The sequence below is a fragment of the Vibrio sp. JC009 genome, from assembly GCF_029016485.1.
Taxonomy (GTDB): domain Bacteria; phylum Pseudomonadota; class Gammaproteobacteria; order Enterobacterales; family Vibrionaceae; genus Vibrio.
Genome location: NZ_CP092107.1, coordinates 57672 through 171719 on the forward strand (window position 1 = coordinate 57672; position 114048 = coordinate 171719).

Annotated in this window: 111 protein-coding genes, 1 pseudogene and 1 riboswitch (2 of these 113 running past the window's edge); of the genes and pseudogenes, 56 read left to right on the top strand and 56 right to left on the bottom strand. The window is 45.8% G+C overall.

Features of this window, described 5'->3' with window-relative positions:
- Positions 1–643 carry the 3' portion of an IS630 family transposase gene (locus tag L3Q72_RS15155; protein WP_275130149.1) on the top strand. Its footprint begins 476 nt before the window's first position, so only the last 643 of its 1119 coding nucleotides appear in the window; the start codon falls outside the window, past its left edge; its stop codon occupies positions 641–643.
- A gap of 110 nt (positions 644–753) precedes the next feature.
- On the opposite strand, the gene L3Q72_RS15160 is transcribed toward L3Q72_RS15155, so the two are convergent.
- On the bottom strand, positions 754–1068 hold the full coding sequence (locus L3Q72_RS15160) for a DUF496 family protein (protein WP_275133002.1): 315 nt from the start codon (positions 1066–1068) through the stop codon (positions 754–756).
- A 198-nt stretch (positions 1069–1266) separates the two neighbouring features.
- Here L3Q72_RS15160 and L3Q72_RS15165 point away from each other — a divergent pair, with 198 nt between their 5' ends.
- The 6 genes from L3Q72_RS15165 (at position 1267) to L3Q72_RS15190 (ending at position 7522) form a co-directional block, all read left to right on the top strand.
- Positions 1267–1452, top strand: coding sequence for a hypothetical protein (locus L3Q72_RS15165; RefSeq protein WP_275133003.1), 186 nt, complete (start codon positions 1267–1269; stop codon positions 1450–1452).
- A 35-nt stretch (positions 1453–1487) separates the two neighbouring features.
- Complete coding sequence (locus L3Q72_RS15170) at positions 1488–2135, top strand: DUF480 domain-containing protein (RefSeq protein WP_275133004.1); 648 nt, start codon at positions 1488–1490, stop codon at positions 2133–2135.
- 3 nt (positions 2136–2138) lie between these two features.
- Entirely contained in the window at positions 2139–2414 is a 276-nt protein-coding gene (locus tag L3Q72_RS15175) for a GIY-YIG nuclease family protein (protein WP_275133005.1), read from the top strand.
- A 167-nt stretch (positions 2415–2581) separates the two neighbouring features.
- Entirely contained in the window at positions 2582–3766 is a 1185-nt protein-coding gene (gene traF / locus L3Q72_RS15180) for a conjugal transfer protein TraF (RefSeq protein WP_275133006.1), read from the top strand.
- Positions 3767–3893: 127 nt separating this feature from the next.
- Entirely contained in the window at positions 3894–4991 is a 1098-nt protein-coding gene (locus tag L3Q72_RS15185; RefSeq protein WP_275133007.1) for an autoinducer 2-binding periplasmic protein LuxP, read from the top strand.
- Positions 4988–7522, top strand: coding sequence for a LuxQ periplasmic sensor domain-containing protein (locus tag L3Q72_RS15190; RefSeq protein WP_275133008.1), 2535 nt, complete (start codon positions 4988–4990; stop codon positions 7520–7522). Before L3Q72_RS15185 ends, L3Q72_RS15190 begins: the two co-directional genes overlap by 4 nt.
- On the opposite strand, the gene L3Q72_RS15195 is transcribed toward L3Q72_RS15190, so the two are convergent.
- From L3Q72_RS15195 to yccS, 3 genes are all read right to left on the bottom strand, one after another.
- Positions 7514–8176, bottom strand: coding sequence for a PilZ domain-containing protein (locus L3Q72_RS15195; protein ID WP_275133009.1), 663 nt, complete (start codon positions 8174–8176; stop codon positions 7514–7516). The genes L3Q72_RS15190 and L3Q72_RS15195 overlap by 9 nt on opposite strands.
- A 129-nt stretch (positions 8177–8305) precedes the next feature.
- The gene (locus tag L3Q72_RS15200; protein WP_275133010.1) at positions 8306–8605 is read right to left on the bottom strand and encodes a hypothetical protein; all 300 of its coding nucleotides are present in this window, start codon (positions 8603–8605) and stop codon (positions 8306–8308) included.
- A 53-nt stretch (positions 8606–8658) separates the two neighbouring features.
- Positions 8659–10827 (bottom strand): YccS family putative transporter, encoded by a 2169-nt coding sequence (gene yccS / locus L3Q72_RS15205; protein WP_275133011.1) that lies wholly within the window; start codon positions 10825–10827, stop codon positions 8659–8661.
- Between the two features lie 178 nt (positions 10828–11005).
- On the opposite strand from yccS, the gene helD reads away from it, so the two are divergent.
- Together helD and L3Q72_RS15215 are read left to right on the top strand one after the other, a co-directional pair.
- Entirely contained in the window at positions 11006–13087 is a 2082-nt protein-coding gene (gene helD, locus L3Q72_RS15210; RefSeq protein ID WP_275133012.1) for a DNA helicase IV, read from the top strand.
- 17 nt (positions 13088–13104) lie between these two features.
- A complete protein-coding gene (locus tag L3Q72_RS15215; protein WP_275133013.1) occupies positions 13105–13473 on the top strand; it encodes a VOC family protein in 369 nt (122 codons plus the stop codon).
- Between the two features lie 51 nt (positions 13474–13524).
- Here the strand turns inward: L3Q72_RS15215 and L3Q72_RS15220 are convergent, their stop codons facing one another.
- Positions 13525–13980: a methylglyoxal synthase gene (locus tag L3Q72_RS15220; RefSeq protein WP_275133014.1), complete on the bottom strand. Its 456-nt coding sequence runs from the start codon at positions 13978–13980 to the stop codon at positions 13525–13527.
- A 25-nt stretch (positions 13981–14005) separates the two neighbouring features.
- Positions 14006–14983 (bottom strand): TMAO reductase system periplasmic protein TorT, encoded by a 978-nt coding sequence (gene torT, locus L3Q72_RS15225; protein WP_275133781.1) that lies wholly within the window; start codon positions 14981–14983, stop codon positions 14006–14008.
- Positions 14984–15073: 90 nt separating this feature from the next.
- On the opposite strand from torT, the gene torS reads away from it, so the two are divergent.
- Positions 15074–17974 (top strand): TMAO reductase system sensor histidine kinase/response regulator TorS, encoded by a 2901-nt coding sequence (gene torS / locus L3Q72_RS15230; protein ID WP_275133015.1) that lies wholly within the window; start codon positions 15074–15076, stop codon positions 17972–17974.
- A 484-nt stretch (positions 17975–18458) separates the two neighbouring features.
- Here the strand turns inward: torS and L3Q72_RS15235 are convergent, their stop codons facing one another.
- From L3Q72_RS15235 to L3Q72_RS15250, 4 genes are read right to left on the bottom strand one after another with little or no spacing between them, the layout of a single operon-like run.
- On the bottom strand, positions 18459–19127 hold the full coding sequence (locus tag L3Q72_RS15235) for an HAD-IA family hydrolase (protein WP_275133016.1): 669 nt from the start codon (positions 19125–19127) through the stop codon (positions 18459–18461).
- Positions 19128–19184: 57 nt separating this feature from the next.
- Positions 19185–20183: a LacI family DNA-binding transcriptional regulator gene (locus tag L3Q72_RS15240; RefSeq protein WP_275133017.1), complete on the bottom strand. Its 999-nt coding sequence runs from the start codon at positions 20181–20183 to the stop codon at positions 19185–19187.
- A gap of 56 nt (positions 20184–20239) precedes the next feature.
- The gene (locus L3Q72_RS15245; protein WP_275133018.1) at positions 20240–21985 is read right to left on the bottom strand and encodes a dihydroxy-acid dehydratase; all 1746 of its coding nucleotides are present in this window, start codon (positions 21983–21985) and stop codon (positions 20240–20242) included.
- Complete coding sequence (locus L3Q72_RS15250) at positions 21978–22511, bottom strand: gluconokinase (protein ID WP_275133019.1); 534 nt, start codon at positions 22509–22511, stop codon at positions 21978–21980. The genes L3Q72_RS15245 and L3Q72_RS15250 overlap by 8 nt, the downstream gene beginning before the upstream one ends.
- 121 nt (positions 22512–22632) lie before the next feature.
- Here L3Q72_RS15250 and idnD point away from each other — a divergent pair, with 121 nt between their 5' ends.
- The 6 genes from idnD to L3Q72_RS15280 all read left to right on the top strand — a co-directional run bounded on the left by idnD (position 22633) and on the right by L3Q72_RS15280 (position 28130).
- Positions 22633–23643 (top strand): L-idonate 5-dehydrogenase, encoded by a 1011-nt coding sequence (gene idnD, locus L3Q72_RS15255; protein WP_275133020.1) that lies wholly within the window; start codon positions 22633–22635, stop codon positions 23641–23643.
- Between the two features lies 1 nt (position 23644).
- Entirely contained in the window at positions 23645–24409 is a 765-nt protein-coding gene (idnO, locus tag L3Q72_RS15260) for a gluconate 5-dehydrogenase (protein ID WP_275133021.1), read from the top strand.
- A gap of 47 nt (positions 24410–24456) precedes the next feature.
- Positions 24457–25464 (top strand): TRAP transporter substrate-binding protein, encoded by a 1008-nt coding sequence (locus tag L3Q72_RS15265; RefSeq protein WP_275133022.1) that lies wholly within the window; start codon positions 24457–24459, stop codon positions 25462–25464.
- 78 nt (positions 25465–25542) lie between these two features.
- Complete coding sequence (locus L3Q72_RS15270; protein WP_275133023.1) at positions 25543–26163, top strand: TRAP transporter small permease; 621 nt, start codon at positions 25543–25545, stop codon at positions 26161–26163.
- A complete protein-coding gene (locus L3Q72_RS15275) occupies positions 26156–27490 on the top strand; it encodes a TRAP transporter large permease subunit (protein ID WP_275133024.1) in 1335 nt (444 codons plus the stop codon). The genes L3Q72_RS15270 and L3Q72_RS15275 overlap by 8 nt, the downstream gene beginning before the upstream one ends.
- Positions 27491–27497: 7 nt before the next feature.
- A complete protein-coding gene (locus tag L3Q72_RS15280) occupies positions 27498–28130 on the top strand; it encodes a bifunctional 4-hydroxy-2-oxoglutarate aldolase/2-dehydro-3-deoxy-phosphogluconate aldolase (protein WP_275133025.1) in 633 nt (210 codons plus the stop codon).
- Between the two features lie 137 nt (positions 28131–28267).
- Here the strand turns inward: L3Q72_RS15280 and L3Q72_RS15285 are convergent, their stop codons facing one another.
- Positions 28268–29173 carry a LysR family transcriptional regulator gene (locus tag L3Q72_RS15285; protein ID WP_275133026.1) on the bottom strand — a complete coding sequence of 302 codons (906 nt, stop codon included), beginning with the start codon at positions 29171–29173 and terminating at the stop codon, positions 28268–28270.
- 108 nt (positions 29174–29281) lie between these two features.
- Between L3Q72_RS15285 and accD the strand changes: the two genes are divergently transcribed.
- The 5 genes from accD (at position 29282) to L3Q72_RS15310 (ending at position 34164) form a co-directional block, all read left to right on the top strand.
- Positions 29282–30148: an acetyl-CoA carboxylase, carboxyltransferase subunit beta gene (gene accD / locus L3Q72_RS15290; RefSeq protein WP_275133027.1), complete on the top strand. Its 867-nt coding sequence runs from the start codon at positions 29282–29284 to the stop codon at positions 30146–30148.
- Positions 30149–30536: 388 nt separating this feature from the next.
- A complete protein-coding gene (locus L3Q72_RS15295) occupies positions 30537–31139 on the top strand; it encodes a beta-phosphoglucomutase family hydrolase (RefSeq protein ID WP_275133028.1) in 603 nt (200 codons plus the stop codon).
- 28 nt (positions 31140–31167) lie between these two features.
- The gene (locus tag L3Q72_RS15300; protein ID WP_275133029.1) at positions 31168–31590 is read left to right on the top strand and encodes a GtrA family protein; all 423 of its coding nucleotides are present in this window, start codon (positions 31168–31170) and stop codon (positions 31588–31590) included.
- Between the two features lie 68 nt (positions 31591–31658).
- Positions 31659–32957 (top strand): 4Fe-4S binding protein, encoded by a 1299-nt coding sequence (locus L3Q72_RS15305; RefSeq protein WP_275133030.1) that lies wholly within the window; start codon positions 31659–31661, stop codon positions 32955–32957.
- 109 nt (positions 32958–33066) lie between these two features.
- Entirely contained in the window at positions 33067–34164 is a 1098-nt protein-coding gene (locus L3Q72_RS15310) for a diguanylate cyclase (RefSeq protein WP_275133031.1), read from the top strand.
- Positions 34165–34283: 119 nt separating this feature from the next.
- On the opposite strand, the gene ugpC is transcribed toward L3Q72_RS15310, so the two are convergent.
- The 9 genes from ugpC to L3Q72_RS15355 form a co-directional block, all read right to left on the bottom strand.
- Positions 34284–35396: a sn-glycerol-3-phosphate ABC transporter ATP-binding protein UgpC gene (ugpC, locus tag L3Q72_RS15315; protein ID WP_275133032.1), complete on the bottom strand. Its 1113-nt coding sequence runs from the start codon at positions 35394–35396 to the stop codon at positions 34284–34286.
- 4 nt (positions 35397–35400) lie between these two features.
- Positions 35401–36258 (bottom strand): carbohydrate ABC transporter permease, encoded by an 858-nt coding sequence (locus L3Q72_RS15320; RefSeq protein WP_275133033.1) that lies wholly within the window; start codon positions 36256–36258, stop codon positions 35401–35403.
- Positions 36255–37178, bottom strand: a complete 924-nt coding sequence (locus tag L3Q72_RS15325; protein WP_275133034.1) for a sugar ABC transporter permease — start codon at positions 37176–37178, stop codon at positions 36255–36257. The genes L3Q72_RS15320 and L3Q72_RS15325 overlap by 4 nt, the downstream gene beginning before the upstream one ends.
- 71 nt (positions 37179–37249) lie before the next feature.
- Positions 37250–38497, bottom strand: a complete 1248-nt coding sequence (locus L3Q72_RS15330) for an ABC transporter substrate-binding protein (RefSeq protein ID WP_275133035.1) — start codon at positions 38495–38497, stop codon at positions 37250–37252.
- A 172-nt stretch (positions 38498–38669) separates the two neighbouring features.
- Positions 38670–40109 carry an ATP-binding protein gene (locus L3Q72_RS15335; RefSeq protein ID WP_275133036.1) on the bottom strand — a complete coding sequence of 480 codons (1440 nt, stop codon included), beginning with the start codon at positions 40107–40109 and terminating at the stop codon, positions 38670–38672.
- Positions 40109–40837, bottom strand: coding sequence for a response regulator (locus tag L3Q72_RS15340; RefSeq protein WP_275133037.1), 729 nt, complete (start codon positions 40835–40837; stop codon positions 40109–40111). Before L3Q72_RS15340 ends, L3Q72_RS15335 begins: the two co-directional genes overlap by 1 nt.
- Positions 40838–41052: 215 nt before the next feature.
- Positions 41053–41262, bottom strand: a complete 210-nt coding sequence (locus L3Q72_RS15345; RefSeq protein WP_275133038.1) for a cold-shock protein — start codon at positions 41260–41262, stop codon at positions 41053–41055.
- A gap of 304 nt (positions 41263–41566) precedes the next feature.
- A complete protein-coding gene (gene manA, locus L3Q72_RS15350) occupies positions 41567–42766 on the bottom strand; it encodes a mannose-6-phosphate isomerase, class I (protein ID WP_275133039.1) in 1200 nt (399 codons plus the stop codon).
- A 243-nt stretch (positions 42767–43009) separates the two neighbouring features.
- Positions 43010–44908: a fructose-specific PTS transporter subunit EIIC gene (locus L3Q72_RS15355; protein ID WP_275133040.1), complete on the bottom strand. Its 1899-nt coding sequence runs from the start codon at positions 44906–44908 to the stop codon at positions 43010–43012.
- Between the two features lie 399 nt (positions 44909–45307).
- Between L3Q72_RS15355 and L3Q72_RS15360 the strand changes: the two genes are divergently transcribed.
- Positions 45308–46153 (top strand): AraC family transcriptional regulator, encoded by an 846-nt coding sequence (locus tag L3Q72_RS15360; protein WP_275133041.1) that lies wholly within the window; start codon positions 45308–45310, stop codon positions 46151–46153.
- Here the strand turns inward: L3Q72_RS15360 and L3Q72_RS15365 are convergent.
- From L3Q72_RS15365 to L3Q72_RS15375, 3 genes are all read right to left on the bottom strand, one after another.
- On the bottom strand, positions 46150–46416 hold the full coding sequence (locus tag L3Q72_RS15365) for a hypothetical protein (RefSeq protein ID WP_275133042.1): 267 nt from the start codon (positions 46414–46416) through the stop codon (positions 46150–46152). The two genes, L3Q72_RS15360 and L3Q72_RS15365, sit on opposite strands and share 4 nt — an antisense overlap.
- Before the next feature lie 83 nt (positions 46417–46499).
- Positions 46500–47297, bottom strand: coding sequence for a PTS sugar transporter subunit IIA (locus tag L3Q72_RS15370; protein WP_275133043.1), 798 nt, complete (start codon positions 47295–47297; stop codon positions 46500–46502).
- Between the two features lie 10 nt (positions 47298–47307).
- Positions 47308–47610 (bottom strand): PTS fructose transporter subunit IIB, encoded by a 303-nt coding sequence (locus L3Q72_RS15375; protein ID WP_275133044.1) that lies wholly within the window; start codon positions 47608–47610, stop codon positions 47308–47310.
- Positions 47611–47747: 137 nt separating this feature from the next.
- On the opposite strand from L3Q72_RS15375, the gene L3Q72_RS15380 reads away from it, so the two are divergent.
- The 3 genes from L3Q72_RS15380 to mnmH all read left to right on the top strand — a co-directional run bounded on the left by L3Q72_RS15380 (position 47748) and on the right by mnmH (position 50768).
- Complete coding sequence (locus L3Q72_RS15380) at positions 47748–48377, top strand: class I SAM-dependent methyltransferase (protein WP_275133045.1); 630 nt, start codon at positions 47748–47750, stop codon at positions 48375–48377.
- 268 nt (positions 48378–48645) lie between these two features.
- Positions 48646–49680 carry a selenide, water dikinase SelD gene (gene selD, locus L3Q72_RS15385; RefSeq protein WP_275133046.1) on the top strand — a complete coding sequence of 345 codons (1035 nt, stop codon included), beginning with the start codon at positions 48646–48648 and terminating at the stop codon, positions 49678–49680.
- Positions 49680–50768, top strand: coding sequence for a tRNA 2-selenouridine(34) synthase MnmH (mnmH, locus tag L3Q72_RS15390; protein WP_275133047.1), 1089 nt, complete (start codon positions 49680–49682; stop codon positions 50766–50768). The genes selD and mnmH overlap by 1 nt, the downstream gene beginning before the upstream one ends.
- 196 nt (positions 50769–50964) lie before the next feature.
- Here mnmH and L3Q72_RS15395 read toward each other — a convergent pair whose 3' ends face one another.
- The 6 genes from L3Q72_RS15395 to L3Q72_RS15420 all read right to left on the bottom strand — a co-directional run bounded on the left by L3Q72_RS15395 (position 50965) and on the right by L3Q72_RS15420 (position 55565).
- Positions 50965–51270, bottom strand: a complete 306-nt coding sequence (locus tag L3Q72_RS15395) for a hypothetical protein (protein ID WP_275133048.1) — start codon at positions 51268–51270, stop codon at positions 50965–50967.
- 255 nt (positions 51271–51525) lie between these two features.
- Entirely contained in the window at positions 51526–53142 is a 1617-nt protein-coding gene (locus L3Q72_RS15400; protein ID WP_275133049.1) for a DUF4857 domain-containing protein, read from the bottom strand.
- On the bottom strand, positions 53142–54017 hold the full coding sequence (locus L3Q72_RS15405) for an ABC transporter ATP-binding protein (protein WP_275133050.1): 876 nt from the start codon (positions 54015–54017) through the stop codon (positions 53142–53144). The genes L3Q72_RS15400 and L3Q72_RS15405 overlap by 1 nt, the downstream gene beginning before the upstream one ends.
- A 2-nt stretch (positions 54018–54019) precedes the next feature.
- Positions 54020–54256, bottom strand: coding sequence for a hypothetical protein (locus L3Q72_RS15410; RefSeq protein ID WP_275133051.1), 237 nt, complete (start codon positions 54254–54256; stop codon positions 54020–54022).
- Positions 54257–54420: 164 nt separating this feature from the next.
- Positions 54421–55206 (bottom strand): DUF4198 domain-containing protein, encoded by a 786-nt coding sequence (locus tag L3Q72_RS15415; protein WP_275133052.1) that lies wholly within the window; start codon positions 55204–55206, stop codon positions 54421–54423.
- A gap of 47 nt (positions 55207–55253) precedes the next feature.
- Positions 55254–55565 (bottom strand): hypothetical protein, encoded by a 312-nt coding sequence (locus tag L3Q72_RS15420; RefSeq protein WP_275133053.1) that lies wholly within the window; start codon positions 55563–55565, stop codon positions 55254–55256.
- A gap of 381 nt (positions 55566–55946) precedes the next feature.
- Between L3Q72_RS15420 and L3Q72_RS15425 the strand changes: the two genes are divergently transcribed.
- From L3Q72_RS15425 to L3Q72_RS15440, 4 genes are all read left to right on the top strand, one after another.
- Positions 55947–56174: a FeoA family protein gene (locus tag L3Q72_RS15425; RefSeq protein WP_275133054.1), complete on the top strand. Its 228-nt coding sequence runs from the start codon at positions 55947–55949 to the stop codon at positions 56172–56174.
- Between the two features lie 23 nt (positions 56175–56197).
- On the top strand, positions 56198–58699 hold the full coding sequence (gene feoB / locus L3Q72_RS15430) for a ferrous iron transport protein B (RefSeq protein WP_275133055.1): 2502 nt from the start codon (positions 56198–56200) through the stop codon (positions 58697–58699).
- A gap of 10 nt (positions 58700–58709) precedes the next feature.
- Positions 58710–58859: a FeoB-associated Cys-rich membrane protein gene (locus L3Q72_RS15435; RefSeq protein WP_275133056.1), complete on the top strand. Its 150-nt coding sequence runs from the start codon at positions 58710–58712 to the stop codon at positions 58857–58859.
- Positions 58860–59216: 357 nt separating this feature from the next.
- Positions 59217–59432: a hypothetical protein gene (locus L3Q72_RS15440; RefSeq protein WP_275133057.1), complete on the top strand. Its 216-nt coding sequence runs from the start codon at positions 59217–59219 to the stop codon at positions 59430–59432.
- A 1-nt stretch (position 59433) separates the two neighbouring features.
- Here the strand turns inward: L3Q72_RS15440 and L3Q72_RS15445 are convergent, their stop codons facing one another.
- Entirely contained in the window at positions 59434–60876 is a 1443-nt protein-coding gene (locus L3Q72_RS15445) for a coniferyl aldehyde dehydrogenase (RefSeq protein ID WP_275133058.1), read from the bottom strand.
- A 407-nt stretch (positions 60877–61283) separates the two neighbouring features.
- Between L3Q72_RS15445 and L3Q72_RS15450 the strand changes: the two genes are divergently transcribed.
- Positions 61284–61982 carry a response regulator gene (locus L3Q72_RS15450; RefSeq protein WP_275133059.1) on the top strand — a complete coding sequence of 233 codons (699 nt, stop codon included), beginning with the start codon at positions 61284–61286 and terminating at the stop codon, positions 61980–61982.
- Positions 61983–62365: 383 nt separating this feature from the next.
- Here the strand turns inward: L3Q72_RS15450 and L3Q72_RS15455 are convergent, their stop codons facing one another.
- Positions 62366–63421 (bottom strand): 4-oxalomesaconate tautomerase, encoded by a 1056-nt coding sequence (locus tag L3Q72_RS15455; protein WP_275133060.1) that lies wholly within the window; start codon positions 63419–63421, stop codon positions 62366–62368.
- 248 nt (positions 63422–63669) lie between these two features.
- Here L3Q72_RS15455 and hypB point away from each other — a divergent pair, with 248 nt between their 5' ends.
- Genes hypB through L3Q72_RS15470 form a run of 3 tightly spaced genes read left to right on the top strand, consistent with a single transcriptional unit; the run spans position 63670 to position 67482 of the window.
- Positions 63670–64365: a hydrogenase nickel incorporation protein HypB gene (gene hypB / locus L3Q72_RS15460; protein ID WP_275133061.1), complete on the top strand. Its 696-nt coding sequence runs from the start codon at positions 63670–63672 to the stop codon at positions 64363–64365.
- A 12-nt stretch (positions 64366–64377) separates the two neighbouring features.
- Positions 64378–67095, top strand: a complete 2718-nt coding sequence (locus L3Q72_RS15465; protein WP_275133062.1) for an FAD-dependent oxidoreductase — start codon at positions 64378–64380, stop codon at positions 67093–67095.
- Between the two features lie 45 nt (positions 67096–67140).
- Positions 67141–67482, top strand: coding sequence for a hydrogenase maturation nickel metallochaperone HypA (locus L3Q72_RS15470; RefSeq protein ID WP_275133063.1), 342 nt, complete (start codon positions 67141–67143; stop codon positions 67480–67482).
- On the opposite strand, the gene L3Q72_RS15475 is transcribed toward L3Q72_RS15470, so the two are convergent.
- Positions 67479–67805, bottom strand: coding sequence for a hypothetical protein (locus tag L3Q72_RS15475; RefSeq protein WP_275133064.1), 327 nt, complete (start codon positions 67803–67805; stop codon positions 67479–67481). The genes L3Q72_RS15470 and L3Q72_RS15475 overlap by 4 nt on opposite strands.
- A 373-nt stretch (positions 67806–68178) precedes the next feature.
- On the opposite strand from L3Q72_RS15475, the gene L3Q72_RS15480 reads away from it, so the two are divergent.
- Positions 68179–69789: a BCCT family transporter gene (locus tag L3Q72_RS15480; protein ID WP_275133065.1), complete on the top strand. Its 1611-nt coding sequence runs from the start codon at positions 68179–68181 to the stop codon at positions 69787–69789.
- Positions 69790–69845: 56 nt separating this feature from the next.
- Here L3Q72_RS15480 and L3Q72_RS15485 read toward each other — a convergent pair whose 3' ends face one another.
- Positions 69846–70355: a DUF2301 domain-containing membrane protein gene (locus L3Q72_RS15485; RefSeq protein ID WP_275133066.1), complete on the bottom strand. Its 510-nt coding sequence runs from the start codon at positions 70353–70355 to the stop codon at positions 69846–69848.
- A 408-nt stretch (positions 70356–70763) separates the two neighbouring features.
- Between L3Q72_RS15485 and L3Q72_RS15490 the strand changes: the two genes are divergently transcribed.
- Together L3Q72_RS15490 and L3Q72_RS15495 are read left to right on the top strand one after the other, a co-directional pair.
- Complete coding sequence (locus tag L3Q72_RS15490; protein ID WP_275133067.1) at positions 70764–71807, top strand: GMP reductase; 1044 nt, start codon at positions 70764–70766, stop codon at positions 71805–71807.
- Positions 71808–72090: 283 nt separating this feature from the next.
- Positions 72091–72354: a hypothetical protein gene (locus L3Q72_RS15495; RefSeq protein WP_275133068.1), complete on the top strand. Its 264-nt coding sequence runs from the start codon at positions 72091–72093 to the stop codon at positions 72352–72354.
- A gap of 141 nt (positions 72355–72495) precedes the next feature.
- Here L3Q72_RS15495 and L3Q72_RS15500 read toward each other — a convergent pair whose 3' ends face one another.
- On the bottom strand, positions 72496–72642 hold the full coding sequence (locus L3Q72_RS15500; RefSeq protein ID WP_275133069.1) for a hypothetical protein: 147 nt from the start codon (positions 72640–72642) through the stop codon (positions 72496–72498).
- Positions 72643–73342: 700 nt separating this feature from the next.
- On the opposite strand from L3Q72_RS15500, the gene L3Q72_RS15505 reads away from it, so the two are divergent.
- The 4 genes from L3Q72_RS15505 (at position 73343) to L3Q72_RS15520 (ending at position 79387) form a co-directional block, all read left to right on the top strand.
- Positions 73343–75454 carry a 5'-nucleotidase C-terminal domain-containing protein gene (locus L3Q72_RS15505; RefSeq protein ID WP_275133070.1) on the top strand — a complete coding sequence of 704 codons (2112 nt, stop codon included), beginning with the start codon at positions 73343–73345 and terminating at the stop codon, positions 75452–75454.
- A gap of 84 nt (positions 75455–75538) precedes the next feature.
- Entirely contained in the window at positions 75539–76675 is a 1137-nt protein-coding gene (locus tag L3Q72_RS15510) for a YibE/F family protein (RefSeq protein ID WP_275133071.1), read from the top strand.
- A gap of 152 nt (positions 76676–76827) precedes the next feature.
- Entirely contained in the window at positions 76828–77805 is a 978-nt protein-coding gene (locus L3Q72_RS15515; protein WP_275133072.1) for an ABC transporter substrate-binding protein, read from the top strand.
- Between the two features lie 22 nt (positions 77806–77827).
- Positions 77828–79387, top strand: a complete 1560-nt coding sequence (locus L3Q72_RS15520) for a hypothetical protein (RefSeq protein ID WP_275133073.1) — start codon at positions 77828–77830, stop codon at positions 79385–79387.
- Between the two features lie 15 nt (positions 79388–79402).
- Here L3Q72_RS15520 and L3Q72_RS15525 read toward each other — a convergent pair whose 3' ends face one another.
- Together L3Q72_RS15525 and L3Q72_RS15530 are read right to left on the bottom strand one after the other, a co-directional pair.
- Entirely contained in the window at positions 79403–80470 is a 1068-nt protein-coding gene (locus L3Q72_RS15525; protein ID WP_275133782.1) for an alcohol dehydrogenase family protein, read from the bottom strand.
- Positions 80467–80985 carry a TetR/AcrR family transcriptional regulator gene (locus tag L3Q72_RS15530; RefSeq protein ID WP_275133074.1) on the bottom strand — a complete coding sequence of 173 codons (519 nt, stop codon included), beginning with the start codon at positions 80983–80985 and terminating at the stop codon, positions 80467–80469. Before L3Q72_RS15530 ends, L3Q72_RS15525 begins: the two co-directional genes overlap by 4 nt.
- A 316-nt stretch (positions 80986–81301) precedes the next feature.
- Here L3Q72_RS15530 and L3Q72_RS15535 point away from each other — a divergent pair, with 316 nt between their 5' ends.
- Genes L3Q72_RS15535 through L3Q72_RS15545 form a run of 3 tightly spaced genes read left to right on the top strand, consistent with a single transcriptional unit; the run spans position 81302 to position 84798 of the window.
- On the top strand, positions 81302–82267 hold the full coding sequence (locus L3Q72_RS15535) for a phosphate/phosphite/phosphonate ABC transporter substrate-binding protein (RefSeq protein WP_275133075.1): 966 nt from the start codon (positions 81302–81304) through the stop codon (positions 82265–82267).
- Positions 82268–82282: 15 nt separating this feature from the next.
- Positions 82283–84442: an EAL domain-containing protein gene (locus tag L3Q72_RS15540; protein ID WP_275133076.1), complete on the top strand. Its 2160-nt coding sequence runs from the start codon at positions 82283–82285 to the stop codon at positions 84440–84442.
- A 14-nt stretch (positions 84443–84456) separates the two neighbouring features.
- A complete protein-coding gene (locus tag L3Q72_RS15545) occupies positions 84457–84798 on the top strand; it encodes a hypothetical protein (RefSeq protein WP_275133077.1) in 342 nt (113 codons plus the stop codon).
- A gap of 8 nt (positions 84799–84806) precedes the next feature.
- On the opposite strand, the gene L3Q72_RS15550 is transcribed toward L3Q72_RS15545, so the two are convergent.
- From L3Q72_RS15550 to L3Q72_RS15560, 3 genes are all read right to left on the bottom strand, one after another.
- Entirely contained in the window at positions 84807–85814 is a 1008-nt protein-coding gene (locus L3Q72_RS15550; RefSeq protein ID WP_275133078.1) for a LacI family DNA-binding transcriptional regulator, read from the bottom strand.
- Between the two features lie 16 nt (positions 85815–85830).
- A complete protein-coding gene (locus tag L3Q72_RS15555; RefSeq protein ID WP_275133079.1) occupies positions 85831–87273 on the bottom strand; it encodes a sucrose-6-phosphate hydrolase in 1443 nt (480 codons plus the stop codon).
- Between the two features lie 82 nt (positions 87274–87355).
- A complete protein-coding gene (locus tag L3Q72_RS15560) occupies positions 87356–88726 on the bottom strand; it encodes a PTS transporter subunit EIIC (protein ID WP_275133080.1) in 1371 nt (456 codons plus the stop codon).
- 337 nt (positions 88727–89063) lie between these two features.
- Between L3Q72_RS15560 and L3Q72_RS15565 the strand changes: the two genes are divergently transcribed.
- Positions 89064–90278, top strand: coding sequence for a cystathionine gamma-synthase family protein (locus L3Q72_RS15565; protein ID WP_275133081.1), 1215 nt, complete (start codon positions 89064–89066; stop codon positions 90276–90278).
- Between the two features lie 267 nt (positions 90279–90545).
- Here L3Q72_RS15565 and L3Q72_RS15570 read toward each other — a convergent pair whose 3' ends face one another.
- A complete protein-coding gene (locus tag L3Q72_RS15570; protein WP_275133082.1) occupies positions 90546–90866 on the bottom strand; it encodes a hypothetical protein in 321 nt (106 codons plus the stop codon).
- 464 nt (positions 90867–91330) lie between these two features.
- Here L3Q72_RS15570 and L3Q72_RS15575 point away from each other — a divergent pair, with 464 nt between their 5' ends.
- On the top strand, positions 91331–91903 hold the full coding sequence (locus tag L3Q72_RS15575) for a hypothetical protein (protein WP_275133083.1): 573 nt from the start codon (positions 91331–91333) through the stop codon (positions 91901–91903).
- Positions 91904–92130: 227 nt separating this feature from the next.
- Here the strand turns inward: L3Q72_RS15575 and L3Q72_RS15580 are convergent, their stop codons facing one another.
- The 5 genes from L3Q72_RS15580 to L3Q72_RS15600 all read right to left on the bottom strand — a co-directional run bounded on the left by L3Q72_RS15580 (position 92131) and on the right by L3Q72_RS15600 (position 95583).
- Positions 92131–92439 carry a DNA-binding transcriptional regulator gene (locus tag L3Q72_RS15580; RefSeq protein WP_275133084.1) on the bottom strand — a complete coding sequence of 103 codons (309 nt, stop codon included), beginning with the start codon at positions 92437–92439 and terminating at the stop codon, positions 92131–92133.
- A gap of 63 nt (positions 92440–92502) precedes the next feature.
- A complete protein-coding gene (locus tag L3Q72_RS15585) occupies positions 92503–92961 on the bottom strand; it encodes an Lrp/AsnC family transcriptional regulator (protein WP_275133085.1) in 459 nt (152 codons plus the stop codon).
- Positions 92962–93039: 78 nt separating this feature from the next.
- Positions 93040–93765, bottom strand: coding sequence for an amino acid ABC transporter ATP-binding protein (locus L3Q72_RS15590; protein ID WP_275133783.1), 726 nt, complete (start codon positions 93763–93765; stop codon positions 93040–93042).
- Positions 93766–93787: 22 nt separating this feature from the next.
- Positions 93788–94735 carry an amino acid ABC transporter permease gene (locus L3Q72_RS15595; protein ID WP_275133086.1) on the bottom strand — a complete coding sequence of 316 codons (948 nt, stop codon included), beginning with the start codon at positions 94733–94735 and terminating at the stop codon, positions 93788–93790.
- Between the two features lie 50 nt (positions 94736–94785).
- On the bottom strand, positions 94786–95583 hold the full coding sequence (locus L3Q72_RS15600; protein WP_275133087.1) for a transporter substrate-binding domain-containing protein: 798 nt from the start codon (positions 95581–95583) through the stop codon (positions 94786–94788).
- A gap of 229 nt (positions 95584–95812) precedes the next feature.
- Here L3Q72_RS15600 and L3Q72_RS15605 point away from each other — a divergent pair, with 229 nt between their 5' ends.
- Positions 95813–96079 (top strand): D-fructose-6-phosphate amidotransferase, encoded by a 267-nt coding sequence (locus L3Q72_RS15605; RefSeq protein WP_275133088.1) that lies wholly within the window; start codon positions 95813–95815, stop codon positions 96077–96079.
- A gap of 78 nt (positions 96080–96157) precedes the next feature.
- Here the strand turns inward: L3Q72_RS15605 and L3Q72_RS15610 are convergent, their stop codons facing one another.
- The 6 genes and pseudogenes from L3Q72_RS15610 to L3Q72_RS15635 form a co-directional block, all read right to left on the bottom strand.
- Positions 96158–97090, bottom strand: coding sequence for a DMT family transporter (locus L3Q72_RS15610; RefSeq protein WP_275133089.1), 933 nt, complete (start codon positions 97088–97090; stop codon positions 96158–96160).
- Positions 97091–97208: 118 nt separating this feature from the next.
- Positions 97209–97365, bottom strand: a riboswitch (FMN riboswitch).
- 76 nt (positions 97366–97441) lie between these two features.
- The gene (locus L3Q72_RS15615) at positions 97442–98389 is read right to left on the bottom strand and encodes a tetratricopeptide repeat protein (protein ID WP_275133090.1); all 948 of its coding nucleotides are present in this window, start codon (positions 98387–98389) and stop codon (positions 97442–97444) included.
- On the bottom strand, positions 98389–99057 hold the full coding sequence (locus L3Q72_RS15620; protein ID WP_275133091.1) for an energy transducer TonB: 669 nt from the start codon (positions 99055–99057) through the stop codon (positions 98389–98391). The genes L3Q72_RS15615 and L3Q72_RS15620 overlap by 1 nt, the downstream gene beginning before the upstream one ends.
- Positions 99057–99299, bottom strand: a pseudogene (locus tag L3Q72_RS15625) (biopolymer transporter ExbD); the annotation flags it as partial. The pseudogene L3Q72_RS15625 and the gene L3Q72_RS15620, both read right to left, overlap by 1 nt.
- Positions 99259–99603: a DUF3450 family protein gene (locus L3Q72_RS15630; RefSeq protein ID WP_342752179.1), complete on the bottom strand. Its 345-nt coding sequence runs from the start codon at positions 99601–99603 to the stop codon at positions 99259–99261. The gene L3Q72_RS15630 and the pseudogene L3Q72_RS15625, both read right to left, overlap by 41 nt.
- Before the next feature lie 6 nt (positions 99604–99609).
- Complete coding sequence (locus L3Q72_RS15635; protein ID WP_275133092.1) at positions 99610–99891, bottom strand: hypothetical protein; 282 nt, start codon at positions 99889–99891, stop codon at positions 99610–99612.
- A 115-nt stretch (positions 99892–100006) separates the two neighbouring features.
- On the opposite strand from L3Q72_RS15635, the gene L3Q72_RS15640 reads away from it, so the two are divergent.
- Positions 100007–101614, top strand: coding sequence for a cation:proton antiporter family protein (locus L3Q72_RS15640; RefSeq protein WP_275133093.1), 1608 nt, complete (start codon positions 100007–100009; stop codon positions 101612–101614).
- On the opposite strand, the gene L3Q72_RS15645 is transcribed toward L3Q72_RS15640, so the two are convergent.
- Positions 101615–103369 carry an SgrR family transcriptional regulator gene (locus L3Q72_RS15645; protein WP_275133094.1) on the bottom strand — a complete coding sequence of 585 codons (1755 nt, stop codon included), beginning with the start codon at positions 103367–103369 and terminating at the stop codon, positions 101615–101617.
- 169 nt (positions 103370–103538) lie between these two features.
- Here L3Q72_RS15645 and L3Q72_RS15650 point away from each other — a divergent pair, with 169 nt between their 5' ends.
- The gene (locus tag L3Q72_RS15650) at positions 103539–103718 is read left to right on the top strand and encodes a hypothetical protein (protein ID WP_275133095.1); all 180 of its coding nucleotides are present in this window, start codon (positions 103539–103541) and stop codon (positions 103716–103718) included.
- Entirely contained in the window at positions 103715–104104 is a 390-nt protein-coding gene (locus tag L3Q72_RS15655; RefSeq protein ID WP_275133096.1) for a VOC family protein, read from the top strand. The genes L3Q72_RS15650 and L3Q72_RS15655 overlap by 4 nt, the downstream gene beginning before the upstream one ends.
- Before the next feature lie 228 nt (positions 104105–104332).
- Here the strand turns inward: L3Q72_RS15655 and L3Q72_RS15660 are convergent, their stop codons facing one another.
- Entirely contained in the window at positions 104333–104932 is a 600-nt protein-coding gene (locus tag L3Q72_RS15660; RefSeq protein ID WP_275133097.1) for a sugar O-acetyltransferase, read from the bottom strand.
- A gap of 379 nt (positions 104933–105311) precedes the next feature.
- On the opposite strand from L3Q72_RS15660, the gene L3Q72_RS15665 reads away from it, so the two are divergent.
- The 4 genes from L3Q72_RS15665 (at position 105312) to L3Q72_RS15680 (ending at position 108855) form a co-directional block, all read left to right on the top strand.
- Positions 105312–106907 carry an ABC-F family ATPase gene (locus tag L3Q72_RS15665; protein WP_275133744.1) on the top strand — a complete coding sequence of 532 codons (1596 nt, stop codon included), beginning with the start codon at positions 105312–105314 and terminating at the stop codon, positions 106905–106907.
- 176 nt (positions 106908–107083) lie between these two features.
- A complete protein-coding gene (locus L3Q72_RS15670) occupies positions 107084–107251 on the top strand; it encodes a hypothetical protein (protein WP_275133098.1) in 168 nt (55 codons plus the stop codon).
- Positions 107252–107271: 20 nt separating this feature from the next.
- On the top strand, positions 107272–108333 hold the full coding sequence (locus L3Q72_RS15675; protein WP_275133099.1) for an ATP-dependent 6-phosphofructokinase: 1062 nt from the start codon (positions 107272–107274) through the stop codon (positions 108331–108333).
- A 234-nt stretch (positions 108334–108567) separates the two neighbouring features.
- Positions 108568–108855, top strand: a complete 288-nt coding sequence (locus L3Q72_RS15680) for a hypothetical protein (RefSeq protein ID WP_275133100.1) — start codon at positions 108568–108570, stop codon at positions 108853–108855.
- 4 nt (positions 108856–108859) lie between these two features.
- Here L3Q72_RS15680 and L3Q72_RS15685 read toward each other — a convergent pair whose 3' ends face one another.
- The 3 genes from L3Q72_RS15685 to L3Q72_RS15695 form a co-directional block, all read right to left on the bottom strand.
- Complete coding sequence (locus tag L3Q72_RS15685; protein WP_275133101.1) at positions 108860–109264, bottom strand: VOC family protein; 405 nt, start codon at positions 109262–109264, stop codon at positions 108860–108862.
- Positions 109265–109380: 116 nt separating this feature from the next.
- Positions 109381–110352, bottom strand: a complete 972-nt coding sequence (locus L3Q72_RS15690) for a hypothetical protein (RefSeq protein ID WP_275133102.1) — start codon at positions 110350–110352, stop codon at positions 109381–109383.
- Positions 110353–110492: 140 nt separating this feature from the next.
- Entirely contained in the window at positions 110493–112241 is a 1749-nt protein-coding gene (locus L3Q72_RS15695) for a diguanylate cyclase (RefSeq protein WP_275133103.1), read from the bottom strand.
- 162 nt (positions 112242–112403) lie between these two features.
- On the opposite strand from L3Q72_RS15695, the gene L3Q72_RS15700 reads away from it, so the two are divergent.
- The 3 genes from L3Q72_RS15700 to L3Q72_RS15710 all read left to right on the top strand — a co-directional run.
- Positions 112404–112883 (top strand): YbaK/EbsC family protein, encoded by a 480-nt coding sequence (locus L3Q72_RS15700; protein WP_275133104.1) that lies wholly within the window; start codon positions 112404–112406, stop codon positions 112881–112883.
- A gap of 118 nt (positions 112884–113001) precedes the next feature.
- Positions 113002–113619 carry a GNAT family N-acetyltransferase gene (locus tag L3Q72_RS15705; RefSeq protein ID WP_275133105.1) on the top strand — a complete coding sequence of 206 codons (618 nt, stop codon included), beginning with the start codon at positions 113002–113004 and terminating at the stop codon, positions 113617–113619.
- Positions 113620–113700: 81 nt separating this feature from the next.
- On the top strand, positions 113701–114048 hold the start of the coding sequence (locus L3Q72_RS15710) for a LysR family transcriptional regulator (protein WP_275133106.1). 600 nt of this gene lie beyond the right edge of the window; only the first 348 of its 948 coding nucleotides appear in the window; the start codon lies at positions 113701–113703; its stop codon lies beyond the right edge, outside the window.

Here is a 114048-nt window from a genome sequence, read left to right on the forward strand (position 1 = left end):
ATATATTGCCCGCATGGAGCATGTGCTTGACTTGTACAGTCGTCCAGCTATTCCCGATGAACCACTAATCAACTTTGATGAGGCGATGAAACAATTGGTGGCAGATATTAAGCCATCAACTCAGGCTAAGTCAGGGCAACCTCCGAGAGAAGACTATGAATACAAGCGAGTGGCGGTGGCTAATCTGTTCATGTTTTATGACTGTCACCGAGGGTGGAGAAAAGTCAAAGAAACAGAAAATAAAAAGGCTGAGGACTTTGCACAATGTATGAAGGAGTTGGTGGATATCCACTACCCTGAAGCTAAGAAAATTCATGTCGTGATGGACAACTTTGGCACGCATACAGAGGCTTCACTCTATAAGGCATTTGAACCAGCAGAGGCCCGGAGGCTTCTGAGCCAATTGGAATTTCACTATACCCCTAAGCATGCCAGTTGGCTGAATAAAGTGGAAATTGAAATAGGGGTCATGAACAGACAATGTCTGAATCAAAGGATCCCGACATGGGAGAAATTACGCAATGAACTGGATGCGTGGGAAACGCGAAGGAATCAGGAAAAAGCTTCTATCAACTGGCAGTTTGACATAGAAGCAGCACGAGAAAAGTTCACCAAAGCCTACGCCAAACTACGAAAGAAATAGCGTAGGCTCAATATGTCAGAACTTATGTGTCGGAGTACTAGTATTGGTATAAACAAAGAACATAAAAAAAACCGCTGATTTCAGCGGTTTTTTTGGTTAGTCAGTCAGGTTTATTTCTTACCTTGTGCTGCCTTGTCTTCTTCAGTCAGATCACGGATGCGACGGCTGATATCACGGCGTGCTTTAGAGATTTCTGCACTCTTGATGATGTGGTCATCAACGCGATCTTCGTAATCTGCTTTCATGTTCTTAACGATAAGGATGATTTCATCATGGCTCATATCTGGCTTGATGTAGTCAATCAGGTTTTCTAGAAGCTCTACGCGCTTTGAGTTGTCACGGATTTTCTTTTCGTTGTCCTGCAGTTCGCGCTTAAGTTTGTTTTTACGGCGTGCCTGATTAACAATTTCAAATACATTGTTCATACAATTTTTCCTAACAAGATATATTTATCGCTGTTGATTAAACCACATCAATTCCAATGAATACAGTATTAATATCAAGAGACTTACAATCATTTTGATACTGGTTAATTTAGACTTCTCTTAGAATACGCATCTTGTGGTTACCCGGTTATAGCGATAGTATGCGCGAATAAAGTGACATCTAAGTGAACATAATTAATGATGAACAAACCTGAAAAAAAAGAAGATGTTCAGGAAAGCCATCTTAAGGAACGCGTTCAGGAAGCCTATCTTGATGCGAGAAGACGACAGGAAATCGTCGAAGTGGAATTAAACCGGGCCAAGATCGTGATGGTAGGCTCTGACGGTAAAATGAAGCGGGTTCCTATACTATCAGAACACTAGGTCGGCAGACCCTATAAAATAAGAAGGACAAACAAATGAACATAGAACTGTCAAATGTGGAAGCACGGGTTATTGGCTGTCTGATGGAAAAAGAGGTGACGACACCGGATCTGTACCCTCTTACTTTGAACTCATTAACCAATGCATGTAATCAAAAAAGTAACCGTGAGCCGGTTATGTCGCTTTCTGAAGCAGAGGTTCTTGATGCGGCAGATGCGCTGATCGACAAGAGACTGCTTAACGACGAAAGTGGCTTTAACAGCAGGGTTTCCAAATACCAGCACCGCTTCTGTAATACCGAGTTTGGTGATTTGCAGTTCAGTGAGCAGGAAAAGGGAATCGTCTGCTGCATGTTGCTGCGTGGTGCCCAGACTCCGGGTGAACTCAGAACCAGAACCAACCGTCTTTGTCAGTTCTCTGATGTTAAAGAGGTTGAATCGGTATTAGATAAGCTTGCACAGGATGGCTATGTGCTAAAACTGCCGCGTGAAGCGGGCAAGAGAGAGAGACGCTATATGCATCAGTTCTGTGGCGAAGTGGATGCTGAGCAATTGGTTTCTGTATCCACTGCAGCACCTTCTGCCGGGCAGGGGACCGATCGTATCTCTGCACTTGAACAGGAAGTTTCTGAGTTAAAAACTGAACTGGCGGAGCTTCGCTCTCTTGTTGATAGTTTACTTTAATTAATGGCTCAGGAAACAAAAAGCAGTCCGGATTGGTGGGTCTATCTGATCCGGACAAAACACAATTCTCTTTACTGTGGCATTACCACAGATCTTCAACGCCGCTTTGAAATGCATCAGAAAGGAACTGGAGCAAAAGCCCTAAGAGGAAAGGGGCCTTTGACTATGGTCTGGTGGTGCAAGTCCTCCTCTAAAAGTGAAGCGCTAAAACTGGAAGCCCGCATCAAGAAATACTCAAAAAAAGCAAAAGAAGAGCTTGTTGCAAATTTTTTGGCATAACATCACAGCCTTTGACTTTCTCATTTAGCTCTTGTTGGCCCAATTCCTTATATCACCTTATTATTCTTTAATGATGTATTTGTATGGTGTATATGATACGCCTCGTACATGTGTCAGTGGTCGGGATTATCCCTATGAATAATAAGTAAACAGATATGAGTGCTGCTATGAATAAACAAAGTAAGATCGCGATATGCACCGGGCTGGTTTTAGCTTCCGGTTCTGCTTTGTCTGCTACTAAAGTAGCTGACGCACGAGGTAACGGTATGGGCAATACAGGTGTTGCCTCGGCAAGTTATCTTGTTGCACCGTTTTATAATCCCGCATTAACGGCTATGTATGAGCAAAACCACAGGGTAGGTGTCTTACTTCCGGCGGTAGAAGCCTCGATTCAGGACAAAGACGACACACTGGATATGGTTGATGAGCTTCAGGATTTGATGGATGTTTACTCCGATGATTTAACAACAGATACCAGCATCAGTGGGCTGAGCAGCGACCTGGATAGATTGAATGACTATCTGGATAAGCTCGACGACAACAAACTGACGGCATCAGCCGGTGCAGGTATTGCTGTTGCTATCCCAAACAGTATGGTTTCTGCGAATATTTTTACCGGAGGACATGTAGAAGTTGTAGCGGAAGCGGAAGTCGCCACTCTTGGGTCTTCAACGGATACGGCTACTTACGCGCAAGCCACTCAGACCCGTGTTGAAAACTCCGATGTGGATTTATACGCCTTCGGTTACTACGAGTTCGGTGTTGCCTTTGCAAAACAGATGCAATTAATGCAGCAGAATTTTTCGTTTGGTATATCACCAAAATATCAAAAGCTGAGAACATACTCTCAGGCAGATCTTGGTGTGAACAACTTTGACATTGATGACTATGACGAAAGTGAAGTTAATGAGAGTGCTTTCAACCTTGATTTAGGTGCCGTCTGGTTCAAAGATGCCTGGCGTGTTGGTGCTGCTGTTAAAGATGTGTTTAAGCAGGACATCGCCACCAAAGAAGGCAATAAAACCTATGAACTGAAACCTCAGGTGACGGTTGCAGGTAGCTATGCAACAGAACTGTTTACTGCTGCTGTTGATGTGGATCTGACAAAGCAGACTCGTTTTACCGGCATTGAGGATGACACTCAGTTTATCCGCTTTGGCGTTGAAGGTAATGCCTGGAACTGGGCGCAGCTGCGTCTTGGTTATGAAGTGGATACTCAGGACACACTTGAAGATGCGATTACAGCAGGTATCGGTCTTAGCCCGTTTAATGTTCTCCACCTGGATATTGCCGGCTCTTATGCGGATGAAAATCAGTATGGTGCTTCTGCAAATCTGGCACTGATGTTCTAATCCATTCGTACATTATCTGTACAGACAACCCCGCTCTTTTAAAAAGAGTGGGGTTGGTCACTGAAAAAATTGTCAATACGGCAAACTCTCCTTTATATTATAAATAGTTAATATTCTAGGAGTTCAAATGAAGCGGACTTCATCCTTTTTTCTGGGCCTGAGCCTTTTATTTACACCTTTTTTTTCAGGTGCTGATCAAATTAGCGGTTATTGGAGTTACCAGTCCTATCTGGAGGCTTTTCCGCACCAGAAAATACTGACCAATGTGTTTAATGATGTGGTCAGGCATAAGCCTGAGCCTATCGCTGTCTCAGGTTCAGAGCCGGTAACCATTTCGGTTGTGTATCCCGGTGAGCAGGTTTCGGATTACTGGCGCCGCAATATTAAGGCGTTTGAACTTCGTCTCGATGAATTAAATATTAACTACAAACTTGAGCAGGTATTCACTAAACCTAATGCTGATACCCGGCAGCAGAGTATCTCGTTAAATGCCGCGATTAAAAATAATACCGATTACCTGATATTTACCTTAGATACCAGCCGACACAAAAAGTTTATTGAGCATGTTCTGCACGGGACAGATATCAAACTGATACTGCAGAATATCACCACCCCGGTGAAAGGCTGGGAAAAGAAGCAGCCTTTTTTCTATGTGGGGTTTGATCACTCAATGGGAACGCTGGCGCTGGCGGACTATTTTAAAGCGGTTCTGCCGGAAGAGAGTAATTATTCGGTGCTCTATTTTTCCCAGGGATATATCAGTGATGTCCGTGGTGACACCTTTATTAATGCGATGAACAAGGAAGGGAAGTTTAACCTGAGGTCATCTTATTATACCAAGGCAACAAAGCAGAGCGGATACGAAACCGCAAAGCTGATGCTGGAGAAGAGCCCGGAAACCGAACTAATTTATGCCTGCTCTACCGATGTGGCGCTGGGGGCGGTGGATGCACTTAAAGAGCTCAACCGTACCGATATCAGAATCAATGGCTGGGGCGGTGGTTCTGCCGAGTTAGAGTCTTTGCAGCAGGGCGATCTGGATGTTACCGTTATGCGGATGAACGACGATACCGGCGTAGCCATGGCCGAAGCGATTAAGTGGGATCTGGAAGGTAAAGCCGTACCTACGGTTTATTCCGGTAGCTTTGAACTGGTAACAAAATCTGACAGCGCAGAACGAATCGAGCGCTTAAAACAATACGCATTCAGGTATTCTGACAGATGATGCTTAAGAAAAAAAATCAATCAAAGCTATCAATGGCGAATCTGGTTGTTCGTCTGATATTTATTGTATTTTCAATTTTGATGATCATCTCGCTTATTTTTACTTTCCAGTACAGCAGCAAGGCCATCAATTACGAAGTGGACAGAACGCTGACTCAGACAGCGTCACTGGTGCAAAACCTGTTTGAGCATAAGCTGGAATCCATCCAGGGGCTGCAGGATACTCAGGCCAAAAGCACCACTTTACTGAATTACGTAAAATCTGAAGCGATTGAACAAATCGAAGATTATTTTGTGGCTTCAGAAAAAGCCGATATCAGCAGTTTCCCCGACTTCCGCTTTATTCAGCGGCACAACGAAATTTACTGGGAAGACGGCAACTCACCATTTTTCGGCATCAAAGACGACCAGTTACTGGCCTTTTCCAAAGAGATCGCTTTTAACAACAGCTGGCATCAGATAGCGGTTGAAACAGACGTAGGCCGTGTACATCTTCTTATAAGAAAGACGCCACTTGTCGATGTGAGCAGCGGTGAGGTGATTGGCCGGCTGTTTTTTGGTGTGGTTTTGGATAATAACTATGCGCTGGTGGACTATCTGAAGATCGGCAGTAATACGGAAGATATTATTCTTGCCGTTGACAGTATTCCTGTCGCATCCACGATGAGGCTAGGTGAAGAGCTGCCGGTTAAGGGTGAAAAGCTGGCAGACAACGAACTCTACAGCCAGGTGGAGCTGAAGATAAACGGCGTTGAAACGCCGGTAAGTGTTTATACCATACAGACAAACCAGAGCATTCTGACTCTGGAGAAAAACTTCAGGCTCAGTATCATCTATTCTGTTCTGAGTATTGTGGCTACCGCCATTTTTGCAAGGTTCCTGATCCAGAGGCGTATTGCCGGAGAGCTGGAAACTTTGATGGAATATACCCATAACGCCCGTGAAACCCGCGCGTCTAAGCCGTTTCCCGGTTCTGTGATCTATGAGTTTGAACATATAGGTATGACGCTGGAGCATACCTTTGAAGAGCTTCTGGAAAAAGAGAAGCTCTTCCAGGATCTTTTCAATTATGCGGTTTCTCCGATTATTGTATGGGACAGATACGGAAATCTCAGACAGATGAATCCGGCAGCTGAAAAAGCCTTTGAGAAAGAGGGGAGCTTCTCGGGTCCTGTATTCAAGGCATTTCAGAAGCAGATTGAGGATAAGCTCAGAGCTGTCAGGTCTGGTGCCATTTTGTCCGGAATCAATATAGGTATTTCAGATACCGTCTATCGCTGGAATATTTCGCCTATTTTTCTGGAAAACGGCGTCAGCACCATTATCGGACAGGGGCTGGATATAACGACTCTGATTGAAGCGGAAAAACAGAGTAACCTTGCCAGAGAAGAGGCTGAAAAGGCGGCCAGTGAAAGGGCAGATTTTCTGGCCCGGATGAGCCACGAAATCAGAACGCCGCTAAACGGTATTCTTGGCATTTCTCATCTGCTTAAGAAGAGTGTTGAGCAGGAAGAGCAGAAGAAAAAAGTGGATGTTCTGGTGCAGAGCAGTGAGCATCTTCTGGCTGTGCTTAACGATATTCTGGACTTTTCCAAGATAGAGCAGGGCAAGTTTAAAATAGTGCCGAAAAACTTCCTGTTGTCGGATGTGGTAAATTCGGTGGAAAATATCTATAAGCCTTTGTGTCATGACAAGGGGATTCAGTTAAGGCTGAGAGCCACTTCTGAACATAAGGTTTATATCAGGACAGATCAGGTACGGCTGAATCAGATTCTGTTTAATCTGCTGAGTAACTCGGTGAAGTTTACTCATGTGGGTCATGTTAAGGCCTCACTGAGCCTGGACAGTACGGAGGTCGGTGCCACTTATCTGGAAATCGTTATAGAAGATACCGGGATTGGTATTTCTGAAAAGAACCTTCAGCATATCTTTGAGCCTTTTGTTCAGTCTGAAAAAACCTCGACCCGGGAGTATGAGGGAACCGGCCTGGGACTGGCCATCGTGAAGCATTTAGTCGATATGCTAAAAGGGCATATTGAAATAAAAAGTGCTGAAGGCCTTGGCACAAGTATCAAAGTCGCTCTGCCTGTTGAAGTGGTTGACGGAGAGAAGGTGGAAAGAGATGAAGCTGTGGTTGAAAATCACCAGAACTTCTTTTCAAAACAGCTGAAAACCCTGATTGTTGAAGACAACCAGACCAACGCATATATAGCCAAAGCCTTCTGTAAGAAGTATGCCATGTCTGTTGACTGGGCAAAGGACGCGTTTACCGCCCTGGAAATGCTGGAAAGTACCCGTTACGATTTGATTTTAATGGATAACCAGATGCCGAATATGGACGGTATTGAGGCGACAACTCGGATCCGGGAGATGAAAATTGATACTCCGGTTATTGCCTGTACAGCTGATGGTTATGAGGAAACCAAACAGGCGTTTTTGGCAGCGGGTGCTGACTATGTATTAGTGAAGCCAATTAAGGACAAATCCTTTTTACAAGCGCTGACATACTATAAGCAGATTAACTCAGTTTAAGTTCAGAATCGCTTTATCAAACAGTTCGTGCCTGAATCCCTCGGTCATTTCCAGTTCAGGCTCGAAACGGATACCAAGGAAGGTATCGTTAGTGTATTTCCGGAAGTTGACTATGATGCACTCAATGCTTTTCCCCGGAAAATGTTCCAGGTTGGTTTCCAGTATGACTTTGTCGTCTTTTTTTATATCCAGCGGCTTTTTCAGAAAAACGCCACAGCCGGATACTGAGATATCTCTTAATGTCGCTTTATACTCTTCGCTGTCATAAGTCAGGTTAACCGGCAGGTTGACTTTAATTCTCCGGTTTTCCCGTATCGCTTTTGTTTCAAAATCATAGGGCAGCTTAATATACATCAGCCAGGTTGGCCGCGAGCTGACGGTAATGATTTCTGAACTAAAGGCGATGATATCTCCATACTCGGTATCGGTTATCCCTCTGACCACCACACGGACATTTGTGGTTCTTCGGGTAATCAGATCTTCTACCGCCTTAGGCGGCATATCCAGAATAAGAAACTGTCCCTCTTTAATTCCGACCAGATGGCTGTGCAGACTATACTCATCTTTCTGCCCGAACTTAATCACCACCGAGAGTTTCATACCAAACTCAAGGTAGTCTTTGATCTTATTTACCTTGTTTACCTTTGATTCCATATCCACTCATTGATAACGGATGAATATATTTAGATTAGATGCAATTTATTGCTTTTTGTAGACTTTATTTTCAGGAATGCCAAATGGGCACAGAATTTCAGGATGAACAGATAATTGCTGGGATTGGTATTAAACGTGGGTATCAAGCAGGGTGCCGATAATTTCGTTGGAGCGTTGAACCACATTCGCGCCGGCCTGATTATAGGTGCTGGCCTGATTCAGTTTATTTAACGAATCGATATCAGAAGTGTTGTTTCGTTCTTCTCTGACCACTTCCTGCTCTTTGGCTTCATAATCAATCTTATTAAATTCAAGCGCTTTAGTATTGTCAGGCTCAGGTTGACGGGCGATTTCAGTTGCAGCTTCTTTTGCAAGATTCTGGGATTGATTGATAAGTGAATATCCGGACTGAACCGATGATACTGTCATAACTGAACTTCCACTACGCTGTATTTAGATCCTATGCCTAATTTGTACATTTTTCAACCTGTGGGCTTGCATCTGGCAAATTTAGTCGTGAGCTGATTTAGCTCAGGCATCATTCTTAAAATCAGATGCAGTTGCTGCAGAACCAGGCTTACGGACTCATCCTGTTCATCACGCCACTCTTTCAGTCTGGATTCGATCTCGCTCTGGTCCTGGGTCAAAGCAGGGCAGGCGCTTTCACAATTCAGGTTGTTATAGAGTTGCTCTAACTGCTGATGTATTGATTTATGCGCATCAAGAATAAGCTGGTGCGCTTCCTGATTATCCAGCCTTGATCGGTGAGCGCCCATGGCAGAAATATAGCTAAGCAGAGCATGGTTAAGTGTGAGGAACCGGAAGCTTTCATCTTTAGCAGACTGATATCGGCCGGGCTCAGCCAGCATGTTGTTGATAGCTGAGCTTAATGCCGCACCCTGGGTGTGCGCGTTTCTTCTTGCTACCCGGTAGCTGAGATCATCTTTTTTCCCAATCCGGTACTGGCGGATAATCTGAGCCAGATACTGCCTGTTGGCGTACACTGAATCTGCCATTACTTTATGCAGCCTTCTTGACTGCCAGTCCGGAAGAATAAAGGTAACAGCGGCGACAGCCAGCAGACAGCCCACAAGTGTGTCTGAAAATCTTGGCAGAATGACGGCGTAGCCTTCGCCATGCTGATGGAAGCAGAACAGTACCAGTATGGTGATAAATGAGGTGGCGTAGCTGTAGTTGTTTTCCCTGAATACGAAAAAGGCAACACCGGAGAGCACAATAAAGACTGACTGTGCGGTTTGCGACGGAAACAGAACCAGCAGCAGTGCCCCGATAACGAGTCCGGCAGCCGTACCTATGATACGAGAGTTCAGCTTTTGCCTGGTGGCGCTATAGTTGGGCTGACAGACAAAGAGTATGGTCAGTAAAATCCAGTAGCCCATTTCCATATGAAACTGCTGAATAACCGCATAACCGGCAACCAGTGCGGTGGAGAGGCGAATCGCATGGCGGAATAGTAGCGAGCTTGGTGAGAGGTTGGATTTAATTCTCTCCCACATCATCTCCGGTGTATGGGCTTCGGTGTCTTCAATCAGCTGATCGTCCTGTCTGACTCTTACATCCGGGTTGTTGATATTCGCCAGCTGTTTTTCAACCATCTGCAGATTACTAAGCAGGTATTTTATTTGCGGAACCGCCTGTAGCCAGCGGGGATTAGCGGACTCTTCGATATGCGCAAGCGAGTCCTGAAGCTCACTGATTGCCTGGGTTGCGCTTTGGTTGTGCTGATATTTAGTTTCGTATTTTATAGAGTGGGCTACTTCAAGACAGGCTTTTGCCTGCAATTCCAGAATGTGCTTAAAGCGGAACAGAATATCGCTTCTTTTAAACAGCTCAGCCAGTTCCTGGTAACGGTAGTGGCTGGAACTGACCCGTTCATGAATATCCTGAGCTATAAAATAGACATTAAGGAAGCGGTCGCTGGTGCTGTCCACATTTCCTCTTTCTGAACGGGACAGAAAAGTCGCCTTGCACCGGTTAAGGGCTTCAACGGTGGCTGAGTTCAGGTTTGCTTCCCGGATCCGGTATGGTTGGGGGGTCATGTCGGATACAGGGTGAAACAGCTCTCTTTTTACATGCATATACTCAGACAGTTTTTCAAAAACCGCGGAAAGGCTTTGCTGTACCGGTTGCAAAGGGAAAAGCGTATTCCAGAGAAAAGAGATAACAAAATACCAGATGGAACCTGTGATCAGAAGCAGTGGCTGAGACCAGATATTGGTACTTTCATGCGCGCCTAGCATGGTGTAAATCGCTATCAGCAGTGATCCGAAAGCAATTTTTGCATAGCGGGGACCAATTGCGCCAAGCATGATAAAACCAATGGTGGAGGTAAACAGTCCGGCTGCAAACAGAACAGGATAGTCAAAGAGCAGTTCAATGGAAAAAGTTGCGATAATAAAGCAGGCAATAGTCATCGCCTGGGCTTTCAGCCTGCCATAGGCCTTATCATCAGACTCAGCCAGCGCTGCGGCAATCACCCCAAGCACCAGAGGGATAATGAGTGAAGACTTATCAAAATACCAGCAAGGAACAATAACACCTAACAGAGCGATAAGTATAAGAAAACCATGGTTAAACGCAGTGTTTTTCCAGTAGTAGCGGATGCTGTTAATTAGGATGTTTTGGTTCATAAACAGGTGTGAGTTAACCGGGCTGATATCTAACAGGCTGTTAATTTAACAAATTTTCAGGATTTTCGTTATACCCTGCGGAAAATTTTGTAAACTATACACTTCCGCCCAAACCAGGGGACTGGCGGGACGATTAAGACAACTAATTTTTTAAGTTTGGTCCATCAGAGAGATGAATATGCGCTTATGTGCCAACAGGCTGGCTCAGTTTTTTGTTCAGCAGGAATATTGTGAAGTCGGGATTGATTCAGACCGGCTTATCATCTCCTCCGCTGAGAGCGAGGAGCGAATCCCGTTTTCGATCTGGAACGGCAGTATCAGCATATCCAGAGGGCTTGCATGGGGAACCCTGACTTTTTATTCTCACTGCAAAGACGGGCAACAACTGGCCTGGACCGTTCAGGGACTGCCCTGGAAAAGCTGTAAGTCATTCGCACGGGAAGCCATGGCCAGTTATGAAGCCTGGCATAAAACTCAGTGCGCCCAACTCAGCAGAGCGCTTCCGGGCTGGCAGGAGAGTCTTGATCTTCTGATTAAACAGCCCTCTTATCTGACCCATTCAGAGCTTGAACTCTGGAGAGAAAGGGTCGCGAATGAGCTGAGTGAGATAAACACAAGCTTGCCGGAAGCTGAGCTGCGTATGCCAAATGCCATGGCCTCAGTTTCCGACTGGATTGAGCATGGTATAGATAATCTTGAGAAGCGAAATGAAGAGTGGCTGAATCTGGAGCTGGAAAACTGGTCGGTACTTTTTGCTCAGATAGAAAACTCTCCTTTAAATCTCAGCCAGCAACAAGCGGTGCTTATCAATAACGACCATAACCTGATCCTGGCCGGAGCCGGAACCGGGAAAACCAGCGTGCTGACTGCAAGGGTTGCCTATCTGCTTCAGAGCCATCTGGCACAGGCCGGTCAACTGCTGATGTTGGCTTTCGGCAGTGAAGCCGCAAAGGAGATGAGAGAAAGGCTGGATGACAAAATAGGTCTGGCGTCAGAAAAGGTTTCTGTAAATACATTCCATCAACTTGGCCTGAAGATCCTTAACAGCGTTGAAAATGAAGCAGTAGTTATCTCGCCTGTTGCCACCGAGAAAAAGCTCAAGCAGGCCTGGTGTAGCGAGTGGCTGAAACAGCACTGGACCAATCCGGCAAACTTTAAGCGCTGGCAGAAACACCTGACCAAATGGCCCATCGCCTATCTGACAGGGGATGAAGAGTTAGGTGGTCAGACTGAAAACCCAAAACTGATCTCCTGGCTCGATAGCCAGGTAGAGCAGCTGTGCATGCTGCATATGCCGAAAAAGCAGGTGCAGGAGAGAATTGTTGACCATGAGGATTACTCAAGGCTGAACAGCGAACTCTCTTTAGTCTGGCCTTGTTATCAGGCATGGCAGAAGATGCTCAAAGAGGAAAACCAGATAGACTTCCACAGCATGATTACCAAAGCGACCGTCTATGTGGAGAAAGGGAAATTTAAATCGCCCTGGAAGTACATTATGGTGGATGAGTATCAGGATATCTCTCCGGACAGGCTGGCCCTGATTGAAGCTTTGTGTAACCAGACACTTGTGCAAAATGATGAACAGGTTAAGCCATCGCTGTTTGCCGTGGGGGATGACTGGCAGTCTATTTATCAGTTTGCCGGTTCTGATGTGGACCTGACAACGGATTTCTCAGGCCGTTACTCAAGCTCTACCATTCATAAACTGGATACCACTTACCGCTTTAACAGCCAGATTGGCGCTGTGGCAAACCAGTTTGTTCAGCAAAACCCGGCTCAGATCGAAAAAGAGCTTAACAGCTTTAAAGTGCAGAAGCAGAAAGCGGTTGTTGTCATGCCGCAAAAATATGTGGAAAAAGAGCTGGAAGGGCTGAACAGTAAAGCGGCAGGCACAAAAACGGTTCTTCTGCTGGCAAGGAATCATTACCACAAGCCGGAATGTCTTGCTGAGTGGCAGAAGAGATTCAGTAACCTGAGAATCAGCTTTATGACCTGCCACGGCAGTAAAGGCAAAGAGGCGGACTATGTATTTGTTCTGAATGTGGATAAAGGTCAGTTCCCGGGGGCTCAGCGCCAGCTTCATCTGAATTCTGTTCTGACTCAAACTGCTGATGATTATCCCTTTGCAGAAGAGCGCCGCCTGTTTTACGTTGCACTGACCAGAGCTAGAGAGAAAGTATGGGTGAGTTACGAAACCCATGAATCCGAATTTGTCGAAGAGCTGATATCCGCTAATTATCCTATACTCAAGAAGAGATAGCGAAGGAGTGTGAGGATATGACCGGACAAGTTCAGCTTGAGCATGGCTCAATCAGTTACATTGAATATCCGGCAGCGGATTTTGAACGTACAAAAGCCTTTTTTGCCGCGGTATTTGACTGGAAGTTTACCGACTATGGTGACGAGTACACCTCGTTTCATGCTAAGGGATTAATGGGAGGATTCTTTCTTTCAGAGGGTGCCAGTGTTCAGGAGCACGGTGGTGCGCTACTGGTGTTTTACAGCGACAACCTTGAAGGTACTTTGAATAAAGTGATAGAAGCGGGTGGCGTTATCAGCCGCGAAATTTTCCCGTTCCCAGGGGGACGCAGATTCCAGTTTCTGGAGCCAAGCGGTAATGAAATGGCAGTCTGGAGTGACAGATAATTGCCGGGATTGGTATAAAAAGTAAGGGAGCGACTACCGCTCCCTTATCTTTTATAAACGTTCTGCCAGATAGGCATCGTAGTCGGGAATTTCGATATCCACTTCCTGGTCAAGCAGCATGGATTCAAACAGGAACTTAGCCGATGCTCTGTTTGGCGCCACCGGGATATTCCACACACTTGCGATTCGTAGCAGGGCTTTTACATCCGGGTCGTGCGGCGCGGAGTTAAGCGGGTCCCAGAAGAAAATCAGCATATCGATTTTGCCTTCAGAGATAAGTGCGCCGATCTGCTGGTCACCACCCATCGGGCCGCTGATCATGCTTTTGATTGCCAGTCCGGTTTCTTTGCTCAGCATGTTACCGGTTGTACCTGTCGCATAGAGGAAATGGCCCTGCAGCTTCTCTTTGTTTTCTTTAACCCAGCGCAGTAGTTCTGGCTTACAGCGATCGTGCGCAACTAAAGCGATATGTTTGTGGGCAGGTAATGTTCTGGTTGTAATCTTCATTTAGTTTTGTAGTCCGTTGTTAATATTATTCATTTACACTGAAGATGGGTCTGTAACCCAGGGGTGAAAGTGAATCTTCAATACTTGCTTCACGTACGTTCTCCGGGGTAAGGGGTTCAATAACAGGCCCCAGCTTCTGATCGTACGCGTTATCTTCAAAATAGCTGGCGACCTGCTGCATGGAATATCTTCCCTGCAGCACCATTTTATCGGTAGAGGCAAACTGAACTTTGTTACGCAGTAGTCCCCGGTATACACCATGACTTAAGTAAGTGGAAATCAGCCCTACTTTACGGCCTTTCAGCTCGCTAATCGCCGCTTCAATGGAAACCGCCCCGCCGACGATATAGTCAATGTCTGGCTGCTCCAGCACTTTCTGCACCAGGTTTCGCTGGATCTCTTTGTCGTTATCGCCCCAGAATTTGCTGACGACGAGTACATCAGAGCCGTCAATGGCATCATCAAAGCCCTGTGTCGCAGGTTTAGTGCCACCCGTATAGCGCGGGCCAAGCAGTCTGGCTACTTTGACAGTTCCGCTTCCGGCCGGGTGTTTGTCAGCCAGATATTTCCCGGCATTGTAGCCCATCCAGTACCAGTCAACACCGACTTCTCCGTAAAACTGAGGACGGTCTTTTATTCCGACACTCAGCCTGTTGACTGTGGCAAAAAGAGGGGTATCACCAATCAGCTTATTGATTTGATTTACGTATCCGGTTGGATCAACCGTTCCAAGAATAATGGCATCCGCTCCCCAGTGATAGCAGTCGACAAGCTGCTGCCTCTGTTTATTCAGGTTTGGGTATCCGCCGGCTTCAAGAACCTTAAGCTTATAACCATGGCTTCTGGCCTCTTCCACCATACCGTAGTTAACCGACAGCCAGTAGGAATCCTTAAGGTGAGGATAAATTGTACAAACCTTAGGCCCGACATAGGCATATGCCTGGCTGCTGAGTACGGCCAGAGCCAGTGCGGAAAGGGTATTTATCACTCTTTTTACATTCATTTCAACGAGATCATTGGTTTCATCGGAAAGACACTGCAAAATATACCGTATAGATTCCAATTAAAGAAGTCTCCTTGTCAGGTATTGTCTATGTTGTTAGCTCCCGCCAGTATCGGCAGAAAACTTATGTTCGCCTTTTTTGCTATGGCGGGCCTGCTGATCGTGGCTGTAACCATTGGTACTTCGGGTTTTACCTTTGTTGCCAAAACCGAAAGAAAGGTGGTGAACTCGGCCATACCTGCCATGCTTGAAGCCCGTGAAGTCGCCGGCCTCAGCTCAAAGATTACCTCTTCTGTGCAGATCCTTGCTAATGCGCAGAGCGAAAACGAGAGAAGAGAGTCGGGCCAGCTGCTTTTCAGTCAACTGGATATTTTACTTAATCATATTCAGTTGCTGGGAAGTGATTCCTTCGATAGCGACCTGCTGAGCGAGCTGGAGAAAAACGTTCAGAGTATTATTGATACCATTGCTCAGCTTGGTCTGGCGGTTCAGCAGAAACTGGCAATGGAGTACGAACTGTCGCTCCTGGTAACGGAAATGCGCCAGTTGTCCGTTGAACTGGAAGAGCTCACCAGAACTCAGGTGAGAAATACCAGCACCATTGCGGTGGCAAACATCACCCAGTTGTATGAACTGGTGGAAAAGCAGGAGTCAGAAAAGGTATTTAACGCTCTGGATACGCTGGTTGAAGTGGATTTAGATCTGGCGGAGAGGCTTCATGAACTTCACCTTCTTGCTTTTCAGATCCTGGCGCATATCGAAGAAGCAAGGACGGTAACCAACTTTGACCGTATCCAGCAGATAAGCTCAGAATTTGATACTAATCTGCAGATTATGGAAAAGCGGGTGCGTTCGGTGGAGGACCCGACGCGCTCAGAGCAGATGTCAGCTCTTTTAGCCGAGCTAAGAAAACGTCAGCGAGTGTTTACCCTGCTTAATGACAGGTTCGCAACCAACCAGAGCGCACAGAAGCTGAAAACTCAGACTCTTGAAGAGTTCGAAAATCTGAATACCACGGTTAACCTGCTTATCGATGAATCCAACGAGGTGACCGCCAATGCCGTTTCGGAAGTGACTCAGACACTTCAGTATGCGAAATGGACACTGATTATTCTTTCCCTTGCCGGGCTGCTTGGTGTCAGTTATTCGATCTGGCGAATCGTGTATCTTTCTGTGGTGAAAAGGCTTCATAACTATTCAGATGCGCTGCGCTCCATCGCCAACGGAAAAGTGGATTTTGAACTCAAGGTAAAAGGAAAAGATGAAATCGCCCAGATGGGACGGGCGATTGTCACGGCCAGAGATACGGCAAAACAGCTCCAGATTGTGGCTGAGAGTGAAGCGACGGCGAAAAGAGAGCTTGAGCAGCATAAAGCGCAACTTGAGGATACGGTTGAGGAGCGAACCAGGCAGTTGCGTAAAACCAACAAAAAACTGAACGAAGAGGTAGAGCAGCACGCCAAAGCCCGAACCGAAGCGGAACAGGCAAACAGAGCGAAAAGCGCCTTCTTGTCTACCATGAGCCATGAGATAAGAACGCCGATGAATGGCGTTCTGGGGACGGCGTCATTGCTGAAATCCACCCGTCTGGATACCCAGCAGAGTCACTATGTGGATGTGATTAACCGCAGTGGTACCAACCTGCTGGCAATTCTGAACGATGTTCTGGATTACTCCAAAATCGAAGCGGGGCACCTTGAGATCCGGTATGCGCCATTTAATGTCTCTGAACTGGTTAACGATATTTTTCAGCTTCTGGAAAGCCGTGCAAATGAGAAGGGGCTGGGATTCCATAAGCAAATTGAGCAGGACGCACTGGGTTACTGGCTGGGCGATGCAACCCGGATAGGTCAGGTACTGAGTAATCTGCTTGGAAATGCGATTAAATTTACCTCATCCGGGGATATCGACCTGTATATCTGCCCGGATCCGGAAAGAGAAGGGCATATGCTCTATGAAGTGTCTGATACCGGGATTGGCATCAGCGAGCAGGATATGGGCAAGCTGTTTAACGTCTTTTCCCAGTTGGGTACTGAGGAAGCCAAAGTCGGAGGTACGGGGCTAGGGCTGGCGATCAGTCAGAAGATTGTTGAAGCTTTTGGCGGAGTTATTGGCGTGGAGTCTGAGCCGGAGCAGGGAAGCCGCTTCTGGTTTTCTATTCCGCTGCAGCAGTCGGAAAAACCGGCTGACGAGATCTCGGAGAAGGTGCCTGATAAGAACTACAAAGCGAGAATTCTGATGGTTGAGGATAATCAGGTTAACTGTCTGGTGGCTGAAGGCTTTTTGTCTCTGGACGGGCATGAAGTTGTGATAGCCGAAGATGGCGCTTCCGCGAGAGAGCGTTTTGCACAGGGTAAGTTTGATATCGCTCTGCTTGATATTAACCTGCCCGATTGCAACGGTGTGGAGCTTCTGCAGCAGTTAAAAGGCATTGAAGCGGAAAAGCAGCAGGAGACGATTCCTTTTGTTGCCGTTTCCGCTCATGTGTTTAATGAAGAGGTGGAGAACTACCTTAACGCCGGGTTCAATGCCTATATTCCGAAACCTTTAGATAAGGAGCGGCTGAAAAATACCCTTCAGGCTTGTCTGGAAGGGCGTGAACTTATCCTGGAGCAGCTTCCGGAGAGTCAGGCTGAGAATGCAGAAACCATGGTTGATATCAGCGTGCTGACAGCAGACAGAGAGGTTTTGGGAGAGAAGAAGATAAGGGAATTACTGACGTTATTTATTGAAAGCAGTGCTGTTATTCTTCAGGGATTAGATGCGGCTTCTGAGCAGGAAGATAACGCAGAGGTGAAAAAACTGGCCCATAAACTAAAAGGATCGGCTGCATCTATGGGGATGACACAGGTATTCCGGATCTGTCTGGCGACAGAAAGCGCTGAGCATCCGCTTGAGCAGTATCGTGAAACAGAAGCAGAGCTGAAATCGGTGCTTTCAGAGTCGGTTGAGGTTCTGAAAGAAGAATTTAACTGGATTAGTCTGGACTGAATCTATCAGGACTGATACAGCGATTTAACCAGACCTGACAGATTGTGCTATCTTATTTTTGCCCCTTTGCGTGATAGAGTCGTTACTCAGTGCAGATCATAGCACGGAGTTTTAACGTACATTTCCTAATAGCTGGCTGTTGAAAGGCGGTGCTCAATTTCTCCCAAAAGTGTTCATGGAAGGCGCTCCGAGCAAGAACTTTAAGCCTGCATCATTATGCAAGTTCGCTGGGAGGAATAGCTCACCTATGGACGAAGCGACTTACGCGCTCTGGCTTAAATCCACCTATCGGATAACTTCTGGTATCCCAAAACGCAATCAGGCACCGCTGTTCGCAGTGCCTGATATGGAAGAAAAGGACATATGAGCACCAGCATGCTCATGAAGCGTACTTCAGTAAATGCAAAGTTACGCAGCTATATGATTCGTTGTACTCGTAAATAAATTCATCAATATAGGCGATTTAATATTTAGTTGATTTGCATTAAATAAAACTCAGCAGGTCCTTCAATTGAGTTACCTTGTATAATTGATCCCCTTCTTCAAACGCTTCGTCTTCGTGAGTAGCATGAGCAAAGTAGAGTGTTTTCACTCCCGCCTTAACACCAGCCTCAACACCGACAAGCGAGTCATCGATAAATAAGCACTCATCTGAAGAGACAGACATTTTATCCATTACATAATGGATAAGGCCGGGATCCGGCTTCCAGACATTAGCATCAAAGGCGCTGAATATCCGTCCTTCAAAAAAGTGGTACAGATCTGTTAGCGGCAAGGTAACTTCCATTTTTTCAAGCGGTGCATTAGATGCGATACAGATAGCAATCTGGTTTTGCAGCAAGGATTCAAGTACCTCTCTAACACCGTCAATTGGAGTTAGAAACTCTGTAAATAGTTGGTTGCATCGAACGCGGTAGCGTGAAATTAATTGCTTTAGTCCTTCACCCTCAAGAAGGGTTTCATTATCTATCAGGCTGCTCAAAATATAGTCGATCTTCATACCCTGGTAGTTTTTCTTGAGCCAGTCGTACTCAACCTGTATACCAGCAGAGTCTAGAATATCTACTTGTGCCTGTATGCACAGCTTTTCACTGTCAATTAAGGTACCGTCACAGTCAAAAATAACGCACTTGACAGACTTTCTTTTATTCATTCTCTTAGCCTTTTGAAATAAGAGCAGAGTAATTCGCTGCATCCGGAGTAAATTGTATTAAGCACTTTCCCGTATCATCAGCTCGTGAGGTAATACCTTCTGCGAGCTATCGAGACTCTTTCCTTCAATCAATGCGATAACAGACTCTACTGCCAGCGCCGCCATCTGTAACCTGGGAGTGCGAATGGTCGTCAGCCTTGGGGTAATCACTTCAGCAAAGTCAAGGTCATTAAAACCAACGATATCTAGTTCATCTCCTACCTTTACCTCCAATCTTTGACACTCCATGATGGCGCCGGCTGCGAGGTCATCGTTTACAAAAAACACCGCTTCAGTTTCCGGCCAGTTGCTTAATATCTCCACTATTGCCTGAGCTCCGTTATGAAAAGATGTCCGTTCTTTGATATTGATAAACCGGTGCTTTTCCAATCCGTGCTTTTCCATCGTAGCTTCCCAAGCTTCTTTCCGGAGTTGTGCCCGTCGGTCAAGCCAGGTGGAACAGAAGGCGATGTTTTTACGCCCCTTGTTTATCAGGTATTCCGTCAACTCGGTTGCTGCAGCAATCTGATCCACACCAAAGTTGGCATTAAATGTCGGGTTATCGAGCACATCCATTATTTCGATTACCGGCAAGCCGGCATTTTTTATCAGTGTCCGGGACTTGGACGAATGATTGGTTTCAGTAAGGATAAATCCGTCAACATTATGCTGAAGGAAGTTTTCTATTACCTTTTCTTCACCCATCAAGGTATAGGTCGAGTCTCCAATAAGCAGATTGTAGCCACTATCTTCACACTTCTTCTTTGCAGTGCTAATGATTTCTGAAAACACCGAGTTGGTAAAACTTGGTACGATAAGTACGATAGAACGGCTGGAAGAAGAAGCCAGCGTTTTCGCCGCAACATTAGGAATATAGTGCAGAACCTTACACGCCTCCTGAACCTTAGCGTGAACTTCAGCAGAGACCCGACCGGGATTGTTTAACGCTCTAGAAACCGTTGATTTATTAATACCCAAATATTCTGCAATATCTGAGATGGTTGTTCTTTTGTTCATCTGTCACCATCTTATTAGAGAATGCACCCTAAAAGGTGCATTCCATTATTATTTCCTTACTGAGGTGTGGCCCAGCTCATCGCCCCATTACTAGGATGGTCCAGTGCCAAGCGCAAAACATCAAACAACTCCCTGTCTGCCCAGCTTTTGGAACCACGCATTTCTGTACTCTCAGCGGTCTGTTCAACATTGTTGAGTAGTCCACTAATTCCATCAACCTCAACGAGTTCACCATCTTTGATTTGCCCGATGGAGCCTCCTTTTTGCGCTTCCGGAGTCACATGTACTACCGCCGGAACCTTTCCTGAAGCTCCGGACAAGCGGCCGTCTGTAATTAGTGCAACCTGATAACCTTTGTCGTAGATATTACCCAGTAAAGGAATTAACTTATGCAATTCCGGCATACCGTTTGCGACCGCGCCCTGATTTTTAACCACCACAACAACATCCTGCCAAAGCTCATCATTCTGATAGGCATCATATACCGCTTGCTGACTGTCAAATACACGAGCCGGTGCTTTAACGATACGTTTTGATTCTGCAACAGCTGATGTTTTCATGATCCCCTGGCCAAGATTGCCCTTAAGCAGTTTGATCCCTCCGACAAAATCAAATGGCTGCTCTGTCGTAGCGATAATGTTTCTGTCCGTTACAGGGCGTTCAGCACTAAACACCTGGACGGAGATGGTTTCACCGTTGTAACATGGAGCATTACCATGTAACAACCCAGCTCGCAGTAACTCAGCCATAACGGCTGATACCCCACCAGCATCATGAAACTGATTCACATCAGCAAAACCGTTAGGATAAACCTTAGCTAAGAGAGGGACGATGGCAGAGAGTTTGTCGATATCTTCCCAACATAAATCGATCCCGGCCGCTCTTGCTATCGCCACAAGATGCAGAGTGTGATTGGTTGAGCCACCGGTTGCCAGCCAGACAACACATGCATTGATAATTGACTCTTCTGTAATCAGTTCGTACAAAGGTAATGCACTTTCACTAAGTATGCCCTCAACCACTTCTTTTATCACTTCTGACTTCCCGTCACAAGCTTTACTTAGTCCGCTGTCAACCGGTTGCAACCCGAGCGACTCCAGCATAACCTGATTAGTATTCGCGGTTCCGTAAAACGAGCAGGTGCCCTCACTGTGATAACACTTGCACTCTGTATCAAGCAGTTGTTCTGTGGTTATTTTACCGTTATGGAAATCTTGCCGGGCTTTCGATTTCTCTGAGTTGCTTATCCCGGTTGCCATCGGGCCGGAAGGCAGGAAGCAGGCCGGAATATGACCTCTAGATAGGGCGCCAATCAACATCCCCGGAACAATCTTGTCGCAGGTCCCCAACAGTACTACCCGGTCTGCAGTTGAGCAGGAGAGAGGGATCGCGGTTGACATTGCGATGATATCCCGGCTCATCAGTGACAACTCCATACCCTGATACCCCTGCACAACACCGTCACAAATGGCAGGCACCCCTCCGATAAATACTGCGCTGTGCCCCAGTTCAGCACTGAACGACTTAATCTTGTCTGGATAATGAGCATAGGGGGCATGCGCCGATACCATTTCATTATATGAACTGATGATTCCCAGAGTAAAACTGGACTTCTGACGCATAATTGTACGCCTGTCTGTATCAATAGCAGCAAGGACGTGAGCAGCGTTGCTTGGTTCAATAGAGTGTGTGGAAAGTTGATGACTCTTAATCTCTTTCAGACGCGAGAGGTATTTTTCTCTGTATACCACACTGCGCTTTTTCAGTGATTCTGTGATTTTCTTTAGTTGCTGGTTACACATAATTTGCCTCACTTAGCACGTCAAGCGCACGGTCAACTACACCATCTATATCACTGTCGTCGATGGAAACCTCTACATAATCGATCTGCTCATCGTTTGTAGGTTCAACAAGCACATCAAACTGACTCATCAGCATTTCATCACCATTAAAGTAGTGTCCTCCCCGATTTTTCATTCGCTCGCTTATTATCTCAAAAGAACCTTTCAGGTAGATAAATACTACATAATCTTTAATACTTTGCTGCAGTATCTGCCGATATTCAGGTTTTAAACAGGAACAGGCAACAACCAATGCCTCATTAGACTTAATGCACCCGGTTGCCAATTCGTTTAGTGTCTTTAACCAGGGTAATCTGTCATTATCAGTCAGTGGAATGCTGTTTCGCATCTTAGCAACATTTTCGGGCGGGTGATAGTCATCAGCATCAGCATATCTATATGATTTTATTGTCGATATACTCTCACCAACACTACTCTTACCACATCCTGAGACCCCCATCACAAAGAATATCTTTTTGTTTTTCATTTTGGCCTATCTCACATTTTTGTTAACTAATGCTTCAAATATAACCGATCTAAACCTAATATGGCAAGCGGTTGCCATGATTAATAAGATTTAGCTCAAACAGATTTCAGCAGGAATTAAGATGGAAGTGAAAGCGATAAAAGTATCTGGGGAGCACCAGGTAAATATTGAAAGTACTTCACTGGAGGTTGCAGCCGGTGAAACGCTGGTAAAGGTCACCCGGGGTGGAATATGCGGCTCCGATATTCACTACTACCAGCATGGTGGCATTGGTGATTTTAAGCTTCAGCACCCTATGACACTTGGTCATGAAGTGATAGGCCGCATTGCAGAAACTGGTCAGAGTGTGGCTGTTAACCCGAGCCGCCCATGCGGCAAATGCTCGTACTGCCTGGACGGAAAATCAAATCAGTGTATTGATATGGAGTTTTTTGGCAGTGCGATGCGCAATCCTCATGTGAACGGCGGTTTTGCAGAGTATGTCAAGGTCAGAGAAGACCAACTGGTTCCGTACGATGACTCTGTAAGTGAAGACGTGATGGCGTTTGCAGAACCTCTGGCCGTTGCAATCCATGCGGTTAACCAGAGTGGTGGTGTTCTGGGGAAAAAGGTACTGGTTACTGGGTGCGGCCCTATCGGTTGCTTAATCATAGCCGCATGCCGTGCTGCGGGAGCCAGTGAAATAGTCGGATCCGATCTGACTGAACGATGCAGGAACATCGCCCAGGAAATGGGTGCAGACAATACCTACTCACCAGTTGACGAAGTGTCATCTAAGTACAGTGCCGACAAAGGCTACTTTGATGTTTCCTTTGAAGCGTCAGGCGCAGTACCGGCCTTTCATTCCTGTATCGATATGACAAAGGCCGCAGGCTCACTAGTCCTCGTTGGCATGAGACCGGGAATGGTGGATTTCCCGCTAACAAAATGCCTGGCGAAAGAGATCAACGTGCGAGGCACATTCCGCTTTGTAAGTGAATTTGAAACATCAGTCAGATGGTTAGAAAAAGGCAAGGTAAACCCTCTTCCACTGCTGACAAAAGTGTTTCCGTATATGGAAATCCTGGATGCTTTAAAACTGGCCGAAGATAAAACTTTGGCAATGAAAGTTCAATTATCATTTGAGGACTAAAATGAAAAACTTATTTGATCTAACAGGCAAGCTGGCACTGGTGACTGGCTCTGCTCAGGGTATAGGAAATCTTCTGGCAAAAGGGCTGGCAGAACACGGTGCGACGATTATAGTCAATGACATCACACAGGAAAGAGCTGACAAAGCCGCTCAGGAATTGTTGGATATGGGCTACAAAGCGCATGGCGTTGCTTTTGATGTAACCAATAAAGGTGAGATTGAAACCTCGGTTACCCATATCGAAGAGAAGTTGGGTGAAATCGATATCCTGGTTAACAATGCTGGCATCCAGCGCCGTCATCCTTTCCTTGAGTTTCCTGAAAAAGACTGGGATGACGTTATCCGGGTAAACCAGAAAGCCGTATTTCTGATGATGCAGGAAGTCGGCAAACATATGGTGAAAAGAAAGCGCGGCAAAATCATCAATATCGGTTCAATGCAGAGCGAACTGGGCCGTGACACCATTACCCCGTATGCCGCTTCAAAAGGTGCGGTAAAAATGCTGACGCGCGGCGGCTGTGTTGAGCTGGCCAGACACAACATTCAGGTCAACGGAATCGCTCCGGGATACTTTATTACTGAATTAACCAAGCCTCTGGTTGATAACCAGGAATTTACAGAGTGGCTGTGTAACAGAACCCCTGCTAACCGCTGGGGAAATCCAGAAGAGTTGATTGGTGCTGCCGTTTATCTGTCAGCTCCTGCTTCTGATTTTGTAAACGGCCACCTGTTATTTGTAGACGGCGGAATGCTGGCTGCTGTTTAACTGTACTACTCCAATAACCTATATACCTATTTATGTGAAGGTACACTATGAAAATTAAACAACTTACCCTTACTCTTTCTTCCCTGCTCCTTGCTGGTTCGGCGCTGGCTGCTGATATTAACTTAAAGTTCCAGAGTTCTAACTTCACTGGTGAACAAGTTTATACCATTCAGAAAAAATGGGCTGATAGTGCGGAAGCATCATCTAACGGCCGTATCCATATTGACCTGCTCCCTCTGGATGCCGTATTGAAGTCATCCGATATGCTGACCGGTGTTCGAAATAATATTATCGATGGCGCGGTGGCCACAGCGGCAATGTACTCCGGTGAAGATCCGGGCTTCGGACTGATTGGTGATACTATTTCCGCCTGGAATAGCGATGAAGATATTCTGAAGTTCTACTACTATGGCGGTGGCTTTGAAGTTGTTGATAAAGTTTTCCAAGCCTATGGTGCAAAACTCATTGGTGTATCCGTAACCGGTGCAGAGTCTCTGCCATCAAAAATCAAGATGGAAAAGGTAGAAGACTTTAAGGGTGTCAAAATGAGAGCACCATCTGGCCCGATTCAGAAACTGTTCGCTCGCATGGGTGCAGCACCAGTTGGCCTACCAGGCTCTGAAATTTACACTGCACTTGAAAAAGGCATTATCGACGCAGCGGACTTTTCTACTCTTGCGAATAACCAGAAACAGGGCGTGCATGACATCGCAAAATACCCTATCTACCCAGGTATCCACTCCTCACCAGCTGTACATACTGTGATGAACCTTAAAAAGTGGAATGCGTTGTCTGAAAATGATCAGACATTCCTGCTCAACCACTTCAAGGGGATGGCGATGGATTCGCTGCTTCAGGCACATTATGAAGATCAGATCGCTTATGGCGAAGCGCTTAAAGACGGCGTGACACCTGTTGCCTGGAGTATCGAAGAAAAAGAAAAAGTAAGAAAGTACGCGAAAGAAATCTGGAAAGAAATTGCTGATGACTCTGAAATCGGCAAGATGTACTACGATACTCTGCTTGATTTCCTGGGTACCCAGGGAATGCTATAAGGTAATTATTTTTCGACTAATCATTACCTTAGTGAGTAGCGGCCCAGCCGCTACTCACTAGAGAGTGGAGATTTAATAATGAATTTAAACCATATAGATAAGATTGATAAGTTCTTCATTAAAATCGGAGAGTGGGTTTCAGTTTTGTTTTTTATTGTTGTTGCCATCGGTTTTTTTGAGGTTGTAATGCGTTACATATTTAACAGCCCGACGACCTGGGTGCATGAAACAACAACCTTTATCGTCAGTATCGCGCTTTTATATGGTGGTGTTGCCTGCTATGCGGACAACAGACACATCCGTATGGAGTTTATTCGCCAGAGTTTCAGTAAAAAGACACAGTGGTTTCTGGAGTTAATTGTTGAGCTACTGATGCTACTGTTTATCTCCATGCTAACTTATGGCTCGTACTGTACAACAAGAGACGCATTTATATCCCCGTTCGGCAAATTTAAAATGCAGACCTCTGGTACGGTTCTGGATACGCCTTTTCCAGCGTTGAATAAAGGTTTCTTCCTATTTACATGTATTGCCATCTTATTACTCAGTATTCTGCACCTTTATCGTCATATCCTTCTGCGCGAAAAGCTGATAAAGCATGAGTTCATCGACGGCGGTAGCGCCGAACCTGCTAACGAAAACAATCAAAATGGTGAAACAAACAGTAAACTAGTAAAGGACGGAGGTAACAATGCTTAGTGTAATAGGTATTGGTACAGTAGGGATTGGAATGGCAACTGCGTTTATTTTTATCGCCATGATTTTCCTGTTGTTTATTGGTATGCCACTCGGTTTCCTTACCGGCCTGGTTGCCTTATCATCATCTTATCTGTGGTTTGATACTACCAGCATTATGCAAATGGTTGCCTCCAGGGTTACGGACTTTACCTCATCCTACACCTTTGTTGCCGTGCCTATGTTTGTATTAATGGCAACCATGCTGGATAAAACCGGAATTGCAAAAGATCTCTACAACGCTATGCGGGTTATTGCTGGCCGAATGCGTGGTGGTGTTGCTTTGCAAAGTATGGTCGTAGCTGTGTTGCTGGCCTCAATGTCAGGCATTATCGGTGGTGAAACTGTATTGTTGGGAATGCTTGCCTTGCCTCAGATGCTGAGACTCGGTTACAACAAAAACCTGGCCATCGGTACTGTTGTAGCGGGTGGTGCGCTCGGAACAATGGTTCCTCCAAGTATTGTGCTTATCATTTACGGTATGACTGCGAACGTCTCTATTGGTGACTTGTTTCTGGCCTCTGTTCCTGCAGCCTTGCTGCTTTCCGGGCTTTACATGATCTACATCTTTGTGCTGTGTAAGATCCGCCCTGAATATGGTCCGGCAATGGATCAGAGTGAGCTGGATAACCTGACTCGGGAAGACAAGAAAAAGATCGCCATGGATATTGCCATCCCGGTAGCTATTGCTGGCTGGATACTGGGTAGTATCTACGGGGGTGTTGCATCGGTGACTGAATCGGCTTGTGTCGGTGTTGTAGGTGTTATTTTGGCTGCCTGGCACCGAAAAGAACTAAGCAAAGCCATCGTCGCGGACGCTCTGAAGCACACTATCAAAACCGTAGGCATGATTATCTGGGTTGGTATTGGTGCAACAATGATTATAGGTGTATACAACCTGATGGGTGGTGATAAGTATATTTCAGATATGTTTGTCGGTCTGGATGCACCACCGATTGTCACTATCCTGATCATGATGGGCGTACTGCTGGTACTGGGTATGTTTCTCGACTGGATCGGTGTTGCCATGCTCACCATGCCAATCTTTGTACCTATCATTGTGACTCTCGGTTTTGACCCTGTCTGGTTTGGTGTGCTGTTTTGTGTAAATATGCAGGTATCCTTCCTTAGCCCGCCATTTGGACCGGCAGCATTTTATCTTAAGAGTGTCGCGCCGAAAGGCATCGAGCTAACAGATATCTTTAAATCCGTATGGCCGTTCATCACCATGCAGCTTATTGTGCTGGCCACCCTTCTGGTTTATCCGGAACTTGTAACCGCACTGCTTTGAGGTCAAAATGTCTGATTTAACGAAAAAACTATCTGGGTACAAGGTCGTGCCTGTCATCGTGATAGATAAGCCGGAAGACATTCTGCCGTTAGGGGATATTCTGGTTGAAAACGGCCTTCCTGTCGCCGAGATTACCTTTCGCTCTGCTGCTGCTGAAGGTGCCATCAAGAAGCTCCGAGACGCGCACCCGCAGATGTTAATTGGCGCAGGTACTGTACTGGATGAGACACAGGTGGTTGCCGCTAAAAACGCAGGCGTCGACTTTATCGTCTCCCCCGGTATTAACACCCGGACCATTGAGGCGTGCATTAAACACGACGTGGAGATCATTCCGGGCGTAAGCAGACCATCTGACATTGAACTAGCCCTGAACTATGGCATCCAACTGGTGAAATTCTTCCCCGCAGAAGCGGCCGGAGGAATACCTATGCTTAAGGCTCTGCTCGGGCCGTATTCAATGCTGAAGGTGATGCCTACCGGAGGGATCTCTGAGAAGAATATCCGAGATTACCTGGCACTTGAGCCTGTTGCAGCTTGTGGGGGCTCCTGGATGGTGGATAAGAAGCTGATAAATGCAGGTGACTGGAATACAATTAATACCCTGGTTAAGGATGTGGTCAAGTTGATAAAGCCGGACTAACCACTTAATTGCGAGGCTAGAGAGCCTTCTCTGTGTTGATTTAAAAGCGTTACTAATTATCAAAATGTTAGTAACGCTTTTTGCTTTAAGTAGGGCCATTTAACAAGCATGGGGCTAATATTGGAGTGCTCTCTTATCTATGTACTCTTACCTATATTTGCTTGGTGCTGTAAGTGTTCGATAAACATTGGGATCTTTTTTGCCAAGTGTTTTCTGGAAGCATAAAAGACATACAGAACTAGATCTTCAGGTTCGTACTCCAGTTCTACGACTTCCAAAGAGCCTGCATCTATTTCATTACGACAGGATTCGATTGGTAGTATCGCGAATCCCAAACCAGCTATTGCGCCTGATTTGGCAAGATGTCCGCTATTGACCTTAAATGAAGACTGTACCTTTTGGGTAATTGGCTCACCTTTAGCGTTTTTGAAAACCCAAGGAGTTCCATTTAGCGCGGTGAAGCTATTGATGCACGGAACGTGTTTTAAATCGGTAATCTGAAAAGGTCTGGGAGAGGTCTGTAGGAGTTGAGGGGATGCTACAACAGCACTTGGCCAGCGTTTAATCTCCTTAGCTACCCAATTATTGTCTTCGAGCTTTCCCCTGTGAAAGCTTAAAATGACGTCAAACCCATCAAGTAAATCCTCTTTAGGGCTGATGCTCGTATCACAACATAATGAAATTGAGGGGTGCTGGGTACAAAAAGAAACCACTGCATGGGCTAAAGCAGGCGAGTCTGGCATCAAAATTTTGAGTTGTCCCATGACTTCATGAGAATGCTGCGTCACTTCCTCAAGTGCATCACTAAGTTTGTCCAGCAATGGCTGTGTTCGCAAATAAAGGTGTTCCCCTGCATCTGTCGGAGCGATTCGGCGTGTAGTCCTGTCAAATAGTCGTGTATCCAGTCGTTCTTCCAGTAAAGCGATATGGCGACTGACATTTGATGTCGGCAAGCTTAGAAATTCCGCTGCACGTTTAAAGCTGTTGTTCTCGTATACACAATGAAAACTTTTTAGCCACTGCTGGTCAATCTTATCAAACATTTCTTTTAATCCCATATTATTGGATTATGAAACCCATAAACCGTACTTTATTACCAGAAACTGGCTTATACAATACCCCTTACTAAAGTTGTCTGGTAAAGGTGTCCCATGAGTTGGTTAGAAAAGCTATTAGATAAAAAGAATATAATCAGTACACGTAAAGCGTCGATCCCAGAAGGGGTATGGACTAAATGTCCCTCATGTGACCAGATCCTTTACCGCATGGCTATTGAAGAGAATCTTGAGGTGTGTCCGAAGTGTAATCATCATATGAGAATGTCGGCACGCCACCGCTTAGACAGCTTTCTGGATAAAGGAGAGCGAGTTGAGATTGCCAGTGAACACGAGCCACAAGATTTACTGAACTTTAAAGATCTGAGACGCTACAAGGAACGCCTTGCTATAGCCCAGAAAAGTACAGGGGAAAAGGATGCCTTAGTTGTGATGAAAGGAAAGCTACTGGGCTTACCTGTTGTTGCCTGTGCTTTCGAGTTTTCTTTTATGGCTGGCTCAATGGGTTCTGTTGTCGGCGCTCGTTTTGTCCGTGCGGTTGAGGCCGCTATTGATGCAAATTGTGGATTAGTTTGTTTTTCCGCCAGCGGTGGTGCTCGCATGCAAGAGTCTCTGATGTCGTTAATGCAAATGTCTAAAACCAGCGCAGCGTTAAATCGTTTGTCCAGTGCAGGTCTCCCTTATATATCTGTATTAACAGACCAAACATTGGGTGGTGTATCAGCAAGTCTAGCCATGCTGGGAGATATTAACATCGGTGAGCCAAAGGCAATTATCGGGTTTGCTGGGCGTCGCGTCATAGAGCAAACCGTTCGTGAGACATTGCCCGAGGGCTTTCAGCGAAGTGAGTTCCTTCTAGAGCATGGCGCTATCGACATGATTGTGGATAGACGTGAGATGCGCAAGCGAGTTGGGGGGCTAATAGCTAAGATGACTCATACCACCATTCCGCTGCAAGCATAGTTTATAGGCTCTGCAACGAAGTTGATCTAACAAAATGAATGATATTCAGTGAAATTTGCATAAATAATTTGAGCACCGCAAGGTTACGATGCTCGTTATTGTCCATTTCCTTCCTCTCAGGTACTGCGTTCAGCGGTGCCTGATTGCGTTTTGGGATACAAAAAGTTATCCATGGACAGCTAAATTAGAAAAGTCACTGACTCGCTTCTGTCCAGCTATGATTTAACGTAATTGCTCTAAGCAGTACTAACAGCCTGTCTGTACAAGTTGGTCGTGAATCATCAGCAAACGTGTAAGATCGAGTATGATTCAGTACAATTTAACTAACGGTAGTCTTCTAAATCACATATGATAGCGTCTTTGTTGTGATGAATCCGGAAGAAAAGTGATGAACATTGACCTGTCAAAATATCAGGGCCTTATTTTTGATATGGATGGTACCCTGCTTGATACCATGCCCTTTCATGTTGCTGCGTGGGAAATGACAGCAGAAGCATTCGGTATTCCCTTTGACCGGGAATGGATTCATAGTCTGGGAGGTATGCCCAGCAAGAAAATCACCATGGAGATTAACAAAAGGTTTAATCTGGAACTGGATCCGGTGACTGTATCCAGTTTTAAAATGAAAAAGTTTGCCGAGCTGGATATTCCGGGTGATGTTATTGACCACACCTACCAGGTGCTGAAATCTGCCCAGGGCAAATATAAGACTGCCATAGGCACAGGAAGTTTGCGGGAAAACGCACACAAGTTGCTTGGTAATCAGTCCTTGATCCCGCTTTTTGATGCTATTGTTACCGCATCTGATGTAAAAAATCATAAACCAAACCCGGACACTTTCCTGCTGGCTGCTGAAAAAATCGAAGTTAAGCCGTCAGACTGTGTGGTGTTTGAAGATACCGAACTGGGCAAGCAAGCCGCTCATGCTGCAGGTATGGATTGCATTATGGTGGTTGGTGAACAGTTTGAGTTTTATCCGTTACCAGCTTAGGTAACATTTGCCCAAAGTAAGAGTGAAAATGCCGTTAATCCCTGAGCGCACATGGAATTCCCATTTCTTCCGCTTTGCCATTGTTGGCGGGGTCGGTTTTGTTGTGGATTCAGCGGTATTTGCCATTCTGTTTTATCTTTTGGGTATTCCCGTCTTTTACGCACGGATCTTATCTTTTATTTGTGCTGCCACATCAACCTGGATGGGAAACCGGCTTTTTACCTTCGGTTCCCGCGACGGAAACCTGTTTCAGCAGTGGCTTAGGTTTTTCACCAGCGCCTGTATCTCGGCTATACCAAATTTCACGCTTTTCAGCGGAATTATCTTTGTTTTTGGCGAGCAGGGGTTAATTCCCTATATAGCCCTTGTTTTCGGCACTTTGGCCGGGATGTTTTCCAACTTTTTCCTGGCAAAGAAGTGGGTTTTTGCCAGGAAAAATGACGCTTCGTGAGCCAGATCTGCCATTCTAACCTTCTGATATGCTAAGTATTATGAAAAGACGCGACGGAAGGAAAGCCTATGGCACATAACACGATTAAGGGAAATTACGAAAAGCTAACGGAACGACTTAATAAGTTTCCTCAGGGAGTTCCTCCCAGCGAAACGCTTTTTAAGATCCTTAATGTGATGTTTAGTGAAGAGGAAGCCCGTCTGGTTTCGCTGCTTCCTATCAAACCCTTCACCGTTGAGACGGCTGCAACTGCCTGGGGGCAGGATCTGGAAAAAACGGCAGAACAGCTGAATATCCTCGCCTCCAGAGCTTTGCTGTTGGATCTGGAAGACGAAAATGGCTCTCAAACCTATGTGCTGCCACCTCCCATGGCCGGCTTTTTCGAATTCTCACTGATGCGTACCGGCGGCGAGCTGGATCAGAAGGTTCTGAGCGAGCTGTTCCACCAATATATCAATGTGGAAGATGAATTTGTCACCCATCTTTTTGGCACCGGAGAGACCACTCTGGGGCGTGCCTTTGTGAATGAAAAGGTGTTAAGCGAAGATAATGCTCTGCATGTGCTGGACTATGAACGCGCCAGCGAGGTTATCAAAACCGCCAGTCACATTGGCGTGGGCATGTGTTACTGTCGGCATAAGAAAGAGCATGTTGGTGAAGCCTGTGATGCACCAATGGATATCTGCATGACCTTCAACAATACTGCAAGGTCATTGATTAAGCATGGCTACGCGCGTCAGATCACAGAAGAGGAGTGTCTGGATCTTCTGGATGAGGCCTACAAGCATAATCTTGTCCAGTTTGGCGAAAATATTCAGAACAATGTTAACTTTATCTGTAACTGCTGTAGTTGCTGCTGCGAAGCGCTGGTGGCAGCCAGAAGAGTGGGGGCTACCCAGGCGATTCACACCACCAATTTTCTACCGGTGATCGACTTCGATAACTGCAACGGTTGCGGTAAATGTGTTGAGGTATGCCCGGTAGATGCCATGACTCTGGCCTCAAAACACGACTCAAAACATAAACGGGCCAAGGTTGCTCTGCTGGATGAGGATACCTGTCTGGGCTGCGGTGTCTGTGCACGGGTGTGTACCAAAGATGGAATCAGCTTCAAGTCGAGGGAGAAGCGGGTGATTACGCCCGTTGATTCCACACACAAGGCGGTACTGATGGCGATTGAACGCGGCCAGCTGCACAATCTGATTTTTGATAATCAGGCACATCTGAACCACAGGGTTATGGCGGCGATACTGGGGGTGATTTTAAAACTGCCACCGATTAAACAGGCACTGGCCAGTGAGCAGTTTAAGTCCAAATATCTGGTTTCACTGCTAAAACGGTATGACGAGAAGAGTGCAGAAGTTTAAAGTTTTTTTCATGAACGCCTTATCTTTGGCTATTATTAAAACTGGCTGTTATCGTTATCCAAGCTTTTGAATCGATAGCTTTTGTAAATTTGCCGGAGAGTCCGATTCTATGGAAAATAATATAGGTTCTATTGCAGAGCGGAGATTAGCTAAATTTCTAAAATATGTCTGCATTGGACCTATGCTTATTTTTCCTCCGGTGATAGTACTTAACTGTATTAAGGGAGCATATCTGTTAGCCGGGGTTGAAGTGGCTATGTTGATTATTTTTGCTCTGTTTCTGTTTTTTATCTCTAAGCCTGACTTTCTGATCCCAAGACTTAAGTTATTGAATGTCGCTGCAATAACCATTATGTCTGCCATAGTCGTCCTTCACGTATCCGCACTTTTCTTACCGACACATAATACTATCTTCAGCCATTCAGCATTGGTCATTATGTTGAGCTTCCTGATACTCGGCAGGCGAAGAGGAACGCCTGTTGCCATATTAGTGACGGTTGCTGCGCTGTCTGCATCTACTTATAAATACGCAAACGGGATTAGTGAACTTTCAATATCAGCGTTGGCGAATATTTTTATACTGGTTATTATCACTTTTGTTGTCAGTTATTTTAATGAATCAACAAGAGCTGAATATGAAGCGGCTCTGCTGGAGAAAAATAAAGAGCTGGAGCTTCTTTCAAAAACAGATGGATTAACTCAGCTGTTTAACCGGCGCTACTTTGACCAGAATCTGGCGAACGAATGGAGCAGGCTACAACGTAATGAACTTCCATTGTCTGTTATCCTGTGTGATATCGATCATTTTAAGCTGTTTAATGATTCGGGAGGGCATCTTGCAGGTGACCACTGTATTCAGCAGATTGCTTTATGTTTGAAAAGCCTTGGCAGACGCAGCTCTGATATCGTCGCTCGTTATGGTGGCGAAGAGTTTGTTATTCTTTTACCGCAAACCGGCTCTGAAGATGCTCAGCAACTGGCCGGAAAAATAATGGAAGGCATTGGAGAACTTGCGATTCCTCACCCTGCTTATCGGGGAAAACCGGTCACCATTAGTGTTGGGGTAAGTACCATTATCCCAAGTCAGGAGCTCAGCCCGGATTCGATCGTATCTTTGGCGGATAAAGCCCTTTATGAGAGTAAAAATAAGGGTAAAAACCGGATAACGGTAAAGAATCAGCTCGACTTCTTTCATGCAACTACCTGATTAGCTAAATAACCTCAGCTTGGGATAAGCGATACTTCTCAGCTTTTCTATCTTCTAAATGGAAAAACGGCACCGTTTTTTAAGGTGCCGAAGTTGAAAGGTGCTGGTTAATATTGATATTAAAAATCTATCCGCTGCTCAGTCTCTCCATCAAAATAAACGGCTCTGGACAGGTCAAAGTTAAGTGAGGCAACCTCTCCGATTTCCGCCTCAAACTCAGGGGATAGACGGCAGGCGACTTCCTGATCGTTTACTTTCACCATGGCAATAATATCCGGGCCGGTCGGTTCCATTACTTCCAATTTCAGATCCAGTCTGGTGGAAGCGCTGACATCTTCGCTGTCGGTGTCTGTGATATGTTCCGGGCGCAAACCTATCACTATTTTCTTGCCATCTTGTCCCCGCATAGCCTGAGGAAGTCGGATTAGGTGCTCTTCGTCACTGCTGCCTTTTACCCTGATCACCGGGTTGTCTTCGTCATCAAGACCTACTCTGGTGTCAATAAAGTTCATGGAAGGCGAGCCCATAAAACCGGCAACAAACATATTGTTTGGCTGATTGTAGATCTCCTTTGGCGTTCCCAGTTGTTGCAATACACCGTCTTTCATAACCGCTATCCTGTCTGCCAGTGTCATGGCTTCGATCTGATCGTGGGTTACATAAACAATGGTGGTTTTTAACTGTTGGTGAAGGCGTTTAATCTGGTGGCGCATTTCAACCCGCAGTTTTGCATCCAGGTTAGAAAGAGGCTCGTCGAACAAGTACAGCTTTGGCCGACGAGCCAAGGCGCGTCCCATCGCAACGCGCTGTCTCTGCCCCCCAGAGAGTTGTGATGGTTTGCGATCAAGAAGCTGGTCTATCTGCAGCATTTCAGCAACGCGTTTTACTTCTGCATCGATTTCCTGCTGCGGCATCTTCCTGATCTTCAAACCAAATGCGATATTACCTTCAACCGTCATATTGGGATAAAGGGCGTAGGACTGAAATACCATGGCAATATCCCGGTCCTTAGGCTCGACATTTGAAACATCTACGCCATCAATAACAATTTCTCCCGAGTCGATATCTTCCAGACCGGCAATGGTATTCATCAGGGTGGATTTACCACAACCTGACGGGCCGACCAGAATCAGGAACTCACCGGAGTCTATGCTGATATCTATGCCCTTAAGGGTTTCTACTTCCGCGTTTCGGTAGGTTTTGCGGATCTGTTTTAAATCAAGTGTTGCCATTTTATTATCCTTTTACTGATCCCGCGGTTAAACCACGAACGAAGTATTTCCCTGCCAGCACATAAACCACCAGAGTCGGCAGTGCCGCAATGATGGCGGCTGCCATATCAACGTTGTATTCCTTCACGCCGGTACTGGTGTTGACCAGATTGTTCAGCGCTACCGTAATTGGCTGCGTTTCAGAGCCGGAATAGACCACTCCGAACAGGAAGTCGTTCCAGATGGAAGTGAACTGCCAGATCACGGTGACCATAATGATTGGTGTTGACAGAGGCAGCATAATCTTAAAGAAAATAGTAAAGAAGCCTGCGCCGTCCAGCTTTGCGGCTTTTACCAGTTCATCGGGGATGCCCACATAAAAGTTTCTGAAAAACAGCGTAGTAAATGCCAGCCCGTAGATAACGTGTACCGCAACCAGTCCGGCAGTGGTGTTGGCCAGACCAAGCTTGCCAAGGGTGGATGCCATCGGCAGAAGAATCACCTGGAACGGAATAAAGCAGCCAAACAGCATGGCACTGAAGAAGAAGTTCGAACCTCTGAACTGCCACTTGCTGATGATATAGCCGTTAAAGGCACCAAGCAGGGTGGATATAGCCACTGCAGGAATTACCATCTGGAATGAGTTCCAGAAGTAGCCGTTAACCCCTTCACATTTCACACCGGTACAGGCCGATGACCAGGCTTTCGCCCAGGCATCAAATACCCACTCGGAGGGAAGTGATAACAGGTTACCCGCTTTAATGTCCGGCAGGGATTTAAATGAGGTGGTGATCATCACAAACAGCGGCATCATATAGACAAGGCAGAAGAAGATAAGCACCACATAGATAAAGGCTCTCGCCAGGGTAAACTTGGTATTCATGATTTCTTCTCCCTGAGTTCTGAATAGAGATAAGGCACCAGAATTGCCAGAATACCGGCCAGCATCATCATTGCACTGGCTGCACCAAGACCGATTTGTCCACGGGTAAATGAGTGAGCGTACATAAAGAGCGCAGGCAGGTCGGATGCATAGCCAGGCCCACCGGCGGTTAATGCGGTCACCAGGTCAAAGCTCTTGATTGCGATATGAGAGGTGATAATTACCGCACTGAAAAACACCGGTCTCAGGCAGGGCAGAATAATTCTGAGATAGATGGTTGGCAGGTTTGCGCCATCGATCTGTGCAGCGCGGATAATGGAGTTATCTATGCCACGCAGTCCGGCAAGGAACATGGCCATTACAAAGCCCGACGACTGCCAGACAGCGGCAATGACTAAGGTATACACCGCCATTTCCGAGTTAACCAGCCAGTCAAATTTAAAGTCGGCATACCCCCAGTCATGCATCAGCTTCTCGATGCCCAGGCCTGGGTTAAGAATCCATTTCCACGCAGTACCGGTAACGATAAAAGAGAGCGCCATAGGGTAGAGGTAAATGGTTCTGATTGCGCCTTCCTGCCTGATGTTCTGATCCAGCAAGATGGCTAAGCTGACGCCAAGAACAATGGCAAGCAGCATAAACAGCAGGCCGAATATGCCGAGGTTGACGATAGATGTTATCCAGCGGTCATTATCCATCAGCTTTTCATACTGAATCGTACCGACAAACTTATAGCTGGGAAGGAAACGGGAGTTGGTCAGTGAAAGAAAGGCTGTCCATATGATGTATCCGTAGATACAGACCAGCACCACAACCATGGTCGGGGCCAGAACGATTTTGGGCAGCCAGTGCTGAAGTCGGTCACCAAAGCTTCGCTGAGGTGCTGATTTTATATTTGGAGAATTCAAAGCACGCTCCATTACTGCAAAGAGTACAATCCGGGGGAAAGAAAAGTCCTCCCCCAATGTTTATGAGGGAGGAGTGCTTCTGATTACATTGCTGCTTTTACAGCTTTTGCCAGTTTTTTGGCTGCTTGTTTTGGATCGGCATTTGGATCATTAAAGAAGTTGGTAATCACGTCGTACATTGCGCCCTGAGCATAGCTAGTGGTAGACATACCGTGAGCCATACTTGGTACAAGATCGCCGCTCTTAGCGGTTGCTTTAAATGCATCCATAGAGTCCACTGCACAGCTGTCGAACTTAGACATATCTGAATCCAGGCGTACAGGAATCGAACCTTTGTTCAGGTTAAACACTTCCTGGAACTCAGGAGTCAGGATAGTTGCAGCCAGTGCTTTCTGTGCTTTCTGGTTTTCGCCGTCCTGTAACTGGAAGAAGGCAAAGCTGTCCACGTTATGAGTGAACTGGCCGGATGTGCCCGGAGCAGGAACACAGAGGTAGTCCTTACCTGCAACTTTACCGGCAGCAGTGAATTCACCTTTGGCCCAGTCGCCCATGATTTGCATGGCCGCCTCACCCTTGATAACCATGGAAGTGGCGATATTCCAGTCACGTCCTGGAGAGTTTTTATCTATGTAGTTGTGCATTTTCTTAAAGATGCGGAAGGCTTCAGCCATTTTAGCGCCGCCCAGCGTATCCATATCCAGGTCAACAAATGCTTTTCTATAACCTTCAGTACCCAGAACATCCAGCGCTACAGCTTCAAATACAGTGGCATCCTGCCATGCTTGACCACCGTGAGCTAAAGGAATAATACCGGCCGCTTTTAGCTTGTCGGCAACCATAAAGAATTCATCGATTGTGGTCGGAACTTTCACGCCAACTTTCTGGAATACATCGCGGTTAGCCCACAGCCAGTTTACTCTGTGCACATTCACAGGAACGGCTACGTAGTTACCGTCATATTTCATGATGTCTGTCACCAGAGAAGGTACTTTTTCATCCCACATATTCTTTTTGGCAACATCATCCAGGTTTGCCAGGAAGCCTAAGTCAGCCCACTCCTGGATATCATGGCCTTTGATCTGCGCAGCCGCTGGAGGGTTTCCTGATACTGCTCGTGTTTTTAGTACCGTCATTGCACTGGTACCTGAACCACCTGCTACAGCAAAATCTTTCCAGCTATGGCCCTGTGCTTCAAGCATGTCTTTTAGTGCTGCAACGGACTTAGCTTCACCGCCGGAAGTCCACCAGTGAAGTACTTCAACTTCACCAGCTGTTGCAAAAGGGGCTGCAGAGATTAGGGAAAGAGCTAACAGAGATTTTTTTATATTCATCTTTCTCGTCCTTGGTTATATCCATCCAGGCGAGTAGGGAGGAGCGAGTTGCCGGAATAGATATGAATGATTATTGGATTAGCGGATAAAACTACCCGTTCGAGTTAAGAATACGCTTCTGAAAATTTAAGATTGAAACAAAGGTTAAGCGCAATGTAACCAAGTCGTTACATTATGCGGTGAGGTTACGTGGAATAAGGACTTCAGCGCACAGACCGCCAACTTCAGAGTTTCTTAAAATGAGATCTCCGCCGTGTGCATGCAGAATATTGCGGCAGATCCCCAGCCCCAAACCATGGCCTTCTTTGTCTTTACTCAGGCGAAAGTAGGGCTCAAATACGGCTTCAAGCTTGTCTTCGGGGATGCCTTGGCCCTGATCTTCAATAAGCAGCAGCAGTCCTTTTTCTGTCTCCTTTGGCACAACAACAACCCGGTAACCATATTTCACGCCATTATCGATTAAATTGGTCAGCACACGTTTAATGGCGAGCGGCTTTGCTATGATGGGCTTGATCTTAATATCCGGGATAAGTACCCGTTGTGTCTGTTGATTATAGGATTCGGCAATGTTTCTTAGCAGAGACTTGATATCGATAATCATATTGTTTTCATGAATATCAGTATCTTTTACGGCCTGCAGTGCGCCTTTTACCATGATTTCAAGGTCATCTAAGTCGGTGGAGAATTTCTCCCGCTCATCATCATCTTCCAGCAGTTCTGTACGCAGGCGAAGCCGTGTAATCGGCGTTTTTAAATCGTGGGAGATAGCAGAAAACAGGGTTTCCCTGTCCGAGACATATCTTAAAATGCGCTTTTGCATCCGGTTAAATGCGCGGGTGGCCCGGACAATCTCTGAAGCGCCTTCCTCTTCAAGTTCCGGCTGCTTTTCATCCATACTCATCTTGTTTGCTGCATTGGCAAGGTTTTTCAGAGGCCGGACCTGGCGGCGAATCAGCATAAAAGTCAGAACCAATAAAATGGATGTAGTGAGGAACAGGAAGATAATCTGGTCGGTACTTAATATGGTGTCATCCAGCATAACGTAAGGATGGGGCAGTAGCGCCGCGATATAGATCCACTCATCGGGGGTTAATTCAATTTGAACCACCAGTATCGGCGGATTCAGAGGTTCCAGCGTCAGTGTATAGTGAGCCCATGACCTGGGTAAGTCACTAAGGTAGATATCGTTTTTTAACACCCTGAGTCGGTCAGGTTTGGAAAACTCTACGGCAATGGTGCCCACATTAGTCAGCTTTTTATTAAGAACTTCCTGAATTGATGAGATGGCGACCTGCTCCAGATCGCTATCCTTGACAGGGTCAATATCCAGACGTTGTTTATTGAAGGAGACAAAGAAACGCGTGCCTCCCATATCTCTCACCTGATCAAGAATAATATGCCGGTACTCAATGGGCAGAGACTGAAAAAAGTGAACTGTAGAGGCAAACATACCCGCCATGCTGGCAGAGGTAGAAGCGATGCCTTCTATCTCTTTCTGCTTTGTCTGACTGTACCAGATACCCGTGGCAATGCCCTGTGCTAAAACCACGGTGATCAGTATCAGCCAGAGAGTACGGGCAACCAGTGAACGGGGTGAAAACAGGCGTTTCATTAGTGCTCGAAACTCACTTCCGCGGTAAAGATATAGCCATTACCACGCATGGTTTTTATGTATTGCGGATATTTACCGTTGTCGCCCAGTCTTTGTCTGAGGCGGCTTAACTGAACGTCGATGCCACGTTCAAAAGGTAAGGCTTCCCGTCCTCTTGTGGCGCAGGAAATGGTATCCCTGTCCAGTATTTCGTTAGGGCGGGACAGAAACAGCATTAGGAGGGAAAAGTCACTGCCCGACAGTTCAAACTGCTCGTTGGTCTCAAGGTTAATCAGGGCGTGGGCAAGCGTATCCAGATGCCAGACACCAAAGCGGATGGATTTAGGAATGCTGTCGCCTGCGGAGCTCTCTTCTTTATGTGTTCTTCTCAGAACGGCTTTGATTCTTGCGACCAACTGGCGTGGATTAAAAGGTTTAGCGATATAATCATCGGCACCGATTTCAAGGCCAATGATCTGGTCGGTGACATCGGAAACTGCGGTGAGCATTATGATTGGCACATCTGACTCTTTGCGGGTTTTCTGGCAAAGGGTAAAGCCATCATCGCCGGGCAGCATAATATCGAGCAGGATCAGGGTAGGGTATCCGTTTTCACGGATGTGCGCTTCCATCGCTTCGCCATCTTCTGCGACCGAAACCTTAAATCCGACTTTAGACAGGTATCTATCCAAAAGAGACCGAATTTCATGGTCATCGTCCACAACGAGGATATGCACCTGCTCTTTCATTGAATTTCCCAACTAATTGATAACAACCTGAGATCATTTTATACAAATGTGCTGCTGAGAAACCGGGAAGGGGCCGAAAGTTTGAACTTTATTAATAAGATTGGTTAACTATTTGATCTGCTTCACTTGTTTGAAGACTTGGTACGGGAGAGTTTGAAGAGAGAGAGAAAGGGGAAATGATAGTGCAGGCAAAAATGCCTGCACCAGTCCATAACTTATAACGGAGTTACGTTAGCAGCTTGTGGACCTTTTTGACCTTGCTCAACTTCAAAAGAAACCTTTTGACCTTCAGCAAGAGTTTTGAAACCGTCACCAGCGATAGAGCGGAAGTGTACGAATACGTCAGCGCCGCCGTCATCTTGAGAAATGAAGCCAAAACCTTTAGTTTCGTTGAACCACTTTACTGTACCAGTTGTTTTAGACATGCTTTTGTCCTTTAAAAAAATTAATTAAAAAATTACGATTGCACTGAGAGCTTAAATTATTCAATGGAGCTATGAAGTTAAGCGCAAAACAAAGGATTTCACAATAAAGCAGGAATTCTAAGGATTTACTTTTACTAAACATATTCATCGATAACTCTTTACCAGAGCGATGAATATCTTAAAGCACTTTGGAGGGTTGTAAAGGCTTATTTTAGGTTATTGAGTGATTTCACATACAATTCACAAATAAAAAAGCGGAGAACTTCTCCGCTTTGTCGTTTTTGCTTGTATTAAGAACAAGTTATTAGTTGAATGCGCGCGCGACACGGCCTTCAGATGTGATGTTGAATTTGCCTGCGTAAGCCGGAACAAATACCGATTCACCTTTCTTAATGGTTACCGTTTCACCGCTGTTGTGAGTCAGTGTCAGGTCTGAGTCCATAGCAAGCAGGATTTCAGCACTTTCAGTGCGAAGCGTCAGATCATCTGCAGACATAAATACAGCGAAGTTGAAATCATCAACCGGGATTGGGTAGTACTGGCCGCCGTCACGAATTTCAGGTGCAGTCAGCAGTTCGCTCTGAGGCTTCTCCTGGAAGATGGTGCAGTCCACCAGTTCTTCCACATCGATGTACTTAGGAGTAAGACCAGCGCGCAGAACGTTGTCTGAGTTTGCCATGATCTCAAGACCAGTACCTTTCAGGTAGGCGTGTGGAGTACATGCGTACAGGAACATGGCTTCGCCAGGCTGAAGAGTCAGTACGTTCAGCATCAGAGGCATAAACAGACCGATATCGCCAGGGTAAAGACCAGCAAGTTCAAGGATCAGAGCAAACAGCTCATCTTCTTTATTTGCCTGTGCAAATTCCATTAGCTCTGCAACCGCTTTTTCTTTCTGCTCGCCTTCAAGTGAAAGAATGGCAGAGAAAAATGCTTCAAGACCTTCTGCGTTGGTAGAAGCTTCATAAGCCGCCACAAGTTCAGCAATAACAGAAACCTTTACTTTCTTAAATAGTTCCAGAATTTCAGGGAACATACGGAAACCGTTCATCGCCTGATATTCAGTCAGTGCGTATACAAGCTCAGGCTTGTGGTTTGGATCTTTGTAATTACGGTTTGCAGCGTTACGTGCAATGCCAGCCTGCTCTTCTTTCTCAAAGCCGATTTCAGCCTGCTCTTTGCTTGGATGAACCTGGATAGACAGAGCGCTTGCCGCCGCCAGTACTTTGAAAAGGTATGGAAGTTCACCAAACTGAGTGTCTGTCTCAACAGTCAGGATGCCGGACTTATCAAGGTTGATGAAATCAGAAAGCAGTTGAGTTTCACCGTTTTCTTTGATTTTTGAGCAGCCGTTCGGGTGAGCACCCATCCAGATTTCAGCCTGAGGCTTGTTTTCCGGGTTGTCGATGCCAAAGATTTCGTTGATAGAAGTACGGCTTCCCCATGCGTAGTCCTGAATAACATTCTGCATTGGGAAGAAGTATTGGTTAGCAGCCTGAGTCATGGTGGTCCCTGTTTTTATCTTGAGGTAAAAATTAGATTTGAATTTTACATGACCAATATGACAGTTCAAGAAATAATACAAACAAGATACAAAAATGCTATTTGTATTTGATGTTGGTCATATTTGTATGCAAGTAAAATGAAAAATCCCTCTTATAAGAAGAGGGAGAAGATACCTTAATTTGCTGCAGATTCAAGTGCAAACTAAGGTATCGTATACGGGTAATCTATTGATTCCCTGACATTATGCCATTACCGCTTCCGCTTTTGACTGGCGCATCTTTTTCAGTGTGATACAAACCAGAGCAGTAACCACAGAGCCAACAGCCATACATACAAGTGCCAGAACAGGTTTGTTCATTGCACCAAGCAGAGCAACAACCGGACCACCGTGTGCAACGCTGTTAGTAATGCCAAAGGAGAATGCCATTACTGCTGCAACTGCTGAGCCGATGACGTTAGCCGGGATTACCGACATAGGATCCTGCGCTGCGAACGGAATCGCACCTTCAGAGATACCCACCAGACCCATAGCGCCTGCGGCTTTACCTGCTTCAAACTCTGATGCTTCAAACAGCTCCAGTTTGCGGCCAAGTACTGTTGCCAGACCCATACCCAGAGGAGCAACAGGGATTGCACAAGCCATTGCACCCATAAACTGAGTCTGACCGCTGGCAATCATGCCCACAGAGAACAGGAAGGCTACTTTGTTAAATGGACCACCCATATCGAAACCGGCCATGCCACCAAGCACAATACCCAGAAGTACCACGTTACCTGTACTCATGTTAGTCAGCAGAGCATTCATGCTTTCCATCAGATCAGCAATCGGTGCGCCGATAATAAAGATGAACAGTGTAGAGATGAACAGCGAACCAACAATAGGTGCGATCATAATAGGCACAAGTGGCTGGATAAATTTGTGATAGTTCAGACTGGTTAGCCAGCGAACAAAATAACCCACAAGCAGACCGGCAACGATAGCACCAATAAAGCCGGTACCCGCTTCAGCGCCGTAGAAAGAGCCGTTGTTTGCAATCCAGCCACCGATAAAGCCAGGTGCAAGTCCCGGACGGTCAGCAATGGCATAGGCAATATAACCCGCCAGAATCGGAATCATCAGGGTAAAGGCAACAACACCCACATCCAGTACTTTGTTCCACAGGCTGCCAGCAGGAATCGCCATACCCGCTTCAGTCGGCTCACCACCAATGGCCAGAGAAAGGGCAATCAGAAGACCGCCGGTGACCACAAACGGAATCATATGTGATACGCCGTTCATCAGGTATTTGTACAGATCAGAGCGGGTCTGGCCTGATTTTTTCTCCTGAGATGAAGCTGCTTTCTCAGTTGCCTGATATTTTGGGGCATCCAGTGCTCTGCCGATCACTTCAGCTGCGTCACGGATTGGTTCTTTTACACCGGTTTCAATCAGCTTTTTACCGGCAAAACGGCTAAGTTCTACCTGCTTGTCACAAGCCACGATAATCGCGTCTGCTTTTGCGATTTCTTCTGCAGTCGGCGCATTTTTCACACCAATAGAACCGTTGGTTTCAACCTTGATCTGATAGCCAAGTTCAGCAGCACCTTTTTCCAGCGCTTCTGCCGCCAGATAGGTGTGAGCAACACCGGTAGGGCAGCCTGTTACGCCAATCAGGAAGCCTTTATCTGCGGCAACGGCCGGCTCTGTCGGCTCAACCTTTTGCAGCAGAAGTTCAAGTGCTTCGGATTCTGTTTTTGCCGCCAGGAAGCTTTCGATAAAGCCTTCTGCAATCAGCTTTGATGAAAGTTCTGCCAGAACTTCGATGTGGTGGTCAGCGCCGCCATCGGGAGAAGCGATCATAAAAAATAGTTTTGATGGCTGGCCGTCTTCTGCACCATAGTCGATGCCGTTTCTGCTAACACCGATTACCACAGCAGGTTTAGTTACCGCAGAGCTTTTCGCGTGCGGAAGTGCAACACCGGATTCAAAACCCGTATTACCCAGCTCTTCCCGAGACTGGATATCGGCCAGGAATTGGCTTCGGTTGCTGATACGTCCTTCGGCGTAGAGTGCTTCGATCAGTTCCACAAAAACGTCTTGTTTTGTTGTGGCATTCAGATCAAGACGAATCAATTTTTCATTGATTAACTCAGTGATCATGTTTAAGTCCCCATTTGCGTTTCGTTATGTTACCCCAGAAGGCTGAAAATTAATCCTGCCTGGGTTTATTGATTTATGGGTATTTTCGTACAGTGGCTGATATCCCGATAGTGTATGAGAAAGACATTTACTGGATTATTGTAACCTGTAAAATTAAGTGTGATCTGACTCAAATTTGTGTGAACAATATGAATTTAATGAAAAACAATAAAAATATGTTTTAAAACAGTTTGATATGTTTTGTTGTTTGTCGCTAATCACTAAGGGCAAAATAGGGTAGAGTCTGTCTTTATTTTTGTTTGTGGATTAAAGTGACCATGTTTGCTGGCTATTTTTTGTGCTTTTGTTCACAATTATGGTCGGGTTTGGGCTGTGATTACTGGATAATTGAGGTAAGGAATGAGCGCAGTATTTCATGATTTGATTGAAACCTTGCTATCTGAGAGGGAGCATTTCAGCCGGATCTGGTTTGCAAATGATCAGCTGGAACCGCCGAAATTCAGCTATCAGGTCAATTTCCCCCGCCTGGAGCTGGTCATCAGTGGCGAGTATGCCAATAAGATCGAAGACCCTGAGCAGGGAATTACGGATGTAAAAATCTTATCCGGTGACGCTCTTTACGTGCCGCCTAACTGCTGGAATAAGCCGGACTGGGATGCAGACTGTTCTGTGTTGAGCCTTCTTTTTGGGCGGCGTCAGTTAGGTTTCAGTCTGGTCAGCAAAACCAAAGGCGAGAAAGGCTTTTTTGATGTGCAGAAGCACAGTATTCAGACCCGGACCGGACATGCCATCGACCACATACTGAATGCGCTGAATGCTCTGGCAAGAGAGAAACGGAAAAGCCCCATGGACGAACATCTGCTGCTGGCACTACTTAGCTACAGTCAGTCGATGATTTCTGATCCTGCGCACTCGGCGAAAAAGCGCAGCGAAGATCTGTATCAGGGGATCTGCATTTACATTCAGGAAAACTTTCACCGCAATATTACCCGGGGAAGCATTGCTGAGCGTTTTAATATCTCGCCAAATCACCTGTCGAGAATGTTCCGCCAGCAGGGACATATGACGCTGGCTGATTATATTACTTTTGTACGCATAGACAGGGCGAAGTTTATGTTAAAGCGGTATCCGTTCCGGTTACATGAGGTTGCGACCCGTTGCGGATACCAGGATGTGAACTACTTTTTCCGGGTGTTTAAGAGTAAAACCGGGCTGACGCCTTCAGAGTACAGAGGCATGGATTAAGTATCTCTGTTAGTCGGTTCGTGACTGCCGCGCTCCATTAAAATATGCGCAATATCCTGAAGCGGGATCTTCAGCGCTTCGTCAATTGCAGATTCACTTACCTTGTCTCCGGCATACTGCATGACCAACTCTTTAAAGGAGTGTGGGTTCGTGCTGGCTTCATCACCCTCAAAGCGGGGTTTGCCTCCTGAGCGGATCATTTCATCCAGCGCCAGCAAAATTATCCGGTAGGCAAGAATTTGCTCTTTAGTTTCATTTGGCATGGTATCTGTCCGTTTTAAACTGTTATAAGTACATACAAAGTATAGTGTTATTGAGGAAAAGATACCTTGACCCGGTGAGCATTTTAGCTGTCACTTGTGCTGTGGCTCATAATATGCAGAAGAATTGCCTTTAACGTTTCCGGTTCTGGTGTGGAAGTCAGCAACTGACAGAACCCTTCATTGAGCAGGGTTCTTGATAACTGGGTAAAGGATTTAATCACCGGCATTTCAGGTGGAGCAGGAATACAAAAGCCGATGATCAGTGAAACCGGCCCGCGTTTGGAGTGCCAGTCTACCGCTTGAGGAAGGCGGACGACGGAAATCAGAGGGTGATCGATTTCTGCCAGCATGACGTGTGGCAGCGCGATTTCGTGACCGATGCCGGTAGAAGAGATCTCTTCTCTTTTCAGCATGGACTGGAAAATCTGATCTGAAGCTTTTCCATCAGCAAGGCTGGCCAGTTGTAGCAGGAGTGCATTTTTATTTAGCTCGGTATTATCCGCCACTTCCAGATAGTTATAACTGACTCCGAAGTCCAGCCTGAATGCCGGGTGCTGGTCAATAATATTGTTGCTGTATTTTGCTGATGAGCTGTGCGAAGTGCTGATAATGTCAAATTCAGCGGCAATAAAATCAGTCAGAACCATACAGGCAAGCTCAGCGTCACTGCCCTCAATCCATAACTGGCACAGGTCTTTATCCTTGCTGCCCAGGCTGAGTACCTTGAGCGTATGACCTGCATTCACCCACTTGCCTTTAGTGATGTTTTTTAAAATAACAACCGAACGAAAATAACCGGAAAGTGCCTTAAGGCGATTGACTTTCCATCCGGCAAATCCGTCTGATCCGATGACAAAGGTAATTCTTCGTTCGATTTTCATTTTTATCGGCTCAGAGTGTCAGGCAGCGGTCCAGTACACTGTCAACATCAATAAGTACTTCCTCAATGGTGACACAGTGAATCTTGTTGCCGGTGAACCTGGCCCTCTGTTCCACTTCAATGTCCGATACGATAAGAACCAGATCAGCATGGGCAATGTCCACAGCACTCAGCTGGTTTTCTATCCCCATGGCGCCCTGGGTCTCCACTTTAATCTGGATGTTTTTCTTCGGTGCTGCTTTTTTTAGCTCATCGGCAGCCATATAGGTGTGTGCAATTCCGGTGGGGCACGCTGTAACGGCAACTATTTTCATTCTGTTTTTTGTCGCTTATTCCATGTAAAGGCATATTCTAAACAGAACCGGCGCCAAACAGAAGTGCTGAACTAACTCTGTTTGCGCTTGGTCTATACTTGATATGTTCAATACTCCAGTCAGTAAAGGAAGAACTCATGAGTAACTATTTTGACAGCATGGCAGCGACCTGGGACCAGAATCCAATGAAGCTCGACCGGGCAAAGGCAACCGCCGAGCAGGTAAAGCACACACTTTTTTACTCAAAGAAAAATCTTATCGATATTGGTGGTGGAACCGGCTTGCTGGCAGTACTGCTTAAAGATGAGTTTGACGAAGTGGTGATAGCCGATATGTCGGAAGAGATGCTGAAAATATCCGGAAAAAAGATACACGATGCCGGGATTAACAATATCCGGACGCTTAAGATCGATGAAGATATCTCAGAAATAAAAGGCAAGTATTCAGCGATAGTGACACTGATGACGCTTCACCATGTTGAGCATCTGGAGGACTTTCTCTCTTCGGTCACCGACCTTCTGGATGAAGACGGCGTGCTGATGATAGCCGATCTGCATAAAGAAGATGGCTCATTTCATGCGCACCATAACGGTTTCGCGGGGCATAATGGCTTTGATACGGATGAGTTAACCAGGCATCTGCACATTCATGGTCTGGAGGTTATCCGGGTAATCGATTTCTATGAAATTGAGCGTACAAATGAATCCGGAGAGGAGGAAAAATACCCGCTTTTCTTTATGGCGGCACGAAAGATATTTCAAGTGTAGGATTAATCAGCATAAAAAGATGACGGATGATGCCAGCAGGAGTAATATTCATCGGCTGTTCATCTTTCAATACCACTAGTGACATGGCTGAATGAGGGCGGCAGGTAGGTATCGATAAGCAGACCGTCCTCGCCATGGATGGCGAGATCGAGCTACATGGATGTATTTATGCGTGTCTGTGTTCGATACCTGCCTGCTGCCCGGGAACCACCGGCCTGGTATTGAAAAGTGAACATGTTGTGAACTTATTCAGATAGCGGAACACGTCATGGAAAAAATCAGATTGACTCAGTACAGCCACGGTGCGGGATGTGGTTGTAAAATTTCTCCTCAGGTATTAGATACCATTCTTCAGACTCAGATTGCTCCATTTTCAGATCCAAACCTGTTGGTAGGCAACGAAAATAAAGATGATGCCGCTGTTTACGATTTGGGTAATGGCACTGCTGTTGTCAGTACTACAGACTTCTTTATGCCGATCGTAGATGACCCTTACGATTTTGGCCGTATCGCAGCAACCAATGCAATCAGTGATATTTACGCCATGGGCGGTAAGCCGGTTATGGCGATTGCCATTCTTGGCTGGCCGGTGAATGTGCTTGCGCCTGAAATTGCGCAGCAGGTTGTGGAAGGTGGCCGTTCTGTTTGTGCGGAAATTGGTATTTCACTGGCTGGTGGACACTCCATTGATGCACCTGAGCCTATTTTTGGTCTGGCGGTTACCGGCGTTGTTGACCCTGAGCGTGTGAAGCAGAATAACCGTGCTGAAAGCGGCTGTCAGCTGTTTATTACTAAGCCTCTGGGTATTGGCGTTCTGACCACTGCCGAGAAAAAATCTAAGCTGGCCGAGTCTCATCAGGGGCTGGCGCGTGACTGGATGTGCAAGCTCAATACGCCGGGAGCGGATTTTGCAGATATTCCGGCGGTTAAAGCGATGACGGATGTCACCGGTTTTGGCTTTATGGGGCACCTGTCGGAAATTTGCGAAGGTAGCGGACTGAAAGCAAAAGTCTGGTTTGAGAAAGTACCGACCCTTCCAGGCGTGACCACTTATATTGAAGAAGGTTGTGTACCGGGCGGCACCCACAGAAACTTTGCCAGCTATGGTCACAAACTTGGCGAGATCACTGAGATGCAAAAAGCCATACTGTGCGATCCGCAGACTTCTGGCGGCCTGCTGTTGGCGGTTTCACCGGATGGCATTGAAGAAGTAAAAACCGCTGCGGCTAAGCACGGTATTGAGCTTGAGGCGATTGGTGAGCTTTCTCCTCAGGATGGCGAAACCCTGATTGAGGTTTGTTAATGTCACGCCCGAATAGTCAGGATTACCGCCGCCTGTTTGCCGGTGATACGCCATTTATGGATACAAGGGCACCGGTTGAGTTTGAAAAGGGTGCCTTTCCTACCTCAGTAAATCTGCCATTGATGACAGATAAAGAGCGCGAACTGGTAGGAACCTGCTACAAGCAAAAGGGGCAGCAGGAAGCGATTAAGCTGGGACATGAACTGGTTCACGGCGATATTAAACAGCAGCGTATCGCAAAGTGGAAAGCCTTTTGCGAGGCGAACCCGAATGGTTACCTCTATTGCTTCCGTGGTGGGATGCGCTCGCAGATCACTCAGCAATGGCTTAAGGAAGCGGGTATTGATTATCCCTTTGTTGTTGGTGGATATAAGGCTCTGCGCCGCTGCTTGATTGATACCATAGAGCAGGTTGCTGAAATGCCGATGACCATTGTTGGCGGTAATACCGGTTGTGGTAAAACGCTGCTGGTTAATGAACTGGAAAACGGTATCGACCTTGAAGGCGCAGCGCATCACAGAGGCTCGTCCTTTGGCCGCTATGTTGAGGCTCAGCGCACGCAAATTAATTTCGAAAGTGATCTGGCTATCCAGATGATTAAAAAGCTGGAAACCGGCTGTGAAAAGTTTGTCTTTGAAGACGAAGGCCGGATTATCGGCAGTGTTTCATTGCCGGTTTGCCTTCACCAGAATATGCAAAAGGCAAAAGTGGCGGTTGTGGATGATCCCTTTGATGTTCGTCTGGCCCGTCTGCTTGATGACTATGTGGTAAAAATGCAGCGCGATTTTGTTGCCTGTTACGGCGAAGAAAAAGGCTGGCAGGAGTTTGAAGCCTACCTTGAGAAAGGTATGTTTAATATCCGCAAAAGACTCGGCTTTGAACGTCATGCTGAAATTCTTGATGCCCAAAAGCAGGCGATTCAGCAGATGAAAGCGACCGGGTCACTTGCCGGGCACGATGGCTGGCTGGTTCCTCTGCTGCAGGAATATTATGATCCAATGTATACCTATCAGCTGAGCAAGAAAGAAGAGCGTATTGTTTTTCGAGGGGAGTATCAGCAGGTGAAAGAGTGGCTTGCCGGACTATGACTTTATAGTTCCTGACTACCCGGAGGGGCGTCATCTCGGAAATAGGCCCTGACTCTCATACACAAATATTAAAGTGGCCAGAGAACGGTTCTCCCCCTTCGATGTTACTTCTTCGAAAATCCGGCCTTTCGAGGCTAAGGGGAGGAGCATTCTTTGGCTCATTAAACTTGTGTATAAGAGTCAGGCTAATAAGGCCTTACAGGCTTAGCTCAGCAGAAATTACATCTACTTTGCTGTCAATGCTTAGCTGAGCCAGATCAGCTGAGCTGCATTTTTCGCATACAGGTACAACAAACAGCTTTGATGCATCTGAGCCGTGTTTTACCAGCACGCCGTGGTGGTGGTCTTCAGTACAGTCCGCGCCTGCGCACTGCTGGTATTCGCTACGGTTAAAATGCTTCCAGTAGCTTAGCCAGTTCTTTCTGGCTGCTTCAGTCAGATACTTGTCTGACACATTCTTCAGAGTGATAGATTCTTCGTTGGTTTGCTTGTTTAAAAACATCTTGTTTCCTTACCTTAAAACTGAGCGCTAGCTCACATAAACTAGTTTTTAAGCGATCTCCGATCAAATTTAAAGCAATTTCTTGAATATTTACTCAATGGAAATGAATTATTAATCTGTTGTTAACAAGTGATTAGTATTAATCTAACGTTTCAGAAGGCGAACTAATGATGGTTTCAGTGAATTAATGTTGTAAATGAAAGGCCTATCTGCGAACAGTCGCAGATAGGCCCATAAAGTAAAGCTGGATAAGGCTTAACGGAAAGTAACGCTGTCTAAAGCGGCATAGGTTTTACTGAACCTGACCGCTTTGTAGCTTTCACCGTCGTTATAGCGCATAACATAATAAAGCGGATCAGCCAGGAACTGGAAAGACATGCTTTTATAGTCAAACCCATCCATCTCAAGCGGAATAAACTGATAGTCCGGGTAGGAGATCAGGTAAACCTTACTTGCCCTGGAAATTGCATAGCCGTAGAACTTCTTATGCCGGTTTTCGGAGACCTGAATATAAGCAATATCGCCCACTTCTTCCGGTACCTTAACCGCATCAAGGCTGACTTTATTGTCACCACGGCGAAGGTTAAAGATATTTCCTGAGCTGTCTTTTACAAAGTAGCCCCAGTCGAACGGCTTCATATTGGTGGTTTTACCCCAAACCTCTTTCAGCGGGAAATTAACCTCTGCCTCATCTGCCAGACGGTTTACCTCTGCTGCCAGTTCAGTATTGGGTTTGGCGGTTTCAGCGGCATAAACTTCTAACCGGTCAGATTTAAGCGCAAACATGTTTTCCGGGAAACGGATTGAGCCCTTGTGACTGATAGGATTAAAGAAGGGGTACAGTGTGACTTCCGGCTTGGTTAAGCGGGATGGATCGTACTGCAGACTCATCCTGGCTTTGCGGATCTGACTCTTATCATAAAGCTTACCGTCAATTTCCACCGGCAGCTTGCCCTGAATATCCAGATTCTTCCAGTAGACAAAAGGCAGAGCTTCTTCAAACTGCTCTTTTTTCAGGCCATCTGTGGAAGTGCCGTAGAAGAAAGTATGGTTAGCACCGTTTTCCTGGTAGACGAAGTCATTTAGCACCGGAGAGTAGAACACATAGTACTTAGTATGGACTGCGGCATATTCATAGATTAGACGCGTGCCTGTCAGCCCGGTAAAGAGGACAAAGACCAGAGGAATACTAATGATATAGGCTCTGCTCTCCAGCCGACGGGTTTTTACGCTCAGGAAGCTGTCGATAATCGGCATTATCAGCCAGATGAGCGCCAGAATGCCTGCAATATCCGCAAACTGATAACGATCCTTAAGCAGCATAAAGGTAATCAGCACGCTTATCAGCATCTTGCTTGACTTACGGCGCCAGTCACTTTCAATAATAACCGCAGCAAAACCCAGATAAATAGCGATGGCCGGTAACTGACCAAACAGCATATCTTTCATTGTGGTATGAATGATATCGGCCGGGTAGTACTGGTAAAAAGCCAGAATCACCAGAGCGGAAAGAATGGCATTCACCACCAGAATCATCAGAACACCGGCTGCAATGTGCTGGAGCACGATTTTATTCAGCGAGACAGGCAGGTGAGTCAGAATACGTACTTTCTTACCGGTTGCTTCAGGAACGTACTGGCAGGATGCCACAAAAATTCCCACTAAAACAAAGCAGTAAAGCAGCCAGCTATAAGGTTTGTCACCAAGGTGTGAGAAGCGGTACCACATCATGGACTCAGGTTCGATATTGGCGTACTGACCGGAAAGATCAAACCAGAAATAAGCTCCGAGAATTGCAGCGGCAGCGCAAAGCGCGTAGGCGTACTTTCTTAATTTAAGCCACTCTTTTATGTAAATTGCACTAAACATCATCAGTATTTACCCACATATCCAAGGAAGCGCTCTTCAAAGCTCATTGGTACTTCTGTTAAACCGGCTGAAATCTCTTTTTCAAGTTCTTCTTTTTCGCAAAATGAGTACATAAGAGGCTTTTGTCTGTGCACTTCTTTTCTGTGAATAAGAGGCGAGTCAGAAAACTCATCAATTTCAGATGATGTGTAGCAGCGGAATGTTTCATTAAAGTGCTGCATACTGCTTTGATAGACGCTTGTTGTCCTGTCCACAATGGCAATCTGATCTACCAGATTTTCCAGATCACTCATAACGTGGGTTGTGATCAGCACCGTTTTATCTGTACCGTGCAGATAGTCTCCCAGATAGTCCACAAACAGACGTCGGTAACCGGCGTCCAGACCCATGGAATAGTCATCCAGAATCAGCAGATCGGCATCCTGAGCCAGCAAAAGTCCGAGCACAACCTGAGACTTCTGACCAAAGGAAAGCGAAGAGAGTGGCTGCTGCATGCTGATATCCATCAGGTCTATCAGCTCCTGAAAGTATTTTTTCTGCCACTTTGGATAGAAGGAAGAGAAGAAGAGTTCAACCTGCTCTATGCTCATGGAGTCGTAGCTGATAAAGCCCTCATAAAGCAGGGCAATACGTGCCCGGGTTTCAGGAGAAAGGTAGTTAGCCGGCTCTCCGAAGATAAGGCATTCGCCTTTTTGCGGTTTCAGGTAACCCATCAGAAGGTTGATAAGAGTCGATTTACCAACGCCGTTCTTACCCAGCAGGCCGAAAATGGTACCGGGTTCAATGTTAAGATCCAATCCTTCGTATATCTTCTTTGGCCCGTAACTGTGGTGCAGGTTTGAGATAGATATAACGGCATCTTTATTAATCCCGCTCATGCTTACTCCGAGATGTCTTTGCCGTTGACATACACCTGATGTCCTTCGCCGCCGTTAAGCACTACGGTGAAATTGCTGGCTGGCTTTTCGAAGTACACTTCACCAAACTCATCCATTTTGGTACGCATAATCACAGTGTCGTTTTGTTCAATGCGGAACTCAACACCTTCGGCACTGGCACCGTCACTAAAGCCGCCTTCACAGGTAATATAGCCGTTGCCTTCGTCGTAGCAGGCCATCAGTGCCGTGTGAGCCTGAGCTTTGCTTACCGAAATGGATGCGATAAAAGCAGTAAAAAAAGTTTATATTTCATAGCGTTCCATAAAATGCAATGGATAAAAATATAGCTGGCATAATGCCAGCTATTAAACTCATTTTTCCGTGAGGGGAAAATCAGCCGGGATTACAGGTCTTGTGCTTCAATCCAAAGTACAGCGTCCTGAGATAGCTCTTTGCCTTTGTACTCAGTGTCAGGACCAGAACCCAGACATGCAAAGCCCCACTTGCCAGCAGTAGGAACACCAAATGTGAACATACCGTTGTCGTCTGTGATAGCTACGATTGCTGAAGCAGGAGTCGCACGTTTTGTGTCTTTGCCAAACGCGTTGTTTTTAGTATCGATATCTGCGTTGATAAACTCGATTTCACACTCTGCACCAGAAACTGGCTTACCTTCAGCCAGAAGCTGGCCTGTGAAAGTGCTGCCTGCAAATACCTGATATGGCTTGTTCTTAGGAACGATTTCTGTTTTCAGGCCCAGTGGCGTTTCCCAACCCGTTGGCATAGCGCCTTTGTTGATGTAACGCTTAGTGATCTGCTGAATGTAGATATCTTCACCAGCTTCGTAGTAAGGAGCCGGAACCAGACCAAAGATGTAGTCGCCGTTACGTTTGATTTTGTAATCAATCTGGTAAGCGTCTGCTTTGTTGTCGTGACCAGACCAGGTGATCTTCTTAAGGTCTTTAAGAAGGTCAGTCTTCTTGTCCTTGAACATTACAAAGAACTCTTCAGGCTGACCCATAGCCATAGTGTGGCCGTTTTCCATCGGGTGACCGAAAACAAGCTTCATGTCGATTGTTGTTGGCTTTTCAAGCTGAGATGTTGGTGTGTACATCAGCTGAAAGTGAGCCTGAGACGCTGCAGAAAGAGTTAGCGCTGCTGTACCCGCAAGAAGTGCGATTTTATTCATCTTTGTTATTTCCCTAAAATTTAAAAGTAGGAGTAAATTAGTAAAAATTATTCAACGATATCCGAACCCGGGATCTCGATAGAGTGGCCAGGGCCGGCATTAAAAACAACTTTGTAATCACTTGATGGCTTATTAAATTCAAACTCACCATCTTCGTTAATTTCACTCTTAATAAGCTCATTACCTGACGCATCCAGCACCAGCATTTCTACTCCGGCGGCTGATGAACCATCAGAAAAGCCACCTTCACACAGCACCGTACCGTCACCATTGTCATAGCATGAGCAAAGTGGGGTGTGAGCCAGTGCCTGTCCGCTGAAGAATGCTGAGATTAGCATAGGTACGACAAGTTTTTTCATTGTAATTCCTTATTAATTCGCTGTTTTTGCATTTTTGTATCTATCCAAAGCAAACAATGCGTAATTAACAAGGAAGTCACTAGCTGCTAGATACGATTGTAGCTAAGTTTAAACTGGTGAAAAGATAGATTCATTTCTATTTAGAGGTAAATTTTGCCCGATGTCAATAGGAATGATTATCAATAACTTGAGGCCATTTTATAGAATCAATCAGATAATGGGAGTTATAATAATTCCCATTTACACCGTATTTGATCTATGTCAATCTAATGAAAATCGTTATCATTAGCGACTATTTTCTCGTTTTATATCGGGATAGAATGGCTATTAATTCTCATTTGAGTTTGTAAGTGGCTGAAAATGCAATTATCTGAATTGAAAATGCAATTATCTGAATTAAAGCCTGGTGACAAGGGAGTCATCATTGCTCATCACGCGCAAGGCGCGGTAAGGCAACGCCTGTTAGACCTGGGACTAATGCCGGAAGTTGAAATCGAACTGGTTCGTTATGCGCCCCTTGGTGATCCTTTAGAGATAAGAGTTGGTCTGACCAATGTTGTAATAAGAGCCACAGAAGCTCGCACCGTAATAGTAAATGCTAAGCGTTAGCAGTCTGGCTCAGGACAAACAAAATGAACAGAAAAAAAATACTGCTTGCCGGTCAGCAAAACGCCGGTAAATCTACCATCTTCAATATGCTGACCGGGGCAAGGCAGCATGTAGCAAACTATCCGGGTGTGACGGTCGATAAGAAAACCGGCTACTTTTCTAATGAAAATGGTTCCTACCAGTTAGTAGACCTGCCCGGAACCTACAGCTTAACCAGTTATTCTTTAGAAGAGCGTGTTGCCCGCAGAGCGCTCAGAGAAGAAAACGCCGATGTCGTGTTGAATGTAATGGATGCCGCGAATATCAGCCGCTCATTGCACCTGACGCTCCAGTTAATGGAAATGGAGCTGCCTGTAGTCATTGCACTCAATATGATGGACGTTGCTAAGTCAGAAGGGATCAGCATAGATTCACAGAAACTGGCAACTGAGTTAAGAGTGCCTGTTGTTGAGTGTATTGGCCGCCTTGGTAAGGGGGTGAGTGAAATTTCATCGGCAATCACAGATGTGGAAAACAGCCGTTTTAAAATTGCTTATCCGCAACTGGAAAGTTCAATTGCTGAGTTAACCGCGAATCTTGAAAAACTGCAGATAGAAAATGCGCCGGTATTGCGCTGGCTTTCAGTTCGGCTGCTTGAAAACGATCAGGAAGCGAATAAATGGCTAAGTCATGCCATCAGTGCTCAAAGTTTTGCTGAGATCCAGGAATCTGTACGGTATCAGCAGGCCAAACTGGAAACGACGCTTTCTGTCGGTATTAACGATTATATTGTGGCACAAAGGCAGCAGGTGGTTTCCCGCGTACTTTCAGCTTGTGTTGATATTGCTGAAAGAGACAGTAACCGTAAGACCCTTAGCCAGAAGATTGACAGCCTGGTTCTGAGTCGTCTGGGCGCGCCGTTTTTCCTCATCGCGACGGTTTTTGTTATCTACCAGAGCTCAATTGTTTACGGTTATGAGCTGACCAATTACTGGTGGCCATATCTGGCTTCTTTCAGGGAGTTAGTGGCCGGATTACTGCCTGATGCCGGTTTCTTATATGATCCTTATGTCCGCTCGCTTGGCCTCTGGGTTGTGGATTCTGCCAATACTTTGCTTAACTATATTCCAATCTTCCTTATCCTGTTTGCTCTGATTGCCATTCTGGAAGATTCCGGCTATATGGCCAGAATCGCGTTTATTTCAGACCGGGCTCTGAGCAAATTTGGTTTGCACGGACAAAGTACACTGCCGATGATTCTGGCTGGTGTGTTTGCCGGTGGCTGCGCAGTACCCGGCGTGATGGCAACGAAAGGGATTCCTGATAACAGAGCAAGACTGGCGACAATTCTGACGGTTCCTTTTATGAACTGCCTGGCAAAAGTACCTCTGTATACCCTGCTGCTGGGAATTTTCTTTGTTGAAGATAAGGCTTTGATGACCTTTTATATTTCAACAATCTCAATTATTGCTGCTTTACTGGTTGCCAAGCTTTTAACTAAAACCGTTTTACGCCGTACAGAAACAGCACCGTTTGTTATGGAACTGCCACGCTACAACCTGCCGACAGCGCGAAGTGTTGTGACCCGTTCACTGGAGCGTACCTGGATGTATGTCCGTAAAGTGGGCACCATAGTTCTTGCTGTCTCGACGGTTATTTTTGTTCTGCTGCAATTTCCGGGTGTACCACAGGATGAAAAACTGCAGTTCCAGGCTCAGGCTCAGCAGGCGGTGGCTAAGTTTGAAAAGAGCATTGCTAAGACAGAATATGCCGGAAAGTTCGATGAAAATTCGCTTCCGGGGCTGGTTAACTTCTACACCGATTACAAACGTGCAAAACTGAATGCATCGGGCGCTGAAGCATCGAAAAAGGTAAATACCACCTTTGCTGATATTAATGCTGAGTACTTTACGTTTGTTAAGCCGCCTAAGGGCAACAAATCGGCTAAAACGGTAAGCAAGGCCCTGAGAAAGCTGGTTTCGGAACGTAAGAAGATCCGCCGCGAAATGAAAGAGCGTCGGCTGGAGGCTTCGCTATTGGGCAGCTTTGGTCGCGCTATTGAACCTGTGACCCAATTCGCCGGATTCGACTGGAAGATCAACGTTGCTCTGTTCTCATCTTTTGCGGCCCGCGAAAGCAGTGTGGCCACCCTTGGTGTTCTGTTCCAGCAGGACGAAGACAGCAACAAGAAGCTTGAAGAGCGCATGGGTGAGTCAACTGAGCTAAGCAGTCATGGTGAAGTGACCGCGGTTGCACTGATTCTGTTCTTTATTCTGTATCCGCCATGCCTGGCTACAGTGATGATGATTAAAGTTCAGACCGGCGCATATAAGTGGATGCTGTTGTCCATCTTCTTACCGACTCTGATTGGCTTTACCGTTTCAACGGCTATTTACTCAGTGGGAACGGCATTTAATCTGTCCGGTATTGCGGCTATGTCGATTGCTTACTTTACCGGCTTAGGCATGCTGTTGATCCTTGGCTTTAAGGACAGTATCAAGCGGGCTGCTATGCCAGAAGAAATCCCGATTAAAAATATCCGATAGGAGCAGAGAGATGTACGAACAATCAATAGATATCTGGGACATTATTATCACTCTGGCCGTTGTTTTCGCCGCTGCTGTTTACGTCTATCGTAAGTTGTTCAGAAAGAAAAGTGGCTGCGCCAGTGGCTCGTGTGACTCCTGCCCCAGCGCAAAAAAATAGCCGGTACTGAATTAAAAACGCCTTAGATGAATTAATCTAATGCGTTTTTTTTTTATAAAGAAGTAAATTGCATGAGCTGGGCATATAACTCAAGACTTGATCACAACTCTGTAACCTTACGACATAAAATTAAATATTCGCGAATAAAATGGATTGATAATGTGACATCGATTCCATATAATCCTTCTCCGGCACTGTAAGGAACAGTGTTTATGAACAATAATTAGAATAACGCTTAGTTTAACTGAGCTAATCACGTAAGTGACATGTCTTATGCCGTCAATCGGCGGCTTTTTTTTAGATATGCCTGATGTGAAAGTGTTTAGCCGGTAAAAACAGACCAACCAGGAGGGTAAAATGGAACGACATCAGATCAAAGAAGCACTGGATAAAATTGCCTACATGACTCCGTACGATCCCAGGAAATCAATTGTGACCAGCGCACGCCCAAACGATATCCGCATTACCTATACAGGCGAAAAAGGGCTGGAGCGCGACTTTCGCTATTCTGATGGCGAACTTTTGGTCTGGTCTGCAGGTGTACAGGTGTGGGTACCTGCAGACTCTGTCTAAGTTATTTCATAAACAACCACAGAATCAGTTTTTGCAGCACTCTGCCGTATGGAGGGTGCAGTAACTTGCCGGTATCAAACCTGCCTTTCTGTAACACTGTCTTTGCGTGGCTAAAGGTTCTGAACCCTTCTACACCGTGATAATGTCCCATTCCTGACGGGCCGATGCCACCAAAGGGAGCATCATTGGCTGCCACATGAACAAGTGTTTCATTGATGCACACTCCACCGGAATGAGTCTGGCTTAAAACGGCTTTTCTTACCTCGGAATTATTGCTCATCAGATAAAGCGCAAGCGGCCTGGCGTTACCCTTTATATAGTTAATCGGATCTTCAAGGTGTGTGTAGGGGATAACGGGTAGTATCGGGCCAAAGATCTCTTCTTTCATCAGGGCCATATTTTCGGTGACATCGACAATAATCTGAGTCGGCCACTTTTTATTATCCGGATGAACATGAATATCAGACTCCGCCGGAGAAATACTATCGGCGCTGTAGATCTTAGCTCCCTGATAGACGGCATCGACCAGCAGTGAATGTAGCCGTTTTGCCTGTTTTTCATTGATGATTTCACTGTAATCGGCGTCGTTGTCGAAATCCGGATACATAGCGCGGAATTTATTGCAGTAGGCGAGTATAAATTCAACCAGCTTGTCTTCGGGGCAGAACACATAGTCCGGAGCAACGCATATCTGGCCTGCATTCAGGCACTTGCCGTAAATCACTCTTTCTGCGGCCAGTTCAACAGGAAAGTCATCTGCGATGATAACCGGGGATTTGCCGCCCAGTTCCAGCGTGAGCGGAGTCAGGTGTTTAGAGGATGATTTTATGACTTCTCTGCCAATGGATGCTGAACCGGTAAATAACAGGTGATCAAAAGGCAGTTCAGTAAATCTTGCTGATATCTCTTCTTTTCCTTCTACTACCGCAACTTCCGCTTCTTCGAAACAGGAAGCGAGCAACTCACGAATGACTTCGTTGGTTCGCGGAGTAAACTCAGATAGCTTGAGCATGGCTCTGTTACCAGCCGCTATTGCTGTGACTAAAGGTGTCAGTGATAGCACTACAGGGAAATTCCATGGTGAGATAATCCCGCAAACGCCTTTAGGCTGGTATTCAACTCTCAGCCTGGCTGGTGCCAGCAGCAGGCCAGCCGAGCGTTTGTCCGGCTTCATCCATGCTTTGAGTTTGCGCTTAGTGTACCTGATATGCGAGATAACCGGCAGAATATCGGCAATTAAAGTGTCGTATTCGGCCCGGTGCCCGTAATCTTCACTGATGGCTTGTGTCAGGTTTTTCTGGTTTTCTAACAGGCTTTTTTTTAGTTTCTGCAGAGATTCGATGCGCGTTTTTCTATCAGGGTAGGGAGAAGCGTTAAACTCCTCTTTCTGGCGACAAAAAATCCGCTCCATTCTGTAGATGCTGTCGGCAATTGTTTCTGACATCGCTACTGACTCTCTGCTCAAGCTATACCTCTGATAATTTTGGACTGTATAACCCAATATAGCGATATAACCCGTGGTTTAAAGCCGATCATTATCACATTTTTAGGGGTTTTGTTCATAAAGTTCATAGTGTCTATTTAAATTCGCAGGTTATAGAGTTAAGTCAAAATAATAACTGTGGAGAAGCATACTCTATGTAGCCAGAGAGACTGAGTGTTTAGTCAATTACAATATTACTCCGGCTTGGGGAAGCCCCCTGAACGGATACCTGGTTTGTGCAAAGCCCCTTTGCTTGCGAAACGCAAGCTTTATCACATTTAATTTGTATTAACCTTGTATTTAATCAGGCTGTAGAGTAAAGCTATTCTGGACTCTCTTATTCCAACAATTTAACTTAAGGTTGTACCATGTTTAAGATTCCTGTTCTTATCGTTGAAGATATAAAAGAGATGTCCAGTCTGCTCTCTGAGCATATCTCCACTCTTTATCCTTACCATGTTGTGGGAATCGCCCCTACGCTCGCCGATGCACGTATGATGATCAACCATCTTAAGCCGTCATTGATTTTGCTGGATAACTATTTGCCGGACGGAACCGGTTTAAGCCTGCTTAAGAGTTTAAGAGCAAAAGATAACCCGGTGGACGTTATTTTTGTAACGGCAGCAAATGATACTGAAACCACGGTTACTGCGATTCGTTACGGCGCCTTTGATTACCTGTTAAAGCCGTTTTCTCTGGATCAGGTAAGCGACTCGCTTTCCCGTTATTTTGAGTTCAACCGAAGTGTGTTTATCGAAAAAGATGAGAATATTAACCAGTCGTTTGTAAAGCGAATCTACAATACGCACCTTAACTCCGACAGCATGACCAGCCATCCTAAGGGCATTGATTCGATTACGCTGCAAAAAGTGCTTGCCGCATTTGGGGAAGGCGAATCTTATACGGCAGATATGATCAGTAAGAAGACAGAAATAAGCCGCACAACCGCTCGCCGTTATCTGGAATACGCAACGAACATTGGTCAGCTAAATGCGGATATTGAGCACGGTAAAGTTGGCCGGCCTCAGCGCTCTTTCCGCCTGGCGATGTCTAAACACCCGGTATAAAGCGAATTTTTCTGCGTCATCCCGGAAATAGCGAAGCTATTATCCGGGATCTACTTTCCTGACCCTTATACAAAGGTTTAAGGAGCCAAAGAATGCTCCTCCCCTTAACCTCGAAAGGCGGAATTTTCGAAGAAGTAGCATCGAAGGGGAGGCTGGGAGGGGTTGCTTCTCATGAGCTTAAGTTTTGGTGGCTTAACCATGCATGGCATAACCAACCCCCTCTAACTCCCCCTTCTATTAGCTTTATCAACCAATTATGCTCTATTACTCAAGGGGGAGCACCGTTCTTTGGCCATTTTAATATTTGTGTATAAGAGTCTGCCTTATACAACGCGCCTTAATAAGATCCCCATTTTCATGGGAATGACGACTGAAGTAAGGAACTACAGAGAAATATCACCCTGCAGAATCTTCTTAGCTGTTCTGATCAAAGAAACAGAAGAAACCTTATCACCCTCTCTTGCCACCTTAAGGTCAATAAAGCCTGACGGGTGCTCAATACAGCAATCCACAAGATCGGAATCCAGCTTAAGCAGCTCTGAACTTACAGTGCCTTCCTGACAAATTGACATTGTCAGAGCAATACTACCGGTTACCGCGATTGCCTTGTGACATTTAGCCGGAACATAGTAACGGGCGCTGATAGTGCCTCTATCCGTAGCAGGTTTTGCAACAAGAATTGGTTTCGGGATTACCTTGTCTGAAACATCACCCAGTCCCATCATTTCACCAGCCTGACGGCGAAGTGACTCAAGCTTTTGCGTGAATTCTGTATCAGCATCCAGTTCAGCCGGTTTTTCATAACCGGTTTTGCCAAATTGTGCCGCATCAACAATCATTACCGGGATAGCTGCGTCCACACAGCTGATATTGTAGTCTCCAACCTGATCCTGAACATTGCCGGTAGGGAACAGCTTACCTGTTTTTGCGCCTTCAACATCAAGGAAGGTCAGCTCGATTGGAGCGCCCGGGCTGTTTACACCACTGATGTAAGTATCACCGGCATAGTTAACCTTGCCATCTGGTGTTTCTACATTAGCGTAGATAATCTTATTGGTGTTTACATTGCGAATCTTGATTTGGGTCTTGTCCCCAGCCGCTTCAACCAGGCCTTTTTCAAGTGCAAACGGACCAACACCGGAAAGGATATTGCCGCAGTTTGGTGAAAAGTCTACGGTCTTGTCTGCAATACCAACCTGAGCAAACAGATAGTCAACATCAATGCCCGGCTCTTCAGATGGGCCAACAATAGCCACTTTACTTGTCAGGCTGTTACCGCCACCGATACCTTCAATCTGCAGTTCATGGCCAGAGCCCATTGCTTTCATCAGTACTTCTGCCATCGCATCTCTGTCTTCAGGAAGATCCGACGCCAGGAAGTAAGGGCCACGGGATGTACCACCACGCATTAGGGTAACAGGTAGGTTTGATTGGGTCATAGTGTTCTCTCTTCGTTATTAAACGGCTTTGAGCACTATCTTGTTGTATTTGCTTAAGGGGAATTGAGAAGGGAGAAGGTTGTTACTGAAAAAATAAAAAACAGTATGGCCACAATGAACAAAACCTTTTGGGGATTTATCTCTCACGCGAGTGACATCACACCATTTGTCCATCTTATCTTTTTGCTCACACATATAATGGAGTAATTACTCTAATTATTTTTCTATTCCAGATAAGAGGCAAAAAAATGGATACCCCTACACCGACAAAAAAGGCGGCTTTCAAGGTGCTCGAAATCAAAGAGAGCGTCTTTGAAAACAATGAACGCCAGGCAGATCTGCTACGTGAAGAGTTAAAGGAGAAAAAGCTGTTTCTGCTGAATCTGATGTCTTCGCCCGGATCAGGTAAAACCACAACCCTGGTGAATACGTTAAACCGAATTAAAGATGAGATGAGAGTCGGGGTGATGGAAGCCGATATCGATTCTGATGTTGATGCCCATACCATAGCAAAGCAGGGAGTTAAGGTTATCCAACTGCACACCGGCGGTATGTGTCATTTGGATGCGGATATGACCCGCCAGGGGCTGGAGGGTTTAGAGGCCGATGAACTGGATCTGGCGGTTCTGGAAAACGTAGGCAACCTGGTTTGCCCGGCGGAATTTGATACCGGCGCGGTGAAAAACGCCATGATTTTAAGTGTTCCTGAAGGTGATGATAAGCCGCTTAAATACCCGTTAATGTTTTCTATCTGTGATGTGCTGCTGATTAACAAAATCGATGTGGCCGAGCACTTTGACTTTGATCTGCAGGCCGTAACTGAACGGGTTAAAAAACTCAACCCCGCTATCAAGGTAATTCCTATTTCAGCAAGAACCGGTGAAGGCGTGGAAGAGTGGGCAGACTGGCTGCGTGAGCAGGTAACAAACTGGCAGAAAAACTAAAAGAGCAGACAGATGGAAGCAGTTGTGATTAAAGAAAAAGTAATGGCTTATGCCCATAAGATAAGCATGGTTAAGCCGGGGTCATCAAGGGGACTTACGCCGGATGATCCTGAATATAAGGTCCTGGAGCCTATTTTGACCGAAGAGATGGCTGAGGTCGGTCTGTGTCTTGAAATGCATGATAATCCGCTAAGCGCAGAAGAGGTTGCTGCTAAGTGCGGCAAGCCGGCAGAGCAGGTTGAAAAGCTGTTGTGGCAACTGGCTGTGGTGGGAGGAGCATTTGTTAACAGGATCAATGGAGTGGACAGATACTGGCACGATATCTGGGTACCGGGCCATATGGAGATGATTGTTAACAATAAAGAACTTATCGAAAAGTATCCGCAGTTGGGGGAAGCTTTCGATGCTTTCGGAAAAAAGCGTGGCCCTATGGCGGCAGGAAATATACCGGTAGGTAACGGACCGATGCGGGTGATTCCTATTGAGAGCGCCATTGACGGAGATACCCGCAGCGCATCGTTTGAGGAGGTATCCGGATATCTGGAAGCAAACACGGTTTTCTCTTTGTCAGACTGTGCGTGCAGGACTTCCCGCGAGGCGATGGGAGAGGGGTGCGGGCACCTGAAAGAGGATATGTGTATTCAGATGGGGCATGCTGCTGAGTACTATATTCGCACAGGACGTGGCCGAGCGATCAGTCGTGAAGATGCTTATGAAGTGATAAGAAAAGCCGAAGAAAATGGTCTGATGCACCAGATCCCCAATTTTGACGGCAGCGGGAAAACCCATGCTATCTGTAACTGCTGTGGCTGTGGCTGCTTTGCATTAAGACTGGCTACCCAGTGGCAAAACCCGGATATGATCCGCTCAAACTATGTTGTAAAAATCGACAAAGATAAATGTGTCGCTTGTGGTGAGTGTGTGGAGACCTGCCCGACCAACGCGCTAAAGCTAGGGCAAAAGCTCTGTTCACCTCACACATCGAAGGCTCCGGTATGGAAAGAGACGCCGCGCGATACCGAGTGGGGCTCTGAGCGTTTTAATCCGGATTACCGGGTTAACAAACAGGTGAGCATGGATGAAGGTACCGCACCCTGTAAGGCGGGGTGTCCGGCGCATATCGGTATTCAGGGCTATATGAAGCTTGCTGCTCAGGGCAAATACACTGAGGCGTTGAAGCTGATCAAAAAAGAGAATCCGTTCCCGGCGGTTTGCGGCCGGATTTGTCCTAAGAACTGTGAGTCGGCCTGTACACGAGGGGATATTGATGACCCGGTTGCCATCGATGATATTAAAAAGTTTATTGCCCAGCAGGACTTAAATGCCGCTACCCGGTACGTGCCGGAAAAGCGTTACGATTGCCATGACAAAAAGATCGCTGTTGTGGGTAGCGGGCCTGCCGGACTTTCCTGTGCCTATTTTCTCGCTCTTGATGGTTACAACGTCACCGTCTATGAGAAGCAACCTGTGGTGGGGGGAATGTTGACTTTGGGCATTCCTTCTTATCGTCTTGAGAAAGAAGTTATCAATGCGGAAATCGATATCCTCCGTGAACTGGGCGTTCAGTTCTGTACCGGGGTTGAAGTGGGGCGAGATATTAGCATCGCACAGATGCGCGAGCAGGGCTTTAACGCCTTCTATATTGCCATAGGTGCACAGGCAGGCCGGAAACTGGGCCTGGAAGGTGAAGAGGCTGAGGGCGTTTGTACCGGCGTTGATTTCTTACGTGAAGTCAACTTGGGCAATAAAGCCGAGCTAAATGGCAAGGTTGTGGTGATTGGCGGAGGAAACGTGGCTATCGATGTCGCCCGTACCGCTGTGCGCAGCGGGGCTGAAAAAGTCACTCTATTCTGCCTTGAAGGACGCTATCAGATGCCGGCGCACGATGAAGAAGTCGAAGAGGCTCTGGAAGAGGGCATTGATATCTGCAATCGCTGGGGGCCGAAACGCATCTTAACGGATAACGGCAGAGTAACAGGTATTGAACTGCATAAATGTCTGTCAGTGCTTGACGACTCCGGGCGCTTTAATCCGGCCTTTGATACTGAAAACTCAGTTGTTATTGATGCAGAGCATGTGCTTATTTCAGTGGGACAGGCAATGCAGTGGGGTGAGCTGCTCACCGGTAGCCAAGTTGAGCTTAATCCGAACCAGACGGTGAAAGCAAACCAGTTAACTTTCCAGACGGCAGAAGAGGACATTTTTGTTGGCGGCGATGCCATGACAGGCCCCCGCTTTGCCATTGATGCCATTGCTCAGGGTAAAGAGGGGTCAATCTCCATCCATCGCTATGTTCAGAGTGGTCAGAGTCTGGAAATTGGCCGCTTAAAGCGCCAGTACACATCATTCGATAAAGAGAGCATTCAGTTTGGCGGCTTTGATAATACGCCGCGTCAGCGCATTGCCCATGTGAATGGACGTGAGTCGAAAGCCACCTTCCGTGATCTGAGAGGGACCTTTACCGAAGATCAGGTAAAAAAGGAAGCAGAGCGATGTCTGGGCTGCGGTGTCGTAGTGCCGGATGAGTATATGTGCGTCGGTTGTGGCTCCTGTACAACCAAGTGTAAGTTTGGTGCCATTTCTCTGGTGAAAACCTTTGATGCCGAGGGCGATGCCCTTAAAGACGCCAGGAAAAAAATCATTAAACATGCACTGAAACGTAAAGTGAAGATAACGGTGAATAAGCCCATTAAGAAGATTAAGCGGATCTTTGCGATTTCTGAGGAGTAACAATAAACGGGCAGGATTCGTTCTGCCCGTTTCCGGAGGTTAAAAATGCATGAATTAGGTGTTGTGATAGAAGTGGTGAAAAGGGTTGAAAGTATCGCCCGCGAGAATCAGCTGGCTGAGGTTGAAACCATTGTGCTTCAGATTGGCGAGCTTTCTTCAATGATCCCCAAATATGTTAAAGAGTGCTTTCCTGCTGCGGTTGATGGTACAAGGCTGGAGAAGACTAAACTGGAGATAGAGATCATCCCTGCCAATGCAATGTGTAAAGGGTGCAGGGAGGTATTTAATATTTTACAAAGCCGATCGGTCTGCCCTCACTGTGAGAGCAGAGAATGGGGCCTGCTAAGCGGAAAGGAGTTTCTGATTAAAGAAATTGTGGCTTGTTAGGCCGCAGTGGCTTCAGGCTCACTGTTTTTCATTATGTGCTTTTTTAGCTTTTTGCGCAGCTTATTCAGTGACAGATCAAATTGCGACTGGTTGTTATTTGGCACCGTCGCTTTAAATGCTTTCCATTTGGAGTCCTGCCAGCGTTCTACCAGTCCTACCGCTTCTTCTGCATCCCAGTGCAGCATGTAGCGGCTCTGGCCATTGGAATACATGGAGTAGGTTGAGCCGCACTTATCAGTGACAGTATCTTCGATGAGTTCGTAAAAGCAAAATTCGTCCAGTACTTCAACTAAACCAGACTTAAACTCTTGGTATGTAGTCATACCGCATCCCCAAAAATGGCTTATCCGGGCGCAACATACCGCAATTAAACTGGTTTGACAAACGCCTTTTCCCGGGCTTATCGACACCTTGTCCCCCTGAAATTTGGATGAATGCCAGATAAAAAACAGATAAGGTTATCTTATCGAATGCCTGAAATATTTTAAATATCAGGCGGTTAGCGCTGAAAGGCGTTGACTGTAATTTTATGTTAATATACGCGGCGCGAGATTGAGCAATTAGCCAAAAGTCAGCCCGGTACGGGTGATTTTTTACCAATGTTGTGAACATGGTACGAGCTGGCCAATCAAATATTAACCGGAATGGAGTTGGTTTTTTCTATTCGTTAATTCGAATATGTGAATGTCATAATTTATGAGTTTTAAATCAAAAAAATACAGTATTGATTCTACAGACTATCAGGTTGGTCAGGATAACATCAATAAGTGGGGCATGGATGTCCACAACACAGTTTTTACCGCTTCTGCAGGTCTATCGATTCTTTTCATTGTTACTCTGTTAACACTGGCACCAGCAGATGCAAAAGCCGCCATTGACTCTGTTAAGAGTGCGGTGTTGTCAAATTTCGACTTCCTCTTTATGTGGGGAGCAAACCTTTTACTCCTGTTTGCCGTTGTTTTAGCGGTTTCACCACTGGGTAAAATTCGTCTGGGTGGCGATGATGCGACTACCGAATATTCAACCATGTCCTGGATTGCCATGCTGTTTGCAGCAGGTATGGGTATCGGGTTGATTTTCTGGGGTGTTGCAGAACCAACCGCTTTCTTCACTGACTGGTACGGTACGCCTCTAAACGCAGAAGCTTATACGCCTGAAGGCCGTGAAGTGGCGCTAGGTGCAACCGTTTTCCACTGGGGTCTGCATGCCTGGGCTATCTATGGCATGGCTGCGCTATGTCTTGCTTACTTTGTGTATAACAAGGGCCTGCCGCTTTCAATGCGCTCCGTATTCTACCCGCTGTTAGGTGACAGAGTCTGGGGCAAAATCGGTGATGTTATCGATGTAATGACGGTACTGGTTACTCTGTTTGGTCTGGCAACCTCGCTTGGCTTAGGTGGCTCACAGGCTGCCAGCGGCATCAGTCATGTTTTCGGCTTTGAAAACAGCCTTTACCTGCAGCAGTTTATTATTGTACTGATTATGGGGCTGGCCATTCTTTCCGTAATGCGGGGTATGGACGGTGGCGTTAAGCTGCTTAGTAACCTGAATATGATCATTGCTTTCGTATTCCTTGGCTTTATCGCAGTTCTGAACTTCACAACGGTACTTGACTCTCTGGCAACAGCAGTTGTCGGCTATGTGAAAAACATTGTTCCGCTAAGCCAGACTTCTGGTCGTGAAGATACAACATGGCTACACGGCTGGACTGTGTTTTACTGGGCCTGGTGGGTAGCCTATGCGCCGTTCTTCGGTATGTTTGTTGCCCGTATCTCTAAAGGCCGTACCGTTCGCGAGTTCCTTTTCTGCGTATTGATTATTCCGACACTGGTAACCACGGCATGGATGTCTGTTTTTGGTGGCGTTGCCATTGAGCAGATAATTGATAAGGTCGGACTGTTGGGCGCGGATCAGGGCATTACCGATGTATCTCTGAGTCTGTTCTATATGCTGGATGCATACTCAGTCGGCAATATTATCTCTGTTATTGCGGTGGCGCTGATCATTGTTTTCTTTGTTACGACACTGGACTCGGGCTCAATCGTTATCGATAGCATGACGGCGGGTGGTAAGCTGGAAGTACCAATGAAGCAAAAAGTGGTTTGGGCGATTATCTCAGGTGTTATTGCAATGGTTATGCTTTGGATTGGTGGCACTCAGTCGATTCAGGCGCTGCAATCCATCACCATTATTGCCGCACTGCCATTTACGCTTATTCTGCTGCTTGGCTGTGTTAGTCTGCTTAAAGGGCTGTTAACCGAAGTGGAACAGCCAAAAGCTGCGGCTAAATTAGGCAAGCAAAGCTAAATTCAGCTAATGGCGATACTCTGTTGTTATAAGCAGAGTATCGCTTCTTATCTTTTTTACACATCGTATTTCGATTTATCACCAATATCGAAGTGTCTCGGCATACGCCATTTATAAATACTGGTAATCAAAAAGAGCGCGCCAGCGATAGCGGCAAGAACTTTCGCAGCAGTTGTTGCTTCAAATTCCAGGCAGAACCACAGAGCGGCAAGAATTAAAGGTTGCAGCGGTAATCCCGGCACTTTAAAGCAGAAATACTCTTTAAAGCAGAGTCCGCCCAGCGTAATAAATGCGCCACCCATCCCAAACATCGGATAACCCAGTACAAAGCAGAGTAAGCCAACCCAGGTTGCAAACTGGAGCAGCAGGCGGAAGGGTTTCATATAGATGTGCAGGGAAGAGGCGCACATTGCAGCGCAGACAAACACAAGATTTTCCATAGGATAATCCAGGCCCCACGGCAGTAGCGTAATAACCGGAAAAGCGAAGGTGAAACCGAGTCTGTATATGATAACTGTCAGGTGATCCAGTTTATCCATTGGTGATTTAATATGCGGGTCAGCCATCTGTCTTTGTCCCTAAAAATATAAGCAGAAGCAGATTGTTAGGGTGATTTGAGTTTTAGTTTTTGATTTCTGACAAGAAAGAGAAAAATAGACGAATTTTGTTTAACAGGCGGCCTTTATGTATTTCGCTTTGTCCGGTTTATATCTGTGATGACATCAGAGAAAGGAGAGTTTGATGTTTTTTCGGGTATGGTATCTTGTATAAGGTATCACAAAAAAATTGATAATATCAGTCTTGCCACAAATAAATCACAGCCTATAATGCTGAAAACCGGAGCGTCTGCCAACGCTCCGGTTTTTTTGTGTCCGAAGAAAAGTAAGGCTTCTGCCAAAGCTTTACCAACAACACTGTACATGGACCATAATCTATGTGACGGACACACAGTTAATGAATCAAGGAATTGCACAATGCGTATCGAACATGAACTTAAGCTCGGATTTAAAGATGTACTGTTTCGCCCGAAACGTTCAACACTGAAAAGCCGCTCTCAAGTAAATTTAACCCGCGAGTTTACATTCAAGCACAGTGGTCGTCAATGGTCTGGTGTACCGGTAATTGCCGCCAATATGGATTCAGTCGCCACTTTCGAAATGGCAGAGGCCCTTGCCCGTCATAATGTGATGACAGCGGTACACAAACACTACTCAGTTGATGACTGGAAAGCCTTTGTAAAAAATGCAGATGACATTACGCTGAACAATATCATGGTTTCCACCGGAACTTCAGATGAAGAATTCCAGAAAACCCAGGAGATCATGGCGCTTTCTGATGACCTGCTGTTTATCTGTGTTGATATTGCCAACGGCTACTCAGAGCATCTGGTGGATTATGTCACCAAGGTGCGCGAAGCCTTTCCGGACAAAGTGATTTCAGCAGGTAATGTAGTGACAGGCGATATGGTTGAAGAGCTGATTATCGCAGGTGCCGACATCGTAAAAGTGGGCATTGGCCCGGGTTCCGTTTGCACAACCCGTGTAAAAACAGGCGTTGGTTATCCTCAGTTATCCGCCATAATTGAGTGCGCAGACGCAGCTCATGGCCTTGGTGGCCGTATCATTGGCGATGGCGGCTGTACCTGTGCCGGTGACGTGTCAAAAGCCTTCGGCGGCGGCGCTGATTTCGTAATGCTGGGCGGCATGCTGGCCGGCCACGAAGAGTCAGGCGGTGAAGTGGTTGAAGTAAACGACGGAAAGTTTATGAAGTTCTACGGCATGAGCTCCCAGTCAGCTATGGACAAGCATTCCGGCGGTGTAGCTGGCTACCGCGCAGCTGAAGGAAAAACCGTACTTATCCCATACCGCGGAAGTGTGCACAACACCATTTCAGACATCCTCGGCGGGGTGCGTTCAACCTGTACATATGTTGGTGCTTCAAGGCTTAAGGAGCTGACTAAAAGAACGACTTTTATTCGGGTGCAGGAGCAGGAAAATAATGTTTTTGGGAAGGAGTAGAACTCCAAATATCGCATAAACCTGAATGATTGAGAGCCGCTTTTAGCGGCTCTTGTTGTATACGCATAAATTATGGCTATTAGCATCACGTTTTGATGTATCAGCTAAATAAAATTGCTGAAAGCGGAAGTAATATTTTTTACCATTATTGAAAATAATTTCCACCATTGCTATAAAAGGCGACAAGGTTGATCGAATCGTAATTATGGCTGTTGAATGAAGAGTTGTTTAACTCACTTTCCCAAAAAGCCTTCTCAGGAGAGCTATAACCGAGGTAACCTCAATGGAAAAAGAGTATTTGCAAATAGATTTATCCAGAGAAGAAAAGGAAGCAATCCTGAACTTGGCTGGCTTTACTATTCTTGATAAGAACACTAAGTTAGATCTTGAAAATAAAAGGAAAAAGTGGATTCGCTTCCAAAAATATGATTTATCTCATGTTATCGGAGAACTGTCTTACCATTTTAATAGAGCCAGTAGCGATAGACTGTTTTATTTTTTAGATGAGCTAATCGGGCATCTGGAATTTTACGAGAAAAGTGTATAACGCCTTGTTCCCACGGTCCCCGTGGGAATACATACCTGACTTAAAGCAATCCACTTTACCTACTGCATTTCATTCCACCCAAGGTATGCATTACCACGCTGGAGCATGGTAACGAGCACAAACGCAACTACGCCGTCGTTTCTATTCTGATCTCAGAACAGACTTTACTTTATACATAAGCACCAGAGAAGCGAGTGCAAGAGTTACCGCGTTTGCGATGATCATCGGACGGTCACTAACCGTCAGGCCGTATCCGAGCCAGTTTGCTACACCAAGTACAAAAATCACATACATACTTAACGAAATGCCCTGGATGATTGCCGTCCCTTAGAACTAACGCTCTTATTCATTACAAGTAAAAAATGAAAAACATGGGTGACGATAGAAACCTGGCAATAAATTCGTCAACTTAATCAAGGTATAAACTTTCACTATATTAGTTAGCAAGTTACATTTGGAATGCATTATTTTCTATTTTAGATGCTTATATTAATAGGTTGCAGGAACTCAAACGTGTTTATATATAAAAATACTTACTTATTATGTGGGCAAATTTTTAGAGTTAATTATGTTTTTGCGTTAATAGCTTAATATTACTTGTTGTCTTATTGTTATCGGAACTCTGATACTGCGGCCTGCTAAGAAAGTCCCATACCACCCGTATTTTATGGAAAACTCTCCTGCTTTCGGCCCTGGCAGAAGAGTAGTGGAGTGATGGAAATGTTCACAAGATAACAAGGCACAGCGTAGGGAGGAACTAACGGATAATTTAAGTTAATAATATTAATTATCAACGCAAACGTTTATATTTTGTTGCCAGAAACTTTTTTGTACTATGTTCATATGACAAATTTCCCGCAAGCAAACGTATAACCTAGACTTAAAGCTCAAAATTAATTCTAAATTCTTTAATCCTTCATAAAATACTTGTAGAGTTGGTGCATTCACTATTTAGGTGAATCGTGAGTAATGAAATGGATTACATAAGATGAATATGCCCCAAAAAAAATTAATCTGCCTTGCAGTGGTTGCTGGCCTGGTTGGCTGTCAGTACGGTGAAAGTACTTCAACAGCACCAGAAGCAACGTATTCTCCGGTTGCGCAGGAAGGAAAAACCCTAATCACATCTGCAGACGTGATTACAAAAGGTAAAGAAACTACGCAAGATACGGTAACTGTCACTCTGGGCGCGACGTCAGATTTACACGGACGCCTGTTTGGTTACGACTATGCAATGGACCGAGAAGATAACGACGCAGGTGTTACCCGTGTTGCAACACTTCTGAAAGAAGTCCGTGCAGAAAACCCGAATATTATCATGATCGATATCGGTGATACGGTTCAGGGTAACTCAGCTCAGCTGTTTAATGACCAGCCAACTCACCCGGTTGTTTCTGCTCTTAACTCTCTTGACTATGACGTATGGGTTCCGGGTAACCACGAATTCAACTTTGAGCGTAGCTTTATTGACCGTAACCTTGCTGCATTTGATGGCTCAGTGGTATCGAGCAACATTAAGTGGGAAAGCAACGATCTGAACTACATCCGCGCGTTCCAGATGTTTAATGTTGAAGGCGTTAAAGTAGCCGTAGTTGGCCTGACTCCTTCCAACGTACCAAACTGGGAAGCATCGGCTCCAAACCACTTTGCTGGTCTGAAGTTTGAAAACGAGCTGAGCGCAACTCAGGAAGCGGTGGACAAACTGGTTGCAGAGTATCAGCCGGACGTGATTGTTGGTGCACTGCATATCGAGCGTGAGAACCCGGCTGGCGCTGGCGTGTATCAAATCGCTTCTGCAATGGCGGATAAATTCGACGTTATCTTTGCAGGTCACGAACACGCAACTTATATCGAAAATATCGCGAAGGACTCTTACACAAGTGCCGGCTTTAAAGGCACAGATATCTCTGCTGAAGGCAAAAGCCGCGCAGAAGATAAAGGCCTTGCAGGTGTCTACGATGAAAGTAACCGAAACACTAAGGTTAAGATCATCGAACCTGGTAAATGGGGTGCTGCACTTGCAAAAGCGGAAATTAAGCTGAAGAAAAACAATGGCAAGTGGGAAATGGTTGATACCACCCTTGCTAACCTGAGCACTAAGAAAGTAAAAGAAGACGTCGCTCTTCAGGACGAGTTCCGTTATGTGGATACTCAGTCTAAAGAAGATGCGCGTACTCCGCTTGGTACAGTAACCAGCAACTTTACCCCAACGGCAACAGGTTTTGCTGATGCGGTAACCGGTGAAGCATTTAACCCTAACACCGGCCGTCTGTACTCAACCATTCATATGGCAAAAGTGGCAGATACTCCGCTAATCGACTTTATTAACCAGATCCAGATCAGTAAGACTGGCGCAGAAGTTTCTGCCGCTTCTCTGTTCTCTGATCAAAGTAACCTGGTTGACGGCGAGCAGTACACTAAGGGTAAATCAACTAACCTGTACAAATACGATAACACCCTTCTTGGTGTGAACATGAAAGGCGCAAAACTGAAAGAGTTCATGGAGTGGTCTTACAGCTACTTTAATGGATACACTGACGGTGACCTGACAGTTTCATTCCGTAAAGGCGCAAAAGCGTATAACTACGATCAGTTTGATGGTGCGATTCAGTATAAAGTTGACCTGGCTAAACCAGCGGGTGAGCGAATTATTATTGAATCTATCTCGGGCAACCCGTTTGATTCTGAAGCAACTTATAAAGTAGCAGTAAACAACTACCGTTACGGTACCCACCTGAAGCGTAAAGGCTGGGCAACGGATGCGGATATTTACTATGAGTCAACGAACGAGCCGGTATACGCAATCCGTGACATGCTGACTGACTATGTTGCAGCGAACAAAGGTATCAACGTAGATAACTTTGACGACAACAAAAACTGGTCATTTGTTCAGGACGCTGCGTTTAAAACAGCACGTACTGACGGCGGTAAAGGTCAGGCTCTGTGGAATAAACTTCAGAATAAAGAAGTTTGTGTACAGATTGACTGGAAAAACGCTAAGTACCCTGGCATCGCGGTTTCTCTGAACCCGAATAACCCGGGCAGTTACTACGCAAACAGCACTAAAGATGATGCAGGTTGTACTGTAAAACCTCAGTAATCCTGTTTATCTGTTAGTTAAATGGTACGCACAGTAAAATGTGCGTACCATTTGTTTTATTAGAAATACATTTATATCGAATTTATGCTCAGAAAATACAATTTCCCCGTTCTTATTGCGCTGATTTCCACCGCGATCTTTTATTTTTCTCCAGGCCTGAGCGAAAGTGTCCGCCCGAAATCGCCTTTAGTTCAGGAGTTTGTGGAAGCCAGAGTGACCAAAATGGAATCTCAGCAGATCGCTCCGGATCCTCGCGTGCCATCCATAATGACGGGACGACAGATATTTTTTGCGCAAATCCTGGAAGGGGATGAAAAAGGCAAAGAGGTCCGGATCACCAATCCGCTTAGCCGCCAGCACAATGTGTATGTTCAGGAAGGCGACCACTTTATTATGATGGTGCGTCAGCAAGACGGCGGGACAGTGTACTGGGCGTACAACCATAAACGTTCCACGGCCATTTACGGTATGCTGGCTGTCTTTATGATTATGCTTCTTGGTTTTGGTAAAAAAGAAGGGTTTAACTCCATTGTTTCCCTCTACTTTACAGCAGCTCTGATCATTGGTGTTTTGGTTCCAGCCATCTTTGCCGGATGGAATCCAATGCTGCTGACCATTGTCCTGATGGGCATAAAAATCGTCGTCAACTACATTCTGGTTTGTGGCTACAACATAAAAAGCCTGTGTGCCATGATAGGTACCCTTTTAGGCGTGATTGCGGCAGGCACATTTTCACAGGTGTTTGGCGAGCTCTCTTACCTCTCCGGCATCTATCTGGATAAAGGCGAAGATGTTATTTATCTTGCCTCTCAGCCAATTCAAATCCGCTGGCTGATGTTTACCGCTATTATGGTTTCTGCCCTTGGCGCGGTTATGGATGTGGCTATCTCCATCTCTTCTTCTTACCACGAGCTTCGCCAGACCGATCCCAGCCTGACTCCGGCGCAGCTTCGCAGAGCCAGCATGAATATTGGCCGGGATATCATGGGGACCATGACCAATACCCTGATACTGGCAATCGCAGGTGGCTCTTTAACCACCATGATGATGGTATGGGGCTTTAATATGCCGGTGACTCAGTTTATCAATACACCGTTAGTTGCCATGGGGCTGGTTCATGCACTGGCAGGCAGTATTGGCATTGTGCTGACCATTCCTATTACGGCATGGGTCTCTTCTGCTCTGTTTCCGTCAGGTGAGGCCGAAAAACAGAAGGCATAAGTGTCTGCTTTAAAAATAGCATTTTAATGTGATCATACCCAGCATTGCGGCATTTCCACATGGAAAAAACTGCGATTTGTCCAATCATTATTTTTGATGAGAAGGATAATTTTCATTGTGAAATGAGTCTGTTAGCTAGCGTGGGTTGAGTTATGTCTAAAGTAAGTCTGTTCAAATTTTTATTGCCGGTTGTTTTTATATTTCTTACAGGATGCGAGAAGGAAAGCAGTAGCTACACTGTGGGGCTTGTGACCAATAATCCCAATGGATTAAACAATGTTCAGGGGTTTAAAGATGGACTGGCAGAGTTAGGTTATAAAGAAGGGGATAACCTGACGATTCTTTCCGCCGACAAGCCTCTGAGGGGAGAGGCGTTATCAGCGCAACTGAGTAAGTTTGTGGATTCCAAAGTCGATCTGATTTTTACCGCAGGCACCCCGACCGGTGTCGCGGCGTATAAAGCAACAGCAGATACCGATATTCCGGTGATATTTGGTGTGATTGCCGATCCTATCAAAGCCGGGGTAATGAGAAACCTTACCGCTCCCGGCGGCAACCTTAGTGGCGTTCGTATCAGTAATAATCAGGCATTGCGAATGGATCTTATGAAGCAGCTGGTTCCGGATGCCAAAACTTTTCAGGTGATGTTTAATCCCAATGATGCCGCGCCCATGAGCGCCATTGCTCAGCTTAAAGAGAGTGCTGAGCAGTTGGGGGTGACTCTTACCTTGTCTGAATGCCCGGATAACAGCGCGATTGATCAGGTACTGGCGCATATACCGCAAAAAACCGATGTGCTGTTCCTTCTGCCGGATAGTGTGGTAAACAGGCGGATAAAAGACATAGTTAAGGTCTCTATCGATCAAAAAATTCCGCTTTCAGGGCCAACCAATCTGCAGGTAGAAAAAGGGGCGTTGATGGCCTACGGCATCGTTCACTATGAAGCCGGACATCAGGCCGCCAGAATGGCGCATCAGGTACTAAGCGGAGTGAAAACGGCTCAGCTACCGGTGGAAACCGCAGAGTCCTATCTGGGAATTAACCTTGAGACGGCACAGGCTATCGGGCTGCAGGTTCCGGATAGTTTGCTGCATCAGGCCAAGGTGATTATCCGTCCGAAAGCGCAATAAGCCTGGCTCTGGCTGATAAAGTATGCGGGAAGTTGTCGCCCAAAAGACCGCAAGTAAACCCGGGAAAATAGGCTCTCCAAAGAGCTTAAAGACCCGGCTGCTTTTCACATTCCTGGGTTTTACGCTGAGTTCGGTTCTGATTATTGCGCTGACTTCACTGCAATCCAGCTATCAGTCACTTCGGATACAGCAGCTGGAGCTGTTCAGTCAAATCGCGGTTGCGATTGAAGATAAAGTGCTGGCTATCTTTACCCAGGCGGAACGGGATGTTCAGTTTCTTGGCGATCAGGGCCTTTCAGCGGCGGATTCTGCCACGCAGAAAAAAATGCTGCAAAGCCTTGTGCTGAGCAGCAAGCTTTATCAGACCGCCGGGGTGATAAAGGTTAACGATGCCAGTGTTACCCGTGTATCCCGTACCAGCATTAGTGCGCAGGAGGAGCTTATTGATCTTGCCTCGTCTCCGTTATTTTCCAGAGTCATAGAAGAAGATAAAAGGCAGGTAAAAGTCATTTTTGATAATAAGCTGGGTGAGCCTATTGCCAGACTGGCGTTACCGCTCACTCATCCCCGCAATACCAGTGTTACCCATGTTTATTTTGCGGACCTGCGGCTTAAATCTGTATGGGGCGCCATGGCGATGGCCGGTCTGGAAGATGAAAGAGAGGCCTATGTTATTAGCCGTGACGGAAAAATTGTTGCTCACCAAAACCCCAGTGTGGTTCTGGGCAGGATTAAAGTCCCGTTGAAAAGAGGCGAGCTGGACGAGGGTCTTTCCGGAAAGCTGTCGGTGGTTTACGCTTTATCGGGAAAACTAAACTCCCTCGGGCTTCAGGTAATTGTGGAGCAGCCGGTGCTGAAAGCCTATCGTCTGGTTGCCACTGTTTTGCTTAACGTATTTCTGATTGTCTGTGTGTCGATGATTCTTGCGTACATTGTGTGGCGTTACCTGAACCGAAAAGTGATCGACCCGCTAAATCAGCTGTCCACTGCCGCCAGAGGGGTAAGTGATGGCGCTTATCCCGGACCGATAGGGCTGTCGGATGTGGAAGAGATCAACGTTTTACTGTCCAGTTTCAACAAAATGGTACAGGATCTGAAATCAGCGAAACGCCGGGATGAAGAGCTGGTTTCTGAACTGGCGACAATGAACAGGACACTGGAGAGTGAGAACCGAGCTCTGGAAATGACAGAAAGAGAGCTGAGAAAAAACCAGAGCTTGTTAAAGCATGCTCAGAAAATAGCCCGGTTAGGGCAGTGGGAAATGGATCTTAAGTCGGGGGCGTTTTCGTTTTCCAGTGAAACTTACGCTATGTTCGAGTTTGATGACAATGAAGAAGCGTCAGGGCTCAGGGGGCTTCTGGATATGGTTGACCCACAAGAGCGGGCCGATGCAACACAACACTGGTTTGCAGTGCCGGATCAGGGGCATCATCTTATGTGGACAAACAGGTACAGGGTAAAAAATGGCGTTGAAAAACGGATTACCCACCGTTCAGAAGCCATTTATGACGATACCGGTAAAGCGGTAAAAGTGATTGGTATTTTGCAGGATGTCTCTGCGCAAAATACCAATGAGTCCTGATTGAGCCGCCTGTTTTTACGCTTTTTTATGCTGCTCTATTTCCAAAACAATTTTTCCCACATGCTGTTTTTGCTGAAATGCCTCTTGCGCGACATTTATCTCGTGTAGAGGAAATGTTTTTGCAACCAGAGGCTTAATCTTCTGTTTCTCTATTAACTGCACAAGATTAGGAAAAACTTCAGGTTCAAGTACGGTACAGCCGAAAAAGCTGAGATCTTTCAGATACAAGGTTCTGACATCCAGTTCAACCATGGCACCGCCAATGGCGCCGGACACCGCATATCGTCCCCTGGGCTTTAATACATTTAGAAAATGTGGCCACTGGCTTCCGGCCACAAGATCGATAACCACATCGACACTATTTTCGCCAAGAGCGGTGACAAGGTCGGTATCTCTTGCTAACACCTGCTCTGCACCTAAGTCGCTTAATTGCGGGCTTTTCGCCGGATTAGCGATTGCGATGACACTGGCACCACGCGCTTTAGCCAGTTGGATTGCAGCCGAGCCAACACCGCCGGAAGCACCGGAAATCAGTACCTTATCTTCTGCAGTCACGTTTGCTCTGGTCAGCATATTTTCCGCTGTTGAGTAAGAGCAGGGGAAGGATGCCAGTTCCACATCGGACATTGGGCTGTTCACCGCATAGGCATGCCTGGCTGAAACCAGAGTATATTCCGCGAATCCTCCATCGCATTCAGAGCCGAAATACCATGCAAGGTCCAGTGGCTGTCCGTTGGACTCGGTAATACACGGCTCAATAATCACCCGCTGGCCAATACGCTCAGCATTCACATTCTCGCCGACCGCAACAATAGTGCCGCAGACATCGGCCCCCTGTATGCGGGGAAATTCTAATGCATTACCAGACCAGCTGGCATCGGCGCTTTCGCCTTCACTTTTTGAGTACCAGGCAATCCGGGTGTTGATATCGGTGTTGTTGACTCCGGCAGCACCAACGCGGATTAGCACTTCGTTTGAAGCCGGGGTGGGAACCCTTGCTCCTTCAGTGTACTGCAGCATTTCCGGGCCACCGTGGCCGGTGAGCTGTACCGCTTTCATTGTTTTTGGAATGGTGTGCATTATCGGTTGATCCTCATAATTTGTTGTATCGCTTCCTGAGCTGAAATAACGGCCTTCTGACCCATCACCGGCCAGGCGCTGGATACGCCTTCATGTAATAAAAACAGGGCGTCGGATAACTCTTCTCTCTGGCTTTGGCGGCCAAGCAACTGACGGACTTCCTCTTTGTGCTGTTTGACCGCCATGGTGACTTCCGGACTATCGGGAAAGGCGGCAATGGCATTAACGGATAGACAGCCATGCGGCGCATATTCCTTCATCCAGAACTCCAGTTGCTTAAATATGTGCAAAACCGAATCGATACCGGGCTCAGGTGAACCGGTAAGCAAGAATGAGAGGTATCTCTGATGACGGTGCTCAAGGGCTCCAATCACCATGGCAGCTTTAGAAGGGTAGTGTTTGTACAGGGTTCGCAGACTCACGTTACAGGCATCTTTGAGCCTGGCAACGCTGGGTTCGGCAAAGCCATGTTTGCTGAAGGCCACTTCAAGGCTGGCGGCAATTTGTTCTTTTAGCATAGGTTAACCTGACCGTAAGGGTAGAATGAACGTTTTACTTAGTAGGGTAGAATAACCGTTCTACCTTGTCAATGTGTTCATATGCGCTGTGATCCGGGTAAACTCTGATAGAAAATTTATGTTTGAGGATAACTATTCGGTTTATCAATAGGTTGGCTTCACATGCAGGATGAAATGTGACGTTAATACAGATACTTATTTGTGATTCAGCACATTAACCCTCGCTTATATAATTGAATGTACTGTATAAATTTGGTACAAATATCACACACTCCTATTTGTATATTGCATCAGTTTCACTACCAGAGTAATTGCTATGTTCGCTATTTTTCGTCGTATCAGCGTTTCATTTTTTGGCATAATTTTGTCGTTTTTCCTTTGTTCTTCATCACTTTCTGCATCTCAGGAAGCTGAAGCCATAGCGCGGGAAAATACTCTGGTTATCGGCGAAATCAGCAGTAACCCAAAAAAAGCGTTTAAACGGACGCAGCCTATTGCTGACTATCTTGCCGCTAATCTGCAAAAGCATAATATCTCCGCTGCCCGTGTGGTTGTGGCAAAGAACATGACTCAGATGAAACGCTGGCTGCGTAACGGACAGGTGGATCTTGTATCTGAAACGGTATTCGCTGCTCATGAGTTACTTGATAGTACGGAGGCGCGCTTACTAGCCAGACGTTGGAAAAGTGGTGTGAGCGAATACTCCACGGTATTTTTTTCAAAAAAAGAGAATGGTGTGAACTCTTTGGATGACCTGATCGGTAAAACAATCGTATTTGAAGACAGAGGGTCAACCAGTGCGTTTCTGATTCCTGCCTCTATTCTTATTGAACAGGGTTACGAGCTGTATGAGTTAACGTCTCCGCGCGAGTTACCGCCTGAAGGGAAAGTGGGTTATTTTTTCTCTGACGAGTTTTCCCGCTCCGGTGGTGAGTCCAATATGATGAGTTGGGTGCACAGAAATATCGTCGCTTCTGCTGCATTCAGTAACCTTGACTGGAACAAAGAGATACCTGAGCCCGTGCAGAAACAGCTTCAAATTATTTACACCAGTCACCCGGTACCGCGAGCACTAATGTTAGCTCGCCCGGACATGCCAGCTGAGCTGGAAAATGACATTTTGCAGTTGCTGCTTTCGGCTCATGAAACTGAGCAGGGCAGAAAAGCATTAAAAGCGTACAAAAAGACCAAAAAATTTGATGCCATCTCTCCTGATGTTAAGGAGAGCATAAAGTGGGCCGGCGAAAGGATGGCGCTGCTTAATGAGTTTATGGCTTATTAAAATGAGAATATCAGGATGAAATTAAAGAGCAGACTGGTACTTGGGAATATGCTTATGGTCATTTTGACTATGGGCTGCCTGTCTGTTTCTCAGTTTTTTATTTCATCTTACTTTGCCGGTGAAATGCTGGAAAAAACTTCCGATAGCATGTCGGAAAGGTTTGTCGCTCATGCACGGGAAAAAGCAGAGCAGTCGATAAACTACTTATCGGAAGCTCTTCTTAACCCTATGTACTTTTATGATGTTGAGACGATTCATCAAATACTGGAACCTGCGCTAAAAGACAGCTCCACACTGGAAATTAAAGTATTTGATAACAAAGGTGTTGTGATTCATACGGGAAGCGAACTGACGAATGACTACGGTATGGCACTTAAGATGCCTTCGCTGGAGAAAACCGTATTAACAGACAGGAAAGTGTACGTTGAAAATGAAATGGATGTACTTTCAATTGCGCAGCCTCTCATCTTAAATACCGAGCTGCTTGGCGGTGTGATGATGAAGTATTCGCTCAAGGCCATTCAGGAAGATATTCAGAACAACAAAAGTATTATCACAGACATCAATCAGTTAAGCCGCCAGTATAGTACGCTTCTGCTCGCTGTTATCACCATTTTAATGTGTCTGATAAGTCTGGCTTTGTCTGTATTAATGGCAAATACGCTAATCGCCCCGATAACCCGCTTAGTTCGCCACTCTAAGCGCATAAGTAAAGGTCAGTACTTAACACCAAACAACATTCATCGAAATGATGAATTGGGTCAGTTAGCAAATTCATTCAATGAAATGGACTCAAACCTGAAACAGCGAACTGACGCCATCGAATTTCTTGCATACCATGATCCGCTAACTAAGTTGCCTAACCGGACACAGTTTATCGAGTTCTTAGATAAAAAGCTGACATCAGAAAAAGATTCCCGGTTTGCTATATTTTTTATCGACTTAGATGAGTTTAAGCGCGTCAATGATAATTTAGGTCACCAGGCGGGAGACGAACTTCTTTGCAAAGCAGCAGAACGAATCAGGGATAGCCTGGGTAAAACAAGCAGTGCTGAAAAGTTCCGGTGTGACAGTTTATTAGCCAGAGTTGGCGGGGATGAGTTTCTGCTTTATTTATCAGATGTTAATGAAGCAGCCATGGCTTACAAGTTTGCATCCGCCATATTAAATGAGCTTGATTTGCCGATATTTTTAGATGCGCCCGGAGAGTCGGTGGTGGTTGGTGCAAGTATTGGCATTGCCTTTTCCACCGGCTCTGACAAATCTTCAGAAGAGCTGGTAAGAAATGCAGATATTGCTATGTATGCAGCGAAAGCCGGCGGAAAAAGAGACTACAGCCTTTTCAACTGCGAGATGGAAGAGCTGGTTACTAACCGGGGTGAAATTGAGCGGGATCTGCGCTTAGCCTTATCTGATTTTAGTCAGTTTGAGCTGGTCTACCAGCCAAAAATCGATCTGAAATCCGGTCAGATAACGGGAGCAGAAGCACTGCTACGTTGGCAACATCCGGACAAAGGTTACATTTCTCCCGTTGAATTTATTCCCGTTGCTGAAGCAACAGGTATTATCAATCCTCTTGGTGAATGGGTTATCGAGCAGACATGCCGCGACATACAAAAGTGGAGTGATTTATTCGACATTTCTGACTTCCATGTTGCGCTGAATCTGTCGGCCAAACAGCTGTATGCCCGCAAAGTTACCGATCTTGTGCGGTTGAACCTGAGAAACTTCAGCTTGCCATCGTCATGTCTGCATGTTGAAGTGACAGAAACCGCTCTGATGCTTGATAAGCAAAGCGCCAAGAAAACGCTGGACAGTCTTCGCTCCCTTGGCATTGAGGTGTGGCTTGATGACTTTGGAACGGGATATTCTTCACTGGGTTACTTACGCGAATTTAATATTGATGGCCTGAAAATTGACCGTAGCTTTGTTTCCGATATAGAAGATGATAAAAAGGACAGAGCGCTCTGTTCGGCAATGATTTCACTGGCTCACCAGCTGGGAATTCAGGTTGTGGCAGAAGGGATCGAAACAACTAAACAGTCTGACTTTTTAACGAAAGTAGATTGTGATTATGGTCAGGGCTATTTGTTTGATAAACCCATGTCGGCCGACGCGTTAGCGCAAAAATTACGCAGCCAGACAACGCCTGATAATGTTGTCTACATTTCATAGATAATGGACTATTTATGCTGGAAAAAATTAAACAACTTATCGCATCGACGGATGTGATTGTTCTTACCGGGCCAGGCCAGTCTGGAAAATCATGGCTGATAGAAAAATATAATAATCAGCCAGATATTTGCTCTATGGACGATGCTCATTTGTCGGATTCAGCAGAAATACTGGAGCTATGCCGGGCAGGTCTTAGCGAAGGAAAAAAAGTGATTCTGGCGGCGCAGTTTCGCAGCCAGGTGCCAGTTATCGGGATCAAAGCTCTGTGTAATGAAAAACACAAGTCGCTGCTGAATATTGACCTTGCAGGCTGGGATGAAGAGAAAGCTGAGCCTTCTTCCTTTACGAGTTTTTAGGCAAGGGCTTATCTTTTGATTGTACTTTCGCGGACAGCAAGATGAAACGGCACAAAGCTGACATGTCCCTTAAGATCACAGCCCTTCTTCTCAATCATCTGATGCAGAAGCTCTGCGCTCACCCGGCCTGATTCTTTAAAGTCATACACCAGCGAGGTGATCTTAGGGTTATAGTGAGCGGAAGCTTCACCACCGCCGACACCGCAGATGCTGATATCCTGAGGGATTTTGTAGCCGTGCTCAATCAGGTAGTTTACCGCGCCGATTGCCATTTTGTCGTTTACGGCAAAAATGGCGTCAGGTGTCTGTTTCTTCTCTTCTATCAGCTGTTTGCAGGCGTTGTAACCACTTTCGATAGTAAAGTTACCCAGAACAATAAGCGAGTCGCTCTGCTCTAAGCCGTGCTTTTGCAGTCCGTTCAGGTAGCCCTGCTTGCGGTCGATACCAACTGCGATATCCTGTTCACTTACTCCGATAAAAGCGATGTTTTTGTGGTTCCAGTCCACCAGGTGGTCGACCATGGTTTCCACTGCTGCGGCTTCGTCAAACAGTACGCATGGTGCATCATCGTGAGTACGCTGGCCCATAACCACCACCGGCTTTCCCAGCTTTTGGAACTTTTCTCTGTGTTCTGCGGTTAGCGTTGTGGCGATCAGAATAATTCCGTCAACCTGTTTTTCGGTAAAGAGATCAAGATACTCCAGCTCTCTTTTTACGCTGTGGCTGGAGTTACCAAGGATGATGTTGTAGCCGTTAGCATCGAAGTATTCATCGATACCGGCGATATTTTCACTGGAAGAGGTGGCGTTAATTTTAGGAAGGATCACCCCAATGGTCTGGCTGCGTTTAGAGTGCAGCGCTTTGGCAAGGGCATTGGGGCGATAGCCGGTTTCGTCCAGAACTTTCTGAATGCGGATCCGTACTTCTTCACGGACATAACCGGAGTTATTGATAACACGGGAAACGCTGGAAATTGATGTGTCTGCCAGAGCCGCAATTTCTTTTATGGTGGCCATTCCCGTGTTTCCTTATTCAATAATCATACTTCTCGAAGCGACTGATTATACACGAACTCTCTGAGCTAAGCGCCAGTTTGCTACTGCTCTTTGAAGGAAATACTCTTGATGTGAATACTTCTTCGCCACCGTTTACAAAAATTTCGATGATTGAGTAATCAAAGAAGATTTGCAGATCCAGCTTATCGGATTTTGGCAGGGTGCATTCGCGGGTTCCGGCAAGGTAACCGCTATTGGTTCTGTCCAGAACAAGCCTGCCTGATTCAGGCTCATAGCTTAGTGAGATAAAACGGTCGCCTTCATCGGCCAGCTTCAGAGTAAAACCGTCCTTGATTGATTCTGCAGTCAGGTTCAGTTCAAAACAGTTTTCAGATTCTGCTACGTACCCAGACTGTTTATCCAGCTTAAATGCTTCCAGTTTGGACTCACTGCGGCGCAGTTCAACGTGCTCACTGAAAGGCTTTTGAACCACTTTACCCTTTTCAACAGAAAGCTCTCTTACCAGACTTAGCATATGAATCCAGCCCTGTTCAAGGGTAGGCTGATTGTCTTCATCTGGAATACCGACCCATGCGCTAAGCAGTCTGCGGCCTTTGCTGTCATCGGTGGTTTGAGGGGCATAGAATTCAAAGCCCTGATCCAGAGGGCGGAATTCGCCGTGCTGGTAGCTCATGTTCTGGTAATCAAAGCTTCCGGTAAAATAGCCGTTATTGTGCAGGTTCTGGAACTGAGTACCATGCGGGCCGATGCCCTGAGGACAGCCGATAAGTATATCAGTATCGCCGATTGCAAACAGGTCCGGGCATTCAAACATATAACCAAATTCTGTCAGGCCGTTGATGTTATTACCTGCAATTGGGCCTTCAAACTTCCAGTTGTAAGCATCCGGTGAAGAGTAAAGCAGTACCTGACCAAGTTCATCTGTTGTCTGGCCGCCAAGTACACAGTACCAGTTACCTTCATGCTGCCAGATTTTCGGGTCGCGGAAATGTGCGGTATAGCCTTCTGGGTGAGTGTGAATCACAGGGCCAATTTTGTGATACTTCTCGTTGGTGCTGTCAGTTGCTTTGACCAGACATTGTGTAGAAAAACGTTCGCCGTCTTCTGCCTTTTTGTTGCCGGTGTAAAGTAGGTGCAGTTCACCATCAAGTTCGAAAGCACTGCCAGAATAGCAGCCGTGTGTATCGTAGTCAGCATCCGGAGCCAGAGCCGTTGGTTTTAGTTCCCAGTGAACCAGGTCATTACTGACGCTATGTCCCCAGAATTTAGCGCCGTGCTCACAGGCAAACGGGTTCCACTGGAAGAAAAGGTGATACTGACCATCAAATTCAATAAAACCATTAGGGTCGTTCAGCAAGCCCTTCGGTGCTGCCAGGTGAAACTTAGGGCGCAAGTGATTGCGAGGTTCTTGATCTGCCTGAAGGAGAACCGAGTCTGCTTGTTTAAGTAGTGAAGTCATAATTGATAACGCCTCAACGGAAAAAACGAAAAATGGAAGTTCTGCATAAAACAGAACTTCCTTGTTCAGTTATACAGCGTTATTAAGCTGTAGCTGCTTCACCGGTCTCTTCCTGACCAGGGCGAGCCAGAATTTTAGTGCAAACCATGGCTGTAGCCATTGCAACGACAATCATCGCAAGGTAGATACCCAGACCGTTACCCAGGTAAGCAGGGATCGCAGGGATAAATGTTACGCCCATTACTGAAGGTGCTAGCTGCATCAGAGTTGCGAATGCACCTGCTACCGCACCACCAATCATGCCTGAGATGAATACTTTGCTGTTTGGCAGAGTTACACCGAACAGTAGTGGCTCTGTAATACCGAAGAAACAAGGAACGATTGAAGAGTAGTTCAGTGCTTTCTGCTCTTTGTTTTTCAGAGACATAGTGTAAGCAATCGCGGCACCAGCCTGACCAGCCATAGACGCAGTAATCAGTGCGTTAAGCGGGTTAATTTTCAGAGTAGAAAGGAAGTTCAGCTCAACAACCATCAGGCTGTGGTGAAGACCAGTTACTGTCAGTACCTGCTGTAGTGCACCAAAGATAGCACCGCCGATACCGAACGGAAGGTCGATGATAGTTTCAGAAGAAATCATAACGCCGTGCTCAACAACTGCGAATACAGGGCCGATGATCAGAAGACCAGCCAGCATACCGATAGTGATAGTCAGGAACGGAGTGAAGATAAGCGTTACGACAGAAGGCATCCATGAAGAGATCCAGCGCTCAAGGTTTGCACCCAGAATACCTACGATTAGAGCCGGGATGATAGTGCCCTGGAAGCCCTGAACCTTAAAGATACCAAGAGAAAGTGCCTCTGCGTTACCGCTCGCCACAACCCATGCGTTTGGCAGCATAGGCGCAACCAGCATAAGACCAAGAACCATACCAACAACAGGTGTGCCGCCAAAGCGTTTAAACGCAGACCAGACAACCAGTGCAGGAAGGAAGATAAATACGGTGTCAGTAACAACCTGAGTCATAGTCAGAACTTCTGGTGAGAAAGTCACACCAAGTTGCTGAGCAAAACCACGCAGACCCATGAAAAGACCAGTAGCAACAAGAACCGGGATAAGCGGGATAAATACGTCAGCAAGAGAACGAAGCGCCTTCTGGAAAGGGCTCATGTTGTCGTAAGCTGCACCTTTCGCACTTTCAAGGCTTTCACCGTCAAGCTCTTGTTTAATCAGAGCGTGAATCTTGTTTACCAGGCCAGTGCCCAGGATGATCTGCTGCTGACCTGACTGAAAGAAGTAACCGGCAACTTTTTCGGTTGCTTTGATTTTTTCACCGTCTACTTTGTCGTTATCTTTTACAACAACACGCAGGCGTGTTGCACAGTGTTCAAGTGCGCGGATGTTGTCTTTACCACCCAGGGCAGCTAACAAACTTGTTGCGATTTTCTGGTTCATAATAAAATTTACCTTGTTGTAGGAAAAGCTTTTCATATTCACATGAAAAGGTTTTCATGTTTTGATGTGGTAAGGTTTTCATATTTGCAGATTTGAAGCAAGGATCTTTTAAAATTTAACCAGGTGATCAGAGGAAAGTATGAGGATCCTCACATTACTGATGGTTTTATTACATGGAATTGAGGGAGGATTTGTTACCTGTGAACGAAACGAGAAAATTTATTGCTAAAGGATGAAGAAGAATAATATTTATCGCTGAGCCAGGAAGGTTAACCACGATTATCAGAGTCTGATGATAAATTTTTACCATCTTTTCAGATGCATAGATGGAGTAAAAATGACTGATGTAATAAAGGGCGCGACTGGATTTGGAACTGATGTTGTTTGGGCCGGGGAAAAAGAACAGAGAGTTCACAGGGCAACTCAGGTTCCGGTTGTGGTAAGCGTCTCATACGCCTACGACGATATGGACGAGTGGTATGATGTGGCAACCGGCAAAGCGCCTGGTCATATCTATGGTCGAAATACCAACCCAACGGTTGCCGCATTTGAAGAAAAGGTTCGTATTCTGGAAGGGGCGGAGGCTGCGACCAGCTGTACAACTGGTATGGCTGCTATCAGCAATACGCTGTATACCTTTTTAAGACCGGGAGACAGAGTGGTCTCCATAAAAGATACTTATGGTGGTACCAACAGAATTTTTTCTGAGTTTCTGCCAAATATAAATGTGGAAGTGACTTTATGTGATACTGGAGACCACCAGGCGATGGAGCGGGAAATCAAGAAAGGCTGCAAAGTGGTCTATCTGGAAACACCGACTAATCCCACTTTAAAAATCACAGATATTGAACGCATAGCAAAAGTGGCAAAACAAGTTGGCGCCATTGTGATTGCAGACAATACTTTTGCTACCCCCGTCAATCAAAACCCGTTGAAACTGGGTGTGGATCTGGTTCTGCACAGTGCGACAAAATTTCTGGGCGGTCATGCCGATGCGTTGGGTGGGGTAGTGTGCGGAAGCAAAGAATTGGTGGAGCAGATCTATCATTACCGTGAAATTAACGGTGCATCGCTTGCTCCCTGGGACGCTTACCTTTTGCTAAGGGGAATGAAAACAATGAAACTCCGCGTTCTTCAGCAAGCGGAAAATGCGATGCAAATTGCCCGTTATCTGGAAAAGCATGAACTGGTTGAAGCGGTTTACTATCCGGGTCTGGAGACTCACGCTCACCATGATATTGCCAAAAAGCAGATGAAAGGCTTTGGCGGTATGTTGAGTTTTGCTCTAAAAGGCGGAATGAAATCAGTTTCAATTTTGTTGCCTCAACTAAAGCTGGCTAACTGCGCGGCAAACCTTGGCTCTGTTGAAACCACCTTTGGCCCTGCAAGGACAACAAGTCATGTTGAGGTTTCGGAAGAGGAGCGAAAAGCGATTGGTATCCCCGATGGTTTAGTTCGGGTATCGGCGGGTATTGAAGATACTGAAGACTTGATTGCGGATCTTGAGCAGGCGTTTGACTATTTGGCAGAGAGGATGAAAAGCAGAAGTTAGTTACTGAAGTGTCGTGTTAATGGGATTAAATAAGCCGGAACCTTGCTGTGGAGGGCGTGCATAGCAGGCCCTTTATCTTTACAACCTTTATCTGTGCTGAAATCTTGCACATATTCTGATGAGTCACAACCAACTCGTACAGACAGTCTGCTGGTATCGTGACTCTTCTTTTCAGAAAACAAACCCAAAAAGTTGCAGTTCTGCAACTTTTTAGAGGGTGAATTTATATGAAAATCAATTAGACAATTTATTGCTATAAATGCCGGGTTACTTACTTCCTTCAATAGTTAGTCCTAAAGCCAATGGAGCGTCTCCACCTTCGTATAAGCTACTGCACCTATGATCATTTGTGATGTCAACCGGGCTATTTGTTACGATGGCATTGAGTGCCAAGCTGACGAGGCTACCATCATTATTCCAAGTGTAACTGGTTACGGCTTTATTTCGTTCAGAGCAACTAACATCTAATTCATCAGAAAACTTAAATTCAGCGGAATTTGGATAAATAGTAATTGATTTTATTTGAGTACTTTCCTGAGCAAAGGCAATACCAGAGAATAATGACAAAAAAAGTAATAACTGCTTCATTAAATATTCTCCAATTTAACCTTCAGTAGGCTTTATAGACATACTATAAATTTGACTGGCAGTATCACTAGAGTCAGAATGATACAAAACGCTACAGTCCCCTTTGGTAAATCCAACCTCTACAGCCTGATCGACCTGCCATTGAGCCAGTCATCAACATCGTGGTCACTAGCCAAAGTAGAAAATGAAAAAATAATAAGAAAAAGTGATATTAATACCCTCATTAAATATAACCCAAATTAATATTTAGTACCAATCAATTAAAAATACGGGGAGTTATACGAGTGAAGTTGCTGCAATGCAAGATTTATTATATCAAGAAAAAACCAAAACTCATTAATAATGCCACCTTATATATTCGCTAGAAATATTCATTATTTCACTTGGAATAAATATTACCTCGTAACAAATAATATGATATAAATTCTCAATGAACTTATTAAAGAAAGTAAAAGGTTATTAGTATGAAAGGTAAAGCCTTTGTGTTTATACTAAATATCATGGCTGCAATCAATGCAACTCAAGCCTCTTCTTCAGAAAAGATATTTAATATTGGATTAGGTGGGGGTAACGCGGGAATTAAGTCTTACAAAGATAAAATCTACAATGATAACTTGGATGAACATTATGCATCTGAAATATCTTTAACATACATAACTGACTCAACACTTTATGCATCCTTGGGGGCTAGTTACCATAAACCAATAGGAACCTTTATGTCTGATAATGTTCTCCAGGTGGAAGATAATGAAGGTGAATTAACTGGTGCTTTTGGGCTGCGCGCAACTATAGGCAAATATTTTGCCCTTGCAGAAAATGCATCTGGCCGTCATCTATTTAACGTCGGGGTTGGTGCATCCTTAATTCGCCTTGATATCAATTCAGTAGATGATTCATATGATTCAGCATTAGCTTTTGAAGTTGGCTACCGCTTTGTATTTAATGATGGAGTTGGAGCTGGTTTCAGTATAACCCAGTTAGAAAATGACTATGATTCATTTACATTTGGCACATTCAACTTTAGCTACAGTTTTTAATAGAAATCCAGTGATCACGCTTAATGCTGACTAGTTAAGACATTTTGGAGTTGAAAATGGCGAACTTATTTATAAGGTATCATTCTAGCCCGTTTCTCACATTAGCCCCTAAAGTCACAGTCAGAGAGTAATTGAGTTAAATTGGAAAGGGGCATAGGCGTGACAGAGCCATTTGTCAGCTCTGATACAGACTAATCCACTTTATCTTTATCCTGAAAACCGCACAGCTAATATGACAAGGCATCTAGTCCTTTATGTGCAACAAGGTTTAGCAATTTTAGAGATGGCCCATTAGGTTTTTTGTCCCCTCTTTCCCACTTCTGCACTGTAGATACACTGATATTAAGATAAGCAGCAAAGACGGCCTGGCTTGCTTTCACTTGTTCCCGGATTGCTTTAATACGTTGAGCATCATAATGCTCAACTTTCGGCAGGCATAAGGCGTCAAACTCGCGCATGGTTTGAACATCCATAACTCCTGATTCAGTGAGTTCTTTTGCCGTCTTATGCATTACGTCTAATATACTGTCATTCATCGCATTTTAGCCTCATTTCAATTACAAACTATACCACTAGGTGATACAGGTTTCACCTTTTGGCTAATCTGCCGGAGGAATTGGCCCGGCAGCTTTTGAGTGCCTCATTACAACTAAGGTTTTCACGCTTTTTACACTGTCATCTTTATGCAGCACCCTTTGGGTAAATTCATCGAATGCTTCCATGTCTTTTGCAATTACCTGCAAAACTACGTCAAAATCACCGGTAACATACCAGGAGTCCAACACTTCCGGAGCTTGGTTAATCCGGTTGATAAACTGATTTACGATCTGGTTTTTGTCTGTCTCGAACTGAACCAGCAGCATCATGCTTAAAGGCCAGCCCATGGTCTTGGGTTTGACGACGGCGACTTCTTTTTCTATAAGCTTGCTGGCACGCAGTTGTCTGACGCGACGGTAGCAGGCAGGTTCGGAAAGACCGACTTTTTCGGCCAGGCTGCTCATTGACTCTTTGGCGTCAACCTGAAGCTGTTCAAGTATCTTAAGATCGATTTTATCCATAGATGCGAGACCGGGAAAAGGACAAGGAGAATAGAGAAAACAGGCAAAGGTGAGCAGGGTGCCACCTTTGCCGCCGGATTATAGAATACTTGAAAGAAACTTCTTCAGGCGTGGATGTTTTGGCTGGTCAAAGAAGTTTTCAGGGCTGTCGTCCACAAGCAGCTCGCCATCTTCCATAAACAGAACACGATCTGCTACTTCTTTGGCAAAGCCCATTTCGTGGGTTACAACCACCATGGTCATGCCTTCCTGAGCCAGAGACTTCATTACATCCAGTACTTCACCTACCATTTCAGGGTCAAGTGCCGATGTCGGTTCATCAAACAGCATGATATCGGGCTTCATTGCCAGTGAGCGGGCAATAGCAACACGCTGCTGCTGACCACCGGATAGCTGGCTAGGGAATACGTCTTTCTTATCACCAAGACCAACCCTTGCCAACAGGCCTTCAGCTTCTTTCTTCACTTCATCTTTGTCACGGTTAGACACTTTAAGCGGTGCCAGCATGACATTGTCTCTCACTGAAAGGTGAGGGAAGAGGTTGAAAGACTGAAATACCATACCTACGTTTTCACGCAAGACGTTGATATCGGTCGTGCGGTGGTACATATTGATACCGTCGATTACGATATCGCCGCTGCTGATCTCTTCCAACTGGTTCAGTGTTCTCAGAAACGTTGATTTGCCTGAGCCAGAAGGGCCGATAATAACCACAACCTCACCGCGTTTAACGGTTGCTGAAACGTTTTTTAGCGCGTGACAGTTGTTTGGATAAATTTTCTCAATATTTGTTGCAACGATCATATCGTTGCCTCTGAATTCTGGTCTAGTCACTGCTTGCTAACCTCTTTTCAATTCTCTGAACACCAAATGACAGGGTTGACGTAAGTACCAGATAAAGACCTGCTACCACGAACCAGACTTCAAAGGAAGCAAAGCTGCCGCTGACCACTTCACGGCCGGCTTTAGTCAGGTCGGTAATTGAGATCACGGAAACCAGAGAGGAGTCCTTGATCAGGTTAATTAGCTGTCCGGCCATCGGCGGAAGCGTACGCTTAAATGCCTGTGGCAGGATGACATAAATCATTGCCTTTGGATAAGTCATACCCAGAGAGCGTGCGGCTTCCATCTGACCCGGCGGGATAGACTGAATACCGGAACGAATAATCTCTGCAACATAGGCTCCGGTAAAAATGGAAAGTGCAGCAATACCCGCAGTATAACGGTCGAGATCAAACACGGTGCCAAGGAAAAAGTAGACGATAAAAATCTGTACCAGTAGCGGAGTACCACGAATCATTTCTACGTAAACAAGCGCCAGGTTTTTTGACATCGGGTTTGCAGAGATTCTCATCAGGGCTGCAACCAGACCGATAAGAATAGCGAAAAACAGGGAAATTACAGAGAGCTTCAGGGTCATGATAAGCCCTTTGATCAGTACGCCCATTTCTCTGTGTTCAGTTGTCGTTAGCAGGTCACCTTCAAACAGCAAGTCACCTTCTGCTACATGGATTTGATCCGCTGCACCAATAAGCTGGGCAGGGTCACCATTATCGAATTCAATGACCAGCTGGCCTTCAGAATTAAGAGCAACCATTCCGTCAGCAACTGCATAAGTTTCCATCGGCGAAGTATCAATGATGTACGGAAGAATTCTTCCCCACTGCCAGGAATAATTGATTTTCTGGGAGGCAGAATAGATACCGAAGCCAATTAGAATCAGGGCTAAACAGAATAGTAGATGCCATATCCACGAATTCGTTTTCTTTTGCATAAACACACCAAAAAGGAAGGTCAGGCAAGTTACCTGACCTAAATTAAAAATTACTGAATTTGTTTTAACCAAGCGTCGCTTTTGAACCACTTGTTATAGATACGATCGTAGGTTCCGTCACCTTTAATCTGGCGCAGGAAGTTGTTCAGGAAGTTAATCATATCAGCATCGCCTTGCTTAACTGCCCAGCCCAGTGGCTCGTATGTGAATGGTTCCAGAACAACTGCAGTTTTGTCTGCGTTTTGTGCAGTGAATAGAGATACATATGGCATATCGTAAACCATGGCGTCTGCTTTACCGTTAATCACTTCCATTGCTGCATCAGTTTCTGTTTCAAATGCATTGTACTGAGCTTTGGCGATCATGCGCTTAGCAACCTGCTCACCGGTAGTACCAAGCTTACTTGTTACTACATATTTAGGGTCATTCAGATCTTTATAGCTTTTGATTTTCCCTTCATGTTTCGGGTTCAGGATCAGCGACTGGCCGATGATAATGTAAGGGTCAGCAAAGTTAACCTTCATATTACGCTGAGCATTGATAGTCATGCCCGCCATGATTAGGTCACACTTGCCAGTCACAAGAGCAGGAATAATACCGTCCCACGCAGTGTTAACAGGTACGTACTTAACGCCCATCTGCTTAGCCATTACTTTGCCAAGGTCAATATCAAAACCGATGTAGTTACCGTTTTTAGCCTTCATCTCAAAAGGCATATAACCTACGTCAAAACATGCTCTTAGTTCGCCGGATTCAGCGATATGGTCAAGCACTTCACCTGCTGAAACATTTGCAGAAAGTAGCGCAGTCGCTCCCACTGCGAATAACTTCTTAGTTAGATTTTTCATTTCCATGCATCCTGTCTGTTATTTTGCAATTGTAGTGAATTAGTATTCGCTCAATGTACATAAATATTCCGAAAAAGACAAACAATTAATGCATATTGAGGACAAATTTGAAAAATAAGTTATAGGCTATTGTTTGTTGAGTGGGGCAAAAAAGGAGATGTTCGTCACAAAAAGTGTGAGGGAGCAGGAGTATTTTGGCTTAGAGTAATTACTGAAAGGGGTCACGGATATGACAAAATCTAAATTAATTCTGAGAGATACACTGGGCTTGTTGTTGCTTATTTCTACTATTGCCCTAGTGCTGGCGGTGATGTTGGATGCATTTGCGCTTCTGGCGTATGTCCGGCATGAGGAGGTGGTTGCAAATACTCTCTTTAGCGAATCCCTTCCTATGTTTGTCTTTATCCTGCCTTTGCTTTTTGTTGCAAGGTATATCAAGCGTTCAGAATGGTATTTTGCTATTACTCAAAACCGTCGCTTTAATATTATTGAATAAAATAAAATTTGAGACCGAAAGAAGCCGGAATTAAATTGAGTTAAACGGTAAACAGCGGTTTACCGTTTAACTTAAGCATTACGCGTTTTGCGGTTCTGCATTCACATGTTGTGCCAGTTCATGACGGCGAATTTCCAGATTACCCAGAATCAATAATGCTGCACCGGCAATCTGATATTCATTCAACGACATATCCAAAACCCACCAGTTAATCAGAGCGGCAAAAACCGGGAATGTCATTTCTGCCAGAGTTGCAACCTGAGCAGGAACCTGCTTCAGGCCCTGGTAGTAAAGCCACATACCAACCAGACCGCTTAGCAATGCCATAAGCACAAGTGAACCAAGGTCGCTGCCTGTAATGGAGCCAATTTGCTCCGGGCTGATTAACGCAAGTGTTGTCAGTACAAGCAGGCCGGTAGTGAAACGTCCGGACATTATGGCGTTGGCAGACATCCCACTGCGCGACAGATATTTTCCGCATACAGTTGCCATGCCCCAGGCAAATACCGCAAGCAGGGTATACCCGTAGCCAAGCAGGATATCTTTGCTTTGATCACTGTAATGCAAATTGCCGGAGCTGAGGTTGGTAATATCCGGCCAGATCATGGTTAAACTGCCGGCAAGAATAACCAGTGCCCAGATAACAAAATGTTTGCGAATTTGCTCTTTCAGCAGCCAGGAAGCACAAAGAATCGCAACCAGTGGCTGCAGTTTTTGCAGCAGAATAACAACCGTAGGGTTTAGGTACTGGAATGCCTGAGTAAACGCAAGCGTACCGATTGCAGAGCCGATACCGCCAATAAACATCAGACTGGCAAAGCCTAAACCCGACAGGTTTTTAAACTCGTTGCGGTGACGTATCAACAGCGGCAGCGTTATCAGGAACAGGGTAACGTGTTCCAGAAGTACGATTTGAAGGGTGGAGTATCCGGCATTTAATAACGGATAACGGATAAGTGTATCTAACGCCCAGGTCAGACACGCGATCATGATAAAGAATGTACCTGCCATCTTAAATTCCTCTTAATAAAGATGCACAGGGGTGATGATTGAAAACGCAAAAGACATGACGGCCTGCATGAATAAACAGCAAACCACTGCCAATTCCAAAAAAGAAATTGGCATAACAGTCGATCTTCTTTCATCCGGACTATAACCGTCGGCTTTGGAGTTTCACCAAATCTGCTGACCTTAGCGGTGAATTAACTCACTAAGCGCTCGCGGGCTTTTTGTTGTACAAACAAATTACCGCCGGTGGGGAATTTCGCCCCGCCCCGAAGTTCGATTTAACAAATTTTGAATCGTTAGAACTTTAAAATTATTTCGGCTTAAATTCAACCAATAAGCGTCATGAATTACAACTTACTGTGTTAAATACTTAATCCAACTTAGGCTTTCATTCGATGGCTTCAGTTTATGTGCATACCTGGCTGTTTTTAGCGCCTGGTCAGTTTTATTTAGTGCATCTAAGGCTCTGACCTTCAGCATCAGGGCAGGGACGTTATCCGGTTCAAGGTTGCTGATGGCCAGCAGGGCACCCTTGTACTCTTTCTGCTGCATTTTTAGTTGTGCCAGTTGAAAGTGATACTCTGGTTTCAGTGCCGCTGCCTTTTCCCACGAACTGACAGAGTTGTCCCACTCTTTTGCCAGTTGCCAGTATATGGCCTGCTGACGAAGAAGCTCAGGGGAGCTATCAAGTTTCTCTAAACGAAAGTACAGCTCTGCTGCTTTAACAGGAATTCCTTTTTGTGCGTATAGCTGTGCCATCAGCTTTATCGGCTGCTCATCTAAGGTAAATCCGGCACGCTCGGCCTGCTGTAGTGTTACCAGAGCATTATCGTGTTTTCCGGTATACATAAGCAGGGTAATTAGCTGTTTCCACCACGCCGGGTTTTCCGGTTCAAGCTCCCTCAACTGCTTTGTGGTATCAATGGCACTTTGCCATTTTTGTTGCAGATACTGCGTCTGAGCCAGCCGAAGCAAAAGCTCAGCCCTCTCTTTTTCCGTCAGTATGTCAGGGTTTGAGAGCAGAGCTGAGAACCTTTGTTCTGCCTGAGCATATTCACCGTTAGAGAGCAGAATGCCCGCCAGCATTTTGCTGACAAATACCTTATCGTATTTGCGCTTTGGATTAACTTCTTTAAGGATGGTTATTGCTTCAGCGTAGTTTTCTTCTAGCTGCAATATGTGCGCTTTTTGCACCAGTCTCTGCGTATAAGCCGACAGTTGGTAGTCATCAGCCCGGCTTAGTGATGAGCTGGCGGCTGAAAGGGCAAACAAAGCAATAATGCGGAGTATTGGTTTATTCATTACTTAATTCTGAACTCCAGCTTTATTTGCTGGCCGGTAACGGTTTGCACAGAGCCATTGACCATAACAGGTTGATACCTCCAACGCTTTAATGCCCGGATGGCAGCACGGTTAAAAATACCGGCTGGCTGCGCTTGCGTTACCTTAATGTTCTCTGGTCTGCCCGTTTTTCCTATATCGAATGTCAGCAATACGTATCCTTCGATGGCTCGCTGCAGTGCCTTTCTTGGGTACACAGGTTCAATCCTGTGCAGTGGCATAAGCTGTTGGCTATTACCGGAGTTGCCTTTAACCGGGTTTATTGCAGGTTTGCCTTTAGTCAATTCGGGCTGTTGCACGGACGGCGAAGGGATCGAGATATCAAGGCCGGATACGGCCGGATCCAGTTCAGGCAGCTTTTCATTATTAGCCGTTACCGCGTCACTCATTAAGTTAAGTTTTACCTGTTCAGGCTTAGGTGCTTTTGGCTGAGGCTCTGGCGGCTCAGGAAGCAGGCGAATTTTTCTCTGACTGGTTTGCTCTTGCTCTGTCGCGAAAATATCAAACTGCAGTGGCAAAGGCTCAGGGCTTAATTCTCTGGTATTCAGCTCGACCATCCATGCCATAACTCCGACCAGGCTGAAAGAAACAAAGAGAGCAGCAGGAAATGCAATCAGAAAACGAAGCATTAGTTTTGCTCCGCTGCCAGTGCAATCCGGTTAATTCCGGCACTTTTGGCGGCGTCCATAACAGAGATAAGGGTGCCGTTAAATGCGTATTTATCCGCCTGAATAACCAGTGCTGAGTTAGGTTGTTCTGATACGATATGCTCTAAAGCCGCCTGAACCCTTTCCATATCAACAACTCGTTTGTCGATATAAATTTCGTTGTTAGCTGTGATTGCAACAAATACGCTGGCTTGCTTCTGGCTGGTGGCGTTGGTAAATGCGGCGGTATTTTTCGGCATCGCTGATATCAGCCTGAGTCATCAGGGCATTGAGTTTATCTAAGCGGGCCAGACGGGTGTCTTTGTGGATCGGCATATCCGCTGATACATGTCCGGACAGCCCTTCGAGCATCTGGTACATCAGCGGCACGATACTCTGTCTTGTCTGCGCAATTTCTGTCAGCTGAGCGTCCAGGCTATGCTGCTCCTGGTTCTGGCTCACAATAAGGCCTTCCAGATGCTGCTGATAGACTGTAAGGTTCTCTATCTCTTTTTGCAGGGCATCGATTTCCGCCTACAGTTCAAAGGCGTTATCAGAGCTGGTATCGACTCTTTTCTGGCTCTCTCTGGCCTCTGCGACAATTTGCTGCTCCAGCAGTTCAGATTTCTCAAGATCTGATGCCAGCAGGTTGCCGGAGGCCAGACCCAGGATAGCGCCAATCAGGCCGCTTACTGTTTTTACGTTCAGGTTGTTACTCATTAATTGCTTGTCCGTTTTCTCACCGGCTTTGTGCTTTTTTGGCAAAACAGGCGGTGTTATGAACTGCATGGTAATGGTTATCATTAATGCTATCAAGATCTTACCTTTGTTAGTCCCGTGATCCGGAGAAAACTGTTCTATATTTAATGTGAAAGCGAATATTCCAACAGTGACGTTAGGAACAGAAACTGTTTCTGTTTTCAGGAAAAGCATGGACCCGCAATTACTCTCGATTCACTACAGCGATCCTCTGTGGATCGCCATAGCGCTTATCTGTGGTTTATTAATAAAAATCATAGGACTGCCTCCGCTTGTGGGTTTTCTTATTGCCGGTTTTATCCTTAATGCGCTTGGCGCTGAAGGCGGTGGCTTTCTGAGCATAATGGCAGACTTAGGGATCACGCTGCTTTTGTTTACCATTGGCCTGAAACTCAAGTTTAAGTCTTTTACCCGATCAGAGGTCTGGGGCGTTGCTTCGCTTCATATGCTGTTTATTACAGCGATACTGGCTATGCTGGTGTTACTGCTTTCCTATTCATCCGTTCCGTTACTGGCGGGCATCAAGGTTGAGACGGCTCTGATCATAGGATTCGCCCTGTCTTTTTCCAGTACGGTCTTTGCGGTTAAGGTGCTGGACGAAAGTGGTTCAACCAACAGTTTGCACGGGCAGACTGCGATTGGCGTTCTGGTGGTTCAGGATATTGCCGCTGTGATTTTTATCGCTATGTCCATGGGGAAGATTCCTTCTATCTGGGTTTTGGCACTGGTGGGGCTTATTCCGGTAAAGTATCTGGCATCCCGCGTGCTGGATAAGGTCGGGCATGGTGAACTTCTGGTGCTTTTTGGTATCACTATGGCGCTTGTTGGTGCCGATCTGTTTGAGCTGATTGGAATTAAAGAAGATGCCGGTGCATTGGTGTTTGGTATGTTGCTCGCCAGTCACCCTAAATCTGACGAGTTGGCAAAAGAGTTACTGAGGTTTAAAGATCTCTTTCTGGTTGGTTTTTTCCTTAGCGTCGGCCTGACGGCCATGCCTGGTGCAAGTGATGCACTGCTTGCTTTGCTGTTTATTCTGTTCCTGCCGTTTAAAATTGCGCTCTATTTTGGTCTGTTCAGTCTGTTTAATTTAAGAAGCAGCTCTGCCTGGCGGACCTCTCTTGACCTTGCCAACTACAGTGAGTTCGGGCTAATCATTATTGCAATTTCAGTATCGTCTGGCTGGATAAGCAGTGACTGGTTGCCGGTTCTGGCGCTGGCATTATCGTTCTCATTTGCTGTCTCTGCCCAAGCGATAAAAGAGCGGGATGAGTTGTATGAACGATGGCGTTCAAAGCTCAAGCGGTTTGAAAGAAGACACAGGTTACCCGGCGAAGAAGATCTGGAGCTGGCGCATATCAAAGCTGTGGTTTTTGGAATGGGACGCATGGGCGTTGCAGCCTACAATGCGCTGGAGGCTAACTATCCTGACAATATTGCAGGGGTAGAGATAGACAGAGAAAGGGCGGCAACACTGGCGGAAACCGGGCGAAATATGGTGGCCGGGGATGTGACTAATCCGGATTTTTGGATCCGGGCACCTGAGTTACATCATGGTCTGGAATGGGTATTGCTGACTCTGCCAAACCATCAGGCAAACGTAAATTCAGTTTTGCGACTGAGAGAAATGGGATATCAGGGACGCATTGCCGCCACAGCAAAATATCATGACGAAGAAGATGAACTAAAAGCCCTTGGCGTGGACCACACGTTTAATATCTACAACGTGGCGGGCTTAGGATTTGCCAGTGAGTTGCAGGGAGCACTGGCAAAGAAAATGTAGCTATTCATCACTCCAGACATCTCTTATTTCAGGCCAGCCCCATACATTAATATCAACACTCTTCAGCACTCCCTCAAAGCGTAATGTCTGCCTGTGGTGAAACATAGGGATCAGACAGTGCGATGAAATCAGCGCCGATGTTATAGATTCCAATTCCTGCATGTAGGAGGAGACAGGCAGGCGGTTTCTGACGGTAAAGAGTTTTTCTTCCAGCCACTTTCTGTTCTGCTGGGTTAAACTCTGATGCAGCACCGGATTCGACAGCATCCAGCAAAAGGCGGAAACGGGCCGGTTATCATCTAAGTTCATACTGGTGAGAATAATATCTTCATCAAGTGACTGATTACTGGATTTTGCATAGAAGTCATCAAAGGGATAGATATTTGTTGTACAGGTTACTCCGGCCCGGCTTAGTAGTTCGGTCACCGCTTCTGCACATTTTTTCAGAGCATGGTGTTCAAATATGGCGATGGTAAAGCTTTCCGGCAGCGGATGAACAGAGCTCCCGGTTGGCAGTATCTTCATCCATCCGGGCAGCAGGTTGTACGCCGGTTCAGCCTCCACTTTTTTGCCTGAATCGCCAAGCTCTTGCAACAGGTTATCGGTGGCAATTAGCTCACTTAAATACTTTCGCTGTGGCAGAGAAAGGTTAGCCTGGCTGTTGACAATCGCGAGCAGGCAGCCGTCTTCAACTCTGCTTTTCAGGTCACTTTCTGAGGTTGGGTCTGTCACACTACCACACTCGACAGAAAGGTAGTTCGAGCACGGAGAACCGGATGGTTTGGCTATTCCTGCCTGTAAGTGTGTATCACCAAATGTGGTGCTGGTCTGCGTTGGTAACTGCCAGATAGTTACGGTATCGGTTAATGCATTGAATCCGTGATAGCCGTTAAATGCCTGCAGGGTGAGCTTTTGCTTGCTGTGCTCCTGTACCTGAAATATTCCGCTGCCGGTTACAGAGCTTGTTCCCGATAGCTGGGTAACCGGCTGAATAGAATATTTTAAATCTGACAGAAGCGCCGCAAATCCGGCATCAGCCTGACTCAGGGTAAACTCAACGCACTGCGGATTAATTGCAGCAATGCTCTTTATATGGGCCAACTCTTTTCGGTATATAGGCAAGTATCGCAGCTGTTCAAACAAACTCACGATCTCAGCAGAGGTGATATCACTGCCATTATGAAACTGAAGGCGGGGGCGAAGGAAGAACCGCCAGCTGAGTTTATTCTCATCATATATCCAGTGATGGGCCAGCTCTGGTTGAACATCACAGCTTTCATCGCACCGGGTGAGGCAGCTGTATATCTGGCGCAGCAGAAAGCGTTCACTGTTCCTTAATGGGGTATGAGGTAAAAGGGGAGAGAACTCACGGTCATAGGTGAGCTGAACGTGCAGTTGTCCCTGCCGTCTCTGAGTTCCGGAAGTGCTCTCAAGCAGTTGAGCAAACAGGGCCTGATCATTATCCACCGCCTCAAGGGCTTTTTCATATTTGCCTTTAGATATCAGCTGCTGCGCCAGCTCAGTTTTGAGCCTTTCTAAGCTGTAAATCAGGTAAAGGCGAGAGCGCTGATTGCGGCCTACCTTAGGTGTCCACTCAATCCAGCCGGATTGCTGCATCTGTTTTAGCAATGTCCGGCAGTGCCGCGGACTGGTATATAAAGCTTCCGCAACCTCAGAAAGGGTAATAGGAATCTCTTTGTTAACACCCAGCCGGGTCAGACGGGAAAAATGTAAAATCAGCCTATTGTCGCTCAAAACAGGTCCCCTCGTTACTCATTTACTTCCTCATTTCGCCCTACTTGTTGCCAAATAACGCTTTATTCCCTGAGCTTATGCCAATATAAGGAACTAAACAATCCAATTTACTCTGTTTTTTACATCCGATTTTAGGCCCATAATTCAGTTAACGAATGGAGGGGCGAATATGACTACCGCAATTAAACGCTTTTTTCAAAGATTAAATTCAGATGCACTTGCTCAGTATTATCAATCCAGGCTGGAACAGGCCAGAAGTACAGTTGAGCTGGAAGCGATTATCTACACTCAGTCATTAATCTCGCTGTATGACTGGGAAGAAACAGACAGTAACGAGGAGCAGAAATGAAAATCGAGCACATAGCAATCTGGTGTGAGAACCTTGAGCGAATGAAGCTTTTCTATCAGAAGTATTTTAATGCCAGCAGCAACAGTAAATACGTGAACGAAACCAGGGGCTTTTCTTCCTATTTTTTAACGCTTCCCGAAGGTGCCCGGATTGAACTGATGAAAATGGATTCCATTGATGTGCTTCCTGTGGAGGCGTACAAACAGTTTACCGGCCTGGCGCATATCGCCTTTAAAGCAGATTCTGCCGAGAAGGTTGATAATATGACTCAGGCGTTTATTGCTGATGGATTCGAGATACTAAACGGCCCGCGCTGGACCGGAGACGGCTACTACGAAAGCGTTCTGCTGGACCCGGAAGGCAACCACCTGGAAATAGTAGCTTGAGTTAGTATATCTGAATTATTATGCGCAAGACCCTCGTTCCCATGCTCCAGCGTGGGAATGCATACCTCAGCTTAAGGTGATCGCATAATGTGCTGAAAAATAGCGGATTTTAGTTGTTCGTAAATGATGGGACGACTGGTTGCTTTAAGTCCGGTATGCATTCCAACGGGGGACCGTGGGAACGAGGGTGTTGCATGATTATGCGTTTCTTGTGTACTGTTTTAACATCTAGCTGCGCTCAAATCTCAGCTCTTTATAGTAATACTCTCTATCTCTTTCGTTAATCTCTCTGAGAACTCTGCAAGGGTTTCCGACAGCAACTACGTTGGCAGGAATATCTTTTGTCACTATGCTTCCTGCGCCAATAACGCTGTTTTCACCAATGGTAATGCCGGGGAGCACCACTGAGTTAGCGCCAATCCAGACATTTTTCTCAATTCTTATGGGTACATTAAACTGAGCAACTTTAATCCGCATTTCCGGGTCAATTGGATGCCCTGCGGTTGCCAGGGTGACATTGGGGCCAATCATCACATAATCTCCGATATGGATGTGAGTATCATCCACAAGCGTCAGATTAAAGTTTGCATAAACGTTTTTACCCAGATGAGTATGCTTACCCCAGTTTGCTCTTAGTGGCGGTTCAATATAACTGTCTTCGCCTATTTCAGCGAAGATCTGCTCCAGCAAAGCTTGCCTTTTGACCCCTTCAGAGGGGCGTGTCTGGTTAAAGTCATAGATCAGGTCTAAATACTGATCCTGCTCTTTTTGAATCTCATCATCATGAAAGTAAATCTGCTGGTTGTGCAGGTTATCCCTGTTGCTCACTGTTTAGTACTCCCGGAAATATCGCATTGCATCAGATAATACCAATCCCAGCAATTATCTGTTCATCCTTGCTTGTTAAAATCGCTAATAGCTGCGTTAAAATTTTTGTAATTAGAGCCACTAGTTACTGCAAATTTTGCCTTGCTCTTAGCGATTTTTCCTGCGCAATCACTGAACAGCTAATTACTGGGATTGGTATAATACTGCTTTTTTACTCGCTGAAATGATTACTTAATCCCGTTTTAAACCAGAAATAGGTAGGTATTAAGCGCAATTGATAGTGATAAAGATCACAATACCTGTTAGAATCGCGCCAAATTTTGAGGCTGGTCTCTGACCGGTCTTTTTTATGTCCGAAAGTTATGAATTAGGTGCTCCTGTGTTAACAACTGCAAACATCACCATGCAATTTGGCGATAAACCGCTTTTTGAAAATATCTCAGTAAAATTTGGTAACGGCAATCGCTACGGTCTTATCGGCGCGAACGGCTCTGGTAAGTCAACTTTTATGAAGATCCTTGGTGGTGAGCTTGAGCCTTCTGCCGGTACTGTTTCTCGCGATCCCAATGAGCGCATGGCGAAGCTGGGTCAGGACCAGTTTGCGTTTGAGGAGTATACCGTTGTCGATACCGTGATTATGGGACACAAAGAGCTTTGGGCGATTAAAGAAGAGCGTGACCGTATTTACTCATTGCCGGAGATGTCCGATGAAGACGGAATGCGTGTGGGCGATCTGGAAACCCAGTTTGCCGAAATGGACGGGTATTCAGCAGAAGCGCGTGCAGAAGAGCTTTTGCTTGGCCTTGGCATCCCGCAGGAGCAGCACTACGGACTGATGAGCGAAGTGGCTCCGGGTCTTAAGGTACGTGTTCTTCTTGCGCAGGTTCTGTTCGCAGAGCCGGAAATTATGCTTCTTGACGAACCGACCAACAACCTGGATATGCACACCATCGCCTGGCTGGAAGATACCCTGCTGGCCCGTAACTGCACCATGATCATTATTTCGCACGACCGTCACTTTCTAAATACCGTATGTACCCATATGGCCGACCTGGATTACGGTGAGCTGCGTATGTTTCACGGTAACTACGATGAGTACATGATTGCAGCGGAGCAGGCTCGCGAGCGTCTTCACGCTGACAACGCGAAGAAAAAGGCGCAGATAGCCGAACTGCAAACCTTTGTTAGCCGATTCTCTGCAAACGCTTCTAAAGCTAAGCAGGCAACTTCCCGCCAGAAGCAACTGGATAAAATCCAGTTGGAAGAGGTAAAACCATCCAGCCGTCAGTCACCTTTTATCCGTTTTGAGCAGGAGAAGGTTCTGTTCCGTAACGCTCTGGAAGTCGAATCTCTGAAGCAGGGTTACGGCGAGAATATCCTGATTAACGGTGTCGAGCTGATGGTTGAAGTGGGTGAGCGCATCGCGATTATCGGTGAAAACGGTATCGGTAAATCGACGTTTTTGAATACCCTTGCCGGGGCGATGGAGCCGATGGACGGTATGGTGAAATGGTCAGAGAACGCGAATATCGGTTTCTATGCTCAGGACCATGCCCACGATTTTGCTGATGATATGACGCTGCTTGAGTGGATGGCACAGTGGAAAAACGAAGGCGAAGATGAGCAGACGGTTCGCGGTATTTTGGGTCGTATGCTGTTTTCTCAAAACGACATCAAGAAGTCAGTAAAAGTGATTTCAGGTGGTGAGCAGGGTCGTATGCTGTTTGGCAAGCTGATCATGCAAAAGCCAAACATCCTGCTGATGGACGAGCCAACCAACCATATGGATATGGAATCTATCGAGTCACTTAACCTGGCACTGGAAAACTACAAAGGGACGCTGTTCTTTGTTTCCCACGACCGTCAGTTCGTTTCCTCTATCGCAACCCGCATTATCGAGATCACCAAAGAGGGGATCAGCGATTTCCACGGTACCTATGAAGAGTATCTGGCGAAGCAGGGCCTTAGAGGCTAACTTCTTTTGATTTGATTAAAAAAACCTCTGGCATGAGATACGGCCGGAGGTTTTTTTTAGGCATCATTCCCTAAATTCAATGTGATGCAGATCACATATATGTCACTTTTAGTTGAAATATAATAGTGAAAAGGACGTAATGACGCAATGACGTCATTATTTCATTTGGAATGTGTATGGCAAAAGACAAAAACGGCAAGAGCACAAAGAAAAACACCTCGCTCAGGCTTGAGGCCAAAACGCTTAAGGCCCTGAAAATTCGGGCGATAGAAGAAGATACCTCGATTCAGAAAATCATTGAAAAGTTAATCAAAAACTATCTGGCTGAAGAAAAAGCCAGATAGCCAAGAAAAAGGGTTTAGATATGAGTTCAGTAACGAAAAGAATTGGTGTACTAACCGCTGGTGGTGATGCTCCGGGACTAAATGCGGCATTGCGAGGGCTGGCAAAGGCTGCTCAGGATAATTACGGAATTGAAATTGTTGGTTTTTACGATGGCTACAAAGGTTTGGTTGAGAACAACGCCAGAATAATGGATCACGCCGACTTTTCAGGCATTCTGCATGAAGGTGGGTCATTTCTGAGAAACTCCAGAGAGCGTCCTTTCAAAGACGAAGAAAAAGTACAGAAAATGGTGGATAACTACCATGCCTGGAACCTTGACTGTCTGGTTGTGCTTGGTGGCGGCGGTACCAATAAAAGAGGTTACTGGCTGACTCAAAGAGGCCTGAATGTGATTGGTCTGCCAAAGACAATCGATAATGACATTTACGGCACTGACATTACCTTTGGTTTCCATACCGCGTTAGAGTTTTGTACCGATGCCGTGGACAGACTCCACACAACAGCGGCTTCGCATCAGAGAGTGATCTTAGCTGAAATTATGGGCAACTCCGCAGGCTGGCTTGCGTTGTACGCTGGTATTGCTGGTGGTGCTGACGCTATTATCCTTCCTGAAATTCCGTACGATATCAACAAGCTAAAAGAGCATGTTGATAACCGTATGAAGAACTCAAATTCTCCGTTCTGCGTCATCGTGGTTGCTGAAGGCGCAAGAACACCGGAAGAGGCGCATTTAACCAAGAAGAAGTTTAAAAAGAAACGCGCGAAAGAAGGAATTAGTGCAGCACACAGAGTTTCTCAGGAGTTGAATGCCATTTCTGATTATGAGTCCAGAGTTTCTGTGCTTGGTTATCTGCAAAGAGGCGGCAGCCCGACTGGTTATGACCGGGTGCTGGCGACTCAGTTTGGTGCCAAAGCGGCAGAGCTTCTTTACAAAGGTGAATACAACAAGATAGTTGCAGCTAAGGGGCTGGAAGTGGTTGCAGTGCCTCTGGAAGAGATTGCTGGCAAAACTAAGTTTGTTCCTAAAGATCACCTGGCTGTGCAGTCGGCAAAATTGACGGGAATCTGCTTTGCTGATTAATTCAGCCAAGTAAGGTGAAAAAGGCTGGCTAATCAGTAAAGATTGAGCCAGCCTTTATATTTTTAACAGTAATATCAAATATTTCAGAACTCTATCGATCAGGCTGTATTAAAAGAAGTTGCATATGTTTTAGTGCAAAAGCTTGAATATTTTTTGAGCTGATATTAAAATCCCCGCAAACGTTTGGTTAGTTATAAAAACAACCAGTTAAATACTCGCACTGACGGTGATGTAATGACTGAAATAAAGTATAAACTGTATGGTGTGGAAGGGAATCTAACACTCACCTGTCCAAAGTTGAGCCAAAAAATAACAAATCTTTATCAGGCTGCTGCTTTTGACCACCTTATATTCGAGCTTGCTAAGATGATATTTCCGGAATGTCATAAAAAGGGAGCTGAAGCTCGTTGTAATCCGAACTCCTCAGACTCATTTTTTCATAAAAACGGGTTGTCAGACCTATTAATTGCAACCGAAGACCAGTGCTTTAAGCGGATCAATCTCGACTTTGGCCAGTTGTGAACACTTATTTTTCCTTAGCATATTCAGCGGAGCCACAGGCTATTTCCCATAAGTGACCGTCGGGATCTGAAAAATAACCGGAAAAGCCGCCCCAGAAAACGGGCTGCCCTGGTTTAACTACCTTGCCTCCATGGGCCGCTGCTTTGTCCAGTAACTCAAGGACTTCCGCCGATGAGGAAACATTGTGAGCTAATGTGATGCCGGAAAAACCGTTGCCATCTGCCGGGATTCCAACATCTTTGGCCAGTTCGTCGTGAGGAAACAGAGCTAACTCAGGGCCGTCCAGGTCAAAAAATACGATACCGTCATGTTCATAACCGGTTCGCTGAAGCTCCAGTACTTTTTCGTAGAATTCGGTGGCTCTGCTCAGGTCTGATACACCAAGAGTGATAATAGACAGCTTTCTCATTTTTCCTCCCGGAATCTGCTGGTTATATTTATAGTATACGCAAAAGGGCGGATATCGGGTGTGATTTCAGGCATAAAGAAAGGTGGAGGGCAATACCAGCCCCCTTTGCTGATCTGTCAGTCCACAAAAGTCGTCTGCTCTTTAATATCCTTAGGTAACTGAATTTTCCATTTTTCCAACTGGGTTTTACTGAAGATAAAACGCCCTTTATTGCCGATACGTGTCCTGACATTCATTTTATTTTCGTCAATCAGTTCGGCTGCAATTTCACCTGCAATCAGTCCCTGTTCATAACCAAAGACAACATAACCGCCAATGTTTTTCTCAGCACCGATGGAGAAATCCCAGAGCCCGAATGGTGGGATTTGGGAATTATTAGAGGTCCACTTTATGATGGTCTCAGGATCTGCGCTGTTGCCATCGGGATCTTTGAGCGTGTGATAAAGGCCTGCTACCAGGGCGTCATAATTATTTTTCCGGGCAGAAAGCACCTGTTCTTGCCACTGCTCGAATCTGTCCACCAGCTTCACATCTATGCGGATTCCGCCAATCTGGGCGGTGTTCTCGCCATAAAAAATATCATCTTTGAGCAACTCGCTGGTATGCCCTGAATCCAGTAACACCAATACCTGATTTACCGTTAGGTATTTCTTTAGCATGAGAATTGAGCGGATCAGAAGCGGGCGCTCCAAAACGCCAGAGAAGTTAACAGCGTTGGCTACCTTGTAATCTCTTGGGTTGCCGTTTATTCCCAGATAAACAACGGGTGTGTCTGTATTAACAAACCTATTGCTCAGGTATTTTAGTGCATTGTCGTCAGCAAGTATCACAAGGTCTGGAGAGAGTTGTTTATAGCGCTGCCATGCTGCATCTGCTCTTTCAGGAAAACGGGATTTAGGCAGCCTTTTGGTATCCATTTCGAAATAGACCAGCTTGTGTTTACTATTGAGAACCTCTTCCAGTCCCCGCCTGTAGCTCTGATTCCAGCCATATTCGGCATGATAGCTTTCTATCACTAAAATGGTTTCAGCATGAGCAAAGGAGCATAGGGATAACAGCAACACTAATATCCAACTTTGTTTAATCATTTAGGCTCCTTCTCCTGTGTGCCTGTAGCAATAGCTAAAGTATAGGACATTAATAAATTAACTTTATTGGTTCAAGTTTGTAGAAGTGAGCGGGAAGAAAAAGGCCACTGGCAAAAAGTAGTGGCCTTGTTATCTTATAGTTACTGGGCGACTTCAACCCGGTTGCGACCATAGCTTTTCGCAAGGAATAGCGCCTGGTCGGTTTTGTTTATTAACTCCTCAAACCTGTCTGTTTCACCGTCCAGCTGGCATACGCCGATGCTGACGGTCATTTTTATATTGGCAAACTCTTCGGTCACACCGGCTTTCTCCACTTCTTTCCGGATTCGTTCTGCAAGAATGCCTGCCCCCTCTGAATCGGTAGAAGGGAGCACGATGGCAAGCTCTTCGTCACTGAGGCGGCCCACTATGTCACAGTCTCGGACAAGCAACTGACAGATATCGGCAACATGACACAGAGTTCTGTCTCCCAGTTCATGTCCGAAGGAGACATTGATATTGCGGAAATTATCGATGGCAAGGATCAGGGAAGAGCAGTTGGTATCGTAGCGTCTGGATTCCATAATGATCTGGGTGCCAAAGTCATAAAGCGTAGGACGGCTGTAGACACCGGTTAACGGGTCAGATTTCGCTACGCTCTCTTCAATTTCATGTCTGGCTTCCACTATCATAGCTTCAAGCTGCTCTTTGTGATCGATATGAGAGTCGCGGGTGTTCTTTTCAAAAATCGCGACAGCAAACAGGATTAACTGGATCACGTTCGCCAGTTTTTCTGCCACATTTCCGGTAAAGACGTTTTCCGGAATATAGCCGTAAAATGCCAGAAATGAGGTAACACTGCCCGCCAGCATAAAAATTTGGGCAAATAACAGGTAATTTGCCCACTGAACGCCTTCAGAGCGCATGCGCGCAATCAGCCCGAACATATAGAACCAGGCAAGCAGGGAGGCAGTGATATACAGACTGATGGATATCAGGGTTATACCGGTTGCTATGATAAGCAGCGCAGTCAAAGCTAATAAGATGATGATAGGGAACTGGAGTTTATTTGCGTTGTGGAAGTTATTTTTCACATCGAGAGCGGTGCAGACAAATACCAGGTTAGCGATCAGCATAATAAGCAGAAAACCCTCATTATGCATAAACAGCATATTCGGGAAGCCCAACGAGGTGAGGAAATTCAGTGTACCGTCAGTACTGCTGATAGCTACAGCTGTGGCGATGATATAAGTGGCGTAGGCAACACTGGATTTTGAACTGCCGGATATCAGTTGTACCAGATAATAGAGAAACAGCGCGGCCAAAATGCTGTAATACCCGGATACACTTACCCAGGAAAACAGACTGGCCTTGGCAAAGTTTGCTTCGGGAGTCAGTACCAGCGGAAGGCTGCCAACAATATTGGTCTTATGCAATTGCAGATAAACCGATTTTGCTACCTCAGGCGTCAGCGTCACATTAAATGCAAGGTCCAGGCTTTCAATATCTTTGGTCAAAAAATGCTTTTGCCTGCCTGTGATGACTTTGCGAAAGCTGCCATCGGGCTGCGATTCATAAAAGGTCACTGTATCCAGGTTTTGACGGTGCTTAACATGAAGCACCCAGTTCTGAGGTTGTGTGATGCTTTCTGCAAGCGTTAGATCCAGTTTAATCCAGAAGGTATTTTTGCTGGCAAATACCAGTTCACGGCCAGCAGACCGGAAGTTAGGAAGAAATTCAGGGTTTGCGATTTCTTCAACTTTGAGCGTTTCCGTTGCATCTTCATAGATCTGAACATAGGGGATCAGATTAATATCTTGTTGATTTTTAACGGTGAGCAGATTCTCTGCTGATAATTGAAAAGATATGGCGGCAATTATCAGTAATAATATCCTTATAACAAGTCTCATAGCGCACTACCTTTGTCTGTACACTCTCAAATAAGTATAGGGCAGTTTTATAAAGTGACCTGTTTATAAGCAGAGACTTAGCGATAATATTTATCTTGTGGTTGGTCAGTAATGAGTTCCTTATCTATACTCATTATGGGTAACTGGAATACGGAGGTTCTTATGGCCGTATCTGATCGGATTGATCGCTATATGGGTGAGCACCATATCAGCTATCAGACATTAACACATCGTCACAGCAACAGCTCTCTTCATAGCGCTTTTGTGGCAAGCATTCCTCCAATGAGCCTGGCAAAGGCTGTGGTATTGGAAGACCACGAAGGGCGGCACCTGATGGCAGTGCTACCGTCAAACTCAAAAATCAGTTTGTCTGTACTCAATGAAGCGTATAACGCGACATATCATCTGGTAAAAGAGCAGGAAGTTTACAAGCTTTTTGAAGATTGTGACCGTGGCGCAGTTCCACCTATCGGCAGTGCATATCATATGTCTGTGGTATGCGATGAGCATTTAGCACAACTGGACAATGTATATCTGGAATCCGGGGATCATGAAACCCTGATCAAACTGGATAATCAGGCATTTCGTAAGCTAATGACACACTGCAGGTATCTAAGGTTTAGTAGCGAGGTTTTCCATTAGTGACATTACAAAATATGGTGAAAATGGGCTCTTACTCATTGATTTGGTAAGAGCCTTTTTTTGTTCTCTTTTATTGGTGCTACTCTTATACCAACATATTGAATTTGAGGGATTTGCTATGAACTTTGACTGGGTTGAGTGGTTTGGTTATCTGGCATCGCTGGTGGTTCTTATTTCGCTGACTATGACATCGATCATTAAGCTCAGAGTCATCAACTTTATCGGCTGTTTACTGTTCGCAACTTTTGCTTACTTTATCGACTCCTATCCGACCATGTTTATGAACCTGGGAATAGCGGGAATTAATACCTACTACCTCTGGAAAATCTACTCCACCAAAGAACGTTTTAAGCTGATATCAGCAACGGTTGAATCCGAGTACTTTGATTACTTTGTTACAGAAAACCAGTCTGAGATTGAACTCCAGTCATCGGTGAGTTCATTACGGGAGGCTGATACTGCCTTTTATATGCTTCGAAATAACACCATTGCCGGTGTGCTGGCCGGAAGCCGCAAGGAAGATGGAGTGATGGATGTGGTGCTGGATTATGTCACACCCGAGTATCGTGACTTTAAGCTGGCTCAGTATTTCTATGAATCCCATCCTGAAATCATGAAGGAGAAGGGCATTAATAAACTGGTTGCTCACGCGACGAATGAAGATCATGAAATCTACCTGAAAAAGGTTGGGTTTGAGCCCGGAAAAGAGCAGGGGCACTATTATAAGCAGTTTTAATAAGTTTAATTATTCATAGGTTTTAAATATAACCGTTTGTTTTATAATAGGCATCCGAAATATCCTTGTACTGGAGTGTAAATGGCCGTCACTAATCAATTAGCCCTGTTTCTGGATGTTGTTCAGCAAGGATCTTTCAGCAAAGCCGCTGCTTTGCATAATATGGATAATTCGTCACTGTCTAAGCAGATTAAAAAACTGGAAGCAGAGTTGGGTGTTCAGTTATTAAATCGCTCCACCCGCTCTTTTTCACTGACCTCTGCCGGGGAAGAGATACTGGAGCAGACATATACCCTGATGGAGACTCTGAACCAGATACAGAATATTGCCGACTCCTATCAGTCAGAGCCAAAAGGAATACTGCGCATCGTCGCTTCTGTTCATTTTGGTCAGCTCTATTTACAGCCGGTTATTTCCCGGTTTATGAAA

What these genes read in the sequence shown, in the direction of transcription:
- L3Q72_RS15160 (WP_275133002.1), bottom strand. Translation starts at nt 1,068, where the DNA reads ATGAACAATGTATTTGAAATTGTTAATCAGGCACGCCGTAAAAACAAA.
- L3Q72_RS15165 (WP_275133003.1), top strand. Translation starts at nt 1,267, where the DNA reads ATGATGAACAAACCTGAAAAAAAAGAAGATGTTCAGGAAAGCCATCTT.
- L3Q72_RS15170 (WP_275133004.1), top strand. Translation starts at nt 1,488, where the DNA reads ATGAACATAGAACTGTCAAATGTGGAAGCACGGGTTATTGGCTGTCTG.
- L3Q72_RS15175 (WP_275133005.1), top strand. Translation starts at nt 2,139, where the DNA reads ATGGCTCAGGAAACAAAAAGCAGTCCGGATTGGTGGGTCTATCTGATC.
- traF (WP_275133006.1), top strand. Translation starts at nt 2,582, where the DNA reads ATGAATAAACAAAGTAAGATCGCGATATGCACCGGGCTGGTTTTAGCT.
- L3Q72_RS15185 (WP_275133007.1), top strand. Translation starts at nt 3,894, where the DNA reads ATGAAGCGGACTTCATCCTTTTTTCTGGGCCTGAGCCTTTTATTTACA.
- L3Q72_RS15190 (WP_275133008.1), top strand. Translation starts at nt 4,988, where the DNA reads ATGATGCTTAAGAAAAAAAATCAATCAAAGCTATCAATGGCGAATCTG.
- L3Q72_RS15195 (WP_275133009.1), bottom strand. Translation starts at nt 8,176, where the DNA reads ATGGAATCAAAGGTAAACAAGGTAAATAAGATCAAAGACTACCTTGAG.
- L3Q72_RS15200 (WP_275133010.1), bottom strand. Translation starts at nt 8,605, where the DNA reads ATGACAGTATCATCGGTTCAGTCCGGATATTCACTTATCAATCAATCC.
- yccS (WP_275133011.1), bottom strand. Translation starts at nt 10,827, where the DNA reads ATGAACCAAAACATCCTAATTAACAGCATCCGCTACTACTGGAAAAAC.
- helD (WP_275133012.1), top strand. Translation starts at nt 11,006, where the DNA reads ATGCGCTTATGTGCCAACAGGCTGGCTCAGTTTTTTGTTCAGCAGGAA.
- L3Q72_RS15215 (WP_275133013.1), top strand. Translation starts at nt 13,105, where the DNA reads ATGACCGGACAAGTTCAGCTTGAGCATGGCTCAATCAGTTACATTGAA.
- L3Q72_RS15220 (WP_275133014.1), bottom strand. Translation starts at nt 13,980, where the DNA reads ATGAAGATTACAACCAGAACATTACCTGCCCACAAACATATCGCTTTA.
- torT (WP_275133781.1), bottom strand. Translation starts at nt 14,983, where the DNA reads ATGAATGTAAAAAGAGTGATAAATACCCTTTCCGCACTGGCTCTGGCC.
- torS (WP_275133015.1), top strand. Translation starts at nt 15,074, where the DNA reads ATGTTGTTAGCTCCCGCCAGTATCGGCAGAAAACTTATGTTCGCCTTT.
- L3Q72_RS15235 (WP_275133016.1), bottom strand. Translation starts at nt 19,127, where the DNA reads ATGAATAAAAGAAAGTCTGTCAAGTGCGTTATTTTTGACTGTGACGGT.
- L3Q72_RS15240 (WP_275133017.1), bottom strand. Translation starts at nt 20,183, where the DNA reads ATGAACAAAAGAACAACCATCTCAGATATTGCAGAATATTTGGGTATT.
- L3Q72_RS15245 (WP_275133018.1), bottom strand. Translation starts at nt 21,985, where the DNA reads ATGTGTAACCAGCAACTAAAGAAAATCACAGAATCACTGAAAAAGCGC.
- L3Q72_RS15250 (WP_275133019.1), bottom strand. Translation starts at nt 22,511, where the DNA reads ATGAAAAACAAAAAGATATTCTTTGTGATGGGGGTCTCAGGATGTGGT.
- idnD (WP_275133020.1), top strand. Translation starts at nt 22,633, where the DNA reads ATGGAAGTGAAAGCGATAAAAGTATCTGGGGAGCACCAGGTAAATATT.
- idnO (WP_275133021.1), top strand. Translation starts at nt 23,645, where the DNA reads ATGAAAAACTTATTTGATCTAACAGGCAAGCTGGCACTGGTGACTGGC.
- L3Q72_RS15265 (WP_275133022.1), top strand. Translation starts at nt 24,457, where the DNA reads ATGAAAATTAAACAACTTACCCTTACTCTTTCTTCCCTGCTCCTTGCT.
- L3Q72_RS15270 (WP_275133023.1), top strand. Translation starts at nt 25,543, where the DNA reads ATGAATTTAAACCATATAGATAAGATTGATAAGTTCTTCATTAAAATC.
- L3Q72_RS15275 (WP_275133024.1), top strand. Translation starts at nt 26,156, where the DNA reads ATGCTTAGTGTAATAGGTATTGGTACAGTAGGGATTGGAATGGCAACT.
- L3Q72_RS15280 (WP_275133025.1), top strand. Translation starts at nt 27,498, where the DNA reads ATGTCTGATTTAACGAAAAAACTATCTGGGTACAAGGTCGTGCCTGTC.
- L3Q72_RS15285 (WP_275133026.1), bottom strand. Translation starts at nt 29,173, where the DNA reads ATGTTTGATAAGATTGACCAGCAGTGGCTAAAAAGTTTTCATTGTGTA.
- accD (WP_275133027.1), top strand. Translation starts at nt 29,282, where the DNA reads ATGAGTTGGTTAGAAAAGCTATTAGATAAAAAGAATATAATCAGTACA.
- L3Q72_RS15295 (WP_275133028.1), top strand. Translation starts at nt 30,537, where the DNA reads ATGAACATTGACCTGTCAAAATATCAGGGCCTTATTTTTGATATGGAT.
- L3Q72_RS15300 (WP_275133029.1), top strand. Translation starts at nt 31,168, where the DNA reads ATGCCGTTAATCCCTGAGCGCACATGGAATTCCCATTTCTTCCGCTTT.
- L3Q72_RS15305 (WP_275133030.1), top strand. Translation starts at nt 31,659, where the DNA reads ATGGCACATAACACGATTAAGGGAAATTACGAAAAGCTAACGGAACGA.
- L3Q72_RS15310 (WP_275133031.1), top strand. Translation starts at nt 33,067, where the DNA reads ATGGAAAATAATATAGGTTCTATTGCAGAGCGGAGATTAGCTAAATTT.
- ugpC (WP_275133032.1), bottom strand. Translation starts at nt 35,396, where the DNA reads ATGGCAACACTTGATTTAAAACAGATCCGCAAAACCTACCGAAACGCG.
- L3Q72_RS15320 (WP_275133033.1), bottom strand. Translation starts at nt 36,258, where the DNA reads ATGAATACCAAGTTTACCCTGGCGAGAGCCTTTATCTATGTGGTGCTT.
- L3Q72_RS15325 (WP_275133034.1), bottom strand. Translation starts at nt 37,178, where the DNA reads ATGGAGCGTGCTTTGAATTCTCCAAATATAAAATCAGCACCTCAGCGA.
- L3Q72_RS15330 (WP_275133035.1), bottom strand. Translation starts at nt 38,497, where the DNA reads ATGAATATAAAAAAATCTCTGTTAGCTCTTTCCCTAATCTCTGCAGCC.
- L3Q72_RS15335 (WP_275133036.1), bottom strand. Translation starts at nt 40,109, where the DNA reads ATGAAACGCCTGTTTTCACCCCGTTCACTGGTTGCCCGTACTCTCTGG.
- L3Q72_RS15340 (WP_275133037.1), bottom strand. Translation starts at nt 40,837, where the DNA reads ATGAAAGAGCAGGTGCATATCCTCGTTGTGGACGATGACCATGAAATT.
- L3Q72_RS15345 (WP_275133038.1), bottom strand. Translation starts at nt 41,262, where the DNA reads ATGTCTAAAACAACTGGTACAGTAAAGTGGTTCAACGAAACTAAAGGT.
- manA (WP_275133039.1), bottom strand. Translation starts at nt 42,766, where the DNA reads ATGACTCAGGCTGCTAACCAATACTTCTTCCCAATGCAGAATGTTATT.
- L3Q72_RS15355 (WP_275133040.1), bottom strand. Translation starts at nt 44,908, where the DNA reads ATGATCACTGAGTTAATCAATGAAAAATTGATTCGTCTTGATCTGAAT.
- L3Q72_RS15360 (WP_275133041.1), top strand. Translation starts at nt 45,308, where the DNA reads ATGAGCGCAGTATTTCATGATTTGATTGAAACCTTGCTATCTGAGAGG.
- L3Q72_RS15365 (WP_275133042.1), bottom strand. Translation starts at nt 46,416, where the DNA reads ATGCCAAATGAAACTAAAGAGCAAATTCTTGCCTACCGGATAATTTTG.
- L3Q72_RS15370 (WP_275133043.1), bottom strand. Translation starts at nt 47,297, where the DNA reads ATGAAAATCGAACGAAGAATTACCTTTGTCATCGGATCAGACGGATTT.
- L3Q72_RS15375 (WP_275133044.1), bottom strand. Translation starts at nt 47,610, where the DNA reads ATGAAAATAGTTGCCGTTACAGCGTGCCCCACCGGAATTGCACACACC.
- L3Q72_RS15380 (WP_275133045.1), top strand. Translation starts at nt 47,748, where the DNA reads ATGAGTAACTATTTTGACAGCATGGCAGCGACCTGGGACCAGAATCCA.
- selD (WP_275133046.1), top strand. Translation starts at nt 48,646, where the DNA reads ATGGAAAAAATCAGATTGACTCAGTACAGCCACGGTGCGGGATGTGGT.
- mnmH (WP_275133047.1), top strand. Translation starts at nt 49,680, where the DNA reads ATGTCACGCCCGAATAGTCAGGATTACCGCCGCCTGTTTGCCGGTGAT.
- L3Q72_RS15395 (WP_275133048.1), bottom strand. Translation starts at nt 51,270, where the DNA reads ATGTTTTTAAACAAGCAAACCAACGAAGAATCTATCACTCTGAAGAAT.
- L3Q72_RS15400 (WP_275133049.1), bottom strand. Translation starts at nt 53,142, where the DNA reads ATGATGTTTAGTGCAATTTACATAAAAGAGTGGCTTAAATTAAGAAAG.
- L3Q72_RS15405 (WP_275133050.1), bottom strand. Translation starts at nt 54,017, where the DNA reads ATGAGCGGGATTAATAAAGATGCCGTTATATCTATCTCAAACCTGCAC.
- L3Q72_RS15410 (WP_275133051.1), bottom strand. Translation starts at nt 54,256, where the DNA reads ATGGCCTGCTACGACGAAGGCAACGGCTATATTACCTGTGAAGGCGGC.
- L3Q72_RS15415 (WP_275133052.1), bottom strand. Translation starts at nt 55,206, where the DNA reads ATGAATAAAATCGCACTTCTTGCGGGTACAGCAGCGCTAACTCTTTCT.
- L3Q72_RS15420 (WP_275133053.1), bottom strand. Translation starts at nt 55,565, where the DNA reads ATGAAAAAACTTGTCGTACCTATGCTAATCTCAGCATTCTTCAGCGGA.
- L3Q72_RS15425 (WP_275133054.1), top strand. Translation starts at nt 55,947, where the DNA reads ATGCAATTATCTGAATTAAAGCCTGGTGACAAGGGAGTCATCATTGCT.
- feoB (WP_275133055.1), top strand. Translation starts at nt 56,198, where the DNA reads ATGAACAGAAAAAAAATACTGCTTGCCGGTCAGCAAAACGCCGGTAAA.
- L3Q72_RS15435 (WP_275133056.1), top strand. Translation starts at nt 58,710, where the DNA reads ATGTACGAACAATCAATAGATATCTGGGACATTATTATCACTCTGGCC.
- L3Q72_RS15440 (WP_275133057.1), top strand. Translation starts at nt 59,217, where the DNA reads ATGGAACGACATCAGATCAAAGAAGCACTGGATAAAATTGCCTACATG.
- L3Q72_RS15445 (WP_275133058.1), bottom strand. Translation starts at nt 60,876, where the DNA reads ATGTCAGAAACAATTGCCGACAGCATCTACAGAATGGAGCGGATTTTT.
- L3Q72_RS15450 (WP_275133059.1), top strand. Translation starts at nt 61,284, where the DNA reads ATGTTTAAGATTCCTGTTCTTATCGTTGAAGATATAAAAGAGATGTCC.
- L3Q72_RS15455 (WP_275133060.1), bottom strand. Translation starts at nt 63,421, where the DNA reads ATGACCCAATCAAACCTACCTGTTACCCTAATGCGTGGTGGTACATCC.
- hypB (WP_275133061.1), top strand. Translation starts at nt 63,670, where the DNA reads ATGGATACCCCTACACCGACAAAAAAGGCGGCTTTCAAGGTGCTCGAA.
- L3Q72_RS15465 (WP_275133062.1), top strand. Translation starts at nt 64,378, where the DNA reads ATGGAAGCAGTTGTGATTAAAGAAAAAGTAATGGCTTATGCCCATAAG.
- L3Q72_RS15470 (WP_275133063.1), top strand. Translation starts at nt 67,141, where the DNA reads ATGCATGAATTAGGTGTTGTGATAGAAGTGGTGAAAAGGGTTGAAAGT.
- L3Q72_RS15475 (WP_275133064.1), bottom strand. Translation starts at nt 67,805, where the DNA reads ATGACTACATACCAAGAGTTTAAGTCTGGTTTAGTTGAAGTACTGGAC.
- L3Q72_RS15480 (WP_275133065.1), top strand. Translation starts at nt 68,179, where the DNA reads ATGAGTTTTAAATCAAAAAAATACAGTATTGATTCTACAGACTATCAG.
- L3Q72_RS15485 (WP_275133066.1), bottom strand. Translation starts at nt 70,355, where the DNA reads ATGGCTGACCCGCATATTAAATCACCAATGGATAAACTGGATCACCTG.
- L3Q72_RS15490 (WP_275133067.1), top strand. Translation starts at nt 70,764, where the DNA reads ATGCGTATCGAACATGAACTTAAGCTCGGATTTAAAGATGTACTGTTT.
- L3Q72_RS15495 (WP_275133068.1), top strand. Translation starts at nt 72,091, where the DNA reads ATGGAAAAAGAGTATTTGCAAATAGATTTATCCAGAGAAGAAAAGGAA.
- L3Q72_RS15505 (WP_275133070.1), top strand. Translation starts at nt 73,343, where the DNA reads ATGAATATGCCCCAAAAAAAATTAATCTGCCTTGCAGTGGTTGCTGGC.
- L3Q72_RS15510 (WP_275133071.1), top strand. Translation starts at nt 75,539, where the DNA reads ATGCTCAGAAAATACAATTTCCCCGTTCTTATTGCGCTGATTTCCACC.
- L3Q72_RS15515 (WP_275133072.1), top strand. Translation starts at nt 76,828, where the DNA reads ATGTCTAAAGTAAGTCTGTTCAAATTTTTATTGCCGGTTGTTTTTATA.
- L3Q72_RS15520 (WP_275133073.1), top strand. Translation starts at nt 77,828, where the DNA reads ATGCGGGAAGTTGTCGCCCAAAAGACCGCAAGTAAACCCGGGAAAATA.
- L3Q72_RS15530 (WP_275133074.1), bottom strand. Translation starts at nt 80,985, where the DNA reads ATGCTAAAAGAACAAATTGCCGCCAGCCTTGAAGTGGCCTTCAGCAAA.
- L3Q72_RS15535 (WP_275133075.1), top strand. Translation starts at nt 81,302, where the DNA reads ATGTTCGCTATTTTTCGTCGTATCAGCGTTTCATTTTTTGGCATAATT.
- L3Q72_RS15540 (WP_275133076.1), top strand. Translation starts at nt 82,283, where the DNA reads ATGAAATTAAAGAGCAGACTGGTACTTGGGAATATGCTTATGGTCATT.
- L3Q72_RS15545 (WP_275133077.1), top strand. Translation starts at nt 84,457, where the DNA reads ATGCTGGAAAAAATTAAACAACTTATCGCATCGACGGATGTGATTGTT.
- L3Q72_RS15550 (WP_275133078.1), bottom strand. Translation starts at nt 85,814, where the DNA reads ATGGCCACCATAAAAGAAATTGCGGCTCTGGCAGACACATCAATTTCC.
- L3Q72_RS15555 (WP_275133079.1), bottom strand. Translation starts at nt 87,273, where the DNA reads ATGACTTCACTACTTAAACAAGCAGACTCGGTTCTCCTTCAGGCAGAT.
- L3Q72_RS15560 (WP_275133080.1), bottom strand. Translation starts at nt 88,726, where the DNA reads ATGAACCAGAAAATCGCAACAAGTTTGTTAGCTGCCCTGGGTGGTAAA.
- L3Q72_RS15565 (WP_275133081.1), top strand. Translation starts at nt 89,064, where the DNA reads ATGACTGATGTAATAAAGGGCGCGACTGGATTTGGAACTGATGTTGTT.
- L3Q72_RS15570 (WP_275133082.1), bottom strand. Translation starts at nt 90,866, where the DNA reads ATGAAGCAGTTATTACTTTTTTTGTCATTATTCTCTGGTATTGCCTTT.
- L3Q72_RS15575 (WP_275133083.1), top strand. Translation starts at nt 91,331, where the DNA reads ATGAAAGGTAAAGCCTTTGTGTTTATACTAAATATCATGGCTGCAATC.
- L3Q72_RS15580 (WP_275133084.1), bottom strand. Translation starts at nt 92,439, where the DNA reads ATGAATGACAGTATATTAGACGTAATGCATAAGACGGCAAAAGAACTC.
- L3Q72_RS15585 (WP_275133085.1), bottom strand. Translation starts at nt 92,961, where the DNA reads ATGGATAAAATCGATCTTAAGATACTTGAACAGCTTCAGGTTGACGCC.
- L3Q72_RS15590 (WP_275133783.1), bottom strand. Translation starts at nt 93,765, where the DNA reads ATGATCGTTGCAACAAATATTGAGAAAATTTATCCAAACAACTGTCAC.
- L3Q72_RS15595 (WP_275133086.1), bottom strand. Translation starts at nt 94,735, where the DNA reads ATGCAAAAGAAAACGAATTCGTGGATATGGCATCTACTATTCTGTTTA.
- L3Q72_RS15600 (WP_275133087.1), bottom strand. Translation starts at nt 95,583, where the DNA reads ATGAAAAATCTAACTAAGAAGTTATTCGCAGTGGGAGCGACTGCGCTA.
- L3Q72_RS15605 (WP_275133088.1), top strand. Translation starts at nt 95,813, where the DNA reads ATGACAAAATCTAAATTAATTCTGAGAGATACACTGGGCTTGTTGTTG.
- L3Q72_RS15610 (WP_275133089.1), bottom strand. Translation starts at nt 97,090, where the DNA reads ATGGCAGGTACATTCTTTATCATGATCGCGTGTCTGACCTGGGCGTTA.
- L3Q72_RS15615 (WP_275133090.1), bottom strand. Translation starts at nt 98,389, where the DNA reads ATGAATAAACCAATACTCCGCATTATTGCTTTGTTTGCCCTTTCAGCC.
- L3Q72_RS15620 (WP_275133091.1), bottom strand. Translation starts at nt 99,057, where the DNA reads ATGCTTCGTTTTCTGATTGCATTTCCTGCTGCTCTCTTTGTTTCTTTC.
- L3Q72_RS15640 (WP_275133093.1), top strand. Translation starts at nt 100,007, where the DNA reads ATGGACCCGCAATTACTCTCGATTCACTACAGCGATCCTCTGTGGATC.
- L3Q72_RS15650 (WP_275133095.1), top strand. Translation starts at nt 103,539, where the DNA reads ATGACTACCGCAATTAAACGCTTTTTTCAAAGATTAAATTCAGATGCA.
- L3Q72_RS15655 (WP_275133096.1), top strand. Translation starts at nt 103,715, where the DNA reads ATGAAAATCGAGCACATAGCAATCTGGTGTGAGAACCTTGAGCGAATG.
- L3Q72_RS15670 (WP_275133098.1), top strand. Translation starts at nt 107,084, where the DNA reads ATGGCAAAAGACAAAAACGGCAAGAGCACAAAGAAAAACACCTCGCTC.
- L3Q72_RS15675 (WP_275133099.1), top strand. Translation starts at nt 107,272, where the DNA reads ATGAGTTCAGTAACGAAAAGAATTGGTGTACTAACCGCTGGTGGTGAT.
- L3Q72_RS15680 (WP_275133100.1), top strand. Translation starts at nt 108,568, where the DNA reads ATGACTGAAATAAAGTATAAACTGTATGGTGTGGAAGGGAATCTAACA.
- L3Q72_RS15685 (WP_275133101.1), bottom strand. Translation starts at nt 109,264, where the DNA reads ATGAGAAAGCTGTCTATTATCACTCTTGGTGTATCAGACCTGAGCAGA.
- L3Q72_RS15690 (WP_275133102.1), bottom strand. Translation starts at nt 110,352, where the DNA reads ATGATTAAACAAAGTTGGATATTAGTGTTGCTGTTATCCCTATGCTCC.
- L3Q72_RS15695 (WP_275133103.1), bottom strand. Translation starts at nt 112,241, where the DNA reads ATGAGACTTGTTATAAGGATATTATTACTGATAATTGCCGCCATATCT.
- L3Q72_RS15700 (WP_275133104.1), top strand. Translation starts at nt 112,404, where the DNA reads ATGGCCGTATCTGATCGGATTGATCGCTATATGGGTGAGCACCATATC.
- L3Q72_RS15705 (WP_275133105.1), top strand. Translation starts at nt 113,002, where the DNA reads ATGAACTTTGACTGGGTTGAGTGGTTTGGTTATCTGGCATCGCTGGTG.